Here is an 81,259-nt window from a genome sequence, read left to right on the forward strand (position 1 = left end):
CTACTGGCCAGCCGAGCAGTGAATTCTAAATATCGCCTACCAGCTCACAGGCGCGAGCTGGTGATGACTACTCCAGCGTGTTCACTCCCCTAGTTCAAAGTCCATAGCCTCCAACACAGCGACAAGGGCTTTATCACAACCCTCGGCAAGGTGAAAAAACTGGGCTCGAAAATTGCCATGGGTGGTGCGGGCTTCTCGAATGGCGACCACTTTCTTTTCGTGGGTCGCATGACCTCGAATCTCATTGCGAAGCTCATGAAGCTTTCTCATGGGCGCCAGAATTTTCCTGGCTTCTTCCGCACTGATTGAACTTGCCACTAAGATTTCGTACAGCAACTTAAGCGAGCGCCAGGTTGACTCCAGTACGCACCCTTTTCCTTCAGCAACTTTGCGCAATGGCTTGTCGAGAAAACCTTCTACCAGGCATTGATCAAGAGCCATGATTTCATCACCCCATTCCTTAGGTGAGTCTGTGGCGGGAGCTAGCACGCTGTCGATCAACTCCTCGCCTCGGGGGTTCCACCATACTGGCTTACGTTTGTCCAGTTCACGCACCTTTCGCTTGAGGGCATCCAGTGGCTGATACTCGGTGTACCAATCACCTTCAATATCCGTTCGATTTGCTCGCTCAGAGATTGGCGCCTTTGGCCATTCGTTGAAGGCCTTCCAGTACAGCTGTTCATCGAAGGGAAGTTTCGACAGATCCCAGATCCATGCATGAACTTGCCCAGCCTCATTGATATCGTAAGACTTGAGGGTCCAAGCTCCTCTGCAAGAAATGCTCCGGTCTTCCAACGTGTATTTTTCCGGATCTCCTTTAAAGCGATTAAGCACCTCTGCCCTGAAAAAAGCAGGCGATATCTGCCAGGGAAGATCACTGTCCTCAAAATAACTGACAATGTGATCGGGGCTGCAAGAGGTCTCGACTTGACGATCGTTCTTGCGGTCATAGATTTTAAAGACCGCATACTCACGATCCGGATCACCATCAAAATCCTTGCGCCACACCTCTTCTTGCTCTTCAACCGTGGTCTTTGGCCTGACCACCATGGCTCCATGCGCGAAGCTCGCTCGGCTTATCGATCCACCATGAAAAAAAAGATCCGACTCGTCTCGGTGATATCGAGTTGCGCCATGCCAGCTGTCGAAACTGCCAGGCACGTATCTGGTGAAATCAAATTTCAAGACCAGCGCCAAGTCCGCCAGAGCCATGTAGTTGTCCAAGTCTTTACGAAGAATTGTGACAACCTCGCGACCCTCTATCTGATCGGGAATTGCCAAAGTCAGAATCCTGATGACATCTTCGATGTCGCCATCGCCATTGAGCCGACAGTACGCCTTCCGCTCTTCTACATAATGGATGTCGAGACAATGTACGAGCTTTTGGTTAATTTCGATCGGCGTGGGTCCGGTATGAACCCCCTCAAGGCGCCGACGGATGACAAGTGGTTCCCCCCCAGCTAAGGGAGATCCGCTGTCCTCAGGGAAAGCGGGCTCAATATAGACACGATGTCCTTCACCTGAGCTCCAGGACCTTTGAATGCACCAGGTTGCATTGGTAAATAGCGTAAGATTTTGTAGCGCACCCCCATCTGGCGGCGTGACATTTTCAGTTGGGGCGAGCGCCCCCACGATAAGCAGGAACGGTGCGCTCGCGTAAATCACAATCTCGTCTGAATCCGAGTTTGCTGTCATGTAATGCACAGCCTGCTCGGCATATACATACCAGGGATCGTCTTGATCCTCCGGAGCCGTCGCCAAAGCAATCAGGGGTTTGGTATCGAAACGACGCATGCCCACTCCCGCAAGCTAGTTGATGATTTCAGGTTTTTGATCGGTAAGCCTGATCGTGCAAAAAGATGATCGCAGATGCAGTCATGTTCATCGTGTACTTCGCCACGTGCTCCGGCACTACTTTTTGCAACTCCCCGGCACCATGCGACGTGCTCAATTTGTTGCGGAGCGTGCCGACGGTCATCAGTGGCTGCTCCCAGAAAGATTCCAGCGCAGTCTTCTCCATGATGGTACGAATGAGCTTGGAGGTTGTGTCTCCCTGGGAATACCCGAAACCCTTCTGGCCACAGATCACTTTCATAACACTCTCATAGCTGCTGTTGCACTTGGTAACGCAGTCGCCGAATTTTCCGTGCCGAAAATCCTCAAGAGCTGCCATGAACTCGGAATTGGCATTAAGGAAAGCTGGCTGACGTAAAAGCTTCAGGGCGGGCTCAATAGCCGTCTCGTGAACAGCCTGGTTTTCCCTTGGAATAACCTTCGCGTGCTCACGGATTCCGGTGAACTTAGTGAGTTCTCCCCTATACATTTCCTCAGTGGTTTGCCATACCGGTTTCGTAACGAAATAGGGAAGATCGTCAATGTTCAAGAACTCGTTCAAGCGGTCAATCACAGGCTCATGGTAACCCCCGATGTAATTCCATCCTTCCTGATGGACAAGATACTCAATGGCATCAAGAAAATGAGGGTCACTGCAGGTGCGCAGAAAGTTGAATGCGTCATCGGCGTAAGAAAGGTTCTTGTTTCCGGAAAGGTTATGGCGCCCAGTGAGATAGGAGAGCTTATCGTGTAGAAACTCAAGAGTTTCGCCCATTCCGGGGCCCATGTCTCGGATGAGCATGAACGTCCGTTGCCGAAATTGCTCTGTAAGCTGCTTTTTCGGCTGGCTCTGGTTTCCTTTACGTCGCGAAAAAACGTTGAAAATATTCCCTATCACCGCTGTACCCTGCCTCCGTTCAAAGGAACATCATAGACAGGAACGATGCCCGATTGCCATCACAGTGCTTGGACCGCTGCTGTCGCGAGCCAGCACGATACGGGTGGCTTAAAAAATGAAAACCAAGGAGTCATCGATGCTAGATCGGATCGCGGAATGGAAGCGGGTTTTTGAGGCCGAAGAGAACGCCATCACTAAGGCGTTGAATCAAATGGCGTGGGACATCGCGGCGTATTCATGTGTCGTAGAAATGGTACGCCAAGCTCCCACGGTCTGCGGCGAAAAACAGCTGAACGTTTTGATCATGGACATGCTAGCTAGCGGATTCTGGGCAGGAACCATGCAGGGTATCCGTAGACTCGTAGAGGTCGAACCTATTCGCGGCCCGAGGAGCGTGTGCTCATTAGGTAGCTTAATCGCCGACATCCGCGCCTCGCGTGGAAAGCTCACGCGCCTGGTATACGTCAGGGATATCGCTGAGCTGAATTACAATTACCGCAGCACACACGCCGCTTATGACAAATTTGCCACTGAGCAACTCCAGCAGGGAAAGCGATCGTACTGGGTGCCCACGAAATATCACTATGAGCTCGCGGTTAAGCGGCACGAGGAGTTTGACTGGCTAAGCGGGGTGAGCGCAGGTGCATCCAGACCGGATGATCTGATACGGATCGAGGTATTCGACATGTTGGAGTCCCGCCTAGGCCGGCTATCTTCCGTCATTGAACATGTGAACGTGGACATCGCACACGCTGCAACTGAGGCTAGTCGGCAAGGGCGCATATTAGAGCGGTGGGGCCTGGCAGATGCCAAGCAAGCTTTGCGTGAAATTGCAGAAATTGCTCAGGTGGTGGGCTCCTGGTTCTGCTACAGCGGCGCTGGCACTGTTTTGCCCTTCGCCGAGTTCGATCAGTTCGCTCATTTGGACAGCCCTCTTTTTCAAGGTGACCGCGCCAAGCTGCAGGAGATATGGACGGACTTTGATCGTGAAGCACAATCATGGCATCTGGTCGATCCCACAGAGTGGATGCAGAGCCAATAGCCAACACAGAAGAATCAGAAAAGCCATTGGCCAACCTCGCTCAGATATCCAGCCCCTGCAGGTCCTCGCAAAGACTGTCGACCTCGACGCTCGCTAGCTCATTACGCACAGCTTTGCCAAAGCAACGGATGATCAATTGGCCCGATCAGGGCCCTCATGCGTCCTTTGCGCCATATCCTGCATGGCATTTGGGGCATTCCCACTGACCGACAAATCGAAATTCGCTGGCCAGGTCGGTCAAGCGCATCTTGCGCTCATCGCTGTCCCAGCAAGCAGTGCAGAAGCGACCGACTTCGCCTTCAAAGGTATAAACCCCCTCAGAGTTGTAGGTGGGTTTACCTTTGTCTCGCTGCTCAATCACCTGCTTGAGCCTGACTATCTCCTCTTGCGCCAATGCTAATTTTATCTTCAATTCCCCAGACTCAAGCTTCGCATCAGCCAAGGCGCTGTGAAGATCCGCCAGTATCATTTTGAAGTCCGCATCTTCGAGCTTTTTCGAGAGGTCTCGCAGCTTCCCTGACGCTTCAAGCGCCTGCTGAATCAGTGCCATCAAATCCATAGAAATACACCGCCTTGCTTAGTGGTATCGGTTGAGCGCATACAGTTGACAGATTGTAGGTGTGAAAGCGAAAAGGGTCGGACTTTTAGCCGCTCAGCCAGCCTGTGCTGGAGGCCTCACCTGATGGCGATCTTGACCACCATCACCGTACCGGCGGAAACTCATCGGCGACTTCAACCTTGGAGCTGATTATGGATGAGCATCGCGACCCGCCTGTACGACTCGACTATTTCCGCTTAGTCAAACGCCTCAACGAACATCTAGCCAGCCTTGGTCAGGAGCGCATAGATGAGGACATGCAGGAAGCATGGGCCGGGTACTTCCAGGAAATAGCCATCACTCAGGACGAAATCGACATTATCGGTCCTTGGTACATTAAGCATTACTCCATAGGTCTCTCGATTCCTTCGCTACGTCAGTACGTGGAGCATCTTCGTAGACACTCCACCTTGCCAGACCAGCGTATCACTGGCGGAACCGAAAGCGATGCGGTCACCATCCTCGAAGCATGCGCAGCACTGGGACTCGATCGATACCGACTTTCCGACGCGCTTTTCCAGGCTGCCGCATTGGTTCATCACGCGGCCTATCGTGTGGATCTTCCAAACATTGATCCAGAAGATATCCGGCAGGAGATAGAGAGCCGCGCACGGCTCGCAGACTACTTCTCTCGTGACATTCTTAATGAGGCCCAGAACGGTGTCGGGGCCGCAGCCAAGCTGGGAAGAACGCTTTTTCCACGTCATTGAGCATCATTTGATGCCCCCATGGTGATGCGCCAGGGCAGGAGGAACAACTTGAGTACCACTCGCGATTTAAGCAAGCCCCTACTAGTGATCGATGGTCCCGACCAAGGCGACTGGCGCGCTTGGCCGAAAGACTCTTTTGTTTCTGTGACGGTGTGGGATAGCAAACGAGTCAGCGAGCAGCCACCGCCGGTCACTTACCGTCTGCGTCACCATGCCTGCCAAGGTCTGGTGTGGGCCAGTGAAGATGGGCAGGACCTGAGCGATCCGGCTCAATCTTGAGTGCTAGCAATAACCGGAGTGATGCGTAGTCAGAAACGGTAATCGACCCCAAGGCTAGCGCTGCGGGGAGCCCCTGGGTAGTTGGAGTTGTCGCTGCTAGCTTTGGCAGATACGAAGTACTCTCGATTCCACGGTTTGTCGCCGCTCACATCGTAATCCTGACCGCAGTATCCACCTGCCAAAGCGGCTGTCGTATTCGAACCGGTCGATACCTTCGAAACTCGTCGTAGGGAGGCTCGCCTTTGGGACCTTCATCTGCCGCCGGAGGCAGTGGGATGCGGCATCCGAGCCAAAACACTCGCGGTTGATCGGAAAAACAAGCGTCGTAAGCTGAGTGCCGCATACTGCTATCTGCGCTTTGAAAATCCCTGATGGATTCCAGCCCTCTGTGATGCTGCGGTCTGTAGCCCCTTAGCTGGAGGTGCTTATGAGCACTCCCTTTGCGCGCATCCAATCTAGGTGCAAGCCTGCCGCTGCATCGGACACGACTGACAACAAGGTAGCCTTGATTGCCACCTTGTCGATTGAGGCCAATTCAGACCGTACGATCGATGCGTACCTCGGCGGGCTGCAGATGTACAACGACCTTTTCGAGTGGAGGCTAAACGAATATCCCAAAAAAGCGCTCGACTTCATTATCGACTGCTTCCTCCCCGCAGAATCGGTACCCCAATCGATTTTGGAGAAAGGCGTTTCTGCAGGCAGAATCCGCTCTAAGCTTTTCCAAACCGGAGACTGGATATCAGCCAAGCAGTGGATTTATCTGGCATCGTCCTCCAACCCTGGCGTCGAGATAGACCCTGATGAGTTGTTGGCCAATGGGAAGATTTTTTCTCTAAGACCGGGTAAGGTTGATTTTTTCCCTACATACGGCTTAGACGGTCGCAATGGATACCAACCGATCCACATCCTTTGCGATGTGTTGTCGGTGCTATCTGCCCGGATGAACGCCTGGTCAATCGCAGTATGGTTCCAGTCCGAAAATAGTTCTCTCGGCGGTGTCGCGCCGAAAGTATTGCTGGCGTTCGCACCAGACAAGGTCCTGGCGGCGGCAAAGGGCAAACCTAGACGGAATCGTGTGAGCAGATAATTGTATTCAGATCCCGTGTAAGGGTTTAAAACGTGTCTCGACCCGGTGTCCGTGGCCGACGATGTTTTTGAGGGCGCTCTGCCATATGCGTATGCGACGCTCGGCGCCTGAAGCACTATACAGCTGCCGAATGGCACTTGAAGGAATATAAGATGAGCAGCAAACAAGCACCTCCGAGGCACCACATTCAACGACCTCTCTTCCGCGATTGCTATTCGACAGTAATCAGGGCAGTTGACGCCCGCTATGACGTACGCGGCTATTTGCTGGCGGAACTTGTGAAGCTATGCTTAAAGAATCGAGCGACAATCCCGCCTGCCAGACGCCGTTACTACGAATGCAATGTTCAGGAGCAAGCCATAACTTATTTGGAGCAATGTACGAGTCGTCTACTATTTGGCCCTAATGGACGATTCTCGCCCGACGAGTACCGATACAGCCAATATTGATGTTCTTGAGGGTTCAGCTCAAGCGTGATTATTGACCCAATACCAATTTAACCATCAAAAAAATCACTACCGGAACCGCCGCGTCTGGATTGAGAACATGACACATCCAGTTACCAGTACACGCCATATTCGATTCGTAGTAAAAAATCCACTACTTGTTCGAAGCCAGAATGACTAACAAGCAACGCACAAGGTGAATTCCAGCCAAGGCCTAACGCCCGATCAGACATCCAACGCGTCGCAAGGGCTCGCCGTCCGAACACTCGTTGCGCCACAGATAAAATCCAAGCTTTTCGCCATTCGTAATAGCGCTGATCAGCGGACCAACATCCCAATTGAGCAGCCTCGTTAGGGCCGATGAGGCGAGCCGGTACCATTGTCAAAGCTCCTCTAGGCCAGGCCAAAAACCATAGGAGCAGCATGTTAACTCAGATAGGTCTGGAGCCAGAAGCCTGGAGCGAATGTCACCTTGAGGGTATTTTTCAAGAGATCAAGCAGGCGGAGGATTACATCAACCGATCGATTTACCCTGACCAGCTTGCATCCTAGCCGCACAGGTCTGTGGGCAGAAGCGATTGCGGGGTACATCTCAGCTCGGTCGCTATCCGATAGAGCTTCTCAATAGTCAGATTCACCTCCCCTCTCTCTATACGCCCTATGTAGCTCCGATCCATCTGGCAGGCGAAAGCTAAAGCGTCTTGCGAAATCCCAACCATCACTCTCTGCTCTCGGACTTTGCGTCCTAGAGCCCTCGCCAACTTTTGCATATCCGCCTCGGTGTACATAAGGCGGGACTATCAGCGTTTGCGGGTTGATCGGCGACGGATTATAATCCGCATTTGATGTATTTCTGCTAGCTAGGTGCCTGTATGAAACCGGCTTCATTCGCTCTCGACAGGCACGTCTATGAGCTTCTACAAAGCGGCGAGCTAGACAGCTTTACCTGTCGCGGCCTTCGAGACGCCTATGCCCGGTCATATGGCGTAGCGCGCGAGCATACTTCTGATCTCCGGCGCTATATTTTTAGGCAGATCCTCCGCCTCGAAAGGATCGAATGGGTCGTACGAGACCCAGAAAAGCGCGGCCGCGACCAGCTCTATCACCTCCAGGATCTACCACCTTCAGTCAACCTCCGCTTGATTGACGAGGGGTATCAATTCTTCGCCCCTCGCGCCGAGCTACCTGCGGACGACACCGAAAAAGGTGCCTCGACCAACGAGCACACAGCTCGACGTCTCCAGGCAATGGTCAAAGAAACCCGATTGGACTTCCTCACCTCAATGGGCGAAGCGGAAAGGTACAAGCAACTGTTGGAAGACCTGCCACACCTCCACTCGAAGCTGGAAAGCGACTACGTGGAAGCGAGAGATCGTAGCTCCCGCCTGCTAGGTCACCTCAAAGCGGTCGAAAAAACCCTAAAAATACTAGGTATTGAATGAGCAGTGTTCTAAGAGAGTGGCAGACCTCATGTATCGAGAAAGCACTACGACACTTTCAGGTAAATAGGCATTTCTTTTGCCAAGCAACGCCAGGAGCAGGCAAGACGAGAATGGCTGGCGAATTGGCAAAAGAGCTGCTCAAAAAAAATGTTATCGATCTTGTGTTGTGCTTCGCGCCGTCCTGCCAAGTAGTCGATGGTTTCAGGGCTACGTTCTCAAAAATACTTGGGCGTCGAATGGACGGATATGTGGGAGCAATTGGTGATGCTTCTACTTACCAAGGCATGGATACGAAAGGTGAGGAATTTTGGGACCTATTTGAACAGTATCGGATATTAGCGATATTTGACGAAATTCATCACTGCGCGGGTTATGACCTTCAATCCAGCAACACTTGGGGAGCGACAATTATATCCAAAATACAAAATCAAGCGACATTCACTTTGTCTTTGTCGGGCACGCCTTGGAGAACAGATGATAAAGCCATTGCACTTGGACGCTACTCAGCGCCTGCTGGAGCGTTGGCCCGTGATTATCACTATGGACTTCAACAGGCTATTGACGACAAGATTTGTAGATCCCCGAGAATAACCTTAGTTGACAACCACAACCTACAGTTAACCCAAAAAAACCAACAGAGCCGACTAACATCTAATTACGACAGCTTCGCCCATTTACTTGAAAGCTCACCGCTTTGCTTTGAAGACATTCTATGGAATGAAGACGTAATAGATCATATTCTCGACCTAGGCTGTCGAAAACTATCTGAAATCAGGAAAGGAAACCCATCTGCTGCTGGACTTATCGTTGCATCTGACACTAATCACGCTAAGTTAATCGAGAGTAAGCTCAAACGCCGCGGCGAAAACTGTCGCGTGGCTACGTCGAAAACTGGTAGCGCTCAAGATAAAATCAACGAGTTTAGATCTGGGATTGGTTGCTGGATTGTTGCGGTAGGCATGATTAGCGAGGGCACTGACATTCCTCGCTTACAAGTATGCTGTTACCTGAGTCGCATTCGCACAGAACTGCACTATCGTCAGGTCTTGGGCAGAATTCTCAGACGAACAGGGGTCAACGATGATCAAGCTTGGTTATTTGTGGTAGCCGAACCTTCACTTATAGAATACTCGCGACGGCTCTCTGATGATCTGCCTCAAGACCTGGCTGTTATCAGCATGCAGACTGTACCGCGACCCCAGGAGAAAGAAGCTTTAACAGGCGGAGAAAACAAAGGTATCGACACCTGGCCGATCCTCACAGCCGATACTGGCCGCCCCTCCAAAGTGGATTACCTTGAATCTGCTCCAAATTCGCACTCATCAACGAGCTACGAATTGAGCGTATCGTCACAGTTTCGAGCCGAACTGTTAGAAATCTCATAGACTTAGATTAGAGCGAGCCTTAAAACTAGCCAGACTACACAATTGCGCATACCAAGAACTAGTCTAGACTATGAGTGCAGCTCTGCGAACATCGGTTTGCAATAAGCTTTTGAAAACCTAGATACAAAACCTGCTTACGATCCTAACGATACTTGCCAGGTAATTGCGATGGCTTACATCATAAAGATTAAAGCACGCTACCAAAACGATCAAACCGGCCGTACCATTAAGCTCCCTGCTTTATGGACCGAAAGCGGCGTATTAGTATCACACCTTCGCTACCTGGCTGACAACAGCAAGAAGAGCTCATCCTGGAAAGAGAAGTCCACACAAGCCGTTAAGCTACTAATAGAGTATATTAATGCCAATGTGGGATTATTTAAGAAAACAACAAAACTTCTCGCATCATTTGCAAGAGCTTTAGAAGAGGGCACCGTAGATCCAAGAACATTAAAAGACCCCTCGCAACTCTTTTGGCTACCAAAATCTAGCGAACACTGCTCAGACCTCCTGTTCCTAATAACAGACTATACCGACTGGCTAAGCCGTCAAAGTGACTTTAAAATAAAGCTCGCCAATCCTTTCAGACAAGCCACCTCTACGGAGCAGCGGATGAACTGGTGCGCCTTCCACAATAAACGAAACAGAGTCTTTTTGAATCACCTTGTGGACCCGGACAAACACGTCGAAGCGTTAAGCACCATTCGCGAAGTAACAGGACCACAGCGCCCCACCGAAAACATTGCACCCGCGAAAAGATTTCCTGAAGACAAAATTGATCTCTTGATGAAAGCGGGATTTATTATTCTGAACACCAAGAAGTCCGACATGCCGCGCCCTGACTACAAGGGCCAGGCATTAACGCTGCTCATGCACTACGGAGGCTTGCGCAAATCTGAAGCACTGCACCTTTACTTGTCAGATATCATTCTAGACGAGAAAAAAAACGAGGCCATTGTAAGGGTCTATCATCCGTCTAACGGAAAGTCACCTGACGAGCAATACCCTACCAGAAAGCAATTTTTAGCAATACATTACGGGCTATTGCCCCGAACTGAATACCTGAAAACAGAACGGCTGCATTTAGGGTGGAAAAACCCAGTACTTGACAACAAAGATGGTTACTTTTCAGTTCAGTTCTTCCCACCCCATAAAGCCGCAGAGTTCTTGAGTGTATGGATTAAGTATCTTAAAGAACAGCGCACCGACCCAGATTCATCACACGACCACCCTTATGCATTCACCAATTCAAAGGGAGAGCCTGAAACTCTAAAAAACGCCCAACGCCTACATAAGTCGGCTGTGGAGCGAATTGGCCTACTGCACCGAAAATTAGTTGGCACAAGCGAGCACGGGCATCGGCACAGCTATGGATACAGGCTTCGAGAAAATGGATTCAATCAAATTGAAATCCAAAAGTGCATGCACCATAGAAGCCCCGATTCATGCTTAGTTTATATTCAGCCGACACATGAAGAGATACGACAAAAAATGTCAATAATCGATAAAAGCAGCCTACACTAAATCATTATTTCTGCGGACTCAAGGTGAGGCTCCATGCCAGAAAAAATAAAATACGCAACCTTACTCGAAGTTAAAGCCGCAGTTAGAAAGCTTGGTATAAAAAATAGCAGAGCCTACAGACTTCGCTGGCAAGAAGATCCTAGGCTACCGGCCAACCCTTATATTGATTACGCCAGCGAATGGCTCTCATGGTACGACCTCTGTGGTAGTGAAAGGCCAATTGAGAAATATCTGACGCTTGCAGAGGCACGTGAGGCCGTAGCTCGCCTAGGTATATGGACAGTGGCCCACTATTCAACTGATCACCATAAAGACCCAAAGCTCCCAGGCGACTTGCGCTTTTACCCGAACTTTAAAGGGTGGCCAGAGTTTATTGGCAAAAGCATATATAAAGATTTCTATAAAACACTCAGCGAAGCTAGTAGAGCAGCGCTTGCGCTCGGCATCAATAGCTACCACCAATACACTACGCTAAAAAGATACAAAGCAGACCCAAAACTGCCTGCAAACCCTAGCACCATCTATCCAGACTGGCAGAATTGGAAGCATTTTTTCGGAACAAATCATTTAGTCCCAGTTTATGAAAGTTATGAACTGGCCTCTGCAGCCGCTATATCCTTAGGAATCCAACACTCAAGTGAGTATTTCACTCGCCGAGAGGAAGACCCGAAATTACCTATTCACCCCCAGACCCGCTACAAAGAGCGATGGGAGGGCTGGGTAAATTTCCTCCATCCTGGTAAAACTAGGAAAGTTTACGAGACCTTTGAACAGGCTAGAGCTGCAGCCCGCAACCTGAATTGCAAGTCACGAACAGATTACTACACAAAATTTAAAGAAGACTGGCGTCTGCGCAGAGATCCAACAAGTGTTTATACGGATCAATGGACGTCATGGAAGGACTATTTAGACCTAACAGTACAATATGAAACGCTACATGAAGTGCGCATAGCTGCACAGAGATTAGGCATCAGCACAAAGCGACAGTATGAATTAAATTACCACAACGACCCGCGCCTTCCAAGCAACCCGGAACAATTCAAAAATGAATGGAAGTCGTGGATTCACTTTTTCTTACCCATTGCTTACGACTGCCTTGACGACATTAGAATAGCAGTAACTCGACTCGATATAAAAGACAGTCAGGATTACCGCAACCGCTATAAACTCTACCCTCCATTACCCGCCCACCCTGAACGGGTATTCCGAGACGAATGGAAAAGCTGGTATGACTTATGCTCTATCAGAACGTTTTACACTTTCGATGAAACAGTAAAACTAATTCAGCCTCTTAATCTTAACTCCTTACGAGAATATAGAAAACATGTGAAGTCCTCAGGAGACAATAGATTACCGTACACTCCGGACAAAGTATATTACAGAGACTGGACCACCTCGTATGCGTTTCTCGGAAAGACGGAGCCATTTTCAGAAAGCTCGATAGATGCTGACCATTCGAAGTGGCTGGAGGATTTAAATAGCTTCATGAAAGAAGCTCGTGGCGGACGGGGAAAACAGCTAGCAATCTGCCGTTTTTTGGCAACTTACGTGCAGCCAAACGCATACGGAACCACACCAGGAGAATTCCTCTCAAACAAGTCTATAGAATTACAACATTTCAAAAACTATGTAACCTCCACAACCCCAGAATATCTTAGACGAAGCTTCGTCATGGCCATAAACGAATTCATGCGATTCATTATCCGCGAGCAATTCACGCTTGAGGATGACGAGACTGGTGAATTGATAATCGCAGACGGAATAAGCAACCCATTACGCGGCAGCGAAACAGAATACTCAGGCACGACAAGCAGTAGCGGCCCTGGCGAAACATCTAAACCAGCTTTGGCCTATCAATATGTTGCAGCCCTGCAAAAATGGATAGTTCCAGATACTGCAACCAGCTTCTCTGACTTAACCCACCTCCATAATTTCGACGCTGACTGGGTAGAGATCGATCTAAATAATTTCAAATTGGATAACAGCGATCCTGATCTCATTACACGCTGGATTGGAGGAAAGTTTAAAGCATGGTTTCCAATGTATTGGATGCAGGTACTCACCCTAGTTTCGGTCCCCTCCAGAGGTAGACAAATTGCATACTGCGACTCAGGGGAAGGCGATGAGTACATCCCAATTCATAATGACTGCAAGGTTTTCTGGGCTAAAAATGAAGGTCCGCTTTCAGGCATAACAAAAAATCAAGGCTTCATAAAACGATATCCTGGCGATCAATGCGGAATGTTTGTTACTAGCAACAAGACCAGTATTGGGTATAGCGGCTACAGTGTGCCATGGATACCCCCTCATTTGCTCCCATGGATAATTAAGCTCCGTCAGTGGCAGGCAAAATATAACCCAATAATTCGCCCTATGCCATGGATTGAATGTATTCGCACCAACCTGAATGAAAGCCAGCGTCATGCCAAAGGTGCTAATTGCTTCTTGTTTCGTCTCTTCGGGGCTGAAGAACCTGGATCCCCAACAAATATACTAACCCCTCGACTCGCAGCCGCACTTTATTACTCACAACCTCGGGACTTACCATTAGCCACGCTGACAGGCCCCAGAGAGAAACTAAGTTGCTATTCGTCTATTTATACTCCACACAGCATGAGGGTAAGCCTTATCACGGCATACGTCCATGAGTTTGGGCTACCCATTGAAATCACCATGAAGATTGCTGGGCACAGTTCAATCGTGATGAATTTGTACTATGTAAAAATCGGAGGAATTGAATTACAACGTCGATTTTCAGAAGGTGAGAAGCGCGCGCTTCAGAATCAAGTATTTGTTGCACAGAGCATGATCGAACAGGGCAGAATCGATCAAATCCAAGGGCAATTAGTCGCAAACAACCAAGATGCCCTCGAGCTGATATATAGGCAAAAATCTCCGGGCAGCTATTTATTTCGAGACTACGGCTTTTGCCCATATGCAGGTGCTAGGTGTGATGACGGAGGATCGCTCGGTAAAGGTGATATTTGGTTGCCGGTGCCAGGCGGGTATCTAGGCAGTCAGAACTGCATAAGATGTCGCCACTTCGTAACCGGCCCTGCATTCATAGGTGGCCTGCTAGCTCTAGGTAATGAAATATCGCTAGAAGTAAATCTTCAATTCACAAAATACGACGAACTCCAAGCCAAAGCTGAAGAGTTAAGATCCGAAATTGACAGTCGGGATGAGCGAGAGTATGAATTAAGCAAGTACGGAAAAGACATTGAAGCCCGAGACCTAAGTCTAGAGGCTAAGCATCGAAAACTGCTAGCCGAAGCTGAGAGTGCAGCTAAAAAACTTGATGTATTGATTTGTGATGTGCAGGCTAGCGCAAGCCTAATAAAGCAAATCGAGCAGGCTACCCTTACAAAATCCAAGTCCGAGCCTCAAGACTCACTCATGCTTATTGTGCAAGAGGGTCATGAGCTTAGGCTCGCGCTAGAAGAAACCACTCACTTTCATCAGTTAAGCGAGGTATGTGAAAATGCCGAGATATATGAATGCGCTTCTGCCCACTCTGCCTTGGCCGCAAGATCCCAGCTGTTGGACAAAATGCTTGAAGACAATAATTCCCCGCAGCGAATGTTCAGGCTAAATAAGGAGCAGCAGCTTTTAGTTGGCAATCAGATCGCAAGACTCTTGATATCACGACTCAGAAGCTGGGAACGTATCGACTCACTAATTGAAGGGAAATTCAGGCTGGCCGAACTGGTTGGACTTGAGAGCATCTCTCTTAAAGAAATCAGCGATGCCTTTATAAATAACGCAAGAAACTTGCCTCAGGTTTAAAATCATGACGCCATCTGAAACCCTGAGTAAACTAAAGAAAAATTGCAGCTTAAAAAAACAGCATACTCTGGACGCAGTGTACGAGGTATGCAATGAGATGCTATCGAACGGCGAAAAGAACTTTTCGTTTTCAGCCATTGCACGCCTAGGCATTGATTGTGGAGTACCCAACGCTCAAAGCATGCGAAATAGTTCGGGCCAAGCATATCGCGTGCTAATACAGGCATTCAAAGAGGCGGCAGGTCCGGCCCACCATGACCGAGCACCGTCAGATTGGATAGACGCGATAAAAGATGGTAAGGCTAAATTTTTGGCGCGAGCCCAAGAGGCTGAGAATCATCGCCTCCGAAGACTGCTGAGAGAAATTACGCCGCCCAATCTCGAAATCCGGGTTGATGATCGCACTCCGTTTTCATCCGAGAATAAATTATCAGAAATAGAACGCAGAGCTCTTTTGTATTTAATGTCAGAAGAGTTCAGGCTACAATGGGGCTGCACACTGGGCAAGCACGGCGACTTGATTGACAAGAAGGGAGCAAAGGTGTTTCGCCCAGGAACCCTTGATGCAATACAGAAGGCTCTCAGGGCATTGTGACCGCTCTTTGAATTAAAAACAGGCATAAAATGGCTACCAATCTCATTACTGAAGCTGGCTATCAGTCCTTGAAAGATGAACTAGATTGGCTCTGGCGCGAAGAGCGACCGGAGATTACCAGAAAAGTCACTTGGGCTGCGTCTTTGGGCGACAGAAGTGAAAATGCTGACTACCAGTACAATAAAAAGAGGCTAAGGGAAATAGATCGGCGCGTAAGATACCTCCGTAAGCGTATCGAAGACCTTCGGGTAGTCCCTTATTCCCCTACTCAGGAAGGCAAGGTATTTTTTGGAGCTTGGGTAACTATTGCCAACGAGGATGATACAAGCAAGAAATTCCGCATTGTAGGTGCTGATGAAATTTACGATAGGAAAGACTTCATCTCAATTGATTCCCCGATGGCACGCGCATGCATTGGCAAGTGTGCAGGTGATGAGATTGTTGTTCGGACTCCAACTGGCGATGCCTACTGGGAAGTCACCGAAATTGAGTACAGGGAGGCGGAAGACGCACCCCGGTTCATTAAACCCTGAGGTGCCTCCAAATCGGCCACCACTATGTCAAAACCAGCTACAGTGATGGCCGACAATGAATAGTACGACGCAAAAGTACAGTACTATTCCGAAAAACCAGCAAAATCAATGTGTAAGACCAAATAGTACACGAGCTTGGGGTTCTTCCTTCCAGTCGGCGTTCTCGCTGCGGTCGCCCAGCGACGCCGCCCAGGCGACCTTCTGGGTAATCTCCGGGCGATAGACCCGCCACAGATGGTCAAGCTCCTGCTTCAGGGCTGCATGACCTTCGGTGGTGATGATGTTGGTACTCAAGCGGCGGTCTCCTCAGTGCATCTGCAGCAGGCGCCAGGCGCCCACCGAGTGACCGAGCTTAGCGAAAAACCTGCGGGTTTGACACGCTGATCAGGCGCGCGTGATCAGCCCCTGGCGGGCGATGCGCGTGAGCTGGCCGATAACCTCGGCGGCATCCTCGGCGGCCGGCGCCTGGATCACGGCCAGGTCGAAACGGTCGTTGGCGTACTCGCCAAGCTGGGTGCAGGTTTCGAAGAACTGGATGAGGAACGCCCGGGCCTGGCCCTTGCGACGGGAAAAACCGTCAAGGTTGCGCAGGAGCGTAGGCTGATGCTGGCCACCGAGCAGAATGCGCGGGGTGCGGGACGCCTGGTCTTTGGCCAGGGGGGTCAAACAGACACTGGTACGTGGACAACTCATGGAGTTTTTCTCCGCCTCGCTGATCCCGCTGGGCAGCGGTGGGAGGCGTCACCGAACCAGCGCTTTAGCGGTATTTCGGATGACCCGGGAGGGTTGCCCTGCGCCCCGCAAGTAGCTGTTTAAATCGGCGCAGTCGGTATGCTAGAGGGATGAGCTCCAAGTTTCAAGCCGCACGGTGCAAGTTGATGATTGCGATCGACTTGCACCGTGCGGCTTGACGTTTGCAGCTTGGGCTCAGCGTGCGATCAGGCGGTCCAGCGAGAAGCGACCCGCACCTTCGATCAGCACCGCCACACTGCCTGCCAGCAGCGCCAGGGCGAACTCATAGCCGTTGTTGGACATGAACAGGCCGTTGTTGATGTGCACCGAGAAGATCGCCACCACCAGGGTGACACTCAGCGCCAGTGCCGCCGGGCGGGCCAGCAGGCCGACCACCAGGGCCAGGCCGCCGAAGAACTCGGCGCTGCCCGACAGCAAGGCCATCAGGTAGCCAGGCGCCAGGCCGATGCTCTCCATCCACTGGCCGGTGCCTTCGAGGCCGTAGCCACCAAACAGGCCGAACAGTTTCTGTGCGCCATGGGCCATGAAGATGACGCCGACCAGGATGCGCACGACGCTCAGGCCGAAACCGGCACGGGTAACGAACAGGGCTTTGAGGGTGTTGTTCATGATGTTGCTTCCTTGATTAAGCGGGTAGGTGTTGGATGAGCGCCATCTTAATCGATCGATTGAATAAGAAAATCGCAATAAACGCGTAATAACTATCGATCAATTAGATTTATTAGCGCCTGGCCAACCGCTCCAGGGAAGCGCGTTCACGGTTGAACGCCAGGTAGTACTTGTTGACACTGTTGACGAAGTTCACCGGCCCCATCCCCACTTGCTCCATGGCGATGCGCTCGGTCTGGAAAAACCACTGGTTGCCGTTGAGCCCGCGCCGCCGCGCTTCGGCGCGCATGGCCTGAACCCGCTCCGGGCCGAGGTTGTAGGCCGCCAGGATGAACGCCATGCGCTCGCGCTCGTTGAGTTGCGGGCTGGCGAAGAACTTGCGGCGAATCAACGCCAGATAGCGGGCACTGGCCTGGACATTGCCATCAACCGTGGCGGTGTTGCTCACCCCCACCCGCTGCGCCGCCGACGGGGTGATCTGCATCAACCCGTGGGCCCCGCCCGTGCCACGTGCCTTGGGGTCGAGGGTGGATTCCTTGAATGCCAGGGCCGCCAGGTTCAGCCAGTCGAACTGCTGGTCACCGGCATGCTTCTGCAGGACCGGGCGCAACGACTCCAGGCGTTGCCGGTCCTGGCGCGCCAGCGGATTGTGGACCCGGTACTGGCGCCGGTAGATGCGTTCGAAGGCGGCATCCTGGTTGTCCGGGGCGCGGTAAGTGGCGAGGAAGCGGTCCACCGCCGCCCGCAGCATCGGCGCATCAGGTCGCACATACCAGCGCAACGCTTGCGGTTGGGCCAGCTGCAGCTTGCTGTCCAGGCGCAGGCGCGGCATCACCCGCGCCCAGCGTTGGGCGATGGGCCGCTCCACCACGGTCAACGGATAAATACCGGCCTGGACCATCTCCAGCACATCCTCCACCGCCAGGGTCGGGTCAACCCACTCCACCTTGATCGGGGCTTGCTTGCGCAGCGCCAGGCGCTGGTTGATCGCCTCGATCGCGGCCCCGGCGGCGCTGGCACTGGTCAGGGCGATGGTACGCCCGGACAACTGCTCAACCCGGCTGTAGCTGCGCTCGCCCTTGCGCCCGACCAGCAGCAGCGGCACCTGCTCAAGCACCGGTGCACTGGCCTCGACGCCACGCACCCCGGCAGGGTCAAGCAGTTCGCCCGGCGCGGCCAGGTCGCCTTCACCCCGCTGCAAGGCAGCGAGCAATTGCTCCTTGGCCCGCGGGATGATTTTCAAGGTAACTTCCTGATTGTCGGCAACCCGGGCATTAAGCGCGTGCTCAAGGGCGCGCAGACGGTAGTACTCGACGCCCACTGGTTCGCCCTTGACCTCGCCGGAGCTGTTGCGGCTCTGGTTGACCAGCACACGCAGCACCTGGCTGGAGCGGATCTGCGCCAGGTCGCGGGCCTGGCTGGCAGGCATATGCTGCTGAGGCCCCGGCTCGCGCGCGGTGGCCGGCCCGGCGGCCAGCAGCCCGCACATCATCAACGTCGTCAGCAGGGTTCGCAGCATGGAGGAAGAGGTCCGAGGGCGGTTGGCGGGCACCATGTGCAATGATCGATCCGTGATGACTGACGGCAAAAGACCACGGCAAACGTTTGAAGTTCTTGGTTTTTTCGCGATTTCCCGGTTTTTGCTATGCTGGCCGCCCCGCGGCACGAGGTAGCACCATGCAATTGATCGATATCGGCGTCAACCTGACCAACAGCAGTTTTCATGACCAGCAGGCGGCTGTGGTCGAGCGCGCCGTTCAGGCCGGCGTGGCGCAGATGGTGCTGACCGGCACCAGCCTGAGCGTCAGTGAAGAGGCCCTTGAACTGTGCCAGCGCCTGGATGAGCAAGGCCAGCGCCTGTTCAGCACAGCCGGTGTACACCCCCATGATGCCAAGAGCTGGACCAGCGACAGTGAGCGCCAGTTGCGCCACTTGCTCGAACAACCCCGGGTGCGCGCCGTCGGCGAATGCGGGCTGGACTTCAATCGCGACTTCTCCCCTCGCCCGGAGCAGGAAAAAGCCCTGGAAGCCCAACTGGCCCTGGCCGTCGAGCTGCGCCTGCCGGTGTTCCTCCACGAACGCGACGCCAGCGAGCGCCTGCTGGCAATCCTCAAGGGCTACCGCGACCAACTGAGCGCCGCCGTGGTGCATTGCTTTACCGGCGAGCGCGAGGCGCTGTTCGCCTACCTCGACCTGGACCTGCACATCGGCATCACTGGCTGGATCTGCGACGAGCGCCGCGGCACCCACCTGCATCCGCTGGTCGGCAACATCCCGACAGGCCGCCTGATGCTGGAGAGCGACGCACCCTATCTGCTGCCGCGCAGCTTGCGGCCAAAACCGAAAAATGGCCGCAACGAGCCGGCATACCTGCCCGAAGTACTGCGCGAGGTGGCTCTGCATCGCGGCGAAACCGTCGAATCCACCGCAGCCCACACCACCGCCTGCGCACGGGCGTTTTTCGGGCTGCCTGTGGTTTCTTGACGCATATCAAGGAGGGTCCTGGCCTTGGCGGGCACAATGATGGCACCTTGCCAACAATGTTTCCGCCAACTCAGAGAAGACCTACCATGGGTGCCTGGCTTAGCAATATTTCCCTGAAGTACAAGTTCTGGGCCGTCAACGCAGTGGCCTTCGTCACCACCCTGCTGCTGGTGCTGTACGCAGTGTCCCTGGAGCAGCAGGCGCGCGCGTCCGGCGCGCAGGCCCTGGCCCAGCGCCAGGGCGAACTGCTGGCCGCCTGGCCCCCTGGACAAACCCTGCCAACCCAACCCGGGCTGATTACCTGGGGCAGCGGACAGACGCCCGAATTTGCAGGCGAACCCCTCGAAGCCTTGCGTGATGCCCAAGGCTGGGTCGAGCTGCCCGGTGCCTGGATCGCAGGTGACAACCCTGTGCTGGGGGCCCAGGTGTTCCGCCAGGGCGATCGGCACCTGGCCGTGCTGGCCCAGGCGCCCAGCCTGCGCCAGGTGTTCTTCGACCGTTTCGGCAACTACGCGGTGTGCGTGCTGGTGCTGATGCTGGCCATGCTCTGCGCTTCGCAGCTGTTGATCCGCTTCCTGCTCAGCCAGCTCAATACGCTGAAGGACGTGATGCTGCACGTGGAGAAAACCGGCGACCTTTCGGCCCGGGTGCCGCTGGCCTGTGGCGACGAAGTCGGGCAGATGGCCGGCGCGTTCAACGCCATGCAGGCCACCTACCACCGCGTGGTCAGCACTGTCGCGCGCACCGCCGCGCAGCTGGACTCGGGCGCTGCGCGCCTGGCCGGGAGCATGGACGAAGTGCGCCACGGCATGATCGGCCAGCAGAGCGAGACCGACCAGGCCGCCACCGCGATCAACGAGATGACCGCCACCGTGCACCACATCGCCGAGCATGCCGGTGCCACCCGTGACTTGTCGCAGAGCGCCGACGGCCTCGCCGGCAGCGGCCAGGCCGTGGTCAGCCGGGTCCAGGACTCGATTGCCGGGCTGTCCAGCGGCGTGCAGCAGACCGCCGAGATGATCCGCCAACTGGCCGATGACAGTCAGAAGATCAACGGGGTGGTCGGGGTGATCCACAGCATCGCCGAACAGACCAACCTGCTCGCCCTCAATGCCGCCATCGAGGCCGCCCGCGCCGGCGACCTGGGCCGCGGCTTCGCGGTGGTCGCCGACGAAGTGCGCAACCTGGCCAAGCGCGTGCAAACCTCCACCGACGAAATCACTACCATGGTTGCCGACCTGCAGGCCGGCACCCGTGACGCGGTGGACTTCATGCAGGAGAGTTCGTACAAGGCCGACGACTGTGTCAAGCAGGCCCAGGAAGCTGGCGAGGCCCTCGCCGAGATCACCCGTGCCGTGGCGCAGATGCGCGAGAACAATACCCAGATCGCGGTGGCTGCCGAGCAACAGAGCCAAGTGGCCGAAGAAATGAACCGCGCGGTGGTGAGCATCCGTGACGTCACCGAGCAGACCGTGCAGCAAACCGTGGGCTCAGCCACCACCAGCAGCGAGCTGGCGACCCTGGCGGGTGAATTGAGCAAAGCCATCGGCCAGCTCAAGCTCTAGTTCATTGGCGCTATTGCCAGCATAGCCAGCCTCGATTGGCCCCCTCCCGGGGGCCGCACTAGACTTTGGGCATCTCCTTGAGGAACTGCCCATGAGCAAGCGATTGCCCAACCTGCCCGCCTGGCAATGGCGCGGCTACCACCATAATCACCGCCACCCCGCCAACCTGGTGTTGCACCTGATTGCCGTGCCGCTGTTCATCCTGGGTGCGCTATTGGTGCTCTCGGGGCTGTTCGCCCTGGACCTGTCGCAGATCGCCGTCGGCATCATTGCCCTGATCGCCGGCCTTGGCCTGCAACGCCAGGGGCATCGACTGGAAGCCGAACAACCGGAACCCTTCGCCAGCCGCAAGGACGCCGTGCAACGCCTGCTCACCGAGCAATTCATCACCTTCCCAAGGTTCGTGCTGAGCGGCGCCTGGTGGCGTGCCTGGCGTGAGCGACACAAGCATCGGCATTGACCGCACCTATCACCCACCCAGCAGCCTCAAGCGAACACGGTCACCGTCTGCCGACTCAATGCCAACAGCTCGCCGTCAGCCGTCCACAGGCGGGCTGCGGCATGCCCATAACCATCCCGCGCGTACTCGGTCTCCACGCAATAGCCGCACCAGTCCTGGGTCGATAGCCGTGGCGTGGGCTGGACGAATTCGATGGTCCAGGTCAAGGTGCTACCTGCGGCTGGCTGCTTCAGGAACGGCATCAGGCTGGGCGGCCAGGCATCGACCAGGGCCAGCAGATGCGCCACTTCCAGGGGCGCATCGGGTACGTCACGCAGACGCACCCAGCCGCCCATGTGGCGTGAAGCGTTGCCGCTGAACGGCAGCCCACCGATAGCCCAACGCAGCGCCACATGGCGCATGAACTCCGGAGTCACCCCTTTGATGTAGGGCAACTCTGGCGCTGCCTGCTGCAACGGCTTGATCGCCGTCGGGGGTTGCGCATCGACCGCGACCACCGAAGGCCTGCCAGCGCCGAAACTGCCCTGCACCAGCGTCACCACCTGGCCGGCCTGCACGGCACGACCGAGCAGGGTACAGACGGCCTTGCCCTCGCGCAGCACCTCCACTTCCAGGCTGATCGGTACATCCGGCGCCGCCGGGCCGACAAAGGTAATGGCCAGCGAACGCACCGGGCGGTCGTCAGCCAGTTTCTGGCGCATCGCCTCGTGCACCATCGCGGCCATGAGGCCGCCGAACACCGCCCGCCCCTGCGCCCAACTGGGCGGCACACTGACCGCTTCAGGGTGCAGACGTGCTGCCGCCAACAATTCGGTGAAGTTCATGAGCCCTGGCTCCTGCGCAAAAGCCCCGATCTTAACCAGCGCCCGCCGGTGCGGCAGCCCGCATATCGGTCATTTGCCGGGCTATCGGCGCGCCACGGCCTTGCGCAACGCCTCGAGGGTGATATCGGAGGTGCGTTCGGCGGCATGCAGCTCGTGCTCCCAGGCCACCTTGCAGCCTGCGAGGTCGCTGTGCTCACGTACTTGCAGCAACCATTGAAAACGGTCATGCCAGTCGCCCAGGTCGCCCTGGGCTTTCTTCAACAGCCTTTGCAGCTGTTTGCCGGCGTGATCGAGCTGCGGGTAGGCCTCGTCACCGTAGCGCACGCGCTTTATCAACAAGCGCAAGCGATGCCGGTCGTGGGCCGGATCTTCCAGCGCCTGCGCCAAAGTACGCCACTGCTTGACCAGGCGCCTGTCGACACGCCGCTCCAGCCGCTGCACCAGCCCTTCACGGTCGGCCGCACGCAGGAACAGCGGGAACACGTCGAGAATCGCCAGTACGCGCGCAAGCTGGGGGCTACGCGCCACGCTGGCGAACGTACGCGCCCTGCCCTCCAGGCGGCGCTGCCCGGCCTGCAAGTGGCCGCGCTGGATGAGCTGCGCCGCCAGCACCTCGCGGTCACGCAGCGGCGTGGTCAAGGTACCCAGCGCCTGCGCCGCGCCCTCCAGTTGCTCCACCCCCGGCAAGCCACGCAGCGGGCGCATGAGGCTGCGCAGACGCCGCAGGGCGATACGCAGGTCATGCAGTGCCTCGCTGTCGGTATCGGCAGCCAGCCGCTCCCGGCAGGCCAGCAACCTTACCTGCAGCGTCAGTACCTGGATAACCACATGGTCGAGCATGGCGGACATGGCGCGCTCCTCGGTCAACGCCCGGCGCGGGACTCACGAATATAGAAGCGCGCCTTCTCGGCTTTGTGGGTACAGCCTTCGAACGCCTCGAACTGCTGCTGGGTCTTGGCCCCAGTCAGCAGTGACAGTGCCTTGGAATAGCTGACAGTACCGGCGAAGCCTTCGGCCTTGGCCAGGTCCAGTTCCTTCCACGCAGCATCGAGCTGGGTCCCGCAACTGTCGCGATAGGCCGTCTTGCCCGCGCAGCCGGCCAACGCCAGGACAATCAGAGGAAGGGTGATCCAGGCTTTCATCGGTGTTACCTCAAAGGTGAAAAAGTGGTCGTTCGACGGCACAGCGAGCAGAAAGTTGCCTGCTCAGCGTAGCCCAGTGCGGGCTACATTGAAGCACAGGCAACAATGGGTGCATTGTTGGGCCGTGGTTGCACAATACGCAGGGGGAAGACCATGAGCAAACGCGTGGCATTGGTGCTCGGCTCGGGCGGTGCCCGGGGGTACGCGCACATCGGCGTGATCGAAGAAATCGAGCGACGCGGTTATGAAATCGCCTGTATTGCAGGATGCTCCATGGGCGCGGTGATCGGTGGCATCTACGCGGCCGGCAAGCTCGACGAATACCGCAGCTGGATCGAAAGCCTGGACTACCTGGACGTGCTGCGGCTGGTGGATGTCAGCTTTCGCCTGGGGGCAATCCGTGGCGACAAGGTGTTCGGACAGATACGCAAGATCGTTGGCGAAATCAACATCGAGCAACTGCGCATCCCCTACACGGCGGTGGCCACCGACCTCACCAACCAGCAAGAAATCTGGTTCCAGGAAGGCTGCCTGCATCAGGCGATGCGCGCCTCGGCGGCGATCCCCAGCCTGTTCACCCCAGTCGTACAAGGCAATCGCATGCTGGTCGATGGCGGCATCCTCAACCCCCTGCCGATCGTGCCGGTGGTGTCCAGCCACTGCGACCTGATCATTGCCGTCAACCTCAACGCCACCAACCAGAAGCAGTACCAGTTGCCGGTGATCGAACGCCCGGCAGCCTTCAAGATGCGCTTCGACTCACTGATCAGCTCGCTCGGCTCGCACCTGCCGTTTCGCCGCAAACCCGCTGAGGAGCTGATGCGCATCGAACAGGAAATCACCGCTGACGGCCTGACCCCGCCCAACCCCTGGCTGGGCGAAAGCGCAGGGCCACAGGGCCAGCAGCCTGCCGCGGCGCCCGAAACCGAAGGCGCGCCAAAGTCCGCGACCGGCTCGTTCATCATCGACAACGTCGGCCCTGCTTCGCTGCTCGACCTGATCAACCAGAGCTTCGAGGTGATGCAGACCTCATTGGCGCAATACAAGATCGCCGGTTATCCGCCGGATGTGCTGATCAACGTACCCAAGCGGGTATGCCGGTTCTTCGAGTTCTACAAGGCGCCTGAACTGATCGCGTTGGGGCGCGAGATTGCCCGGGATACGCTGGACAGCCATGAGGGGGTGCGCCGTTAGAGGCCCCAGCAGCAGAAACCAAACAGGCCGCGTAAGCGGCCTGTTTGGTCATTGCTGCATCACTCAGTAGCGAGTGATGTCGGCACTGCTTTCCAGCCATTTGCGGTAGGCCGCGAAGTCTTGCGAACCGGCACGCGAAGCGAGGTAGCGACGGATCTGCGCCTTCTCTTCGTCGGTGGCGGCAGCGCCTTCGTTGACACCCTTGAGCTGCAACACCACCAGGCTACCGTCGCCCAGCACCACACTGCCGTACACCGGCTGGTCCTTGGACGCCGGCTTGCCCAGGCGGAACACCGCCTGCAGCTCGGCAGGGTCGATGCCGTCCTGGCCACGGGTAGCGGCTTCCTGGACCTTCCAGTTCTGGCTTGCGGCCTTGATCGAACCGTCACGCAGGCCGGCAATCAGCTTGTCAGCCTTGCCCTTGAGCTCGGCAGTCGCCTTCTCCTTGGCCAGATGCTCACTGATGTTCTTGGCCACAGCTTCCAGCGGCAATTGCTCAGGCTTGCGATGCTCCTTGACGCGTAGCACGACCACGGTCTCCGGATCCAGTTCGACGCCGTTGCTGTTGGCGCCCTCCTCCAGCACTTCTTCACTGAAGGCGGCCTGGATCACCGCACGATTGGCGGTAATGCCCTCGCCACCTTCACGGCCGAATGCCGCAGAGGTCTGCACTTTCAGGCCAAGGTCCTGAGCCGGCTGACCCAGGTCGGAGGCTTCGAACGCGGCATCTTCAAGCTGCTTGGTGGCCTCGACGAAGCGCTGCTCCACTTGCTGGGTTTTCAGCTCGTGGGTCAGCTTGTCCTTCAGGCTGGCGAAGCTGGGTACATCCGGCGCTTCGACGCCCAGCAGCTTGATCAGGTGGTAACCGAACTCGGTACGCACCGGGGCGGATACCTGATCCTTGTTCAGTTTGTACAGCGCCTCTTCGAAGGCCGGGTCGTACACGCCCGGGCCTGCAAAGCCAAGGTCACCGCCGGTGTTGGCAGAGCCTGGGTCCTGAGAGAACTCCTTGGCCAGCTTGGCAAAATCCTCGCCCTTGTTCAGGCGCTGCTGGATTTCTTCGATGCGGGCCTTGGCCTGGGCATCGTTGGCCTTGTCGTTGACTTCGATGAGGATGTGCGCGGCATGGCGCTGCTCACCCAGGTTGGCGATTTCCTTGTCGTACAACGCCTTGAGTTCGTCGTCGTTGACCTTGACCTGGTCGAAGAAGGCCGACTTCTTCAGCTCGATGTAATCAATCACCACCTGGTCGGGGGTCATGAATTCCTTGGCGTGCTGGTCGTAGTGAGCCTTCACCTCGTCGTCGCTGACCTTGACCGCAGCCGGGTCGGCCTTGAAGGTCACGGCGGCGAAATCACGGGTCTGCTTCTCCAGGCGGGCGAACGCCTCAACCTGCTTGTCGGTGACGAAGCTGCTGCCGGCAAGGCCGGTGCGCAACTGGCCGATGAGCATTTCCTGGGCGAGCATCTCGCGGAACTGCATGCGGCCGTAGCCCATCTGGCGGATGACCGAATCGAAACGCTCGGCACTGAACTTGCCATCCACCTGGAACTCAGGCGTCTGCAGGATCAGTTGGTCCAGTGCAGCTTCGGAGAAAGCGAACTTGGCATCCTCGGCGCCCTGCAACAGCAGTTTGCGATCGATCAGCCCCTTGAGCGCAGCCTCGCGCAGCATCTTTTCGTCCAGCAGCGCAGGGTCGAAGTCCTTGCCCAGCTGTTGCATCAGCTGGCGGCGCTGCATGTCCACGGCCTGGCTCAGCTCGTTCTGGCTGATGGTCTGGCCGTTTACCTTGGCGGCGTCCTGGCTGTGGGTAGCGGCCTGGAAGATGGCCTCGAAGCCGGTCAATGCCATCAGCACGACGATGAGGCCGATAATGGTCTTGGCAATCCAACCTTGTGAATTGTCCCTGATATTCTGCAGCATGCGTCCCCCAGAAACGGCTGTACCACTGCGTCGACAACCGCGGAGCGTGGGTAGAATCCTGATAGAAAAAAGGCGCATCCAGTGGATGCGCCCTTTTCGAAGCTTGCGTACCAGCGGGAACGTTTGCGAACCCGCCCGTCACGCGGTCGACCCTGGCCGAAGCCTGGGCCGGCTGAAAGAGACGACTTAGTTGACGGCGTCTTTCAGGCCTTTACCAGCCTTGAAACCTGGAACCTTGGCGGCAGCGATCTTGATCGCCTTGCCGGTTTGCGGGTTACGGCCGGTGCGCTCGGCGCGCTCTTTGACCGAGAAGGTACCGAAGCCAACCAGAACGACGTCGTCGCCTGCTTTCAGGGCACCGGTCACGGAGTCAATTACTGCGTCCAGCGCGCGGCCGGCAACAGCTTTCGGGATGTCAGCGGATGCGGCGATAGCGTCAATCAGTTCCGACTTGTTCACTCTAAGTCCCCTTATTTCTCTATTGAGTTTGTTTCTAAGTATGTAATGAAAAGCGTGTGTAACGAGCGCTGGGTGGCCTGTTGACAATGGCGTGCCGCTTTATAGCAAGGGCCCGAAAAAGCTGTCAACCAAAGCCCCCCAGCGAAATACTTACTAATGCGTGCTGATTCTTTCCTTAGCATCGCTGTCGCGCTTGTCATCTTTGGCGACAATCTCCGGAGCCACATCTGGCAAGGGCTCCGGGGCGTATTGCAGCGCAATTTGGAGGACTTCGTCAATCCATTTGACCGGTTTGATCTGAAGATCCTGTTTGATATTTTCCGGAATTTCCTTCAAGTCGCGAACATTCTCCTCGGGAATGATCACCGTCTTGATCCCGCCACGGTGTGCCGCCAGCAGTTTTTCCTTGAGGCCACCAATGGCCAGGACCTGACCACGCAGGGTGATCTCGCCGGTCATCGCGACATCTGCGCGCACGGGGATCTGGGTCAACGCCGAGACCAATGCGGTGCACATGCCGATGCCTGCGCTCGGGCCATCCTTGGGTGTGGCACCCTCGGGCATATGGATGTGAACGTCGCGCTTCTCATGGAAGTCTGCAGCGATCCCCAGGCTCGCGGCACGGCTTCGCACCACGGTTTGCGCAGCGGTGATCGACTCGACCATGACGTCGCCCAGCGAGCCGGTCTTGATCAACTGGCCCTTGCCGGGAATGACCACGGCTTCGATGGTCAGCAGCTCACCGCCCACCTGGGTCCAGGCAAGGCCAGTAACCTGGCCGATCTGGTCCTGCTGCTCGGCGAGGCCATAGCGGAATTTCTTCACGCCCAGCAGTTGCTCAAGCTGCTCGCCGGAGACCTTGACCTTGACCTGCTTCTGCCCAGTGTGCTCCTTGACCACCTTGCGACACACCTTGGCGATCTGTCGCTCCAGGCCTCGCACACCGGCTTCGCGGGTGTAGTAGCGAATGATGTCGCGGATCGCCGAAACGTCGACCTCCAGCTCATCCTTCTTCAAGCCGTTGGCCTTGACCTGCTTGGGCACCAGGTACTTGACCGCGATGTTGATCTTCTCGTCCTCGGTGTACCCCGGCAGACGGATGACTTCCATGCGGTCGAGCAGCGCCGGCGGGATGTTCATCGAGTTCGAGGTGCACAGGAACATCACGTCCGACAGGTCGTAGTCGACCTCCAGGTAGTGATCGTTGAAGTTGTGGTTCTGCTCCGGGTCGAGCACTTCCAGCAGCGCCGACGCAGGGTCGCCACGCATGTCGCTGCCCATCTTGTCGATTTCGTCGAGCAGGAACAGCGGGTTGCGTACGCCCACCTTGGTCATTTTCTGGATCAGGCGGCCCGGCATCGAACCAATGTAGGTACGACGGTGACCGCGAATTTCTGCTTCGTCACGCACGCCACCGAGGGCCATGCGCACGAACTTGCGATTGGTGGCAGCGGCAATCGACTCGGCCAGCGAGGTCTTGCCCACGCCAGGCGGGCCGACCAGGCACAACACCGGGCCGCGAATCTTCTTCACCCGCTTCTGCACGGCGAGGTATTCGAGAATGCGTTCCTTGACCTCTTCCAGGCCATAGTGGTCGGCATCGAGAATCTCTTCGGCCTTGGCCAGATCCAGGCGCACCTTGCTCTGGGCCTTCCACGGCACCTGCACCAGCCAGTCCAGGTACGAACGCACCACGGTGGCCTCTGCGGACATCGGCGACATCTGCTTGAGCTTGTTGAGCTCGGCCTGGGCCTTGGTCAGGGCGTCCTTCGGCAGGCCGGCGGCTTCGATGCGTTTCTTGAGCTCTTCGACTTCGTTGTGACCTTCGTCGCCATCGCCGAGCTCTTTCTGAATGGCCTTCATCTGCTCATTCAGGTAGTACTCGCGCTGGCTGCGCTCCATCTGTTTCTTGACCCGGCCACGGATGCGTTTCTCGACCTGCAACAGGTCGATCTCGGCATCCAACAGCGCCAGCACGTGCTCGACACGGGCCTGCAACTCGACAATCTCGAGGATTTCCTGCTTCTGCTCGATCTTCAAGGCCATGTGCGCGGCCATGGTGTCGACCAGGCGGCCCGGCTCTTCGATGCTGTTGAGTGAAGACAGCACTTCGGCCGGGACTTTCTTGCCCAGCTGGACGTACTGCTCGAACTGCGACAGCAAGGTGCGCACGAAGACTTCAGACTCGCGCTCGGCGGCCTCCATTTCGTCGATCAGGCTGACTTCGGCACGGATGTGGCCGTCAACTTCATTGAAGCGCTCGACCGAGCCGCGCTGCTCGCCCTCGACCAGCACCTTGACGGTGCCATCAGGCAGCTTGAGCAGTTGCAGGACGGTGGCGACGGTACCGACGCGGTACAGGGCATCCTCACCCGGATCATCGTCGGCAGGGTTTTTCTGGGCCAGCAGGAGGATCTGCTTTTCGCCCGTCATCGCCGCCTCGAGGGCTTCGATGGACTTCTCACGCCCCACGAACAGTGGGATGACCATGTGCGGATAGACGACAACGTCGCGCAATGGCAAAAGAGGCAAGTCGAGGGTGGTCTTCATGATTTCGCCTCTACAGCGGCCTTGTGGCCGGAAACCGTTGGAAATGGTGCTTGGAGCTAATGTGGGGGCAGCCCTTTGAAATTACAAGCGCCGATACCAGGAAATGCAAAAAGGGGCCCGAAGGCCCCTTTCTGCATGCTGCCCCTTGCCCGATCAGGCGTCGGGGGCGGCCTTGGCTTGCGGCTCGCTGTTTTCGTAGATCAGCAGCGGCTTCGAAGTACCCTCGATGACGCTTTCGTCGATCACCACCTTGCTGACTTCCTTCTGCGAAGGAATCTCGTACATGGTGTCGAGCAGCACGCCTTCCAGGATCGAACGCAGGCCACGGGCACCGGTCTTGCGATCCAGCGCCTTGCGGGCAACGGCCTTGAGCGCATCGCTGCGGAACTCGAGGTCGACGCTTTCCATTTCGAACAGCTTGGCGTATTGCTTGGTCAGCGCGTTCTTCGGCTCGGTCAGAATCTGCATCAGTGCAGCCTCGTCCAGCTCGTCCAGCGTCGCCAGTACCGGCAGACGACCGACGAACTCGGGGATGAGACCAAACTTGACCAAGTCGTCCGGCTCGACCTCACGCAGAGACTCGCCGACTTTCTTGCCTTCTTCCTTGCTGCGCACTTCTGCACTGAAACCGATACCACCTTTGGTGGAACGGTTCTGAATGACCTTTTCCAGGCCAGAGAAGGCGCCACCGCAGATGAATAGGATATTGCGGGTATCAACCTGCAGGAATTCCTGTTGCGGGTGCTTGCGACCACCTTGCGGCGGCACGGAAGCGACAGTGCCTTCGATCAGTTTCAGCAGTGCCTGCTGCACGCCCTCACCCGAGACGTCACGGGTAATGGACGGGTTGTCCGACTTGCGCGAGATCTTGTCGATCTCGTCGATGTAGACGATGCCCATCTGGGCCTTTTCCACGTCGTAGTCGCACTTTTGCAGCAGTTTCTGAATGATGTTCTCGACGTCCTCACCCACATAACCGGCTTCGGTCAGGGTGGTGGCGTCAGCAATGGTGAACGGTACGTTCAGCAGGCGCGCGAGGGTTTCGGCGAGCAGCGTCTTGCCCGAGCCGGTTGGCCCGATCAGCAGGATGTTGCTTTTGCCGAGTTCGACTTCGTCGCCCTTCTTGTCACGCTGGTTCAGGCGCTTGTAGTGGTTGTACACCGCTACGGCAAGCACCTTCTTGGCGCGTTCCTGACCAATGACGTACTGGTCCAGGATGCCGCTGATTTCTTTCGGCGAGGGTAGTTTGTGCGCGCTGCTCTCGGCCTGGGCTTCCTGCACCTCCTCACGGATGATGTCGTTGCACAGGTCGACGCACTCGTCGCAGATAAATACCGAGGGGCCGGCAATCAACTTGCGCACTTCGTGCTGGCTTTTGCCGCAGAAGGAGCAATAGAGCAATTTGCCGTTGTCCTCGCCGTTACGGGTGTCAGTCATTCGATCGATCCAATCCGGTAGGCTTGAAACACAAGATGAAGGCAATCGCAGGCTTTTTCAAGTCCGCGGTCGGGCACACTGCGCACCCGACCGCTCTGGCGCATTGCTTCAGGATGCCAGTTGCCGCTTGTCGTAGACCGAGTCGATCAGGCCGTACTCGGCCGCGCGCGCAGCGCTCATGAAGTTGTCACGCTCGGTATCGCGCTTGATGGTCTCGAGCGACTGGCCGGTGTGATGGGCCAGCAGCTCGTTCAGGCGCGATTTGATGTTGAGGATTTCCTGGGCGTGGATCTCGATATCGGTCGCCTGGCCCTGGAAGCCGCCGAGCGGCTGGTGAATCATCACGCGCGAGTTCGGCAGGCAGTGGCGCTTGCCAGCGGCACCGGCCGCCAGCAGGAAGGCGCCCATGCTGCAGGCCTGACCAATACAGATGGTCGAGACGTCCGGCTTGATGAACTGCATGGTGTCGTAGATCGACATGCCGGCAGTCACCGAACCGCCCGGCGAGTTGATGTACAGATGGATATCCTTGTCCGGGTTTTCCGCTTCCAGGAACAGCAGCTGCGCCACCACCAGGTTGGCCATGTAGTCTTCTACGGGGCCGACCAGGAAGATCACCCGCTCCTTCAAGAGGCGCGAGTAGATGTCATAGGCGCGTTCGCCACGGGCGGACTGCTCGATAACCATCGGGACCAGGCCGCCTGCGGCCTGGATGTCAGAGCTCTGCTGAATATAAGAATTGCGGGACATGTCCTGCACTCACTCCCAAATAGTCATGGCTTGAATACGCACAAGCCAGCGCGAAGGCTGGCTTGTGGGGGTTTCCTACGAGAGTAGCCTGTTACTCAGCGTCGGCTTGAGCCTGTGCTGGCTTTACAGCTTCTTCGTACGAGACCGACTTGTCGGTCACAGTCGCTTTCTGCAGGACAGTATCTACAACTTGTTCTTCCAGTACAACCGAACGCACTTCGTTCAGTTGCTGGTCGTTCTTGTAGTACCAAGCGATGACCTGCTCCGGCTCCTGGTAGGCCGAAGCCATTTCTTCGATCATTGCACGCACTTTGGCGTCGTCCGGCTTCAGGTCGAACTGCTTGACCACTTCGGCGACGATCAGGCCCAGCACCACGCGGCGCTTGGCTTGCTCTTCGAACAGCTCGGCCGGCAGCTGGTCAGGCTTGATGTTGCCACCGAACTGCTGGACAGCCTGCACGCGCAGACGGTTAACTTCGTTTTCCAGCAGGGCTTTTGGCACTTCGATCGGGTTGGCGGCCAGCAGACCGTCCATGACCTGGTTCTTGACCTTGGTCTTGGTGGCCTGACGCAGCTCACGCTCCATGTTCTTGCGAACTTCGGTGCGGAAGCCTTCCAGGGTCGACTCTTTGATACCGAATTGAGCGAAGAACTCTTCGTTCAGTTCTGGCAGCTGAGGTGCCGAAACGCTGTTGACGGTGATGGTGAACTCGGCGGCTTTGCCAGCCAGGTCGAGGTTCTGGTAGTCCTCTGGGAAGGTCACGTTGACAACGCGCTCTTCACCGGCCTTGGCGCCGACCAGGCCTTCTTCGAAGCCTGGGATCATGCGGCCGGAACCCAGTACCAGCTGAGTGCCCTTGGCCGAACCACCGGCGAAGGCTTCACCGTCGATCTTGCCAACGAAGTCGATGTTGACCTGATCGTCGTTCTGCGCAGCGCGCTCGACGGCCTCGAAACGGGTGTTCTGCTTGCGCAGCACTTCCAGCATGTTGTCCAGGTCGGCATCGGCCACTTCGGCGCTCAGGCGCTCGACGCTGATCGATTCCAGGCCCGAAACGGTGAACTCAGGGAAGACTTCGAAGATGGCGACGAACTCGAGGTCCTTGCCCTTTTCGAACGACTTCGGCTCAACGGCAGGGGCGCCGGCCGGGTTCAACTTCTGCTCGACGATGGCTTCGTAGAAGGAGGCCTGGACCAGGTCACCGAAAGCTTCCTGACGGGCATCGGCTTCGAAACGCTGGCGAATGACGCTCATCGGCACCTTGCCAGGACGGAAGCCTGCAACCTTGGCGCGACGGGCAGTCTGCTGCAGACGCTTGTTGACTTCGTTCTCGACGCGCTCGGCCGGAACGGCGATGGTCATGCGGCGCTCGAGAGCGGAAGTGTTTTCAACAGAAACTTGCATGGATATTCCTCGTTGCACAGACGTTAGCCGGCGATAGCCCGACTCCAGAATCAAGGGCAAGCATTCTAGTGACTCACGCACCAGAAGTCACCCCACCCGGATTGTCGGCAGACCACGCCGGTCGATTTCCCTGAAAGGCCCGAGCGCCGTGGCGTCGAGCCTGTTTAAGCGTTGCCCGCGCAGGCCGTCACAGGCCGCGCGATTGTAAAACCTTGTCAAACAAACCCCGCCCAACCCGAACGCGCCTTTTATTACGGCTCGATCTCGTTGAACTGGCAGTATTCTTCCCACTCCATCCCCAGCGCCTCGGCCACCTCGCGGTGGGTTTCCAGGCGCATCGCCTGCAACTGCTCCGGCGTTTGCGCGATCAATTGCAGGGCCAACTCCCAGGGCTGGATACCCTGCTCATCGGCGGCATCCTCGAACGCCCATTCGATCTGCTGCGCCTGCTCGCGCGCATCCAGCTCGCGAATCTCCTCGAGCAGTTGCGGGTTGGCTTCGGCGAAACGTTGCAGCGCCAGGGCCTGGCGCGCTTCTTTTGCGATCATTTGCGGTATTCCTCTGCCAGCATCTTGGCCGGACGGTCAACCGGCTGAAATCTAACAGCTTTTATTGGGGCATCACTAGAGGATTGCAAGGGGTGAGTCGAGCAATGATTGCAAGCCCCTCAACCCGGGCCTTGCTGGCGCTGCGAGCTCGAGCGCCGCAAACCCTGCAATGCAGAAACAACAAAGGCGCCCGATCTTTCGATCAAGGCGCCTTCATAAAATATGGGGTGGACGATGGGAATCGAACCCACGACAACCGGAATCACAATCCGGCGCTCTACCAACTGAGCTACGCCCACCATAATGCAGTGCTGCGGTACAACTTTACAGAAACATGGTGCGGACGAAGAGACTCGAACTCTTACAGCTTGCGCCGCTGGAACCTAAATCCAGTGTGTCTACCAATTTCACCACGTCCGCATGAAGCGCTTAAAACAAAGGCGCCTGATCATTCAATCCTGGCGCCTCTGCCGAATCTGGGGTGGACGATGGGAATCGAACCCACGACAACCGGAATCACAATCCGGCGCTCTACCAACTGAGCTACGCCCACCATATTGCGTTACTGCTTACTTGCCCAGGCCTAATGGCGCACCCGGCAGGACTCGAACCTGCGACCATCCGCTTAGAAGGCGGATGCTCTATCCAGCTGAGCTACGGGCGCTTAAGCTTTCAGTCCGACTTAACAAGCCAACAAACCGCTTGCTCTGTCCGACTTTGCCAACCCGTGCCAGGCAGTGCCCGACAAGTGCGGCGAATCTTATAGCCGACCCTCAAAGTCGTCAACATGTTTCTGAAAAAAATTTAAATTATTGAAGGGGTTAGGGGATTTGCCCGACCACCCGCCTTTGCCCTTGCGCCGTGTCGTGCGAGAATGCGCGCTTCTTCATGTTTCCTTCTCGATGGTTAATCACGCGTCTATGACTGCACACCTTATCGATGGCAAGGCGATCGCCGCCAACCTGCGCAAGCAGATCGCGCAACGTGTCGCGGAGCGCCGCCAGCAGGGCCTGCGCACGCCGGGCCTGGCAGTGATCCTGGTCGGTACCGACCCGGCCTCCCAAGTCTATGTCTCGCACAAGCGCAAGGACTGCGAAGAAGTCGGCTTCATCTCGCAGGCCTTCGACCTGCCCAGCGAGACCACGCAGCAGGCCCTGACCGAGCTGATCGACCGCCTCAACGACGACCCGGCCGTAGACGGCATCCTGCTGCAGTTGCCGCTGCCCGCGCACCTGGACGCCTCGCTGCTGCTCGAACGCATCCGCCCGGACAAGGACGTCGACGGCTTCCACCCGTACAACATCGGCCGCCTCGCGCAACGCATCCCGCTGCTGCGCCCGTGCACTCCAAAGGGCATCATCACCCTGCTGGAAAGCACCGGCCAGGACCTGTACGGCATGAATGCGGTCATCGTCGGCGCTTCCAACATCGTCGGCCGCCCGATGGCCATGGAACTGCTGCTGGCCGGCTGCACCGTCACCGTCTGCCACCGCTTCACCAAGGACCTGGCCGGCCACGTCGGCCGTGCCGACCTGCTGGTGGTCGCCGCTGGCAAGCCGGGCCTGGTCAAGGGTGAGTGGGTCAAGGAAGGCGCGATCGTCATCGACGTCGGCATCAACCGCCAGGAAGACGGCAAGCTGGTCGGCGACGTGGTCTACGAGACCGCCCTGCCCCGCGCCGGCTGGATCACCCCGGTCCCCGGCGGCGTCGGCCCGATGACCCGCGCATGCCTGCTGGAAAACACGCTGTATGCCGCTGAAGAGCTGCACAAGTAAGTTGGCGTAAAGCGAAAACGGCACCTCTGGCAGGTGCCGTTTTTTTTGCCTGGCTTTTTTGCAAAAAACCTATCGCGGGGCAAGCCCGCTCCCACGCTACATGGCGCTGCACAGCGTGGGAGCGGGCTTGCCCCGCGATGAGGCCATTGAAGCTAACCGATCACTTGCGCGCCGCCTCCCACGACTTGAGCAGCTCGTTGTAGCTGACCGTTTCGCCCTTGGGCTTTTCGTTGGCCAGCTTCGGCTTCGGCGCCCCCGGCTGGTCGAACCAGTACTGGGCATCCTTCTCGGGGTTGAGCTTCGGCGCACAGGTAGCCTGCGCGTTGGAGCGCTGCAGCCGCTCCATCATGCGATCCTGATCCCGTGCCAGGCCGTCCAGCGCCTCTTGAGGCGTCTTCTCGCCACTGGCCACCTCGGCGATATGGCTCCACCACAGCTGCGCCAGGCGCGGATAATCCGGCACGTTGGTGCCGGTCGGCGTCCACTGCACCCGCGCCGGGCTTCTGTAGAACTCCACCAGCCCGCCCAGCTTGGGCGCCAGGTCGGTCATGGCCTGGGAGTTGATGTCCGACTCGCGAATCGGCGTCAGGCCAACGACGGTCTTCTTCAGCGACACCGTCTTGGAGGTGACGAACTGAGCATACAGCCAGGCCGCCAGGCGCTGTTTCTCGGGGGTGGACTTGAAGAAGGTCCAGGAGCCGGTGTCCTGGTAACCGAGCTTCATCCCCTCCTCCCAGTACGGTCCCTTGGGCGAGGGCGCCATGCGCCACTTCGGCGTGCCGTCGGCGTTGACCACCGGCAGCCCAGGCTTGGTCATGTCGGCGGTGAAGGCGGTGTACCAGAAGATCTGCTGGGCAATGTTGCCCTGAGCCGGCACCGGGCCCGCCTCGGAGAAGGTCATGCCCTGGGCTTCCTTGGGGGCGTAGGCGCGCATCCAGTCCACGTACTTCTGCGTGGCGAACACCGCCGCCGGGCCATTGGTGTCGCCGCCGCGGGTCACGCTCGAACCCACCGGGTGGCAGTCCTCCACGCGAATGCCCCACTCGTCCACCGGCAGGCCGTTGGGTAGCCCCTTGTCGCCACCGCCGGCCATGGAAAACCAGGCATCGGTGAAACGCCAGCCCAGCGAAGGGTCCTTCTTGCCATAGTCCATGTGGCCATAGACCCGCTTGCCGTCGATCTCCTTGACATCCTCGCTGAAGAACTTGGCGATGTCCTCGTAAGCCGACCAGTTCACCGGCACGCCCAACTCGTAGCCGTACTTCTCCTTGAACTTGGCTTTCAGGTCCGGGCGCTCGAACCAGTCGGCGCGGAACCAGTAGAGGTTGGCGAATTGCTGGTCAGGCAACTGATAGATCTTGCCGTCCGGCGCGGTGGTGAAGGAAATGCCGATGAAGTCCTTCAGGTCCAGGGTTGGCGAGGTGTAGTTCTTGCCCTCATTGGCCATCAGGTCGGTGATGGATTCCACCTTGCCATAGCGAAAGTGCGTACCGATCAAATCGGAATCGTTGACCCAGCCGTCATAGATGTTCTTGTCCGACTGCATCTGCGTCTGCAGCTTTTCCACCACATCGCCTTCCTGCAGCAGGTCGTGGGTCAACTGGATACCGGTGATTTCGGTAAAGGCCTTGGCCAGCACCTTGGATTCGTATTCGTGGGTGGTGATGGTTTCCGACACCACGTTGATCTTCATCCCACGGAACGGCTCGGCGGCCTTGATGAACCACTTGAGCTCTTCGAGTTGCTGCTCCGGGGTCAGGGTCGAAGGCTTGAACTCGCTGCCGATCCATTTTTTCGCCGCGTCTTCGTACTGGTCGGCCCAGGCCGTGCCGTGCAGGCCGGCCAGCACCAGCAGTGCGGCCAGGGTCAAATGTCGCCGTTTGTTGTCGTTATCGAACATTGTGATCTCCAGATTGCAGAAGGATCCTTGCCCCAGGCTCAACCCCAGCGCAGCACCACCACCAGCCACGCCAGCGACAGCAGCGAGGCCACCCACAACGGCCAGTCGCTCACCCCCACCACCAGCAGATGCAGGTAGGCGCTGACCAACAAGCCGATGAACAGCCGGTCGCCACGGGTCGTGGCAATCGGCAGAAAACCGCGGCGCTCCAGGCACGGGCGGCGCAGTTCGAACAGGGTCATGCACATCAACAACAGGCCGATCGCCGAGAAGAACAGCGCGGTCGGCAGGGTCCAGGCCATCCACTCCATCATCCGCCCTCCTCACACCCGGCCCAGGGCGAAGCCCTTGGCCACATGGTTGCGCACGAACCAGATCACCAGCATGCCCGGCAGGATGGTCAGCACCCCGGCGGCAGCCAGCACGCCCCAGTCGATACCCGAGGCGGACACCGTGCGGGTCATCACCGCCGCGATCGGCTTGGCGTTCACCGAAGTGAGGGTGCGTGCCAGCAGCAGCTCGACCCACGAGAACATGAAGCAGAAGAAGGCCGTCACGCCGATCCCCGAACCGATCAGCGGGATGAAGATCTTCACGAAGAACCGCGGGAAGCTGTACCCATCGATGTAGGCGGTTTCATCGATTTCCTTCGGCACCCCGCTCATGAAACCCTCCAGGATCCACACCGCCAGTGGCACGTTGAACAGGCAGTGGGCCAGGGCCACGGCAATGTGCGTATCGAACAGGCCGATCGACGAATACAGCTGGAAGAACGGCAGCAGGAACACCGCCGGCGGCGCCATGCGGTTGGTCAGCAGCCAGAAGAACAGGTGCCGGTCGCCAAGAAAGCGGTAGCGCGAAAAGGCATAGGCCGCCGGCAAGGCCACCGTCAGCGAGATGAGCGTGTTCAGGCACACGTAGTACAGCGAGTTGATATAGCCGCTGTACCAGCTGGCGTCGGTGAAGATCACCCGGTAGTTGTCGAAGGTGAATGCCTGCGGCCACAACGTCAGCCCACCGAGGATCTCGCTGTTGCTCTTGAACGACATGTTCAGCAACCAGTAGATCGGCACCAGCAGGAAGAAGAAGTACAACAGCAGGGCCACCGTCTTGCGCTTGCTCATGGCCTACTCCTTGTCGGCGTGGGTCATGGCTGTGTAGAACAGCCACGACACCAGCAGGATGATCAGGAAGTACACCAGCGAGAACGCCGCCGCCGGCCCCAGGTCGAACTGCCCCACCGCCATGCGCGTGAGGGTCTGGCTGAGGAACGTGGTGGCGTTGCCCGGCCCGCCGCCAGTGAGCACGAACGGCTCGGTGTAGATCATGAAGCTGTCCATGAAACGCAGCATCACCGCGATCAGCAGCACATTCTTGAGCTTGGGCAGCTGGATATGGCGAAACACCGCCCAGGCCGATGCCCGGTCGATGCGCGCGGCCTGGTAGTACACGTCGGGGATGGCGCGCAAGCCCGAATAGCACAGCAGCGCCACCAGCGAAGTCCAGTGCCACACGTCCATCACCAGCACGGTGATCCAGGCATCGAACGGGTCGCCGGCATAGTTGTAGTTGACCCCAAGCTTGGCCAACGTCGCGCCGAGCAGGCCGATGTCGGCGCGGCCGAAGATCTGCCAGATGGTGCCCACTACGTTCCACGGGATCAGCAAGGGGATGGCCATGAGGATCAGGCACACCGACGCCATGCGCCCACGGGTCGGCATGGTCAGGGCGATGGCGATGCCCAGCGGGATTTCGATGACCAGCACGCACCCGGAATAGATGAACTGGCGCAGCAGCGCATCATGCAGTGCCGGGTCGCGCAGCACCTGGCGGTACCAGTCGGCGCCGACGAAGTAACGGTTGGAGGCATCGAAGATGTCCTGCACCGAGTAGTTGACCACGGTCATCATCGGGATCACGGCACTGAACGCCACCAGCAGGAATACCGGCAGCACCAGCCACCAGGCCTTGTTGTTCTGCACCTTGTTCATGCCTCGGCCTCCACCAGCAGGTCGTCCAGGTAGAGCATCAGCCATTGCGGCGGCAGGCTTACCCATGCCCGGCCATGGGGCACCACCCGGTCCTCGCCCAGGCGCGCCTTGAGGGTGACCCCCGCCAGCACCAGCGTGAGGATGCGGTAGGTGCCCAGATCCTCCACGTCCACCACGCGCGTCTCGAAGGCGCTGTCGAAGGGGTGTTCCCAAACCTGCACGAACTCCGGGCGGATGCCCACCTGCAAACGCCCGCCTTCGGACGCTGCCAGGCGCTCACGCACCCCCTCGTGCAACACCAGATGGACATCGCCAAAACTCACGCCGTCGGCCTCGGCGCGCACATCGATCAGGTTCATCCCGGGGCTGCCGATGAAATAGCCGACGAAGGTATGCCGGGGCCGTTCGAACAGTTCGCGCGGGGTGCCGAACTGGACGATGCGCCCGGCGTGCATCACCGCGATCTTGTCGGCGAAGGTCGAGGCCTCCAACTGATCGTGGGTGACGTAGATCATGGTGATGTTGAACTGTTCGTGGATCTGCTTGAGCTTGCGCCGCAGCTTCCATTTCAGGTGCGGGTCGATCACCGTCAGCGGCTCGTCGAAGAGGATCGCCGAAACGTCGTCGCGTACCAGCCCGCGGCCCATGGAGACTTTCTGCTTTTCGTCGGCGCTGAGGTTGCGTGCGCGCTTGTGCAGCACCGCGGTCAGCTCCAGTACCTCGGCGATTTCCTCGACCCGCGCGCGCACCCGCGCCTCGTCCAAGCCCTGGTTGCGCAGGGGGAAGGCCAGGTTGTCGAACACCGTCATGGTGTCGTACACCACCGGGAACTGGAACACCTGGGCGATGTTGCGCTGCTGCGGGGTCAAGGCGTTGACCACCTTGCCGTCGAACAGCACCTCGCCATGGGAGGGCGCGAGCAGCCCGGAGATGATGTTGAGCAAGGTCGACTTGCCGCAGCCGGACGGCCCGAGCAAGGCATAGGCGCCGCCCTGAGCCCACACATGCTCCAGCTCATGCAGGGCGTAGTCGTCGGTGCTTGCGGGCGAGCGACTGTAACTGTGGGCCAGTTGGTGCAGGCGGATCTCGGCCATCAGGCGCTCCTCGCGTCACGCAGGCGTGGCGCCTGCACCAGGGCATCGGCGCTGTCGAAGATGAACAGCTTGTGGGTGGGGACGAACACGCGGATCGGCGTGTCCACCTGATACTCATGCACGCCCGGCAGGTGCAGGGTCATGCGCCAGTGCTCGTTGCGCACATGCAGGAAGGTTTCCGAGCCGCTGATCTCGGCCAGTTCCACCAGCACCGCCAGCTCCAGGTCATCGTCGCGCGACGGCACCAGGGCCAGGTGGCCGGGGCGAATGCCGAAACGATAATTGCCGTCCGCCAGGTCGCGCAGGTCGGCCGTGCGGGCGAAGTGCACGGCACCGGCCAGGCTCACCTCGTTGCCGACGATGCGCCCCGGCACCAGGTTGATCGGCGGTTCGCAGAACAGCTCGGCGGCCAGCACGCTGGCGGGCCGTTGATACACCTCGGTGGTGGGGCCGCTCTGGATCACCCGGCCTTCGTGCAGCAAGGTGGTGGTGCCACCCAGCGCCAGCGCCTCGTTGGGCTCGGTGGTGGCATACACGGCGATGCAGTTGCGCTCGGCGAACAGGCTGCGCAGCTCCTGGCGCAGGCCCTCGCGCAGCTTGTAGTCGAGGTTGACCAAGGGCTCGTCGAACAGGATCAGCGAGGCATCCTTGACCAATGCCCGGGCCATGGCGGTGCGCTGCTGCTGGCCACCCGACAGTTCCAGCGGCAGGCGCCCGAGAAAGGGCGCGATGCGCAACATCTCGGCCGTTTCGCGCACTCGCCGCTGAATCTCCGGTTCGGCCATGCGCGCCTGGCGCAACGGCGAGGCGATGTTCTCGAACACCGTGAGCGTGGGGTAGTTGATGAACTGTTGATAGACCATCGATACGTTGCGCAGGCGCACCGGACGCCCGGTGACATCCTCGCCATCCATCAGCACGCGGCCGCTGTCCGGGCGGTCGAGGCCGGCCATCAGGCGCATCAGGCTGGTCTTGCCGGCCAGGGTGCGGCCCAGCAGCACGTTGAACGAGCCGGGCTCGAAGCGCAGGTTGGCGTCGTCGATCCACAGCTGGTTGTCGACACTGCGGCATACCTGCTCCAGCACCAGGGACATGGCGTGGCCTTCTTGTGATGGTTGTCCATCCACCCCAGCCAGTTCCGTGCCAGCCCGGCACAACCGCTCTATACCGGCGTCTCCTGCCCTGGCACAACACGCGGCCTGTACAGATGTGAACAGTTTCGCTGAACAACTGAACACCTTCGGGTTTGACAATGAACAGCGCTGAACGACACTCAATCGCGGTCGCCTATAAAAACAACACCCCACAGGACAGGCCCATGGCCCACTCCGTTTCGACCCACGCCCAACTGATCCAGGCCTCCTGGGCGCGCTGCCGCGAGCACGGCCTGCAGCCCCAGCAAGCGCCCGACTTCGATTGCCTGACCGGTGCCGAGCTCGATGCCCTGCTCGAACGCAACCAAGTCCTCCTACGCCTTACCCATGACGACGTGCTGCCGCAATACGCGCACCTGCTGGGCAACGCCAGCCACCTGGTGATGCTCGGCGACGCCAGTGGCTGCCTGCTCGGCGCCTGGGGTACCCGACGCTTCGTCGACCCGCGCCAGCAGCACGCTTTCAGCCCCGGCGCACGCTGGCGCGAACAAGGCGTCGGCACCAACGCGCTTGGCACGGCTTTGGTGTGCGGCGAGGCCATCCATGTCGGCCAGGACGAGCACTATCTAAGGCAGAACCGCTACATGGCCAGCGCCGCCGCACCGTTGTTCGACGCCGAACGACGCCTGGTCGGCGTACTCGACGTGGCCAGCGACGGCTACCTGCCCGCCGCCCAGACCCTGGGCCTGGTGCGCATGCTCAGCCAGAGCCTGGAGAACCGGCTGATCCTCGCCGGGCCCGGCGAGCAGCATTGGCAGCTGCTGTTCAACACCGGCGCCGACAACCTCGACAGCCCCTGGGCCGGCCTGCTGTTGTTCGACGAACGCGGCGAGGTGCGTGCGGCCAACCACCGCGCAGGCAGCCTGTTGGGCACCGACCCGCGCCACCTGAACCTGGCGCAGCTGTTCCAGGTGCCGTTACGGCAGATCCTCGAACACGCCGAAGGGCGCCCCTTCGCCCTGCTCGCCCATGGCCGTCAACGCTTGCATTGCCAATGGCAGGGGCCACGCCGGCCACCCGCGCGCCGTGTGCCCGGCTCCACGGATGCGCGTGTGAGCAAGGCGCTGGCCCAGGCCGGTGTGCTGCTGGAGAAGGACATCCCGCTGCTGGTCCAGGGCGAGACCGGGGTGGGCAAGGAGGTGTTCGTCAACGCCCTGCACCAGGCCAGCAGCCGGGCGCGCCAGCCGCTGATCGCGGTCAACTGCGCGGCGATCCCGGCCGAACTGGTGGAGTCGGAGCTGTTCGGCTACGAAAAAGGCGCCTTCACCGGCGCCCACCACAAAGGCAACCCCGGGCTGATCCGCAAGGCCGACGGCGGCGTGCTGTTCCTCGACGAAATCGGCGACATGCCGCTGGCCACCCAGGCCCGCCTGCTGCGTGTACTGCAGGCCCGCAGCATCCAGCCGCTAGGCAGCGGCGAGCCGGTAGCGCTGGACATACGCGTGGTGTCGGCGAGCAACCGCGATCTTGCCGCCGAGGTGCGCGCCGGGCGTTTTCGCCAGGACCTTTATTACCGCATCGCCGGGTTGACCCTGGTGCTGCCGGCGCTGCGCGAACGCAGTGACCGCCGCGCGCTGATCGAAGAGGTGCATGGGCGCTATCGCGAGCCCGGCCAGCCCGCGCGCTTGCCGGATGATGTGCTGACGGTGCTGGAGCGCCATCCCTGGCCGGGCAATCTGCGCGAGCTGGTCAGTGTGATGCAGGTGGCGCTGGCATTGGCTGGCGAGCAGGCGCTCGGGGTGGAGCATCTGCCGGACAGTTTTCTGGCTGAAGCCGGGGAAAGCGCAGTGCATGAACACGCCCCGAACGACCTGGGCAAATTACTGCAGCGTGCCAATGGCAATCTCTCTTCTGTAGCCAGAGCATTGGGGATTAGCCGCACGACCCTTTACAAGCGTTTGCGCGAACAGGGCCTGGTGGTTTCCAACGAGTGATGCAGTGCCTGTACCGGCCTCATCGCTGGCAAGCCAGCTCCCACAAAGATCGTGCAATAGCGCACGCCACCTTGTGGGAGCCGGCTTGCCGGCGATGAGGCCAGCACAAGCACAACAGATTCCGCTGCCAAACCCGCCATTTCAGCTGAACCCGCCGCCCACCCCACGCGCTTCAGCCGGGATTTCGCCCTGATCCGCCCGACAATGGTCACACAGCCCACCCGTGGATGCGTGCCCAATGCAAACAACAAATACCGTCCTCATGATTCGCCCGGCGCGGTTCGCCTTCAACCCGGACACCGCCGTCAACAACCGCTTCCAGCAGGCCCCGCTGGACCCTGATACCGCCAGCGCCAAGGCCCTGGAAGAGTTCGACGGCTACGTCGCCAGCCTGCGCCAGCACGGCGTCGAGGTGCTGGTGGTGCAGGACACCCCCGAGCCGCACACGCCCGACTCGATCTTCCCCAACAACTGGTGGAGCAGCCACGCCGACGGCAGCCTGGTGCTCTACCCGATGGAAGGCCAGAACCGCCGCCTGGAGCGCGGCAAGGGCGTGCTGCGGGCTTTGGACGAACGTTTCACCATCAAACAGACCGTCGATCTGAGCCCGCTGGAACAGCAGAATCTGTTCCTCGAAGGCACCGGCAGCATGGTCCTGGACCGCGAACACCGCATCAGCTATGCCTGCCACTCCGGTCGCACCCACGAACAGGCCCTGCGCCAGTTCGCCGAGCAGCTCGACTACCGCCTGTGCCTGTTCCACGCCGTCGACCGCCAGCACGCGCCGATCTACCACAGCAACGTGATGATGAACGTCGGCCGCCAGCTCGCCGTGGTGTGCCTCGACGCCCTGCCCCACGCCGGCGAGCGCCAGGCCCTGGAACACTCGCTGCGCGACACCGGCAAGCAGGTGCTGGCACTCAATCACGACCAGCTGGAGAACTTCGCCGGCAACATGCTCGAAGTGCATGACCGCGACGGTCGCTCGCTGCTGGTGATGTCGCGCAGCGCCTGGCGCTCGCTGGACGCCGGCCAGCGCAGCCAGGTCGAGCGCCACAGCCACCCGTTGGTGGTGAACATCGACCATATCGAACGCATCGGCGGCGGCAGCGCGCGCTGCATGCTCGCCGAAGTCCACCTGCCCTCGCGCCACTGACCTCAAAGGAGATTCACCATGACCCGCTATATCGACGTGCAAGACCTCGCCCGCCTGGTCAACCGCAAGGGCCTGCCCACCTGCCTGGAAGAAATGGCCGAGTACATCCGCCAGGATTACCTGCGCTGGCACGACTTCGAAAAATGCCCACGCCTGGCCAACCACTCGCCGGACGGGGTGATCGAGCTGATGCCGGTGTCCGACGCCAGCCTGTACGCCTTCAAGTACGTCAACGGCCACCCCAAGAACACCCACAACGGCCTGCTCACGGTGATGGCCTTCGGCGCCCTGGGCGACGTCGACACCGGCGCGCCGGTGCTGCTCAGCGAAATGACCCTGACCACCGCGATCCGCACCGCCGCCACCTCCGCCCTCGCCGCCCGCTACCTGGCGCGCAAGGACAGCAAGCGCATGGCGCTGATCGGCAACGGCTCGCAAAGCGAGTTCCAGGCCATCGCCTTCCACACCCTGCTGGGCATCGAGGAGATTCGCCTGTTCGACATCGACCGCGCGGCCTCGGAAAAGCTCGCGGCCAACCTGGCCGGCTACCCACAGCTGAAACTGACCATCGCCGCCAGCGTGGCCGATGCGGTGCGCGGCAGCGACATCGTCACCACGGTCACCGCCGACAAGGCCTACGCCACCATCCTCACCCCCGAAATGATCGAGCCCGGCATGCACCTGAATGCCGTGGGCGGCGACTGCCCGGGCAAGACCGAGCTGCACCGCGAGATCGTCGAGCGGGCCCGGGTGATCGTCGAGTACGAACCGCAGAGCCGTATCGAAGGCGAGATCCAGCAGATGCCAGCCGATTCGCCGACCACCGAGTTCTGGCAGGTGGTCGAAGGGATCGCGGCCGGGCGCGAGAGCGCCGAGCAGGTGACACTGTTCGACTCGGTCGGTTTCGCCATCGAGGACTACTCGGCGCTGCGCTATGTGCTGGATGTGGCCAGGGCGCTGGACATTGGCCATGACATCAACCTGGTGCCGGAGCTGGCCAATCCGAAGGACCTGTTCGCCCTGCTGCAGCCGGCGGCGGTTGAACGCAAGGCCAGCGCTGCCTGATCGGACCATCGCGGGGCAAGTCGCATCGGCGCACCGCCGCTCCCACGGGCTCACCACTACGTGGGAGCGGGCTTGCCCCGCGATGACAGAAACCGCTGTCGCACTTCCATAAATCCTTGTCGCAACAGCCGATTCGGCTGCAACAAGCAACTCAACAGCCGAATCCGGCACCTTGCGCGCAGGCAAACGACACAAAAAACCGCTCTACCTCGCGCATTCTGACCGCGACCAACGAGTCACCCACAAGAACAGTTACAGAGCCACACGCTTGCACTGCCCCTACTTCCAATAACAACACCCAGGGACCTACACCTATGCTCACCCTACGAAAACGCCTCGGCGTGCTGCTGTTCTCGTTGTGCGCCACCACCGTTGCCCAGGCCAAGGAATGGACCGAGATCCGCTTTGGCGTCTACCCCGAATACCCACCCTTCGAATCCGTCGCCGCCGATGGCAGCCTGCAAGGCTTCGACATCGAACTGGGCAACGCCATCTGCGAAAAGCTCCAGGTCAAGTGCACCTGGGTGCACAACGAATTCGACGGCATGATCCCCGCCCTGCGGGCGCGCAAGTTCGACGCCATCATGTCGTCGATGGCCGTCACCCCCGCACGCCAGAAACAGATCGATTTCACCAATCGTCTGTTCCTCAGCCCCACCTCGGTGATCGTGCGCAAGTCCGCAGGCTTCGGCGACACCGTCGAATCGCTCAAGGGCAAGCAGGTCGGCGTGCTGCAAGGCTCGCTGCAGGAAGCCTATGCCCGCGCCGTGCTGGCACCGCTGGGCGCCCAGGTCAAGGCCTACCAGGCCCAGGACCAGAACTACGCCGACCTGATGAACGGCCGCCTCGACGCCACCGTTACCGACAAGCTCGAAGCCCAGCTCAACTTCCTCTCCAAGCCCGAAGGCGCCGACTTCAAGAGCGGCCCGGCGATCAAGGACCCGAGCTTGCCGCTGGACATCGCCATGGGCCTGCGCAAGACCGACCCGGAGCTCAAGGCCCTGCTCGATAAAGGCATCGCCATGATCCACGCCGATGGCACCTACGCCGCGATCCAGAAGAAGTACGTCGGCGAGCTGGACATCTACAACGAGTGACCTACAGCGCTGATCGCGGGGCAAGCCCGCTCCCACGGGCTCACCACTGCGTGGGAGCGGGCTTGCCCCGCGATGGCCTCCCCGCGAGATCCCTGTCATGAACGACTTCCTCTCCCACGGCCTGCAGGGCTTCGGCCCGTTGCTGGCCCAGGGCACCTGGATGACCCTCAAGCTGGCCCTGCTGTCGCTGGCCGTCAGCCTGCTGCTGGGCCTGGTCGGTGCCAGCGCCAAGCTGTCGCGCTCCAAGCTGCTGCGCATCCCGGCCACCCTCTACACCACGCTGATCCGCAGCGTCCCCGACCTGGTGCTGATCCTGCTGATCTTCTACAGCATGCAGATCTGGCTCAACGACCTGACCGAGGCACTGGGCTGGGATTACGTGGAGATCGACCCGTTCGGCGCCGGGGTGATCACCCTGGGCTTCATCTATGGCGCGTACTTCACCGAGAACTTCCGCGGCGCCATCCTCAGCGTGCCGGCCGGCCAGCTGGAAGCCGCCACCGCCTATGGCCTGAGCCGCGCGCAGCGGTTTCGGCTGGTGCTGTTCCCGCAACTGATGCGCTTTGCCCTGCCGGGGCTGGGCAACAACTGGCTGGTGCTGCTCAAGTCCACCGCGCTGGTGTCGATCATCGGCCTGGCCGACCTGGTCAAGGCCGCGCAGAACGCCGGCAAGACCACCAACGACGTGCTGTTCTTCCTGTGCATCGCCGGGCTGGTCTACCTGGTCATCACCACCTTGTCCAATCAGCTGCTCAAACGCCTTGAGCGACGCTACAACATCGGCATCAGGGAGCTGGCGCGATGATCGAACTCCTTCAGCAATACGGCCCGGCCTACCTGTACAACGATGGCAACGGGTTTTCCGGGCTGACCATGACCCTGTGGCTGTTCGTGGTCAGCATGGTGCTGGGCCTGCTGCTCTCGCTGCCGCTGGCCCTGGCGCGTACCTCGCGGCATGCCTGGCTGCGCCTGCCGGTGCAGCTGTACACCTTCGTGTTCCGCGGCACGCCGCTCTATATCCAGCTGTTGATCTGCTACACCGGCCTGTACAGCCTGCAGGTGGTGCGCGAGCACATGCTGCTCGACCAGTTTTTCCGTAACGCGCTCAACTGCACGCTGCTGGCCTTTGTGCTCAACACCTGCGCCTACACCGTGGAGATCTTCGCCGGGGCCATCCGCAACCTGCCCGCCGGCGAGCTGGAAGCGGCCCAGGCCTATGGTTTGCGTGGCTGGAAGCTCAACCTGTTCCTGGTGCTGCCGGCGGCCCTGCGCCGTTCGCTGCCGGCCTACAGCAACGAGCTGATCCTGATGCTGCATGCCACCTCCCTGGCCTTTACCGCCACCGTCGCCGACATCCTCAAGGTGGCCCGCGACGCCAACGCCGCGACCTTCCTGACGTTCCAGGCCTTCGGCGTGGCCGCCCTGCTGTACATGCTGCTGTCCTTCGCCCTGGTCGGCCTGTTCCGACTGGCCGAGCGCCGCTGGATGCGCTTCCTTGACCCTGCCCGAGGCTGACCTGATGACCGCTACCGCACTGCCACTCACCCACTTCGCCCAGGCCCCGAGCACCCATGCCCAGGCCGGCGCCATCAAGCTCAGCGTCGACGGCCTGCACAAGCACTACGGCGAGCACCAGGTGCTCAAGGGCGTATCGCTGCAAGCCCGCAAGGGCGACGTGATCAGCCTGATCGGCGCCAGCGGCTCGGGCAAGAGCACCTTCCTGCGCTGCATCAACTTCCTCGAACAACCCAATGCCGGCAGCATCACCCTCGACGGCCAGACCCTCGACCTGAGCAAGGGCACCCCGCCAGCGGCCCAGCTGCAGAACCTGCGCACACGCCTGGCCATGGTGTTCCAGCACTTCAACCTGTGGAGCCACCTGACGGTGCTGGAGAACATCTGCCTGGCGCCGCGCAAGGTGCTCGGCATCAGCGCCAGCGAAGCCGAGGCACGGGCGCGCAAGTACCTGGACAAGGTCGGCCTGCCGGCACGCGCCGCAGAGCAGTACCCGGCGTTTCTGTCCGGTGGCCAGCAGCAACGCGTGGCCATCGCCCGCGCCCTGGCCATGGAGCCGGAAATCATCCTGTTCGACGAGCCCACCTCGGCGCTCGACCCCGAGCTGGTCGGCGAAGTGCTCAAGGTGATACAGACGCTCGCCGAGGAAGGACGTACCATGCTCATGGTCACCCACGAAATGGGCTTCGCCCGCCAGGTCTCGAGCCAGGTGCTGTTCCTGCACCAGGGCCTGGTCGAAGAGCACGGCAGCGCCGAAATCCTCGACCAGCCACAGAGCGAGCGCCTGCGGCAGTTCCTCTCCAATCGCCTGAAGTGAAGTCACGCCGTATATGGATACCAAGGCCACCACCCCCGCCGCCGCACCGCTGGACCGCATCGATGAAGCCATCATCGACGTGCTGCGCCACCACGGACGGATCACCTACGAGAAACTCTCCACCCTCGTGCACCTGACCCCCAGGCCCTGCCTGGAACGGGTGCGCAAGCTGGAGCGGCGCGGGGTGATCCGCGGCTATGGGGCGATCATCGACCTGCAGCAGGTCTCCCCGGGCCTGTCGCTGCTGGTGCTGGTGGCCTTGTCCAACCAGAGCGGGCGCTCGGCCCAGCGCGCTTTCGAAGCCACCGTGCGGGCCTGCCCGCAGGTGTACGAATGCCAGCTGATCAGCGGCCACTTCGACTACAGCCTGCGCATGCGCTGCCGCGACATGGAGCATTACCGGGTGCTGACCGAGACCTGGATGAACAACGACGAGCTGCACATCGACAAGCTGGTCGCCCATCCGGAACTGGCGGCGGTCAAGAGCACCGCACCGCAGCTGTAACCCTTCGCCGACGGCCAGGTAGCAACTATGTAGCCCGGCCGACTGGCTTGCGCTCTCTACCCTCGCTGCTCCCTCAACGCTGGAGCAGCACCGATGACCCATTCCTCCCTCTCACCCCACCTCGCCTTCATCCATCACCGCCTGGCGCGGTGGATCGCAGGCGCCACCGCGGCCGAGCGCAAACAGCTCGAGCGGCGCGTTCGCGCCAGCCACGCGGCGATGCGCCGTGTGCAACAAGCGCTATCGCCCGTGCAAGGCATCGAGGCATTCTGCCGCCCCTTGCTCGAAGAGGCGCTGCCGCGCTGGTTCCCCGGGCGCGACTTGCCAAGCGTCGAGCAGGGCTGGGTCGGCCTGGGCAACCGGACTTCGTCCTGGATGGAGGCGGCCCTGCAGAACTTCGATGCAGACACCTCCATCGAGCTGTACACACGCACATCCAGCCTCGAGCGATTCGGCAAGCAAAACGCCAGCGTGGCCGGTGACGCCCACACCTTCGTCAGCGGCGTGCGCAACCTCGACCTGGGCCAACGCTACCGCTATCACCTGCAAGACCACATCGACACCGATGCCTTTCGCGAGGCGCTGCGCCAGCACGACCGTGCCGCCTTCGCCGCCGAGCTGAGCCAGGCATCGCTGCAAGGGCACCTGGACCCACGCGTCGCGCTCATGGGCGAGACGGTCTACGCCGGCCTGGCAGACTCAGCCCGTCAACAACTGCAGTGCGGGTACCTGAGCTTGTTCGGCATTCCCTTGAGCGGCCCGATGCTGATCCGCATGCAACCCAGGGATGAGGTCGAGGCCTGCCTGCTGTACCTGCCGGGCCATCCCCACCAGCCCCTGCGCCAGTACCCTTCGCTGCAGGCTGCAGCCACCGCGCTCACGCGGCTGTTGCACCAGCAGGACGAACGCACCTTCTTCAGCCGTTACGTCAGCCATGTCGAACAGCCGCGTTTCGCTGCTCGCCTGCGCTCCACCCTCTATCCGCGCTACCCGTACGCCGAACTGCATCCGACGCCCCCGGTGCTGGAAAAGGGCAAGCATTTCAGCTGGATCAAGCGCGCCTTCCCCGCCCCCACCGATCTGTGGCAGGAAACCCTGGACCTCGACGCGAGCCTGGAACTGAGCTTCACCCCCTGGGCCAAGGATGCGTTCGTCGAACGTGCCCGCACCCAGGTCGAACAGCGCCTGGCCGACGCCGCGGCCATTGCCGTACCCGTGGCGCAGCGCGATGCCGCGGCCCAGCTGGCCCGAGTCGAGCAGTGGCTGGGTGTGGGGCTGAACGTGCTCAATGTCGCTGGCTTTTTCGTGCCTGCGCTGGGCGAGCTGCTGCTGGTCATCGGCGGCGCGCAGATCGTTAACGAAGTTCTCGAAGGCGTGCATGCCGCCAACGAGGGCGATGCGGATGCCGCCATCGGCCATCTATTCGGTGTGCTGGAAAACCTCGCGCTGTTCGGCGCATTGGGCGCTGCCGGTCATTTCGCCGAACCTCTAGGCGCGCTGCACGACTGGTCCCGGATCGGCGCGGGCGAGGCACAGAAGTTATGGCCTGGGGAGCTGACCCCCTTCGCTCGCCCACGCCCCTGGCCGCAGGATCGAGTACCGGACAGCCATGGCCTGTATCACTGGCAAGAGCACCTGTGGCTGGCGCGCGACGACATGGCATTAGCGCTTGAGCAGGCGAACGACGGCAGCCTGAAGCTGGCGCCAGTCAAGGGCCTGCATCACCAACCCGAACTGCTGGGTAACGGCCAGGGCACCTGGCTGCTTGAACATGATCGGCCGCTGGCGTGGCCTGACGCAACCTTGCTGGGCCGCCTGGGCCCCGCGACGGAAAAACTGGATGCCAGCCAGCTCGCACAGGCATTGCGCTGCAGCGGCTACGACAGCGCAACATTGCGTCGGACGTTGCTGGATCACCGGCCGATACCGGCGCTGCTGCTGGACAGCCTCGAAGCATTTGGCGGGCGCCCTGCCCTCGCCCCAGCCAAGCCATCGCCAATGGCCCGCGTCCTGGCCCGCGACTTCCCAGGGCTGAGCCACAACGCCCGCGCGGAGATCGTCGCCCAGGCCAGCCCCACCGACCTGAAGCTGTTCCAAAACACCGAACGGCTGCCGCTGACAGTGGCCGAGACCGCCCGCCTGTACCTGCGCGAAAGCCGTATCTGCAAAGCCCTGGCCCGCTTCCATCAGGACAGCGGCCCAGTCAGTGACCGAGACTCCCTGGTGTTCGCCATGCTCCCACGGCTGCCCGGCTGGACCGGCAACCTGCGCATAGAACTGCGCGTCGCCATGCCCGAAGGTGACCTGGTCACAGCCGTCGGTGAGCCTGGCCACGCCACCAAGGTGCTGGTAAGAACGGAGCAAGGCTACAAACCCTACGACGAACAGGGCAACGAACTGGCCGGATACGAAGACCTGCACCGCGCCCTGCTGCACGCCATGCCCGACAGTGAACGCAATGCGCTCGGCCTGCACATCCACGAAGGGCCCACGCTACGTGACAGGTTGTTCAACCTGGCCGCCAGCGATAGACGCCGTGCCGCCCTCGACCTGGGCATGACGCCGGTACGCCCGCAGTACCGCCTGCCGAGCCGCCTCCCGGGTGAACGGCGCATCGGCTACCGCCTCAGCGGACGGGGCCGGGGCTGGTTGAGCGAGGACGAGCTGTTCGATCAGCTCTACCCCGCCACGCCAGAGGGTGACCGGGAAATGCTGCGCCAACGCCTGCGTTACCAGGCAGGGCCACTGACAGGTGCGTTCGGGCGCCTGCTGGACCGCCTGCGGGTGGAATATCGCCAGCTCGATACTGCGCTCCAGCGCTGGGTACACGCCCCCGAAGGCTTGCCGGTCGGTGCGTTCGAGCAGCAGCGGGCGCTGCGTGAAGCTGCGGCCCAGCGCATTCGCAGCGCATGGCGCCGGGAAAGCGCGCAGGGCCCGGATGACAACATCGACGACATCAACCTGGTGATCGAAGGGGCCGGGCTCTCCAGCCTGCCCACCCTCCCGGTGCGCCTGCCCCACATCCGCCTGCTGAGCCTCAATGGCCTTGGCACCTTGGACATGGCCGACTTGAATGCCTTCCTCGGCGCGTTTCCTCGCCTGCTGCTCCTGGACCTGGCGGAAAACACCCTCGAGCAGTTGCCTCAGGCCCTGGCCGAAATGGGTGAGCTACAGGCACTGGATCTATCGGAAAACAACCTCGACCTGGATGATGACGCCAACCTGTCGCTGCTCGCCGGCATGACGCACCTGCAACGCCTCAACCTCACCGACGGCATTCGCGGCCTGTCGGTGGCCACGCTTGAACGCCTGTCGACGTTGCCATCATTGGCCTGGTTCCAGGCCGACCTCAACGAACTGGTGATGACCGCCGAACACTTCCAGGCCCTGCAGCGCTGGCCAGCCTTGCGCGGGCTGAGCCTGGGGCAGAACGCGATCGTGCTCGACGAGGCCGCACGCGCCGCGCTTGCTGGCCTCGACCGCCTGCAGATGCTGGTGCTCCATGAAAATCCCCTGGACCTGGCCCCCGATCTCACTGGCTGGACGCAGTTGCAGCAACTGGACCTGGAATCGAGCAACATCAGCCAATGGCCAATCGGGCTTGAAGCCCTGATGAACCAGGAGCCGCTTGAGCTGCGCCACCTGGACCTGAGCGCCAACGAACTGATCGATGCACCCGACCTGCAGCACAGCACCTACGCTCGCGCAATACGCGAAAGCCACCCAGGCATCGCCTACGCCCTCAATGGCAACCCCTTCAGCGACATGGCCCTTGGCATCCTCGCCGACGCCGGCTTCACTGTCACCGCCCCGATCGGCCAAGGTTACCTGTGGACGGCCGACTGGCCCGAAGAACTTCAGTTGCATATCAACAGCACCGCCCAGGCCCCACAGTGGGGACCACTCTACGACCTGCTGCAGCGGCTGCCGGACACCCCGGACTTCCAGAGCGCGCCCGTGGCCATGACCCAGCGCATGCAGCGCGTGGTGCAACTGCTGGCCACGGACGAAGCCGGCGCCGTCGGGGGCGGTTGGGGAAGAGCGCAGGTCCAGCAGCAGATCATCGACCTGCTCAACGACGCCACCGAGGAGTGCGTGGACCAGGCCATCCTGCTGTTCCAGGAAGTCGAGACCGAGGTGACGCTGTGGCAGGCGGTCAACCATGCCGCGGCGGATGACACCGACGAACAGGTCGCGGTGCAAAGCATTCTGGCCCTGCTGCGCCAACGCGTGCTGGACGAACATGTCGGCGCCCTTTACCAGGCCCGTAAGGCCAGGCGTACCGCGCTCAGGGCCGACGGCCACGATCCGGCCAGGGACACGGCCCCGCCCCTGCACCCTGACGATGACATCAGCGACCAGGAACTGACCAGCGATCACCCCGACGAGCTGGAAATGGCGCTGCTTGCGCGCATCCACCTCAAGGAACGGCTGGGCTTGCCGGCACAGCCGCAGTTCATGCGTTTCCCAATGCTGGCGCACCTGAACGATGCGACCCTGCAACGCCTGGGCGATGCCGTGGTAGCGAGCACCGACGCCTCGTCCCTGATCGATTGGGCCGTACGCCAGCGCTTCTGGCAGAGCTGGGTGCGCCGCTTGCGCCCACAGGCCTTCGAAACGCTGCGGGATCGATGGGAAGGCGCTTCCCAGTACTTCGATTCACTCAGCGAAGCCTCGGACACCATTGGCGCCTATACCGGCCCCGCAGTGCCGCCGGCCTACATCGACGCCCTGGAACGGGAGCTGGGCGCTGTACCCGGCCTGCACTGGCGCATCGACGGCACGGTCCAACGCGTCGACCTGGTGTCCGCGCGCTACCCGAACGAAGGTGCGCTCTACCAGCGCGCCGCCGAGCTGTTGCTCAGTGCCCGCCAAGCCGATGAGAGTGCCTTGCTGGAGGAACTGACCGAGGTCATGGTCAACGTCTACCACCGCTGACCTGACGGGCGTGGCACGCACCAGCGCGTGCCACGCCCGTGGCGCGGGTTACCGCCACTGCTCTGGGTGCTGGTACCCCGCCACCCATTGCGCCACCCCGTGCGCAGGCATCGGCCGGGCGATGCAGTAGCCCTGCCCCAGCTCGCAACCCAGCCCCATCAGCACCCGCCCATGTTCCACGCTCTCCACCCCTTCGGCGATCACGGCGCGACCGAACGCCCTTGCCAGGCCGATCACCGCAGTGGTCAGCGCCAGGTCGTCATGATCATGGAGGATGTCGCGCACGAAGGATTTGTCGATCTTGATGGTCTGCGCCGGCAGGCGCTTGAGGTAGCTCAGCGAGGAAAAGCCGGTACCGAAGTCATCCAGTGAAAAGCTCACCCCGAGTGCGCGGCAGGCGTCGAGGCAGCGGCCCACGCGGGCCAGGTTGTCGATCGCCACCGACTCGACGATTTCCAGGTCCAGCCGCCCAGGCGGTACCCCCGGATGACGCGCCAGCAACTGGGCCAGGCGCTCGGCAAAGTCACCGCGCTGCAACTGCCGGGCGGCGATATTGACGCTGACGGACCAGTCGCATCCGCTCAAGCGCCACTGCTGCAATTGGCCCAGGGCCTGGTCGATGACCCATTCGCCCAACTCGACGATCAGGTCGGTCTGCTCCACCAGCGGCAGGAAATCCCCGGGGGGCACCGGCCCTTTGGAGGGATGCAGCCAGCGCAGCAGCGCCTCGAAACCCATCACCTGGCCACTGCGCATGTTCACCTTGGGCTGGTAGTACAGGCACAGCTCACCTTCACGCAGGGCCCGACGCACCCGTGCCACGGTCTGGTGAGTGGCCTTGAGCTCTTGCTCCTGGGACACGTCGAACAGGTGATAGCGGTTACGCCCGCGCTGCTTGGCCACATACATGGCCTGGTCGGCGTGGCGCACCAGGGTGTCGGTGTCTTCGTCGTCCTGGGGGTACAGGGTCACGCCGATGCTGGCGCTGAGGGTCAATGAGTGCTCACGGACCGAATAGGGCGCGGCCAGCGCCTGCAGCACCCGCTGCAACGCCGCCTGCAACTGCTGCGGCCCCTCGACATAGCGCAGGATCAGCACGAACTCGTCGCCGGACAGGCGCGCCACCGCATCGCCGCCACGCAGGATGCCCTGCAGGCGCTTGGCGACCTGCACCAGCAGCAGGTCGCCGACGGCATGGCCGTAACCATCGTTGACCGCCTTGAAGCCGTCCAGGTCGAGCATGCACACCGCCAGCGGCACATCCTCGCGCCGGGAAAACGCCAACGCCTGGTTGAGCAGGTCGGAAAGGTAGGCGCGGTTCGGCAGGCCGGTCAGTACGTCATGCCCGACACGCCACTGCAGCGTGTGCAGCAACTGGCGCTTCTCGGTGACATCGAAACGGATCGACACGTACTTGCGTACCTTGCCGGTGTGCGGGTCGATCAGCGGCACCATGGTGCTGTCGACCCAGTACAGCGATCCGTCCTTGGCCCGGTTGCAGATCTCGCCTTTCCACACCCGGCCGGCCGCCAGGGCCCGCCACATGTCGAGGAAGAAGCTCGGCTCATGCAGGCCGGAATTGAGGATGCGGTGGTTGGCCCCCAGCAGTTCCTCGCGGCTGTAGCCGGAAATGCTGCAGAACTGCTGGTTGACGTAAGTGATCCGACCCTGCAGGTCGGTCTCGGAAAAGATCGCAGCCGCATCCACGGCTGCGCGATAGTTGTCGTCCATAACCTTGGCAACCTAGCGGTTGAAGCGCTCCACCAGGGCGCGCAATCCGGCGCACACCTGTTCCAGTTCGGCACCGCGCGAAGCGGCGGCGTTGGCGTGACGAGCACTTTGCTGCACCGTGCCGGCCACCCCGTTGATCTGCCGCGAGACATCCTCGGCCACTGCCGACTGCTCCTGTGAAGCCGCCGCCATCTGCTGGCTCATGTCGCTGATGCGCGACACGGCCTGGCGGATGCCCTGCAAGGCCTGTTGGGCCTGGGCGACCTGGGTCACGCCCTGGCCTGCGCCATCGATGCCCAGGCTGGCGATGCTCACCGCCTGCTCGGCACCGCTGCGCAGGGTGTCGATGATCGTCTGGATATGCAGGGTGGACTGGCGGGTCTTGTCGGCCAGCGCGCGTACCTCGTCGGCCACCACCGCAAAGCCACGCCCCTGTTCGCCGGCGCGGGCCGCCTCGATGGCGGCATTGAGCGCCAGCAGGTTGGTCTGCTCGGCGATGGCGCGGATCATCCCGGCGGCCTCGGCGATGGCACCGGTCTGACCGGCCAGGTCGTTAACCGCCTGGTTGATCTGCCCGACCGTGTCGGCCAACCCGCGAATGGCCGCGCCCGTGGCATCGGCGACCTGGCTGCCCTGCTCGGCCAACAGGTGCGCGGTATGTGCCTCTTGTGCCGTGAGTTGCACATGGCCGGCCACTTCGCCAATGGAGGCGGCCATCTCGGTCATGGCGGTGGCAGTGAGGTCGGTTTCGGCGCGCTGTTCGAGCAGCGCCGACTCGGTACCGCGCGACAGCCGCCCGGCATCCTGCGCGGCGTCGGCCATCTGCGTGGCAAGGTCGCTGAGGCGGGTAAGCGCGGTTTTCAGGCGCGCCTCTTCGCTGATCAGGATCAGCTCCAGCTGCCCGGCGGCACCGGCCTGGTCGCTGTAGGTCAGCGCCACCAGCGGATCGCTGAAGGTGTTGCCGGCGCCCTCGGCGATCCCCTGCAGATAACGGCGCATACGGCTCTGGGCCCAGACGCCGACACCGGCGAACAACGCCAGGGTCAGCCCCTGGGCCGGCAGGCCCGGCCACAGCTGGTTGGCACCGATGGCCAGCGCGCCAGCGAGCAATGGCACGGCCATGGCACGCTGCAGCAATGCCAGGCGCCGGGCGGGCGACAAGGCAGCCTTGCCCGCCCGCAACCGCGCATACAGCGCCTCGGCCCGGGCTACCTGCTCACGGCTGGGGCGCACGCGCACCGATTCGTAACCGACCACCTGGCCGTTCTCCAGAATCGGGGTGACATAGGCACTGACCCAGTAGAAATTGCCGTTCTTGCAGCGGTTCTTGACGATACCCATCCAGCTCTGGCCGGCCTTGAGGTACTGCCACATCAGCTCGAACACCGCCTCGGGCATGTCGGGGTGGCGCACCAGGTTGTGCGGGCTGCCGATCAGCTCGGCCTGGCTGTAGCCGCTGATGGCGGCGAACTCGGCGTTGCAGTAGGTGATCAGGCTGGCCGTGTCGGTGGCAGAAATGAGCCGCTGGTGTTCGGGGAAGCTTTGCTCGACCGGGTTGACCGGGAGGTTCAGACGCACGATGCAACTCCATTCGCGAACGGCCCGACGAGCGACCAGACGGGATGTCGGGGCATCGGAACGGTTCATCCTGGATCAGCTCAAAGTACCCAACAGCAGTGTGTCGCGGCCCGAAAGGGCCCGTTTCCCCCTGGAGGGATACTTGAATGACTGATCAGTCAAAGCTGGCGATTCTACGAATTCCATCACATTTTGCAAATAAAGGTGATGAATCGTGGCGTTGCGCTAAGCGAATAGATATCGTTAAGTGCTTGATTCTAAATGGGAATTGAGCGATGACGAGTTCTGGCCTCGGTCCTGCCCTGCGCCGCTACCGCAAACTGGCGGGCTTCACGCAAGCGCAACTGGGCGAACTGACCGGTTTCGACCCCAAGACCATAAGCCGCTTCGAAACCGGCACTTACACCCCCAGCATCGAGGCCTTGACCGGCTTTGCCGATGTACTGGGGGTGAGACTCAAAACCTTTTTCGCCGAGCCGGACGACGAAGAAGAGCAGCGTGCCTACCTCTTCCGTGCCATTCACAGAGCGCCCCCCAAGGATCTGGGCAAGCTGATCGTCGCCATCGATCAGGTCCTTGCAAAGCCCTGAAACTCCCCCGCGCACCACACCAGAGCAGAGCTGACCGCCTTGCACCACAACTGGTCAGACCGGTATGGCCAAAAAATCTTGCAATCAGGCCAATTTAGGCGTTACATGACCCTCGCAGTGAACAAACCGGTAAGACCACAATAATTAAGTCCTGCACTCTTTCGCTCCGTGTGGCTGGGGGGCAAGGACACCGACCCGAGATCCCTCCCATGCTCAAATGGTGTTCGCGTTCGATCTTCCTCCAGGTTGTGCTCGGCCTCGCCCTAGGCGTTGCCTGTGGCCTGAGCTTCCCCGACCTGTCCCTGCAACTCAAACCCCTGGGTGACGGCTTCATCAAGCTGATCAAGATGCTCATCGGCCTGATCGTGTTCTGCGTGGTGGTCAGCGGTATTTCCGGCGCCGGCGACCTGAAGAAGGTCGGGCGCATCGGCCTCAAATCGGTCATCTACTTCGAAGTGCTGACCACCCTGGCCCTGGTAATCGGCCTGGTATTCGCCTTTACCAGCGGTATCGGCAGCGGCGCCAACATCCACCTCGACCAGCTCTCCAGTGCCGACGCCGGCGCCCTGGCCGACCGTGGCGCGCATATCCACAGCACCACCACCTTCCTGATGGACCTGATCCCCACCTCGGTGGTGGGTGCCTTCGCCGACAACAACATCCTCCAGGTGCTGTTGTTCTCGGTGCTGTTCGGCAGCGCCCTGAACCTGGTGGGTGAATCGGCCTCGGGCATCTCGCGGCTGATCAACGAGCTGAGCCATGTGATCTTCCGCATCATGGGCATGATCGTGCGCCTGGCGCCGATCGGCGTGTTCGGTGCCATCGCCTTCACCACCAGCAAATATGGCCTGAGTTCGCTGCAGCACCTGGGCGGCCTGGTGGCGCTGTTCTACCTGACCTGCGCCGGCTTCGTGCTGATCGTCCTGGGTACCGTGATGCGCCTGTCGGGCCTGCGCCTGCTGCCCTTCATCAAGTACCTGCGTGAGGAATTGAGCATCGTACTGGGCACCGCCTCCTCCGATGCCGTGCTGCCACAGGTGATGCGCAAGCTCGAGCACTTGGGTATCGGCAGCTCCACCGTCGGCCTGGTGATCCCCACCGGCTACTCGTTCAACCTCGACGGTTTCTCCATCTACCTGACCCTGGCCATCGTGTTCATCGCCAACGCCACCGGCACGCCGTTGGCCATGAGCGACCTGCTGACCATCCTGTTGGTGTCGCTGGTGACTTCCAAGGGTGCCCACGGCATCCCAGGCTCGGCGTTGGTGATTCTCGCCGCCACCCTGACAGCGGTACCGGCGATCCCGGTGGTGGGCCTGGTACTGGTGCTGGCGGTGGACTGGTTCATGGGCATCGGCCGGGCGCTGACCAACCTCATCGGCAACTGCGTCGCCACCGTGGCCATCGCCCGCTGGGAGAAGGACATCGACCTGGACCGCGCCCACAACGTGCTGGCCAACAAGCCTGGCTTCGCTCACGCCCCCCGCAAGCAGGGCCAACCCCATCAACAGGAATTCTAAGCCTGAACCGGCCGGCGCCCAGCGCCGGCCGGCCAAACGCAAGAATGCAGCGCCTCTCAAGGAGCGAACCGTGATCAGCTCTTCAACCGTAGTCACATCCGTGGTGGAGAAACTCCGCCAGGCCCTGGCCCGAGGCCAGTGGCGCAGCGGCGACATGCTGCCCGGCCAGCGCGAGCTGGCCGAGCAGCTGGGGATCAGCCGCCCCAGCCTGCGCGAAGCCGTCATCGTCCTGGAAACCCTGGGCCTGGTGCGCTCGATGCCCGGCAAGGGCGTACTGGTGCTGGATGCCGACGCCGCACAGGCGCAAAGCCCGGAAGCCGTTGCCGCAGCCAGCCTGGCCGATGTGCTGGAACTGCGCTACACCCTCGAACCCTTCATTGCCGGGCTGGTGGCGCAATCGGCCGGCAGCCAGGACATTGGCCAGCTGCGCCTGAACCTCATGGACATGCGCGAAGCACTCGACGCCGGCGATAGCGAAGCGGGCGTCAACGCCTACATCGCCTTCCACGAGGCGCTGTTCGCCCTGACCACCAACCCGATCTTCCAGAGCGTGGTGCAGCAGACCGGCAATGCCCTCAAAGAGAGCGCCGAGATGCTGCGCAAATCGCCCGAACACCTGGCCGCGCGCCTGAGCGAAAACGAAGCGGTGGTGCGTGCCATCCGCGAACGCAACAGTGCCCAGGCCAGCCTGCAGATGCGCCGGCACATCCTCGCCGAGGGCGAGCGCATGGGCATCGCCCTGAACATCCCGGACGAACACCCAGGCACCTGAAACAGGAGAGCGACCATGACCACCTGCGCCCACGCCGCCCCGCACCTGCCTGCCCTGCTGGGTGCCGGCGAAACCCGCCTGTCGGCGGAGCAGATCTACCCCCGCCTGTTCGACGCCATTCTCGAACAGCGCCTGCCACCGGGCAGCGCCTTGCCCGAGCAGGCCCTGGGCAACGCCTTCGGGGTCAGCCGCACGGTGATCCGCCGGGTGCTCGGGCGCCTGTCCGACCAGCAGGTGATCGTGCAGCGCCCCAGCCACACCGCGCACCTGGCCGCCCCCGACCCCGAGCAGGCGCGCCAGGTGCTCAGCGCCCGGCGCCTGGCCGAGACCACGCTGATCGGCCTGGCCACCCAGCGCGCGCGCCCGGCGCAGATCCGCCAGCTGCGCCAGCTGGTCGAACGCGAACGCCAGCACCATGAGCAGGGCGAACGCTGCACGGCGATCCGTCTGGGTGGCGAGTTCCACATGAAGCTGGCGCAGATGGCCGCCAACGCCCCGCTGGCGCGTTTTCTCAACGGGCTGGTGCCGATGACTTCGCTGATCATCGCCCGCTATGAGTCGCCCTGCTGCGAGCACTGTGCCTGGCAGGAGCACGCGGCGATCATCGATGCGGTGGAGAGCGGTGACAGCGGCGCGGCGCTGGCGTTGATGCATGAGCATCTGGACCATCTGGAAGCCAAGCTTGATCTGGGGCGGGGGGAATTGGGGTAAGGCCACCAGGTGCTCGCCGGTGGTTTTGCAGCGCCTATGAGATCGAGCGCCGCGCGGGCGGCGCTCGATCTTGAGGGCGCTGCAGATCTATCGCCATGCACCTGGCCGCCCTCCTGCAATCCCAAGACAGCATGTCGCCCCCCACCAAACACACCGCTTTACCGCCCTATACTCGAAAAACCACCCCAGCCTCTACCCAGGGAGGCAGCCCGCGTGAAGCCGCTCGCCCTACTTTTGCCTGCCTGCTTCATCCTGGCCCTCACCGGCTGCGCCGGCAAACGCCCCCCTGCCCCGCCGCCACCGCAAAACCTGCCCCCCGCCGTCTGGCAGCGCATCGACCAGGACATCATCGAAGCCTCCGCCGCCGCCGCAGGTTCGGCCAACGACTACGCCCGACGCTCGATGCGGGTGTGGAAGGAACAGGTGCAGCAACGCACCGAAAACGACTTCATCCCCTGGTTCACCGGCTACTGGACCCAGCAATGGCTCACGCTCAAGGTGGCCTGGTACAAGATGAACAACGGCGATGGCAACGAGCCGCCCGAAAAGCGCCTTGGCCTGTACTTGCAGGAGCAGTACCACCAGCGGGTGATCGACCCGGTGGCCGAACAGATCAACCCCGAAGGTATCCGCGACCGCGCCAGCGAGCTGTATCTGCAGCTGCTGGGCCAACAACTGCCGGCGATCATCCAGCGCTACAACGCCCCGCCCGAGCAGTTCAGCCAGCGCCTGAACCGTATCCCCGCCATCGCCCTCGGCCCGCCCGATGCGCGCAACGCCACGCTCTATCAGTTGCTCAGGGCCAAGTCGCTGGAACAGCAGCCGGCCTGGCAATCGCTGCGCCAGCAGCTGCATCAACAGGCCTCCAAGGCGCCGGGGCAGACCGATGCGCGGCTGTCGTCGGTGGCCACCCAGGCCAGCGAAAAACTCGGCGCCAGCCTCGCCCCGCGCGGGGCGGCCAGCGCCATCGCCGCCGCGGTGGGCAAGGCGGCGGGGGCCATGATTTCGGTGGTGGTGACCGGCTACGGCATGCTTTCCCACGACCGCGAGCAGCCGCAGATGATCGAGCAGTTGCGGGTGATCCTCAACGTGGCGCTGAACGAGGAATGGCAGGAATTGATGGAGAACCGCCAGAGCGGGGCCATGGCGGGGGTTTACTACCTGTCCGGGCAGGTGGAAGACAGCCTGCTTGCCAACCGGGTGCCCTTACAGGAGCAGCAGCAGGCGCCGCTGCTGATTCGCTTGCCGCCTTGAGTGGGTCGGTTGTTAGTAGCGGCCTCATCGCCGGCAAGCCGGCTCCCACAAGGGGGCATGAGCCTGTAGGAGCCGGCTTGCCGGCGATGAGGGCAAGCCGGATCTTCAGGCCGACGCTGGCGCCATGGCCGAAGTCGGCAAGCCGAAGATCCGATCGAACGCCCAGTTGTAGGCGAAGGTGTAGCACGGCACCAGGATGATGAACGCCAGGTCCACCACCAACGCTTCCAGCAAGGTCATGTCCAGCCACCAGGCGATCAGCGGAATCAGGTATACCACCAGGGTCAGCTGGAAACCGATGGCATGCGCCACCCGCCGGGCCAGGCTGCGCCCGCGTGTCGCCTGGCGGCTCTCCCACCACTCGAACAGGCTGTTGTAGATCAGGTTCCAGGCCATGGCGATGGTGGTGATCATCACCGCCAGCGGGCCGGTGTGCGAAGCCTGGGTGTCGGACAGGTAGGCCAGGCCCAGGGTCGACATGCACAGGCCGATCAATTCATAGAAGGTCACGTAGACCAGTTTGCGTTTGAGTCCTTGCACGGGGTTACCTTTACCGCTGGTTTGTCGAAGGCGGGCAAGGATGCTTCAATTATCTTGACAGAAAAAGTCAGCACCTTTCAGATTCACTGAAAGGAGACTGCCATGAATTTTTCCAGCGACACCATCCTGCTATTGCTCGCCGTGCTCGATCACGGTTCGTTTTCCGCCGCTGCCCGTGCGCTTGGGCGCGTCCCATCGGCGGTGAGCATGGCCATCGGCAACCTTGAAGCCGAGCTGGGCTACAGCCTGTTCGAGCGTGGCTCGCGCGAGGCGCGCCCCACCGCCCAGGCCCTGGCCCTGGAGCCCCATGCACGGCTGATCGCCGAGCAACTGGGGCTGCTGAGCGTGCATGCCCTGGAGTTGTCGCGCGGGTTGGAAAGCAGCCTGGCCATCGCGGTGGTCCCTGACATCGACCAGCGCCCGCTGCTCGCGGCCATCGCCCGCCTGGGCGAGCGCTACCCACTGCTCGATATCGAGCTGCTGGCCGCGCCGCAGGAAGACGCCCTGCAACTGCTCGACAGCGCCAGGGTCAGCCTGTGCCTGGCCTTTGCCGGGCTGCAGGTCGACCCACGGCGCAGCTTCCAGCACATCGCCATGGAATCGCTGGTGGCGACCCTGTCACCGCAACACCCTGCCTATCTCGAGGGCCGCATTCGCGACCTCGAAGACCTGGTGCACCTGCGCCAGATCCTGGTGCGCAGCCGCGACCTGCCGCTGGCCGACCCACGCTCATTGATCGGCACCTCGCACTGGCGCACCGACAGCCTCGACCTGGCCGTGCAGATGGTCGAGGCGGGCCTGGGCTGGGGCGACCTGCCGTTGTCGCGGGTCGCCCCACTGGTCAGGGCCGGGCGCCTGGTACGCCTGGACTTTCGCAATACCCGCAACGCCCTGGAACTGCCGGTGCACGCGTTCTGGCTCAAGCAGCAACCCATGGGCCAGGCGGCCAGGGCGCTGGTGGCGCTGCTGGCCTCGAAATGATTTGTGACCACTTGAGGGCATAGCAGCCAACCCCTGCGACATTTAGTCTTTCAACATTTTGCGCAAACGGCCGATACCTCGGGAACAGGCCCCGCCCCTCGTGCCACAAGCATGCGGCGCCCTTCCTTCCCAGAATCAAGGTCTCGAAACATGAACCTGAAATTCCGCCACAAGATCCTGCTCAGTGCCTGCGGCGTCGTCGTCCTGGCATTCGCGTTGTTCACCCTCTACAACGACTACCTGCAGCGCAATACCATTCGCCAGAACATCGAGTCATCGGTGCGCCAGGCCGGTCTGCAGACCGCCAGCAGCGTGCAGAACTGGATGAGCGGGCGCATCCTGGTGCTGGAAAACCTGGCCCAGGACATCGCCCAGCAAGGCGCCGGCAGCAACGTACCTGGGCTGGTCGACCAGCCGTCGTACACCAGCAACTTCCAGTTCACCTACTTCGGCCAGAACACCGGCCTGTTCACCCAGCGCCCTGACGCGAAAATGCCCGACGGCTACGACCCGCGCCAGCGCCCGTGGTACACCCAGGCGGTCAGTGCCAACCAGACCCTGCTGACGCCGCCCTACCAGGCATCGGTCGGCGGCCTGGTGGTGACCATCGCCATCCCGGTCAAGGCAAAATCCAACGGCGAGCTGCTGGGCGTGGTCGGCGGCGACTTGAGCCTGAACACCCTGGTCGAGATCATCAACGCCGTGGACTTCGGCGGCATCGGCCATGCGTTCCTGGTCGACCGCGATGGCCAGGTCATCGTCAGCCCGGACAAAGACCGGGTGATGAAGAACCTCAAGGACATCTACCCCGGCAGCCCCCTGCGCGTCGAACCCGGCATGCAGGACGTGAGCCTCGACGGCAAGGACCGCATCATCTCCTTCGCCCCGGTGCAAGGTTTGCCGTCGGCGCAGTGGTACATCGGCCTGTCGATCGACAAGGACAAGGCCTACGCCCCACTGAGCCAGTTCCGCACCTCGGCGATCATCGCCATGCTCATCGCCGTCGCCGCCATCGCCGGCCTGCTCGGCCTGCTGATCCCGGTGCTGATGCGCCCGCTGACCACCATGGGCCGTGCCATGCAGGACATCGCCGAAGGCGAAGGCGACCTGACCCGCCGTCTGGCCGTGGAAAACAAGGACGAGTTCGGCGAACTGGCCACCGCCTTCAACCGCTTCGTCGAGCGGATCCATGCCTCGATCAGCGAAGTGTCCTCGGCCACCCGCCTGGTGCATGACCTGTCGGAAAAAGTGGTGGGCGCCTCCAACGCCTCGCTGAGCGGCTCCGAAGAGCAGAGCATGCGCACCAACAGCGTCGCTGCAGCGATCAACGAGCTGGGCGCCGCCACCCAGGAGATCGCCCGCAATGCCGCGGACGCCTCGCAACACGCCAGCGGCGCCAGCGAACAGGCCCACGGCGGCCGCGCGGTGGTGGAAGAAGCGATCAGCGCGATGACCGCCCTGTCGCTGCGCATCAGCGAATCCTGCGAGCAGATCGAAACGCTCAATGCCAGCACCGATGAGATCGGCAAGATCCTCGACGTGATCAAGGGCATCTCCCAGCAAACCAACCTGCTGGCGCTCAATGCCGCCATCGAGGCTGCCCGTGCCGGCGAGGCCGGGCGTGGCTTTGCCGTGGTCGCCGACGAAGTGCGCAACCTGGCACACCGCACCCAGGAATCGGCGGAAGAAATCCACCGCATGATCACCAGCCTGCAGGTGGGCTCGCGCGAGGCGGTGCACACCATGAACACCAGCCAGGTCTCCAGCGAAGAGACCGTGCAGGTGGCCAACCAGGCCGGCGAGCGCCTGGCCAGCGTGACCCAGCGCATCGGCGAGATCGACGGCATGAACCAGTCGGTGGCCACCGCCACCGAAGAGCAGACCGCCGTGGTCGAGAGCCTCAACCTGGACATCACCCAGATCAACGCCCTGAACCAGCAAGGGGTGGAGAACCTCAACGAAACCCTGCGCCACTGCGACGCCCTGAGCCAGCAGGCCGGGCGCCTGAAGCAACTGGTGGGCAGCTTCCGCATCTGATGTGATGCCCATCGCGGGGCAAGCCCGCTCCCACGCTTTTGTGGGAGCGGGCTTGCCCCGCGATGGCCCTTCACGCCACCGCCACGTCCCTGCTCTTGCCGCGCTTGACCCACCCCACCAGTACCGCCGCCATCAGCACCAACCCCAGGTAGCCGAACAGCGGATACACCTGCCCCACCAGGCTGATGAAGCCCACCAGGCTGCACACGAACCCCACCACACCCGCCACCACCGCCCCACCGCGGAACTTCGCCGTGCCCGCCGGCAGCAGCCGCGAAAGGAACGAGAACAGGGTGCCCACCGCCGTGTTGACGATCATGCCGAAGATGATCAGGCACATCACCAGCCCCAGCAGCGGTGACAGCTCGTTGGCGATCGACAGCATCGGCATGGGCAGTGCGGCGACGCTGTCCAGGCGCGACAGCATGCCGGCACTCATCACCAGCATCAGCCCGCCCAGGGCTGCGCCGCCGAGCAGGCCGCCGACCACCGCGCTGCGGCGGCTGCTCGCCGAACCACCGAGGATCGCCAGGATAGGCGCACCGGCAACGATGTTGTAGGACACATACAGGAACGCCCCCAGCAGCCAATGGCTCGCGCCGGCTTGCTGCTGGCTGGCCAGCTGGTCGAGGGCGGCGAAGCTCTGGTCGCGGGTAAACACTGCGTACAGCGCGATGGCCGAGGCCACCAGGATCAGCAAGGGGGTGATCGCGCCAATGGCGACCATCACCTTCTGCACGTCCAGGCAGACAATGCCCACCACCAGCACCGTGACCAGCACGCTGCCAGCCAGGGCCGGCACGCCGAACTGCTGCTCCAGCAACGCACCGCCCCCCGCGAGCATGACCACCATGACGCCGAACATGAAAAAGGTGATCATCCAGTCGACCAGCAGGCCCAGGTGTCGGCCGCAGATGGCCTGGATCACCTGCTTGTGCGACGTCGCCTGCAGGCGGTTGCCCAACCCTGCCAGGGCCATGCCGAGGAAGGTGAACAGGGCGGCGCTGACCAATGCCCCGAGCATGCCCCAGATGCCGAAATCGACGAAGAACAACAGCAGTTCCCGCCCGGACGCAAAACCCGCCCCCACGATCACGCCGACGAAAGCGCCAGCGATTTTCAGCTGCTCTTGCATGTGCACCTCTGGTTTTTATTGTTGTGTGTTGGTGAGGCCGCCAATCGGCGTGGCCCTACCCGACGTATGCCTGCACCTCGATTTCCACATCCACCCCCAGCGCCAACGCCGAAGCCACGGTGGAACGCACCGGCAGCGCCGCGCCGAAGAACTCCTTGTACACCTCGTTGAAACCGGCGAAATGGCCCATGTCCGACAGCCATACGGTGGCCTTCACCACCTGGTCGAGCCGTGCACCGCAGGCCGCCAGGCTTTCCTGGATGCGCTCACAGGCGGCGCGGGTCTGGGCCTGGATATCGCCCTTCACCACCTCGCCGGCAGGGCTCATCGGGATCTGCCCGGAAAGGAACAGGAAACCACCCGCTTTTACCGCGCGGGAAAACGGAAACGGCAGGCTGCTGGGAAAACGCTGAATGTCATTGCTCATGGCAATCTCCTTTACTGGTTGAGTTGAAACGTGCCGGGGACAGGCGCGCAGGCTCGACCCCTTGCTGGGTGAGGCTTGAGCACAAGGGCAGGCCTTGCAGCAGGTCCGCCGCCAGCCGCGAGGCCCCGGCGGCCGACTGGATACCGTAGCCTCCCTGGGCGGCCAGCCAGAAGAACGCCGGCTGCTGCGGGTCGAAGCCGATCACCAGGTCGCCGTCGGCGACGAACGAGCGCAAGCCTGCCCAGCTGTGGCTGGGCCGACGGATCTCGAGGGTGGTGATGGCTTCGATGTTGAAGATGCCCAAGGCCAGGTCGAGTTCTTCGGGCGCGGCGTCCTGAGGCTCGACCGGGTCGGCGTTGGCCGGTGACCCCAACAGTTGGCCGGCATCGGGCTTGAAATAGAAACTTTCGTCGACACCGATCACTGCAGGCCAGCGGGCGAAATCGTGCTGCGCCGGGCCTGGGAAGGTGAACGCGCTGCGTCGGCAGGGCTGCAGGCCGACGGTATCTACCCCGCACCGCTCGGCCACGCGGTCGGCCCAGGCGCCGGCGGCGTTGACCAGTTGCCGTGCCTGCAACTGGCTGCCATCGTCCAGTTCGACCTGCCAGAGGCCGCTCACATACTGGGCCCGAACCAGTTCGGCGTTGCAACGCAACTCACCACCAGCCTGACGGAACCCGCGCAGGAAACCTTGGTGCAGGGCGTGCACGTCGAGGTCCATGGCACCGGTTTCATGCACCGCACCGGCCACCAGTTCGCCACGCAAGCTGGGTACCAGGGCCACCGCCGCGTCGGCATCGAGCAGGCTGACGGCGGTGCCGTTGGCCAGGTTCTGGGCGTAGGTGGCGTCGAGCAGGTCGCGCTGTTGGTGGCTGGCGACGTAAAGGCAGCCGCGCGGTTCCAGCAATCCATGCTCACAGAAGCCTGCCGGCGGCTGCTCGTAGAACGCCCGGCTGGCGCGGGTCAGGGCCTGGATCTGCGGGGTGCCGTAGGCCTCCATGAACATGGCCGCCGAACGCCCGGTGGCGTGGTAGCCCGGCTGCGCCTCGCGTTCGAGCATCAGTACCCGCTGCTGCCCGGCCAGGCGGTAGCCCAGTGAGGCACCGGCAATGCCGGCACCGATGATCAGGGTGTCATGGATCTGGGTCATCTACGCTCCCGCCGCGTTAATTATCATTTGTGAGAATTCTAATATATGAGAATTTCGGATTGCGCAAGCGTCCAAGGTAAGATGCCCGGCCCACCGCCTGTTCGAGAGCCCTGATGCCTGACGCCACGACTGCCCGCCCCCTGCTTGACCGCGACGAAGTCGGCGCGCGCCTGCGCCAGGTGCGCAAGGCACGGCAGATGACGCTCAAGCAGCTGTCCGAACTCAGCGGGGTGCCAGTGTCGACACTGTCGAAGATGGAGTTGGCGCAGGTGTCGGTGAGCTACGAGAAACTGGCCGCCGCCGCACGCGCCCTTAACCTCGACATCGCCCAGCTGTTTCGCGCCAGCGGCCCGGCGGGCGCACCGCAGCCCGCCACCGTGGTGGTCGATTCACTGGCCGAGGTGGCCGGTTACTCCACCGGCACCTACGACTACTACCCGATTGCCGGTGCCTTCCCGGAACGGCGCATGACCCCGGCCTATGCCCGCATCATTGCCCGAGAACGCGGGCAGTTCGACGATTTTATCCGCCACCCGGGGCAAGAGTTCGCCATGGTGCTGAGCGGGCGCGTGCGTATCGAGTTCGAGACCGGCGAGGCGGTGAGCATCGGCCCGCAGCAAACCGCCTACTTCGACAGCCAGGTGGGGCATATCTACCTGTCGGAAAGCGAGGATGGCGGGGATGCGCAGGTGATGGTGGTGATGACGGATCGTTGACCGGTACTCAGGCGAAGATCCTGTGGGAGCGGGTTCACCCGCGAAGAAGCCAACGCGTTGCATGGCACCGGCTGCGCCGGTGTTCGCGGGTCAAGCCCGCTCCCACGGGGATCGCGCATGGCGCAAGGTCGCTGTAGGAGCTTGAGGATGGTGATAACGGATCGCCAGGCTGTGGGAGCGGGTTCACCCGCGAAGCAGCCAACGCGTTGCATGGCACCGGCTTCGCCGGTGTTCGCGGGCAAGCCCGCTCCCACAGGGATCGCGCATGGCTTGAGGTCGATGCGACTCGCCAGCGATGAGACCAGTGCAGGCAGCACGGGGCAGGTGCCTCGCAAGCGCGGTTATAACCTAATAACGAACAAGTCTATTTGGCTATAAAAAAATCTATATGCTGGCTTCCATCCGATCACGGGCAAGCTGGGCGTCGAGTAGCGTATGGATGTAGGTTCTTTCGGTTTCACCATTGCGGGACTGGTTGTGGGCTTCATCGTCGGCATGACCGGCGTGGGCGGCGGCTCGTTGATGACCCCGATCCTGCTGTGGTTCGGCATCAGCCCGGCGACGGCCGTGGGTACCGACCTGCTGTATGCCGCCATCACCAAGGCCAGCGGCGTCTGGGTGCACGGGCGCAACAAGAACATCGACTGGAAGATCACCGGCTGGCTGAGCCTGGGCAGCGTGCCTGCCGCAGCGCTTACCCTGTGGTTCCTCAGCACCCTGCACACCGACACCTCGGCGCTCAATGCCGTGATCAAGCAAGGCCTGGCCGTGGTGCTGATCCTCACCGCCCTGGCGATCCTGTTCAAGTCGCGCCTGCAGGCCTTTGCCAGCAAGCATGCCGGTGACCACTACCACCTCAGCGACCGCACCCTGAACATCCTCACCGTGGTGACCGGCGTGATCCTGGGCGTGATGGTCACCCTCACCTCGATCGGCGCCGGCGCGCTGGGCACCGTGGCCCTGTTCCTGCTGTACCCGTTCCTGGTCACCCGCCGTCTGGTAGGCACCGAAATCGCCCACGCCGTGCCGCTGACCCTGGTCGCCGGCCTGGGCCATGCCGGCATGGGCAACATGGACTGGTCGCTGCTGGGCTACCTGCTGCTGGGCTCGCTGCCGGGCATCTACCTGGGCAGCCACCTCACCGGGCGCATCTCGGACCGCGTACTGCGCCCGTGCCTGGCGGCCATGCTGCTGCTCATTGGTTACAAACTGGCGTTCTGAGCCAAGAGCGGACTACCCCTGGGTGCGCCACAACACCGGCCAGTAGTCCGGCCCCAACCCCACGCAGCGCTCCATCCGCAGAAGCCGGGTCAGGCGCATGCGCTGGCCGTCGAAACGCCAGAACTCTTCCGTGCCGCAGCTGCCGGGGTAATCGTTCTTGGCGTAGCTGTACAACTCACCCGTCCTCTGGCTGAAGCTGATGTGGTCGCGGGTCAGGCTGTTGACCGGGCTGGCCGGCACCTCGAAGGCCAGCGGCGCCAGTGCGTGGGGCGCTGATCGGGCAACCTGGTACAGCGCGTACTGGCAGTTGAAGTCGTTGCAGTTGTAGCTCAGCAGCGCCAGCGCCTGGCGGTCGTTCAGCGGATGCACCTCAAGCTCAGGCGGCACATCGTATTCGTTCTTCAGCTGGTCCTGGGCAGCGGCCCTGGCCATCACCACCTGGGTGATGCCAGCCCGCTCTTCTTCGCTCACTGTCGGTCGCTCAACGAAGGCGGGTGCCTTCGGCACTGGCAGTGTGGGCAACTGCGCATCTTCGACCGTATCGCCCGGGCGAACCAGGGCACTGGGGTGACCGACCCGCCCCTGCACTGAGTCAATCAGCAGCAAGGCCGCACTCAGACCCTGCAACGAGCTCTCACGCTCCTGATGAGGGGTGTCGTCCACCAGCTTTTGCCCATTGCGCATCTGGCGCAGGACGGCATAGGCATCGGCGTCGTCCACCTCCAACTGGGTTTCGGCGTGGCGGGTGATGCGCCAGGCGGCCATCAATGGCTGGCCGTCGAGCAGAGGTTCGCCAGACCAGTCGGTACTGCCCAACAGCGTCAGGTGCAAAGCCCCCGTGGCCCCTGCTTCGCGCTGCACGCGAATGAAAATGCGCGACTGCTCCGAATGATCGGCCAGCACCGCCGTGCAGTAGCGGGTATTGTCGCAGCCCACCACCCAGTCCTTGATTTCGCGGTACAGCGGTACCGCTTCGGGGGCTGCGGCCGCAAGGCCAGGGGTTGCCATGAAAAGGCCCAGGGCCCATCCGTTCCGTGTTGTCGCGCGCATCATGCCGCCTTCCTGTCATGCCGTTGAGAGCCCCGCTCCGGGGGCGCGCCATGATTGCAGATGCAGCGCACAGTTCAAGTGCCCTGAACGTGGATCCAATAGTGGTTTTCCCGTGGACGGGCTGGCACTATCGTGCGCTGCCGATTGCCAGAGCGCCGCCATGTCCGATCCTGCAAGCCCTTTGCTGCACGCCCTGCGCGAGGGCACTCGAGCCTGCCACAAGGGGCTTGAACAGCGTCTTCCGTTTTTCAGCGACGGCTTCGACTTGCCGGCCTATCGGCGCCTGATCGAGGCCTACTACGGCTTCCACGCCCCGCTGGAAGCTGCACTCGCCGGCTACCAGGGCGTCGAGCGCAACAAGGCCCCGGCTCTTGCCCGTGACCTGTCAGCGCTGGGCCTCGACGCAGCCCAGGTCGATGCCCTGCCGCAGTGTGGCGCCCTGCCGCTGATCGACAGCGAGGCCAGTGCCTTGGGGGTGATGTACGTGCTTGAAGGATCGACCCTCGGCGGGCAGGTGCTCAAGCGTGCCATGGCCGAGCGCCTGGGCGTCGGTGCCGACAGCGGCGCGGCCTTTTTCGACGTGTATGGGCCGTTGACCGGAACGCACTGGCGCAGCTTCCTCGCCCGCCTGGCAGAGGCCTCGCTGCCACCAGCCGCCCTGACCTGTTCGGTACACGCCGCGGTTGCCACGTTCAAGCGTTTCGAGCAATGGCTCGAGGCGCGACAGGTATTGCTCCGCCCGTCGAACTGAGGCATCCGCAAACAGCCACTTACAATTGCATTGCCGATGGTCATGCCCGATCATGGCCACTTGCCTTCAATGCCGACTGAAAGGAGTCTCCTGGCAATGCTGCTCATGCTCATCCTTGTCTCTGTGCTCAACCTTGCCATCAGTTGGTGGAACTGCCGCACCGTCGGCCTGATCTGGGATGAGGCCCGCTACGTCGGCGGTACCATGCGCATGCTCGCCTGGGCCGGAGCCATCGAGGCCACCCTCGGCTTCAGCTCGGTGCTGCTGTTGCTGGTGACCCTGTACTTCTATTCCACCGGCCAACTGCCCCAGGAATACCTCGATGCCGTCGAGAGCCTGTGGTACCTGCTGATCATCATCCCGGCCATCGGCAGCGCCGTGGTCATCAGCGTGCACTCGCTAGAAAACGCCTGGCGCCAGCGCAACTTCAGCGACATCGCCGTTGCCGCATGGAACGTCTATGCCACCGCCCAGCGCCTGGAGCGCGCCACCCATGCGATGCCTGCGGCGTTCGAACGGGTCAGCAAGCTGTTCCAGGGCAAGGATGACCGCAAGGCCGCGCTGGTGGTGATGATCGTGCTGATTGCCGTGACCGGCGGTGCGCTGATTACCTGGAAGCTGATCCGCCACTATGCCCAACAGGCCAGCGGGCCACAGCTGCCTGAGCAGGCAGCGCCGCAAGTGGTCACACAGGCCGTGACCGAGCCGATGCCCCAACCGTTGCCGGCCACGGGTGCCTCACGCAGCTCGGTCTGAGGCGCCAGCGCACTTTCGCGAAGGCCGCACGCGCGGCCTTCCCGACACAGCATCAGCCGCGTTCTATCCCCTCCAGCACGGCCGAAGACAGCGCCAATCCTTTTTCCAATGAGTTCTCCGTTGCCACCAGCAGGCTGCGCAACGGTTCGTCGGCTTTTTCCAGCGCCAGGGCGTTGGTTTCATAGGCCGCCTGCAAGGCCGCCACGGCGCAGACCAGCGCGTCCTCGCCATCGATGCCGGCGTGAACCGAGAACATCGGGGGATGGGCTTCGTGGCAGGTGCCGAAGTGGGCGTGGGCCGTGGTTGGGCGAATGGGCCGGGAGGTTCCGGCTGGGGCGTGGTTCATCGGTGAACCTCCCGGAGCCAGGTGCGGGGTGGATCGGGCACGATTTTCAGCATGGTTCAGCACTCCTGTACCGTCATGGGAAAACTGCCCACATTCGCCTGCACTCGAATGGGTGGCAGCTATACGCAGGTGTGCAAGACCGAGGATACAGGAACCCGGCGGGCCAGAAGGCCCCCCACGCATAGCCGCCATAGGGGCACCTCAACGGCGGTTCTCCGTCAAAGTTCCAAGGCGCTTTCGCGCTGTATCCTCGGGCTTGCACACCCGGTCGTTGAAGTGACAACGACCCGGCGAGACTAAGGAGCTCGGCTGACGAGAACAAGCGCCGAAAGGCCGCAAAATCATGCTTGGGAAATGCCCTACGTCAAATAAGGAAAGTCCTAAGAATTCTCCGTAAAACCAGTCGCTTGCGTAATCATCGCGATTTCATTCGATGGAACATGCACTTACAGCTTGCTGCTTGCTCCTGCCTGGATATCGCCCTAGCGTGCAGTCTCCTCCCCTCACAGCGCTGCGTGCTCCCATGTGCCAGAATCCATCTCTACAGCCCGCCTGCCTCCCTCTTTTGGCCCCGAGGCATCCAACCAGAGCAACCATCATGATTGAGTTCGATCACGCCATCGGCATTGCCGCCGAAAACCTGCACAAGCTGGTCGCCAGCGCCACGCATGTGCAACTCGAGGAAGCATTGCTCTCTCCCGACGAGAGCACTTACCACATCACCTACAGCTACCAGCTCGACCCGCCCCCGCTCAACGCCGACGCCGACAGCACTTCACCCTTGCGCCAGCTGGCGAAGATCATGGGCACCCGCCGCGAGCACAAGGTGTTTCTCATCGATGCGGCCACTGGCAAGTTCAAAGGTTTCAGGAACAAGGAGTGATGAATGGCCAGGAAGCTGATCATCGACACCAACCTGCTCCTGCTGCTGGTAATCGGCAGCCTGGAAGGTGGCAGGTTCATCCGGGTGTCAAAACGCCTGAAGAAGTTCGCTGACGCGGACTACCAGAAGGTCCTGGCGATCATCGCCGAGCACGACGAAGTGCACATCACCCCCTACATCGCCACCGAAATCTCCAACCTGATCGACCTCACCGGCCCCGCCCACCATTCGGCCCTCGCCGTCGCCGGCCAGCTGTTCGCGATGTTCCCCCAGGTCGAGTCGGACATTCATACCGACAGCTGTGGCGAGCACTTCCTGCGCTTCGGTATCACCGACAACTCACTCATCCAACTGGCGTCCGACTATTTCATCCTGACCGATGATCACAGGATGCTCGGCCCGCTGTTCGCCAGCCAACCCGCCAACATCATCCCCTACACCCTCGCCTGACCCCCGCCTGACTCAAAAATCAAAACAATTACTTGATTTTTTGTACACGAATATTTCGTCAAAGGTTTATATTCCGACCCACCTGAACGGCAAAGATAGCAAGTGGCCACCAGCCAGATACAACGGCCATGTGCACCTTCACTCTCACGGATGGGCGTCACGCATGAAGATAAAGAACAAACTGGTCCTGGCCTTCGTACTGGTGGCTTTCATCCCGGTGGCGCTGGTCGGCGGCATTTCGGTGCTGAACATCCGCAGTGAAGCGGTGGAGCAGTTCCTCGATGGCAGTACCCGGGAAATCCGCCAGATCGACGGCAACATGCGGCAGTTCTTCGACGGCACCCTGCAGAATGTCGACCAAATGGCCAAGGATCCTGTATACACCTCGGTCGCCTCGCTCAAGAACTACACCGCTGCCGATGCGGCCAGCCAGCCCATGCCGCCGGCCGCGCAGCAGGTCATCGACGCCTTCGCCCGCTACGGCACCACCCACCCAGCGGCGGCGATCCTGTCCATCGGCCTGGAAGACGGCAGCTACGCCAAGTGGCCGGACGACCCGCAACTGGCCAAGTACGACCCACGCACCCGCCCCTGGTACAAGGCCGCCATGGCCAGCCCGGACAAGACCGTGCGCACCGCCGCCTACTACTACGACAAGGACGATGTGGCCCTGGTCGGCACCGCCCGGGCGCTGCTCGACGATAGCGGCAAGGCCAAGGGCGTATTCGTGGTCAGCGTCTCACTGAAAAACCTCACCGAGCTGGTCAAGAGCATCAGGCTCGGCGACAGCGGCTACGTGATGCTGATCGAGGACGGCACGGTACTGGTCGACCCGCGCGATGCCACGCACAGCTTCAAACAGCTCAAGGACCTCGGCGCACCCTACGCACAGCTGGCCGCCACCGCACAAGGCTCCACCGAAGTGGTGATCGATGGCGTGCGCTACATGGCCAACGTATGGACCTCCCCGGGCCTTGGTTGGCGCTTCATCGGGTTGATCGAATACGACGAAGTCATGGCCGCGGCCACGCGCATGACCTACGTCACTGCCGTCATCGTGGTGCTGCTGGCGCTGGTGTTCGCCCTGGTGGCGGCGGCCTTCTCGCGGGTGATCGTCAAGCCCATCGGCCAGGTCAGCCTGGGTTTGCAGTCGATCGCCGAAGGCGAAGGCGACCTGCGCCGCGACTTGCAGATCCAGGGCAAGGACGAAACCGCCGAGCTGGCCGGTTGGTTCAACAAGTTCCTGGCCGCCATCCGCCAGCTGATCCAGCGCATCGGCGCCGCCTCGAACAACCTGCAGCAGGCCTCGAAAGCCAACAGCACCATGGCCGACGACATGAACGAAGCCGCCGGGCGCCAGCGCGAGGCAGTGGAGCTGGTGTCCACTGCGTTCAACGAGATGGTCGCCACCGCCAACGAAGTGGCGCGCTCATGCAGCAGCGCCGCCGATGCCGCCGAACAGGGCCATCGGCGAGTGGCCGAAGGCAAGCAGCAGATCGAGCAGACCACCGACAACGTCAACCGCCTGGGCCGCCGCCTGAGCGAATCGTCCCAGGCCATGGTCGAACTGGAGGCCGGCAGCCGCAGCATCAACCAGATCCTCGGCACCATCCGCGCCATCGCCGAGCAGACCAACCTGCTGGCCCTGAACGCCGCCATCGAAGCAGCACGGGCCGGTGACCAGGGCCGCGGTTTCGCCGTGGTCGCCGATGAAGTGCGGGCACTGGCCAAGCGCACCGCCGACTCCACCGGCGAAATCGATCAGTTGCTCAATACCCTCGGCGACAAGACCCAGGAGGTCTCGCAGAAGATGGAAAGCTGCCTGGATCTGTCGCGCGCCAGCGTGTCGTCGATCGAGCATGCACGGGACAGCTTCGAAGGCATCCAGTTGTCGGTGAACGAAATCCGCGACCAGAACCTGCAGATTTCCGCCGCCGCCGAGGAACAGCACAGCGTGGCCGAAGAGATCAACCGGCACATCCAGCAGATCTACGACGAAGCACGGCTGGTGGAAGGGCTGGCCAGCTCGGCGCAGTCGGACTCCGGGCGACTGGCGCTGCTGTCGGATGAGCTGAACGGTCTGGTGGGGCGGTTCAAGTCGTAAGGCGTCGTGGGGGCAGGCCTGCCCTGTGAAAGGGCCGGCATTGTCTACAGTGATCTCGAAGCCCTGCGCGAGATCACCATGCCCCACCTACCCCTCCCCCGCAGCGTCTGGGCCTTGGGCTTCGTCTCGCTGTTCATGGACATCTCTTCGGAGATGATCCACGCCCTGCTGCCGCTGTACATGGTTGGCGTACTGGGTACGTCGGTGCTGGCGGTCGGGGTGATCGAAGGCATCGCCGAAGCCACGGCATCGATCACCAAGGTATTCTCCGGCGCCCTCAGCGACCGCTTGGGCAAACGCAAGCTGCTCACCGTGCTCGGCTATGGCCTGGCGGCCATGACCAAGCCCGTGTTCCCCCTGGCTTCGGGGCTTGAGTGGTTGACTGCAGCCCGCTTCGTCGACCGCATCGGCAAAGGCATACGTGGCGCCCCGCGTGATGCATTGATTGCCGACATTACCCCACCCGCGTTGCGCGGGGCGGCATTCGGCCTGCGCCAGGCACTGGATACGGTCGGCGCGTTCATCGGGCCGCTGCTGGCCATCCTGTTGATGTGGCTGACGGCGAGCCATTTCCAGACAGTGTTCTGGGTTGCCGTGATACCGGCCGTGCTGGCCGTCTGCGTCCTGCTGGCCTTCGTCCACGAGCCTGAAGGCCCTGCCGCGCCCAGGCCCACGCGCTCGCCTTTGGCATTGCCCGAACTGGCACGCCTGGGGCGCGGCTACTGGCGGCTCATCCTGCTTGCCACCTGCTTTGCCCTGGCACGCTTCAGCGAAGCTTTCCTGCTGCTACGCGGCCAGGCGCTGGGGCTGCCGGCATTGTGGGCGCCAGCGGTGCTGGTGGCCATGGCGCTGGCGTTCTCACTGTCGGCCTACCCCGCCGGGGTGCTGTCGGATCGGTTCGGACGACGCGGCGTGCTGATGGTCGGGCTGGGCTTGCTGGTGTTGGCCGACCTCTCGCTGGCATTGCTGCCGAACTGGCTCGGATTGGCCTTGGGCGTGAGTCTGTGGGGGCTGCACATGGGCTTCAGCCAAGGGGTGTTCAGCGCATTGATCGCCGACAGCGCGCCAGCCGACCTGCGCGGCACGGCGTTCGGGCTGTTCAACCTGCTGACCGGGGTGGCGCTGCTGATGGCCAGTGTGCTGGCCGGAGGATTGTGGGACTGGCTGGGGTATCAGGCGACGTTTCTGGTGGGTGGGGCTTTTGCGTTGGCCACCTTGGCGGGTGTGTGGAAATGCCAGGTCCAGCCCTGAAAGAACCGCTCCACATAATGAACTTGCACGTCTGCTGTAGGAGCGGCCTTGTGTCGCGAAGGGGCTGCAGAGCAGCCCTGGCGATTTTTGTTGCTTTGCTGAAAAACTGGGGCCGCTTCGCGCCCCTCTCGCGACATAAGGCCGCTCCTACAGTGGTCGTGCAGCCCATAGGCGTTGAGGGCCGCGGATCTAGGCCGGCTCCTCGACCGCCGGCTGCTGCTCGAACAACGACCAGCCACCCTGCCCGTCCACTTCCAGCCGGTGGGTATGGAACGCCGCCAGGGTACTGCGATGCCCGACGCTGACCAGCAACGTCTCTGGCATCTCGCTGCGCAGCAACGCATACAACCCATGCTCCAGCCCCTCGTCCATCGCCGAGGTCGACTCGTCGAGGAACACCACCTGGGGCTGGTTGAACAGCACCCGGGCGAACGCCAGGCGTTGCTGCTCGCCCACCGAAAGAATCCGTGACCAGTCGCATTGCACGTCGAGGCGTTCGGCCAGGTGGGCCAGGTTGACCTGGCGCAGCGCCTGCTGCATACGCGCATCGTCCTCGGGCCTGCCGTCTGCCGGATAAGCGATGGCCGTGCGCAGATCGCCCAAGGGCAGGTACGGGCGCTGGGAAAGAAACAGCGCCTGATGCCCCAGTGGCCGCCTGACCTCGCCTTCGGCATAGGGCCACAGCCCGGCCAGGGCGCGCAGCAAGGTGGTCTTGCCACTGCCCGAAGGCCCCTTGATCAGCAGTGCCTGGCCGGCCTGCAGGTGCAGGTCGAGGTTGGCGATCAGGGCATGGCCGTCCGGACGCAGCACCTGCAGCCCGGTGATGGCCAATGCTTTGGGCAAGCCGTCGGTGTCGACCTTGGGCAAGGCACTGGCCAGCTGGTTGGCATCGAGGAAGCCGGTCAGACGGTCGAGGGTGGCGCGGTAGCTGGCGAAGGTGTCGTAGGACTCGCGGAAGAACGACAGCGAATCCTGCACCTGACCGAAGGCCTGGGCAGTCTGCATCACGTCGCCCAGCTTGATCGCACCGCTGAAGAAGCGCGGCGCCTGGAGGATGAACGGGAAGACCACCGCGACCTGGCTGATGCCCAGGTTGAAACCGCTGAATTTCAGGTTCCGGAACACCAGCGCCCAAGCGTTGCCGATCAAGGCGAAGAAGCGGCCGAGCAGCGTGCCGCGCTCAACCTGCGCGCCCTGGTAGAAGGCGATGTTCTCGGCGTTTTCACGCAGGCGCATCAGCGCGTAACGGAAGTTGGCGGTGAGCTTTTCGTTGAGGAAGTTCAGGCGGATCAGCGGCTGCCCGAGGCGGAAGGCGATCCAGGTGGCGATCAGCACATACACGTACACGGCGAACACCATCGCCCGTGGCACTTCGATCCCCGCCACCGCCAGCGGCGCTGACAGCCCCCAGAGAATGCCGGTGAAGGCCACCAGCGAGACCACTGCGCTGACCGCGCCCAGCGCCAACGACACGGAACCGGTGACGAAGGCGTTCACATCCAGCTCGATACGCTGGTCGGGGTTGTCTACCGGTTCGGCGAGGAACTGCCCACGGTAATAGGCATCGCCGTGCATCCAGTCGGCGCTCAGGCGCTCGGTCAGCCAGACCCGCCAATGGATGTTGAACGCCTGGGTGACGTAGAAGGCAAACAGCGAACGCAGCACATGGATGGCGGCAAGCACCGCGAACACCCCCAGCATGTACCAGAACGCCGTCTGGTCCAGGGCCTGCAGCGCGCTGTAGAAGCCGTTGTACCAGAACGAGAACAGCACATTCAGGCGTACCGAGAACAGGGTCAGCACCAGCAGCAGGGCAAATGCCAGCAGCGGCCGCCAGCTGCGTTGAATGCTGAAGTAGGGCCCGGCAAGCTGCCAGAACTGGCGGCCCCATCGAGTGCCGCGCACGGCCAGCGTGGCGGCGGCGATGACGCAGACGAGGGTGATGCCGGTGGCGATTGCCAGCCAGCTCAGGCTCTCTTGCAGGGCCTGATGCCAGTTCATGTCCATGGTGGGTTTCCGTGACAGTGTTTTCGCGAGCGTAGCATTCGCTTGCGAATAGCCTCACGTATATGACGGACATTTCATTTTTTGCCTGTCACG

Annotated in this window: 72 protein-coding genes, 4 tRNA genes and 2 pseudogenes; 39 read left to right on the plus strand and 39 right to left on the minus strand. The window is 61.3% G+C overall.

The annotated features are described in order from the left end of the window. Window positions 1-81: 81 nt before the first annotated feature. Window positions 82-1,794, minus strand: coding sequence for a hypothetical protein (locus DM373_RS15045; protein ID WP_110994329.1), 1,713 nt, complete (start codon window positions 1,792-1,794; stop codon window positions 82-84). A gap of 28 nt (window positions 1,795-1,822) precedes the next feature. Continuing rightward, complete coding sequence (locus tag DM373_RS15050; RefSeq protein WP_223271117.1) at window positions 1,823-2,635, minus strand: abortive infection family protein; 813 nt, start codon at window positions 2,633-2,635, stop codon at window positions 1,823-1,825. 232 nt (window positions 2,636-2,867) lie between these two features. On the opposite strand from DM373_RS15050, the gene DM373_RS15055 reads away from it, so the two are divergent. Continuing rightward, window positions 2,868-3,773, plus strand: coding sequence for a hypothetical protein (locus DM373_RS15055; protein WP_110994331.1), 906 nt, complete (start codon window positions 2,868-2,870; stop codon window positions 3,771-3,773). Between the two features lie 154 nt (window positions 3,774-3,927). On the opposite strand, the gene DM373_RS15060 is transcribed toward DM373_RS15055, so the two are convergent. Continuing rightward, entirely contained in the window at window positions 3,928-4,332 is a 405-nt protein-coding gene (locus tag DM373_RS15060) for a hypothetical protein (RefSeq protein ID WP_110994332.1), read from the minus strand. A gap of 191 nt (window positions 4,333-4,523) precedes the next feature. On the opposite strand from DM373_RS15060, the gene DM373_RS15065 reads away from it, so the two are divergent. From DM373_RS15065 to DM373_RS15070, 3 genes are all read left to right on the plus strand, one after another. Then, window positions 4,524-5,081, plus strand: a complete 558-nt coding sequence (locus DM373_RS15065; protein ID WP_110994333.1) for a hypothetical protein — start codon at window positions 4,524-4,526, stop codon at window positions 5,079-5,081. A gap of 48 nt (window positions 5,082-5,129) precedes the next feature. Next, window positions 5,130-5,360 (plus strand): hypothetical protein, encoded by a 231-nt coding sequence (locus DM373_RS28725; protein WP_135192571.1) that lies wholly within the window; start codon window positions 5,130-5,132, stop codon window positions 5,358-5,360. 427 nt (window positions 5,361-5,787) lie between these two features. Beyond that, window positions 5,788-6,450: a hypothetical protein gene (locus tag DM373_RS15070; protein WP_110994334.1), complete on the plus strand. Its 663-nt coding sequence runs from the start codon at window positions 5,788-5,790 to the stop codon at window positions 6,448-6,450. Window positions 6,451-7,009: 559 nt separating this feature from the next. On the opposite strand, the gene DM373_RS29680 is transcribed toward DM373_RS15070, so the two are convergent. After that, on the minus strand, window positions 7,010-7,321 hold the full coding sequence (locus tag DM373_RS29680; RefSeq protein WP_110994336.1) for an antitoxin Xre/MbcA/ParS toxin-binding domain-containing protein: 312 nt from the start codon (window positions 7,319-7,321) through the stop codon (window positions 7,010-7,012). Window positions 7,322-7,444: 123 nt separating this feature from the next. Then, a complete protein-coding gene (locus tag DM373_RS15085; protein WP_110994395.1) occupies window positions 7,445-7,666 on the minus strand; it encodes a helix-turn-helix domain-containing protein in 222 nt (73 codons plus the stop codon). A 102-nt stretch (window positions 7,667-7,768) separates the two neighbouring features. Between DM373_RS15085 and DM373_RS15090 the strand changes: the two genes are divergently transcribed. The 6 genes from DM373_RS15090 (at window position 7,769) to greB (DM373_RS15110) (ending at window position 16,161) form a co-directional block, all read left to right on the plus strand. After that, window positions 7,769-8,338: a hypothetical protein gene (locus DM373_RS15090; RefSeq protein ID WP_110994337.1), complete on the plus strand. Its 570-nt coding sequence runs from the start codon at window positions 7,769-7,771 to the stop codon at window positions 8,336-8,338. Beyond that, window positions 8,335-9,723 carry a DEAD/DEAH box helicase gene (locus DM373_RS15095; RefSeq protein WP_110994338.1) on the plus strand — a complete coding sequence of 463 codons (1,389 nt, stop codon included), beginning with the start codon at window positions 8,335-8,337 and terminating at the stop codon, window positions 9,721-9,723. Before DM373_RS15090 ends, DM373_RS15095 begins: the two co-directional genes overlap by 4 nt. Before the next feature lie 168 nt (window positions 9,724-9,891). Beyond that, window positions 9,892-11,247 (plus strand): gamma-mobile-trio recombinase GmtY, encoded by a 1,356-nt coding sequence (gmtY, locus tag DM373_RS15100; protein WP_110994339.1) that lies wholly within the window; start codon window positions 9,892-9,894, stop codon window positions 11,245-11,247. Between the two features lie 33 nt (window positions 11,248-11,280). Beyond that, a complete protein-coding gene (gene gmtZ / locus DM373_RS15105) occupies window positions 11,281-15,033 on the plus strand; it encodes a gamma-mobile-trio integrase GmtZ (RefSeq protein ID WP_110994340.1) in 3,753 nt (1,250 codons plus the stop codon). A gap of 4 nt (window positions 15,034-15,037) precedes the next feature. After that, window positions 15,038-15,628, plus strand: a complete 591-nt coding sequence (gene gmtX / locus DM373_RS28730) for a gamma-mobile-trio protein GmtX (protein ID WP_135192570.1) — start codon at window positions 15,038-15,040, stop codon at window positions 15,626-15,628. A 29-nt stretch (window positions 15,629-15,657) separates the two neighbouring features. Then, entirely contained in the window at window positions 15,658-16,161 is a 504-nt protein-coding gene (gene greB, locus DM373_RS15110) for a transcription elongation factor GreB (protein ID WP_110994341.1), read from the plus strand. A gap of 147 nt (window positions 16,162-16,308) precedes the next feature. Here greB (DM373_RS15110) and greB (DM373_RS15115) read toward each other — a convergent pair. The 4 genes and pseudogenes from greB (DM373_RS15115) to DM373_RS15130 all read right to left on the minus strand — a co-directional run. Continuing rightward, window positions 16,309-16,455, minus strand: a pseudogene (gene greB, locus DM373_RS15115) (transcription elongation factor GreB); the annotation flags it as partial. A gap of 90 nt (window positions 16,456-16,545) precedes the next feature. Further along, a complete protein-coding gene (locus DM373_RS15120; RefSeq protein WP_110994342.1) occupies window positions 16,546-16,854 on the minus strand; it encodes a hypothetical protein in 309 nt (102 codons plus the stop codon). 234 nt (window positions 16,855-17,088) lie between these two features. Next, complete coding sequence (locus DM373_RS15125; protein ID WP_110994343.1) at window positions 17,089-17,523, minus strand: DoxX family protein; 435 nt, start codon at window positions 17,521-17,523, stop codon at window positions 17,089-17,091. Between the two features lie 112 nt (window positions 17,524-17,635). After that, window positions 17,636-19,042: an MltF family protein gene (locus DM373_RS15130; RefSeq protein ID WP_110994344.1), complete on the minus strand. Its 1,407-nt coding sequence runs from the start codon at window positions 19,040-19,042 to the stop codon at window positions 17,636-17,638. Between the two features lie 158 nt (window positions 19,043-19,200). Between DM373_RS15130 and DM373_RS15135 the strand changes: the two genes are divergently transcribed. From DM373_RS15135 to DM373_RS15145, 3 genes are all read left to right on the plus strand, one after another. Beyond that, window positions 19,201-20,007 carry a TatD family hydrolase gene (locus tag DM373_RS15135; RefSeq protein ID WP_110994345.1) on the plus strand — a complete coding sequence of 269 codons (807 nt, stop codon included), beginning with the start codon at window positions 19,201-19,203 and terminating at the stop codon, window positions 20,005-20,007. A gap of 86 nt (window positions 20,008-20,093) precedes the next feature. Continuing rightward, window positions 20,094-21,572, plus strand: coding sequence for a methyl-accepting chemotaxis protein (locus DM373_RS15140; RefSeq protein ID WP_110994346.1), 1,479 nt, complete (start codon window positions 20,094-20,096; stop codon window positions 21,570-21,572). A gap of 91 nt (window positions 21,573-21,663) precedes the next feature. After that, a complete protein-coding gene (locus tag DM373_RS15145) occupies window positions 21,664-22,032 on the plus strand; it encodes an Mpo1-like protein (protein ID WP_110994347.1) in 369 nt (122 codons plus the stop codon). Window positions 22,033-22,058: 26 nt separating this feature from the next. Here DM373_RS15145 and DM373_RS15150 read toward each other — a convergent pair whose 3' ends face one another. From DM373_RS15150 to DM373_RS15160, 3 genes are all read right to left on the minus strand, one after another. Beyond that, the gene (locus DM373_RS15150) at window positions 22,059-22,856 is read right to left on the minus strand and encodes an acyl-CoA thioesterase (protein ID WP_110994348.1); all 798 of its coding nucleotides are present in this window, start codon (window positions 22,854-22,856) and stop codon (window positions 22,059-22,061) included. A gap of 81 nt (window positions 22,857-22,937) precedes the next feature. After that, window positions 22,938-23,705, minus strand: a complete 768-nt coding sequence (locus DM373_RS15155) for a CHAD domain-containing protein (protein WP_110994349.1) — start codon at window positions 23,703-23,705, stop codon at window positions 22,938-22,940. Between the two features lie 14 nt (window positions 23,706-23,719). Then, on the minus strand, window positions 23,720-23,998 hold the full coding sequence (locus tag DM373_RS15160) for a hypothetical protein (protein WP_110994350.1): 279 nt from the start codon (window positions 23,996-23,998) through the stop codon (window positions 23,720-23,722). 153 nt (window positions 23,999-24,151) lie between these two features. On the opposite strand from DM373_RS15160, the gene DM373_RS15165 reads away from it, so the two are divergent. Then, complete coding sequence (locus DM373_RS15165) at window positions 24,152-25,192, plus strand: patatin-like phospholipase family protein (RefSeq protein ID WP_110994351.1); 1,041 nt, start codon at window positions 24,152-24,154, stop codon at window positions 25,190-25,192. A gap of 63 nt (window positions 25,193-25,255) precedes the next feature. Here DM373_RS15165 and DM373_RS15170 read toward each other — a convergent pair whose 3' ends face one another. From DM373_RS15170 to DM373_RS15220, 11 genes are all read right to left on the minus strand, one after another. Beyond that, complete coding sequence (locus tag DM373_RS15170) at window positions 25,256-27,115, minus strand: SurA N-terminal domain-containing protein (RefSeq protein ID WP_110994352.1); 1,860 nt, start codon at window positions 27,113-27,115, stop codon at window positions 25,256-25,258. Window positions 27,116-27,301: 186 nt separating this feature from the next. After that, window positions 27,302-27,574, minus strand: coding sequence for a nucleoid-associated protein HU-beta (hupB, locus tag DM373_RS15175; RefSeq protein WP_054892387.1), 273 nt, complete (start codon window positions 27,572-27,574; stop codon window positions 27,302-27,304). Window positions 27,575-27,727: 153 nt separating this feature from the next. Further along, window positions 27,728-30,124, minus strand: a complete 2,397-nt coding sequence (gene lon / locus DM373_RS15180; protein ID WP_110994353.1) for an endopeptidase La — start codon at window positions 30,122-30,124, stop codon at window positions 27,728-27,730. Window positions 30,125-30,277: 153 nt separating this feature from the next. After that, complete coding sequence (clpX, locus tag DM373_RS15185; RefSeq protein ID WP_110994354.1) at window positions 30,278-31,561, minus strand: ATP-dependent Clp protease ATP-binding subunit ClpX; 1,284 nt, start codon at window positions 31,559-31,561, stop codon at window positions 30,278-30,280. Window positions 31,562-31,669: 108 nt separating this feature from the next. Beyond that, the gene (gene clpP / locus DM373_RS15190; protein ID WP_110994355.1) at window positions 31,670-32,311 is read right to left on the minus strand and encodes an ATP-dependent Clp endopeptidase proteolytic subunit ClpP; all 642 of its coding nucleotides are present in this window, start codon (window positions 32,309-32,311) and stop codon (window positions 31,670-31,672) included. 91 nt (window positions 32,312-32,402) lie between these two features. Beyond that, window positions 32,403-33,716: a trigger factor gene (gene tig / locus DM373_RS15195; protein ID WP_110994356.1), complete on the minus strand. Its 1,314-nt coding sequence runs from the start codon at window positions 33,714-33,716 to the stop codon at window positions 32,403-32,405. Window positions 33,717-33,967: 251 nt separating this feature from the next. Then, window positions 33,968-34,264 (minus strand): DUF6388 family protein, encoded by a 297-nt coding sequence (locus tag DM373_RS15200; protein ID WP_110994357.1) that lies wholly within the window; start codon window positions 34,262-34,264, stop codon window positions 33,968-33,970. Between the two features lie 223 nt (window positions 34,265-34,487). Continuing rightward, window positions 34,488-34,563 (minus strand) — tRNA-His (locus tag DM373_RS15205). Between the two features lie 36 nt (window positions 34,564-34,599). Continuing rightward, window positions 34,600-34,684 (minus strand) — tRNA-Leu (locus DM373_RS15210). Between the two features lie 57 nt (window positions 34,685-34,741). Further along, a tRNA-His gene (locus tag DM373_RS15215) sits at window positions 34,742-34,817 on the minus strand. 34 nt (window positions 34,818-34,851) lie between these two features. Continuing rightward, window positions 34,852-34,928: transfer RNA gene (locus DM373_RS15220), tRNA-Arg, on the minus strand. Between the two features lie 256 nt (window positions 34,929-35,184). Here DM373_RS15220 and folD point away from each other — a divergent pair. After that, entirely contained in the window at window positions 35,185-36,039 is an 855-nt protein-coding gene (folD, locus tag DM373_RS15225) for a bifunctional methylenetetrahydrofolate dehydrogenase/methenyltetrahydrofolate cyclohydrolase FolD (RefSeq protein WP_110994358.1), read from the plus strand. Window positions 36,040-36,199: 160 nt separating this feature from the next. Here the strand turns inward: folD and DM373_RS15230 are convergent, their stop codons facing one another. The 6 genes from DM373_RS15230 to DM373_RS15255 are packed head-to-tail and all read right to left on the minus strand — an operon-like array spanning window position 36,200 to window position 42,118. Next, complete coding sequence (locus DM373_RS15230) at window positions 36,200-37,939, minus strand: ABC transporter substrate-binding protein (protein ID WP_110994359.1); 1,740 nt, start codon at window positions 37,937-37,939, stop codon at window positions 36,200-36,202. Window positions 37,940-37,977: 38 nt separating this feature from the next. Next, complete coding sequence (locus DM373_RS15235) at window positions 37,978-38,250, minus strand: DUF2160 domain-containing protein (protein WP_110994396.1); 273 nt, start codon at window positions 38,248-38,250, stop codon at window positions 37,978-37,980. A 12-nt stretch (window positions 38,251-38,262) separates the two neighbouring features. Then, the gene (locus DM373_RS15240) at window positions 38,263-39,063 is read right to left on the minus strand and encodes a carbohydrate ABC transporter permease (RefSeq protein ID WP_110994360.1); all 801 of its coding nucleotides are present in this window, start codon (window positions 39,061-39,063) and stop codon (window positions 38,263-38,265) included. Window positions 39,064-39,066: 3 nt separating this feature from the next. Next, window positions 39,067-39,930 carry a carbohydrate ABC transporter permease gene (locus tag DM373_RS15245; RefSeq protein WP_110994361.1) on the minus strand — a complete coding sequence of 288 codons (864 nt, stop codon included), beginning with the start codon at window positions 39,928-39,930 and terminating at the stop codon, window positions 39,067-39,069. Beyond that, entirely contained in the window at window positions 39,927-41,024 is a 1,098-nt protein-coding gene (locus tag DM373_RS15250) for an ABC transporter ATP-binding protein (RefSeq protein ID WP_110994362.1), read from the minus strand. Before DM373_RS15250 ends, DM373_RS15245 begins: the two co-directional genes overlap by 4 nt. After that, window positions 41,024-42,118, minus strand: a complete 1,095-nt coding sequence (locus DM373_RS15255) for an ABC transporter ATP-binding protein (protein ID WP_110994363.1) — start codon at window positions 42,116-42,118, stop codon at window positions 41,024-41,026. Before DM373_RS15255 ends, DM373_RS15250 begins: the two co-directional genes overlap by 1 nt. 224 nt (window positions 42,119-42,342) lie before the next feature. Here DM373_RS15255 and DM373_RS15260 point away from each other — a divergent pair, with 224 nt between their 5' ends. The 9 genes from DM373_RS15260 to DM373_RS15300 all read left to right on the plus strand — a co-directional run bounded on the left by DM373_RS15260 (window position 42,343) and on the right by DM373_RS15300 (window position 55,205). Then, the gene (locus DM373_RS15260; protein WP_110994364.1) at window positions 42,343-44,112 is read left to right on the plus strand and encodes a sigma-54-dependent Fis family transcriptional regulator; all 1,770 of its coding nucleotides are present in this window, start codon (window positions 42,343-42,345) and stop codon (window positions 44,110-44,112) included. Window positions 44,113-44,350: 238 nt separating this feature from the next. After that, the gene (gene ctlX, locus DM373_RS15265; RefSeq protein WP_110994365.1) at window positions 44,351-45,268 is read left to right on the plus strand and encodes a citrulline utilization hydrolase CtlX; all 918 of its coding nucleotides are present in this window, start codon (window positions 44,351-44,353) and stop codon (window positions 45,266-45,268) included. A gap of 18 nt (window positions 45,269-45,286) precedes the next feature. Next, window positions 45,287-46,333 carry an ornithine cyclodeaminase gene (locus tag DM373_RS15270; RefSeq protein ID WP_110994366.1) on the plus strand — a complete coding sequence of 349 codons (1,047 nt, stop codon included), beginning with the start codon at window positions 45,287-45,289 and terminating at the stop codon, window positions 46,331-46,333. 314 nt (window positions 46,334-46,647) lie between these two features. Further along, on the plus strand, window positions 46,648-47,430 hold the full coding sequence (locus DM373_RS15275; RefSeq protein ID WP_110994367.1) for an ABC transporter substrate-binding protein: 783 nt from the start codon (window positions 46,648-46,650) through the stop codon (window positions 47,428-47,430). A gap of 97 nt (window positions 47,431-47,527) precedes the next feature. Next, window positions 47,528-48,235 (plus strand): ABC transporter permease, encoded by a 708-nt coding sequence (locus DM373_RS15280; RefSeq protein WP_110994368.1) that lies wholly within the window; start codon window positions 47,528-47,530, stop codon window positions 48,233-48,235. Next, complete coding sequence (hisM, locus tag DM373_RS15285; protein WP_110994369.1) at window positions 48,232-48,945, plus strand: histidine ABC transporter permease HisM; 714 nt, start codon at window positions 48,232-48,234, stop codon at window positions 48,943-48,945. The genes DM373_RS15280 and hisM overlap by 4 nt, the downstream gene beginning before the upstream one ends. A gap of 4 nt (window positions 48,946-48,949) precedes the next feature. Then, window positions 48,950-49,762 carry an ABC transporter ATP-binding protein gene (locus tag DM373_RS15290; RefSeq protein ID WP_223277214.1) on the plus strand — a complete coding sequence of 271 codons (813 nt, stop codon included), beginning with the start codon at window positions 48,950-48,952 and terminating at the stop codon, window positions 49,760-49,762. Between the two features lie 13 nt (window positions 49,763-49,775). Continuing rightward, entirely contained in the window at window positions 49,776-50,267 is a 492-nt protein-coding gene (locus DM373_RS15295; protein ID WP_110994370.1) for an Lrp/AsnC family transcriptional regulator, read from the plus strand. A 93-nt stretch (window positions 50,268-50,360) separates the two neighbouring features. Next, window positions 50,361-55,205 carry a dermonecrotic toxin domain-containing protein gene (locus tag DM373_RS15300; RefSeq protein WP_110994371.1) on the plus strand — a complete coding sequence of 1,615 codons (4,845 nt, stop codon included), beginning with the start codon at window positions 50,361-50,363 and terminating at the stop codon, window positions 55,203-55,205. A gap of 48 nt (window positions 55,206-55,253) precedes the next feature. Here the strand turns inward: DM373_RS15300 and DM373_RS15305 are convergent, their stop codons facing one another. The 3 genes and pseudogenes from DM373_RS15305 to DM373_RS29685 form a co-directional block, all read right to left on the minus strand. After that, complete coding sequence (locus DM373_RS15305) at window positions 55,254-56,936, minus strand: putative bifunctional diguanylate cyclase/phosphodiesterase (protein WP_110994372.1); 1,683 nt, start codon at window positions 56,934-56,936, stop codon at window positions 55,254-55,256. A gap of 12 nt (window positions 56,937-56,948) precedes the next feature. Continuing rightward, window positions 56,949-58,058, minus strand: a complete 1,110-nt coding sequence (locus DM373_RS15310; protein WP_425272588.1) for a methyl-accepting chemotaxis protein — start codon at window positions 58,056-58,058, stop codon at window positions 56,949-56,951. A gap of 174 nt (window positions 58,059-58,232) precedes the next feature. Beyond that, window positions 58,233-58,583: pseudogene (locus tag DM373_RS29685) on the minus strand (PAS domain-containing protein); the annotation flags it as partial. Between the two features lie 206 nt (window positions 58,584-58,789). On the opposite strand from DM373_RS29685, the gene DM373_RS15315 reads away from it, so the two are divergent. The 5 genes from DM373_RS15315 (at window position 58,790) to DM373_RS15335 (ending at window position 63,361) form a co-directional block, all read left to right on the plus strand. Then, entirely contained in the window at window positions 58,790-59,104 is a 315-nt protein-coding gene (locus DM373_RS15315; RefSeq protein WP_110994374.1) for a helix-turn-helix domain-containing protein, read from the plus strand. Between the two features lie 209 nt (window positions 59,105-59,313). Beyond that, window positions 59,314-60,624 carry a C4-dicarboxylate transporter DctA gene (locus DM373_RS15320; protein WP_110994375.1) on the plus strand — a complete coding sequence of 437 codons (1,311 nt, stop codon included), beginning with the start codon at window positions 59,314-59,316 and terminating at the stop codon, window positions 60,622-60,624. A 70-nt stretch (window positions 60,625-60,694) separates the two neighbouring features. Beyond that, a complete protein-coding gene (locus DM373_RS15325) occupies window positions 60,695-61,396 on the plus strand; it encodes a FadR/GntR family transcriptional regulator (RefSeq protein ID WP_110994376.1) in 702 nt (233 codons plus the stop codon). Window positions 61,397-61,411: 15 nt separating this feature from the next. Next, window positions 61,412-62,107 carry a GntR family transcriptional regulator gene (locus DM373_RS15330; RefSeq protein ID WP_110994377.1) on the plus strand — a complete coding sequence of 232 codons (696 nt, stop codon included), beginning with the start codon at window positions 61,412-61,414 and terminating at the stop codon, window positions 62,105-62,107. A gap of 213 nt (window positions 62,108-62,320) precedes the next feature. Further along, window positions 62,321-63,361 carry a hypothetical protein gene (locus DM373_RS15335; RefSeq protein ID WP_110994378.1) on the plus strand — a complete coding sequence of 347 codons (1,041 nt, stop codon included), beginning with the start codon at window positions 62,321-62,323 and terminating at the stop codon, window positions 63,359-63,361. Window positions 63,362-63,466: 105 nt separating this feature from the next. On the opposite strand, the gene DM373_RS15340 is transcribed toward DM373_RS15335, so the two are convergent. Next, a complete protein-coding gene (locus DM373_RS15340) occupies window positions 63,467-63,901 on the minus strand; it encodes a PACE efflux transporter (protein ID WP_110994379.1) in 435 nt (144 codons plus the stop codon). A 102-nt stretch (window positions 63,902-64,003) separates the two neighbouring features. On the opposite strand from DM373_RS15340, the gene DM373_RS15345 reads away from it, so the two are divergent. Then, window positions 64,004-64,882: a LysR family transcriptional regulator gene (locus DM373_RS15345; protein WP_110994380.1), complete on the plus strand. Its 879-nt coding sequence runs from the start codon at window positions 64,004-64,006 to the stop codon at window positions 64,880-64,882. A gap of 150 nt (window positions 64,883-65,032) precedes the next feature. After that, on the plus strand, window positions 65,033-66,919 hold the full coding sequence (mcpA, locus tag DM373_RS15350; protein ID WP_110994381.1) for a methyl-accepting chemotaxis protein McpA: 1,887 nt from the start codon (window positions 65,033-65,035) through the stop codon (window positions 66,917-66,919). A 70-nt stretch (window positions 66,920-66,989) separates the two neighbouring features. Here mcpA and DM373_RS15355 read toward each other — a convergent pair whose 3' ends face one another. From DM373_RS15355 to DM373_RS15365, 3 genes are read right to left on the minus strand one after another with little or no spacing between them, the layout of a single operon-like run. Further along, on the minus strand, window positions 66,990-68,054 hold the full coding sequence (locus tag DM373_RS15355) for a YkvI family membrane protein (RefSeq protein ID WP_110994382.1): 1,065 nt from the start codon (window positions 68,052-68,054) through the stop codon (window positions 66,990-66,992). Between the two features lie 55 nt (window positions 68,055-68,109). Further along, on the minus strand, window positions 68,110-68,481 hold the full coding sequence (locus tag DM373_RS15360; protein ID WP_110994383.1) for a RidA family protein: 372 nt from the start codon (window positions 68,479-68,481) through the stop codon (window positions 68,110-68,112). After that, on the minus strand, window positions 68,471-69,631 hold the full coding sequence (locus DM373_RS15365; RefSeq protein ID WP_110994384.1) for an NAD(P)/FAD-dependent oxidoreductase: 1,161 nt from the start codon (window positions 69,629-69,631) through the stop codon (window positions 68,471-68,473). The genes DM373_RS15360 and DM373_RS15365 overlap by 11 nt, the downstream gene beginning before the upstream one ends. 113 nt (window positions 69,632-69,744) lie before the next feature. Between DM373_RS15365 and DM373_RS15370 the strand changes: the two genes are divergently transcribed. Both DM373_RS15370 and DM373_RS15385 read left to right on the plus strand, forming a co-directional pair. Further along, complete coding sequence (locus DM373_RS15370; protein ID WP_110994385.1) at window positions 69,745-70,347, plus strand: helix-turn-helix domain-containing protein; 603 nt, start codon at window positions 69,745-69,747, stop codon at window positions 70,345-70,347. 435 nt (window positions 70,348-70,782) lie between these two features. Beyond that, a complete protein-coding gene (locus tag DM373_RS15385; RefSeq protein ID WP_110994386.1) occupies window positions 70,783-71,568 on the plus strand; it encodes a sulfite exporter TauE/SafE family protein in 786 nt (261 codons plus the stop codon). Between the two features lie 12 nt (window positions 71,569-71,580). On the opposite strand, the gene DM373_RS15390 is transcribed toward DM373_RS15385, so the two are convergent. After that, window positions 71,581-72,576, minus strand: a complete 996-nt coding sequence (locus DM373_RS15390; RefSeq protein WP_157966841.1) for a DUF1176 domain-containing protein — start codon at window positions 72,574-72,576, stop codon at window positions 71,581-71,583. A 202-nt stretch (window positions 72,577-72,778) separates the two neighbouring features. Between DM373_RS15390 and DM373_RS15395 the strand changes: the two genes are divergently transcribed. After that, window positions 72,779-73,369 carry a biliverdin-producing heme oxygenase gene (locus tag DM373_RS15395; RefSeq protein ID WP_110994388.1) on the plus strand — a complete coding sequence of 197 codons (591 nt, stop codon included), beginning with the start codon at window positions 72,779-72,781 and terminating at the stop codon, window positions 73,367-73,369. A 96-nt stretch (window positions 73,370-73,465) separates the two neighbouring features. Further along, on the plus strand, window positions 73,466-74,125 hold the full coding sequence (locus tag DM373_RS15400) for a hypothetical protein (protein WP_110994389.1): 660 nt from the start codon (window positions 73,466-73,468) through the stop codon (window positions 74,123-74,125). 52 nt (window positions 74,126-74,177) lie between these two features. Here DM373_RS15400 and DM373_RS15405 read toward each other — a convergent pair whose 3' ends face one another. After that, on the minus strand, window positions 74,178-74,471 hold the full coding sequence (locus DM373_RS15405; protein WP_110994390.1) for a hypothetical protein: 294 nt from the start codon (window positions 74,469-74,471) through the stop codon (window positions 74,178-74,180). Window positions 74,472-75,069: 598 nt separating this feature from the next. Here DM373_RS15405 and DM373_RS15410 point away from each other — a divergent pair. The 4 genes from DM373_RS15410 (at window position 75,070) to DM373_RS15425 (ending at window position 79,159) form a co-directional block, all read left to right on the plus strand. Next, entirely contained in the window at window positions 75,070-75,354 is a 285-nt protein-coding gene (locus DM373_RS15410) for a hypothetical protein (protein ID WP_110994391.1), read from the plus strand. Window positions 75,355-75,357: 3 nt separating this feature from the next. After that, on the plus strand, window positions 75,358-75,804 hold the full coding sequence (locus tag DM373_RS15415) for a PIN domain-containing protein (RefSeq protein WP_110994392.1): 447 nt from the start codon (window positions 75,358-75,360) through the stop codon (window positions 75,802-75,804). A gap of 163 nt (window positions 75,805-75,967) precedes the next feature. Then, a complete protein-coding gene (locus DM373_RS15420; RefSeq protein WP_110994393.1) occupies window positions 75,968-77,908 on the plus strand; it encodes a methyl-accepting chemotaxis protein in 1,941 nt (646 codons plus the stop codon). A gap of 78 nt (window positions 77,909-77,986) precedes the next feature. Next, the gene (locus DM373_RS15425; protein ID WP_110994398.1) at window positions 77,987-79,159 is read left to right on the plus strand and encodes an MFS transporter; all 1,173 of its coding nucleotides are present in this window, start codon (window positions 77,987-77,989) and stop codon (window positions 79,157-79,159) included. A 189-nt stretch (window positions 79,160-79,348) separates the two neighbouring features. Here DM373_RS15425 and DM373_RS15430 read toward each other — a convergent pair whose 3' ends face one another. Further along, a complete protein-coding gene (locus DM373_RS15430; protein WP_110994394.1) occupies window positions 79,349-81,166 on the minus strand; it encodes an ABC transporter ATP-binding protein/permease in 1,818 nt (605 codons plus the stop codon). Between the last annotated feature and the right edge of the window lie 93 nt (window positions 81,167-81,259).

Origin of the sequence: Pseudomonas sichuanensis (genome assembly GCF_003231305.1) — a bacterium.
Taxonomy (GTDB): Bacteria; Pseudomonadota; Gammaproteobacteria; order Pseudomonadales; family Pseudomonadaceae; genus Aquipseudomonas; species Aquipseudomonas sichuanensis.

What these genes read in the sequence shown, in the direction of transcription:
- DM373_RS15400 (WP_110994389.1), top strand. Translation starts at nt 73,466, where the DNA reads ATGCTGCTCATGCTCATCCTTGTCTCTGTGCTCAACCTTGCCATCAGT.
- DM373_RS15060 (WP_110994332.1), bottom strand. Translation starts at nt 4,332, where the DNA reads ATGGATTTGATGGCACTGATTCAGCAGGCGCTTGAAGCGTCAGGGAAG.
- DM373_RS15410 (WP_110994391.1), top strand. Translation starts at nt 75,070, where the DNA reads ATGATTGAGTTCGATCACGCCATCGGCATTGCCGCCGAAAACCTGCAC.
- DM373_RS15150 (WP_110994348.1), bottom strand. Translation starts at nt 22,856, where the DNA reads ATGAACTTCACCGAATTGTTGGCGGCAGCACGTCTGCACCCTGAAGCG.
- DM373_RS15130 (WP_110994344.1), bottom strand. Translation starts at nt 19,042, where the DNA reads ATGCTGCGAACCCTGCTGACGACGTTGATGATGTGCGGGCTGCTGGCC.
- DM373_RS15390 (WP_157966841.1), bottom strand. Translation starts at nt 72,576, where the DNA reads ATGGCAACCCCTGGCCTTGCGGCCGCAGCCCCCGAAGCGGTACCGCTG.
- DM373_RS15145 (WP_110994347.1), top strand. Translation starts at nt 21,664, where the DNA reads ATGAGCAAGCGATTGCCCAACCTGCCCGCCTGGCAATGGCGCGGCTAC.
- DM373_RS15365 (WP_110994384.1), bottom strand. Translation starts at nt 69,631, where the DNA reads ATGACCCAGATCCATGACACCCTGATCATCGGTGCCGGCATTGCCGGT.
- DM373_RS15295 (WP_110994370.1), top strand. Translation starts at nt 49,776, where the DNA reads ATGGATACCAAGGCCACCACCCCCGCCGCCGCACCGCTGGACCGCATC.
- DM373_RS15275 (WP_110994367.1), top strand. Translation starts at nt 46,648, where the DNA reads ATGCTCACCCTACGAAAACGCCTCGGCGTGCTGCTGTTCTCGTTGTGC.
- DM373_RS15320 (WP_110994375.1), top strand. Translation starts at nt 59,314, where the DNA reads ATGCTCAAATGGTGTTCGCGTTCGATCTTCCTCCAGGTTGTGCTCGGC.
- DM373_RS15345 (WP_110994380.1), top strand. Translation starts at nt 64,004, where the DNA reads ATGAATTTTTCCAGCGACACCATCCTGCTATTGCTCGCCGTGCTCGAT.
- DM373_RS15245 (WP_110994361.1), bottom strand. Translation starts at nt 39,930, where the DNA reads ATGAACAAGGTGCAGAACAACAAGGCCTGGTGGCTGGTGCTGCCGGTA.
- DM373_RS15140 (WP_110994346.1), top strand. Translation starts at nt 20,094, where the DNA reads ATGGGTGCCTGGCTTAGCAATATTTCCCTGAAGTACAAGTTCTGGGCC.
- DM373_RS15385 (WP_110994386.1), top strand. Translation starts at nt 70,783, where the DNA reads ATGGATGTAGGTTCTTTCGGTTTCACCATTGCGGGACTGGTTGTGGGC.
- clpX (WP_110994354.1), bottom strand. Translation starts at nt 31,561, where the DNA reads ATGACTGACACCCGTAACGGCGAGGACAACGGCAAATTGCTCTATTGC.
- DM373_RS15300 (WP_110994371.1), top strand. Translation starts at nt 50,361, where the DNA reads ATGACCCATTCCTCCCTCTCACCCCACCTCGCCTTCATCCATCACCGC.
- gmtZ (WP_110994340.1), top strand. Translation starts at nt 11,281, where the DNA reads ATGCCAGAAAAAATAAAATACGCAACCTTACTCGAAGTTAAAGCCGCA.
- DM373_RS15120 (WP_110994342.1), bottom strand. Translation starts at nt 16,854, where the DNA reads ATGAGTTGTCCACGTACCAGTGTCTGTTTGACCCCCCTGGCCAAAGAC.
- DM373_RS15420 (WP_110994393.1), top strand. Translation starts at nt 75,968, where the DNA reads ATGAAGATAAAGAACAAACTGGTCCTGGCCTTCGTACTGGTGGCTTTC.
- DM373_RS15305 (WP_110994372.1), bottom strand. Translation starts at nt 56,936, where the DNA reads ATGGACGACAACTATCGCGCAGCCGTGGATGCGGCTGCGATCTTTTCC.
- DM373_RS15355 (WP_110994382.1), bottom strand. Translation starts at nt 68,054, where the DNA reads ATGCAAGAGCAGCTGAAAATCGCTGGCGCTTTCGTCGGCGTGATCGTG.
- DM373_RS15165 (WP_110994351.1), top strand. Translation starts at nt 24,152, where the DNA reads ATGAGCAAACGCGTGGCATTGGTGCTCGGCTCGGGCGGTGCCCGGGGG.
- DM373_RS15315 (WP_110994374.1), top strand. Translation starts at nt 58,790, where the DNA reads ATGACGAGTTCTGGCCTCGGTCCTGCCCTGCGCCGCTACCGCAAACTG.
- DM373_RS15250 (WP_110994362.1), bottom strand. Translation starts at nt 41,024, where the DNA reads ATGGCCGAGATCCGCCTGCACCAACTGGCCCACAGTTACAGTCGCTCG.
- DM373_RS15360 (WP_110994383.1), bottom strand. Translation starts at nt 68,481, where the DNA reads ATGAGCAATGACATTCAGCGTTTTCCCAGCAGCCTGCCGTTTCCGTTT.
- hisM (WP_110994369.1), top strand. Translation starts at nt 48,232, where the DNA reads ATGATCGAACTCCTTCAGCAATACGGCCCGGCCTACCTGTACAACGAT.
- greB (WP_110994341.1), top strand. Translation starts at nt 15,658, where the DNA reads ATGGCTACCAATCTCATTACTGAAGCTGGCTATCAGTCCTTGAAAGAT.
- DM373_RS15085 (WP_110994395.1), bottom strand. Translation starts at nt 7,666, where the DNA reads ATGCAAAAGTTGGCGAGGGCTCTAGGACGCAAAGTCCGAGAGCAGAGA.
- DM373_RS15270 (WP_110994366.1), top strand. Translation starts at nt 45,287, where the DNA reads ATGACCCGCTATATCGACGTGCAAGACCTCGCCCGCCTGGTCAACCGC.
- mcpA (WP_110994381.1), top strand. Translation starts at nt 65,033, where the DNA reads ATGAACCTGAAATTCCGCCACAAGATCCTGCTCAGTGCCTGCGGCGTC.
- DM373_RS15255 (WP_110994363.1), bottom strand. Translation starts at nt 42,118, where the DNA reads ATGTCCCTGGTGCTGGAGCAGGTATGCCGCAGTGTCGACAACCAGCTG.
- DM373_RS15090 (WP_110994337.1), top strand. Translation starts at nt 7,769, where the DNA reads ATGAAACCGGCTTCATTCGCTCTCGACAGGCACGTCTATGAGCTTCTA.
- DM373_RS15135 (WP_110994345.1), top strand. Translation starts at nt 19,201, where the DNA reads ATGCAATTGATCGATATCGGCGTCAACCTGACCAACAGCAGTTTTCAT.
- DM373_RS15290 (WP_223277214.1), top strand. Translation starts at nt 48,950, where the DNA reads ATGACCGCTACCGCACTGCCACTCACCCACTTCGCCCAGGCCCCGAGC.
- DM373_RS15430 (WP_110994394.1), bottom strand. Translation starts at nt 81,166, where the DNA reads ATGGACATGAACTGGCATCAGGCCCTGCAAGAGAGCCTGAGCTGGCTG.
- DM373_RS15310 (WP_425272588.1), bottom strand. Translation starts at nt 58,058, where the DNA reads ATGGCCGTGCCATTGCTCGCTGGCGCGCTGGCCATCGGTGCCAACCAG.
- DM373_RS15200 (WP_110994357.1), bottom strand. Translation starts at nt 34,264, where the DNA reads ATGATCGCAAAAGAAGCGCGCCAGGCCCTGGCGCTGCAACGTTTCGCC.
- DM373_RS15055 (WP_110994331.1), top strand. Translation starts at nt 2,868, where the DNA reads ATGCTAGATCGGATCGCGGAATGGAAGCGGGTTTTTGAGGCCGAAGAG.
- DM373_RS15045 (WP_110994329.1), bottom strand. Translation starts at nt 1,794, where the DNA reads ATGCGTCGTTTCGATACCAAACCCCTGATTGCTTTGGCGACGGCTCCG.
- DM373_RS15425 (WP_110994398.1), top strand. Translation starts at nt 77,987, where the DNA reads ATGCCCCACCTACCCCTCCCCCGCAGCGTCTGGGCCTTGGGCTTCGTC.
- DM373_RS15170 (WP_110994352.1), bottom strand. Translation starts at nt 27,115, where the DNA reads ATGCTGCAGAATATCAGGGACAATTCACAAGGTTGGATTGCCAAGACC.
- folD (WP_110994358.1), top strand. Translation starts at nt 35,185, where the DNA reads ATGACTGCACACCTTATCGATGGCAAGGCGATCGCCGCCAACCTGCGC.
- lon (WP_110994353.1), bottom strand. Translation starts at nt 30,124, where the DNA reads ATGAAGACCACCCTCGACTTGCCTCTTTTGCCATTGCGCGACGTTGTC.
- gmtX (WP_135192570.1), top strand. Translation starts at nt 15,038, where the DNA reads ATGACGCCATCTGAAACCCTGAGTAAACTAAAGAAAAATTGCAGCTTA.
- DM373_RS15405 (WP_110994390.1), bottom strand. Translation starts at nt 74,471, where the DNA reads ATGAACCACGCCCCAGCCGGAACCTCCCGGCCCATTCGCCCAACCACG.
- gmtY (WP_110994339.1), top strand. Translation starts at nt 9,892, where the DNA reads ATGGCTTACATCATAAAGATTAAAGCACGCTACCAAAACGATCAAACC.
- DM373_RS15395 (WP_110994388.1), top strand. Translation starts at nt 72,779, where the DNA reads ATGTCCGATCCTGCAAGCCCTTTGCTGCACGCCCTGCGCGAGGGCACT.
- DM373_RS15095 (WP_110994338.1), top strand. Translation starts at nt 8,335, where the DNA reads ATGAGCAGTGTTCTAAGAGAGTGGCAGACCTCATGTATCGAGAAAGCA.
- DM373_RS15235 (WP_110994396.1), bottom strand. Translation starts at nt 38,250, where the DNA reads ATGGAGTGGATGGCCTGGACCCTGCCGACCGCGCTGTTCTTCTCGGCG.
- DM373_RS15370 (WP_110994385.1), top strand. Translation starts at nt 69,745, where the DNA reads ATGCCTGACGCCACGACTGCCCGCCCCCTGCTTGACCGCGACGAAGTC.
- DM373_RS15125 (WP_110994343.1), bottom strand. Translation starts at nt 17,523, where the DNA reads ATGAACAACACCCTCAAAGCCCTGTTCGTTACCCGTGCCGGTTTCGGC.
- DM373_RS15280 (WP_110994368.1), top strand. Translation starts at nt 47,528, where the DNA reads ATGAACGACTTCCTCTCCCACGGCCTGCAGGGCTTCGGCCCGTTGCTG.
- clpP (WP_110994355.1), bottom strand. Translation starts at nt 32,311, where the DNA reads ATGTCCCGCAATTCTTATATTCAGCAGAGCTCTGACATCCAGGCCGCA.
- DM373_RS15240 (WP_110994360.1), bottom strand. Translation starts at nt 39,063, where the DNA reads ATGAGCAAGCGCAAGACGGTGGCCCTGCTGTTGTACTTCTTCTTCCTG.
- DM373_RS15155 (WP_110994349.1), bottom strand. Translation starts at nt 23,705, where the DNA reads ATGTCCGCCATGCTCGACCATGTGGTTATCCAGGTACTGACGCTGCAG.
- DM373_RS29680 (WP_110994336.1), bottom strand. Translation starts at nt 7,321, where the DNA reads ATGCTGCTCCTATGGTTTTTGGCCTGGCCTAGAGGAGCTTTGACAATG.
- DM373_RS15230 (WP_110994359.1), bottom strand. Translation starts at nt 37,939, where the DNA reads ATGTTCGATAACGACAACAAACGGCGACATTTGACCCTGGCCGCACTG.
- DM373_RS15415 (WP_110994392.1), top strand. Translation starts at nt 75,358, where the DNA reads ATGGCCAGGAAGCTGATCATCGACACCAACCTGCTCCTGCTGCTGGTA.
- DM373_RS15330 (WP_110994377.1), top strand. Translation starts at nt 61,412, where the DNA reads ATGACCACCTGCGCCCACGCCGCCCCGCACCTGCCTGCCCTGCTGGGT.
- ctlX (WP_110994365.1), top strand. Translation starts at nt 44,351, where the DNA reads ATGCAAACAACAAATACCGTCCTCATGATTCGCCCGGCGCGGTTCGCC.
- DM373_RS15070 (WP_110994334.1), top strand. Translation starts at nt 5,788, where the DNA reads ATGAGCACTCCCTTTGCGCGCATCCAATCTAGGTGCAAGCCTGCCGCT.
- DM373_RS15260 (WP_110994364.1), top strand. Translation starts at nt 42,343, where the DNA reads ATGGCCCACTCCGTTTCGACCCACGCCCAACTGATCCAGGCCTCCTGG.
- DM373_RS15160 (WP_110994350.1), bottom strand. Translation starts at nt 23,998, where the DNA reads ATGAAAGCCTGGATCACCCTTCCTCTGATTGTCCTGGCGTTGGCCGGC.
- tig (WP_110994356.1), bottom strand. Translation starts at nt 33,716, where the DNA reads ATGCAAGTTTCTGTTGAAAACACTTCCGCTCTCGAGCGCCGCATGACC.
- DM373_RS15050 (WP_223271117.1), bottom strand. Translation starts at nt 2,635, where the DNA reads ATGCTCATCCGAGACATGGGCCCCGGAATGGGCGAAACTCTTGAGTTT.
- DM373_RS15065 (WP_110994333.1), top strand. Translation starts at nt 4,524, where the DNA reads ATGGATGAGCATCGCGACCCGCCTGTACGACTCGACTATTTCCGCTTA.